The 115,025-nt window shown below is 50.2% G+C and carries 107 protein-coding genes, 3 tRNA genes and 2 pseudogenes (1 of these 112 only partly in view); 49 read left to right on the top strand and 63 right to left on the bottom strand.

All coding sequences use genetic code 11. The features are described from left to right. Positions 1 to 59: 59 nt before the first annotated feature. Positions 60 to 135, bottom strand: a tRNA-Asn gene (locus ABLU96_RS28410). Between the two features lie 330 nt (positions 136 to 465). Here ABLU96_RS28410 and nac point away from each other — a divergent pair. The 3 genes from nac to ldtA all read left to right on the top strand — a co-directional run bounded on the left by nac (position 466) and on the right by ldtA (position 3,460). Beyond that, complete coding sequence (gene nac, locus ABLU96_RS28405) at positions 466 to 1,383, top strand: nitrogen assimilation transcriptional regulator NAC (RefSeq protein ID WP_004852321.1); 918 nt, start codon at positions 466 to 468, stop codon at positions 1,381 to 1,383. Between the two features lie 106 nt (positions 1,384 to 1,489). After that, on the top strand, positions 1,490 to 2,440 hold the full coding sequence (gene cbl, locus ABLU96_RS28400; protein WP_014229985.1) for an HTH-type transcriptional regulator Cbl: 951 nt from the start codon (positions 1,490 to 1,492) through the stop codon (positions 2,438 to 2,440). Positions 2,441 to 2,518: 78 nt separating this feature from the next. Next, positions 2,519 to 3,460 (top strand): L,D-transpeptidase, encoded by a 942-nt coding sequence (gene ldtA / locus ABLU96_RS28395; RefSeq protein WP_064405709.1) that lies wholly within the window; start codon positions 2,519 to 2,521, stop codon positions 3,458 to 3,460. A 120-nt stretch (positions 3,461 to 3,580) separates the two neighbouring features. Here ldtA and ABLU96_RS28390 read toward each other — a convergent pair whose 3' ends face one another. Next, positions 3,581 to 4,186 carry a glutathione S-transferase family protein gene (locus ABLU96_RS28390; RefSeq protein ID WP_064405707.1) on the bottom strand — a complete coding sequence of 202 codons (606 nt, stop codon included), beginning with the start codon at positions 4,184 to 4,186 and terminating at the stop codon, positions 3,581 to 3,583. A gap of 179 nt (positions 4,187 to 4,365) precedes the next feature. Here ABLU96_RS28390 and ABLU96_RS28385 point away from each other — a divergent pair, with 179 nt between their 5' ends. Continuing rightward, complete coding sequence (locus tag ABLU96_RS28385) at positions 4,366 to 5,292, top strand: LysR substrate-binding domain-containing protein (RefSeq protein ID WP_064405705.1); 927 nt, start codon at positions 4,366 to 4,368, stop codon at positions 5,290 to 5,292. A gap of 37 nt (positions 5,293 to 5,329) precedes the next feature. On the opposite strand, the gene ABLU96_RS28380 is transcribed toward ABLU96_RS28385, so the two are convergent. After that, positions 5,330 to 6,328: an aldo/keto reductase gene (locus ABLU96_RS28380; RefSeq protein WP_064405703.1), complete on the bottom strand. Its 999-nt coding sequence runs from the start codon at positions 6,326 to 6,328 to the stop codon at positions 5,330 to 5,332. Positions 6,329 to 6,428: 100 nt separating this feature from the next. On the opposite strand from ABLU96_RS28380, the gene ABLU96_RS28375 reads away from it, so the two are divergent. Next, on the top strand, positions 6,429 to 7,343 hold the full coding sequence (locus ABLU96_RS28375; protein WP_064405701.1) for a LysR family transcriptional regulator: 915 nt from the start codon (positions 6,429 to 6,431) through the stop codon (positions 7,341 to 7,343). Between the two features lie 151 nt (positions 7,344 to 7,494). Here the strand turns inward: ABLU96_RS28375 and ABLU96_RS28370 are convergent. From ABLU96_RS28370 to ABLU96_RS28360, 3 genes and pseudogenes are all read right to left on the bottom strand, one after another. Continuing rightward, positions 7,495 to 7,613: pseudogene (locus ABLU96_RS28370) on the bottom strand (molybdopterin-binding protein); the annotation flags it as partial. A 399-nt stretch (positions 7,614 to 8,012) separates the two neighbouring features. After that, positions 8,013 to 12,860: an ATP-binding protein gene (locus ABLU96_RS28365; RefSeq protein WP_064405697.1), complete on the bottom strand. Its 4,848-nt coding sequence runs from the start codon at positions 12,858 to 12,860 to the stop codon at positions 8,013 to 8,015. 225 nt (positions 12,861 to 13,085) lie between these two features. Beyond that, complete coding sequence (locus ABLU96_RS28360; RefSeq protein ID WP_064405695.1) at positions 13,086 to 15,041, bottom strand: hypothetical protein; 1,956 nt, start codon at positions 15,039 to 15,041, stop codon at positions 13,086 to 13,088. 253 nt (positions 15,042 to 15,294) lie between these two features. Here ABLU96_RS28360 and ABLU96_RS28355 point away from each other — a divergent pair, with 253 nt between their 5' ends. From ABLU96_RS28355 to ABLU96_RS28340, 4 genes are all read left to right on the top strand, one after another. Then, a complete protein-coding gene (locus ABLU96_RS28355; protein ID WP_074189026.1) occupies positions 15,295 to 15,501 on the top strand; it encodes a helix-turn-helix domain-containing protein in 207 nt (68 codons plus the stop codon). Positions 15,502 to 15,761: 260 nt separating this feature from the next. Then, entirely contained in the window at positions 15,762 to 16,019 is a 258-nt protein-coding gene (locus ABLU96_RS28350; protein ID WP_064405693.1) for a hypothetical protein, read from the top strand. Beyond that, a complete protein-coding gene (locus ABLU96_RS28345) occupies positions 16,020 to 16,352 on the top strand; it encodes a type II toxin-antitoxin system PemK/MazF family toxin (RefSeq protein ID WP_008804165.1) in 333 nt (110 codons plus the stop codon). Positions 16,353 to 17,040: 688 nt separating this feature from the next. Next, the gene (locus ABLU96_RS28340) at positions 17,041 to 17,931 is read left to right on the top strand and encodes a DUF4231 domain-containing protein (RefSeq protein WP_348863087.1); all 891 of its coding nucleotides are present in this window, start codon (positions 17,041 to 17,043) and stop codon (positions 17,929 to 17,931) included. 146 nt (positions 17,932 to 18,077) lie between these two features. Here the strand turns inward: ABLU96_RS28340 and ABLU96_RS28335 are convergent, their stop codons facing one another. Together ABLU96_RS28335 and ABLU96_RS28330 are read right to left on the bottom strand one after the other, a co-directional pair. After that, on the bottom strand, positions 18,078 to 18,482 hold the full coding sequence (locus tag ABLU96_RS28335) for a TIR domain-containing protein (RefSeq protein WP_348863084.1): 405 nt from the start codon (positions 18,480 to 18,482) through the stop codon (positions 18,078 to 18,080). Positions 18,483 to 18,614: 132 nt separating this feature from the next. Then, complete coding sequence (locus tag ABLU96_RS28330; RefSeq protein ID WP_112216948.1) at positions 18,615 to 20,945, bottom strand: hypothetical protein; 2,331 nt, start codon at positions 20,943 to 20,945, stop codon at positions 18,615 to 18,617. A gap of 339 nt (positions 20,946 to 21,284) precedes the next feature. Between ABLU96_RS28330 and ABLU96_RS28325 the strand changes: the two genes are divergently transcribed. Then, positions 21,285 to 22,538: a tetratricopeptide repeat-containing protein gene (locus ABLU96_RS28325; RefSeq protein WP_348863082.1), complete on the top strand. Its 1,254-nt coding sequence runs from the start codon at positions 21,285 to 21,287 to the stop codon at positions 22,536 to 22,538. 356 nt (positions 22,539 to 22,894) lie between these two features. Here ABLU96_RS28325 and ABLU96_RS28320 read toward each other — a convergent pair whose 3' ends face one another. The 5 genes from ABLU96_RS28320 to ABLU96_RS28300 all read right to left on the bottom strand — a co-directional run bounded on the left by ABLU96_RS28320 (position 22,895) and on the right by ABLU96_RS28300 (position 27,260). Beyond that, entirely contained in the window at positions 22,895 to 23,362 is a 468-nt protein-coding gene (locus ABLU96_RS28320) for a TIR domain-containing protein (RefSeq protein WP_112216934.1), read from the bottom strand. After that, positions 23,352 to 23,954, bottom strand: a complete 603-nt coding sequence (locus ABLU96_RS28315) for a 7-cyano-7-deazaguanine synthase (protein WP_136157000.1) — start codon at positions 23,952 to 23,954, stop codon at positions 23,352 to 23,354. The genes ABLU96_RS28320 and ABLU96_RS28315 overlap by 11 nt, the downstream gene beginning before the upstream one ends. After that, positions 23,951 to 24,649, bottom strand: coding sequence for a DNA lyase (locus tag ABLU96_RS28310; protein WP_053142386.1), 699 nt, complete (start codon positions 24,647 to 24,649; stop codon positions 23,951 to 23,953). Before ABLU96_RS28310 ends, ABLU96_RS28315 begins: the two co-directional genes overlap by 4 nt. Next, positions 24,646 to 26,028: a toll/interleukin-1 receptor domain-containing protein gene (locus tag ABLU96_RS28305; RefSeq protein WP_136156998.1), complete on the bottom strand. Its 1,383-nt coding sequence runs from the start codon at positions 26,026 to 26,028 to the stop codon at positions 24,646 to 24,648. The genes ABLU96_RS28310 and ABLU96_RS28305 overlap by 4 nt, the downstream gene beginning before the upstream one ends. A gap of 71 nt (positions 26,029 to 26,099) precedes the next feature. After that, positions 26,100 to 27,260: a carbohydrate kinase family protein gene (locus tag ABLU96_RS28300; protein WP_112216932.1), complete on the bottom strand. Its 1,161-nt coding sequence runs from the start codon at positions 27,258 to 27,260 to the stop codon at positions 26,100 to 26,102. A 483-nt stretch (positions 27,261 to 27,743) separates the two neighbouring features. On the opposite strand from ABLU96_RS28300, the gene ABLU96_RS28295 reads away from it, so the two are divergent. Further along, positions 27,744 to 28,688 carry a zincin-like metallopeptidase domain-containing protein gene (locus ABLU96_RS28295; protein WP_348863079.1) on the top strand — a complete coding sequence of 315 codons (945 nt, stop codon included), beginning with the start codon at positions 27,744 to 27,746 and terminating at the stop codon, positions 28,686 to 28,688. Positions 28,689 to 28,850: 162 nt separating this feature from the next. On the opposite strand, the gene ABLU96_RS28290 is transcribed toward ABLU96_RS28295, so the two are convergent. The 23 genes and pseudogenes from ABLU96_RS28290 to ABLU96_RS28180 all read right to left on the bottom strand — a co-directional run bounded on the left by ABLU96_RS28290 (position 28,851) and on the right by ABLU96_RS28180 (position 47,986). Further along, positions 28,851 to 29,138: a hypothetical protein gene (locus ABLU96_RS28290; RefSeq protein WP_136156996.1), complete on the bottom strand. Its 288-nt coding sequence runs from the start codon at positions 29,136 to 29,138 to the stop codon at positions 28,851 to 28,853. A 107-nt stretch (positions 29,139 to 29,245) separates the two neighbouring features. Then, positions 29,246 to 29,992: a MobC family replication-relaxation protein gene (gene mobC, locus ABLU96_RS28285; protein WP_136156995.1), complete on the bottom strand. Its 747-nt coding sequence runs from the start codon at positions 29,990 to 29,992 to the stop codon at positions 29,246 to 29,248. A 13-nt stretch (positions 29,993 to 30,005) separates the two neighbouring features. Next, positions 30,006 to 31,877, bottom strand: coding sequence for a type IV secretion system DNA-binding domain-containing protein (locus ABLU96_RS28280; protein WP_348863077.1), 1,872 nt, complete (start codon positions 31,875 to 31,877; stop codon positions 30,006 to 30,008). 748 nt (positions 31,878 to 32,625) lie between these two features. Beyond that, positions 32,626 to 32,931, bottom strand: a complete 306-nt coding sequence (locus ABLU96_RS28275) for a hypothetical protein (RefSeq protein WP_348863075.1) — start codon at positions 32,929 to 32,931, stop codon at positions 32,626 to 32,628. A gap of 18 nt (positions 32,932 to 32,949) precedes the next feature. Continuing rightward, entirely contained in the window at positions 32,950 to 33,252 is a 303-nt protein-coding gene (locus tag ABLU96_RS28270; protein WP_151711930.1) for a TrbM/KikA/MpfK family conjugal transfer protein, read from the bottom strand. A 49-nt stretch (positions 33,253 to 33,301) separates the two neighbouring features. Beyond that, positions 33,302 to 34,330: a P-type DNA transfer ATPase VirB11 gene (gene virB11, locus ABLU96_RS28265; RefSeq protein WP_348863073.1), complete on the bottom strand. Its 1,029-nt coding sequence runs from the start codon at positions 34,328 to 34,330 to the stop codon at positions 33,302 to 33,304. After that, complete coding sequence (locus ABLU96_RS28260) at positions 34,320 to 35,624, bottom strand: TrbI/VirB10 family protein (protein ID WP_163520578.1); 1,305 nt, start codon at positions 35,622 to 35,624, stop codon at positions 34,320 to 34,322. Before ABLU96_RS28260 ends, virB11 begins: the two co-directional genes overlap by 11 nt. Next, complete coding sequence (virB9, locus tag ABLU96_RS28255; RefSeq protein WP_163520632.1) at positions 35,621 to 36,508, bottom strand: P-type conjugative transfer protein VirB9; 888 nt, start codon at positions 36,506 to 36,508, stop codon at positions 35,621 to 35,623. The genes ABLU96_RS28260 and virB9 overlap by 4 nt, the downstream gene beginning before the upstream one ends. Then, complete coding sequence (locus ABLU96_RS28250) at positions 36,508 to 37,191, bottom strand: type IV secretion system protein (RefSeq protein ID WP_163520580.1); 684 nt, start codon at positions 37,189 to 37,191, stop codon at positions 36,508 to 36,510. The genes virB9 and ABLU96_RS28250 overlap by 1 nt, the downstream gene beginning before the upstream one ends. Beyond that, positions 37,184 to 37,324, bottom strand: coding sequence for a hypothetical protein (locus ABLU96_RS28245; protein ID WP_024359940.1), 141 nt, complete (start codon positions 37,322 to 37,324; stop codon positions 37,184 to 37,186). The genes ABLU96_RS28250 and ABLU96_RS28245 overlap by 8 nt, the downstream gene beginning before the upstream one ends. Before the next feature lie 90 nt (positions 37,325 to 37,414). Beyond that, positions 37,415 to 38,446 carry a type IV secretion system protein gene (locus ABLU96_RS28240; protein WP_163520582.1) on the bottom strand — a complete coding sequence of 344 codons (1,032 nt, stop codon included), beginning with the start codon at positions 38,444 to 38,446 and terminating at the stop codon, positions 37,415 to 37,417. Positions 38,447 to 38,457: 11 nt separating this feature from the next. Next, the gene (locus tag ABLU96_RS28235) at positions 38,458 to 38,682 is read right to left on the bottom strand and encodes an EexN family lipoprotein (RefSeq protein ID WP_071823624.1); all 225 of its coding nucleotides are present in this window, start codon (positions 38,680 to 38,682) and stop codon (positions 38,458 to 38,460) included. Positions 38,683 to 38,692: 10 nt separating this feature from the next. Then, entirely contained in the window at positions 38,693 to 39,409 is a 717-nt protein-coding gene (locus tag ABLU96_RS28230) for a type IV secretion system protein (protein WP_163520634.1), read from the bottom strand. 23 nt (positions 39,410 to 39,432) lie between these two features. Beyond that, a pseudogene (locus ABLU96_RS28225) lies at positions 39,433 to 42,179 on the bottom strand (VirB3 family type IV secretion system protein). 11 nt (positions 42,180 to 42,190) lie between these two features. Next, positions 42,191 to 42,469: a TrbC/VirB2 family protein gene (locus ABLU96_RS28220; protein ID WP_163520636.1), complete on the bottom strand. Its 279-nt coding sequence runs from the start codon at positions 42,467 to 42,469 to the stop codon at positions 42,191 to 42,193. Beyond that, entirely contained in the window at positions 42,469 to 43,116 is a 648-nt protein-coding gene (locus tag ABLU96_RS28215; protein WP_348863070.1) for a lytic transglycosylase domain-containing protein, read from the bottom strand. Before ABLU96_RS28215 ends, ABLU96_RS28220 begins: the two co-directional genes overlap by 1 nt. Before the next feature lie 68 nt (positions 43,117 to 43,184). Beyond that, the gene (locus ABLU96_RS28210) at positions 43,185 to 43,406 is read right to left on the bottom strand and encodes a hypothetical protein (RefSeq protein ID WP_024359933.1); all 222 of its coding nucleotides are present in this window, start codon (positions 43,404 to 43,406) and stop codon (positions 43,185 to 43,187) included. Between the two features lie 397 nt (positions 43,407 to 43,803). Beyond that, positions 43,804 to 44,013: a TraR/DksA family transcriptional regulator gene (locus ABLU96_RS28205; protein ID WP_120150991.1), complete on the bottom strand. Its 210-nt coding sequence runs from the start codon at positions 44,011 to 44,013 to the stop codon at positions 43,804 to 43,806. Further along, positions 44,003 to 44,590 carry a DUF2857 domain-containing protein gene (locus ABLU96_RS28200; protein ID WP_163520588.1) on the bottom strand — a complete coding sequence of 196 codons (588 nt, stop codon included), beginning with the start codon at positions 44,588 to 44,590 and terminating at the stop codon, positions 44,003 to 44,005. The genes ABLU96_RS28205 and ABLU96_RS28200 overlap by 11 nt, the downstream gene beginning before the upstream one ends. Positions 44,591 to 44,604: 14 nt before the next feature. Beyond that, a complete protein-coding gene (locus ABLU96_RS28195; RefSeq protein ID WP_009635172.1) occupies positions 44,605 to 44,799 on the bottom strand; it encodes an AlpA family transcriptional regulator in 195 nt (64 codons plus the stop codon). A 138-nt stretch (positions 44,800 to 44,937) separates the two neighbouring features. After that, positions 44,938 to 45,864, bottom strand: a complete 927-nt coding sequence (locus ABLU96_RS28190) for a hypothetical protein (protein ID WP_120150989.1) — start codon at positions 45,862 to 45,864, stop codon at positions 44,938 to 44,940. A gap of 220 nt (positions 45,865 to 46,084) precedes the next feature. Further along, positions 46,085 to 47,278, bottom strand: a complete 1,194-nt coding sequence (locus tag ABLU96_RS28185; RefSeq protein WP_024359931.1) for an MFS transporter — start codon at positions 47,276 to 47,278, stop codon at positions 46,085 to 46,087. 3 nt (positions 47,279 to 47,281) lie between these two features. After that, the gene (locus ABLU96_RS28180; protein WP_024359930.1) at positions 47,282 to 47,986 is read right to left on the bottom strand and encodes a type 1 glutamine amidotransferase domain-containing protein; all 705 of its coding nucleotides are present in this window, start codon (positions 47,984 to 47,986) and stop codon (positions 47,282 to 47,284) included. Positions 47,987 to 48,128: 142 nt separating this feature from the next. Between ABLU96_RS28180 and ABLU96_RS28175 the strand changes: the two genes are divergently transcribed. Next, positions 48,129 to 49,046 (top strand): LysR family transcriptional regulator, encoded by a 918-nt coding sequence (locus tag ABLU96_RS28175; RefSeq protein ID WP_032693554.1) that lies wholly within the window; start codon positions 48,129 to 48,131, stop codon positions 49,044 to 49,046. Positions 49,047 to 49,471: 425 nt separating this feature from the next. Beyond that, positions 49,472 to 50,374 carry a LysR family transcriptional regulator gene (locus ABLU96_RS28170; protein WP_015689822.1) on the top strand — a complete coding sequence of 301 codons (903 nt, stop codon included), beginning with the start codon at positions 49,472 to 49,474 and terminating at the stop codon, positions 50,372 to 50,374. A gap of 38 nt (positions 50,375 to 50,412) precedes the next feature. Here the strand turns inward: ABLU96_RS28170 and ABLU96_RS28165 are convergent, their stop codons facing one another. The 4 genes from ABLU96_RS28165 to ABLU96_RS28150 are packed head-to-tail and all read right to left on the bottom strand — an operon-like array spanning position 50,413 to position 53,390. Continuing rightward, a complete protein-coding gene (locus tag ABLU96_RS28165) occupies positions 50,413 to 51,294 on the bottom strand; it encodes a polysaccharide deacetylase (RefSeq protein WP_163520590.1) in 882 nt (293 codons plus the stop codon). Positions 51,295 to 51,337: 43 nt separating this feature from the next. Continuing rightward, complete coding sequence (locus ABLU96_RS28160) at positions 51,338 to 52,069, bottom strand: hypothetical protein (protein WP_163520592.1); 732 nt, start codon at positions 52,067 to 52,069, stop codon at positions 51,338 to 51,340. Between the two features lie 4 nt (positions 52,070 to 52,073). Continuing rightward, positions 52,074 to 52,649 (bottom strand): DJ-1/PfpI family protein, encoded by a 576-nt coding sequence (locus ABLU96_RS28155; protein WP_348863067.1) that lies wholly within the window; start codon positions 52,647 to 52,649, stop codon positions 52,074 to 52,076. A gap of 21 nt (positions 52,650 to 52,670) precedes the next feature. Then, positions 52,671 to 53,390 (bottom strand): cupin domain-containing protein, encoded by a 720-nt coding sequence (locus tag ABLU96_RS28150; RefSeq protein ID WP_024359926.1) that lies wholly within the window; start codon positions 53,388 to 53,390, stop codon positions 52,671 to 52,673. Positions 53,391 to 53,850: 460 nt separating this feature from the next. Here ABLU96_RS28150 and ABLU96_RS28145 point away from each other — a divergent pair, with 460 nt between their 5' ends. The 3 genes from ABLU96_RS28145 (at position 53,851) to ABLU96_RS28135 (ending at position 55,519) form a co-directional block, all read left to right on the top strand. Next, the gene (locus ABLU96_RS28145; RefSeq protein ID WP_032693557.1) at positions 53,851 to 54,408 is read left to right on the top strand and encodes an OsmC family protein; all 558 of its coding nucleotides are present in this window, start codon (positions 53,851 to 53,853) and stop codon (positions 54,406 to 54,408) included. Positions 54,409 to 54,591: 183 nt separating this feature from the next. Then, the gene (locus tag ABLU96_RS28140) at positions 54,592 to 55,161 is read left to right on the top strand and encodes a TetR/AcrR family transcriptional regulator (protein ID WP_024359925.1); all 570 of its coding nucleotides are present in this window, start codon (positions 54,592 to 54,594) and stop codon (positions 55,159 to 55,161) included. A 16-nt stretch (positions 55,162 to 55,177) separates the two neighbouring features. Continuing rightward, positions 55,178 to 55,519 (top strand): carboxymuconolactone decarboxylase family protein, encoded by a 342-nt coding sequence (locus ABLU96_RS28135; RefSeq protein ID WP_032693558.1) that lies wholly within the window; start codon positions 55,178 to 55,180, stop codon positions 55,517 to 55,519. Positions 55,520 to 55,646: 127 nt separating this feature from the next. Here ABLU96_RS28135 and ABLU96_RS28130 read toward each other — a convergent pair whose 3' ends face one another. Further along, positions 55,647 to 56,549 carry a LysR substrate-binding domain-containing protein gene (locus ABLU96_RS28130; protein ID WP_032693559.1) on the bottom strand — a complete coding sequence of 301 codons (903 nt, stop codon included), beginning with the start codon at positions 56,547 to 56,549 and terminating at the stop codon, positions 55,647 to 55,649. A 141-nt stretch (positions 56,550 to 56,690) separates the two neighbouring features. Between ABLU96_RS28130 and ABLU96_RS28125 the strand changes: the two genes are divergently transcribed. Further along, positions 56,691 to 58,010 (top strand): 6-phospho-beta-glucosidase, encoded by a 1,320-nt coding sequence (locus ABLU96_RS28125; protein ID WP_120150985.1) that lies wholly within the window; start codon positions 56,691 to 56,693, stop codon positions 58,008 to 58,010. A gap of 121 nt (positions 58,011 to 58,131) precedes the next feature. Here the strand turns inward: ABLU96_RS28125 and ABLU96_RS28120 are convergent, their stop codons facing one another. After that, on the bottom strand, positions 58,132 to 58,461 hold the full coding sequence (locus ABLU96_RS28120) for a thioredoxin domain-containing protein (RefSeq protein WP_015697014.1): 330 nt from the start codon (positions 58,459 to 58,461) through the stop codon (positions 58,132 to 58,134). Between the two features lie 288 nt (positions 58,462 to 58,749). Between ABLU96_RS28120 and ABLU96_RS28115 the strand changes: the two genes are divergently transcribed. Next, entirely contained in the window at positions 58,750 to 59,595 is an 846-nt protein-coding gene (locus ABLU96_RS28115; protein ID WP_046373123.1) for an AraC family transcriptional regulator, read from the top strand. Here the strand turns inward: ABLU96_RS28115 and ABLU96_RS28110 are convergent. Continuing rightward, positions 59,579 to 60,142 (bottom strand): YbhB/YbcL family Raf kinase inhibitor-like protein, encoded by a 564-nt coding sequence (locus tag ABLU96_RS28110; RefSeq protein WP_163520594.1) that lies wholly within the window; start codon positions 60,140 to 60,142, stop codon positions 59,579 to 59,581. The two genes, ABLU96_RS28115 and ABLU96_RS28110, sit on opposite strands and share 17 nt — an antisense overlap. Positions 60,143 to 60,510: 368 nt before the next feature. Here ABLU96_RS28110 and ABLU96_RS28105 point away from each other — a divergent pair, with 368 nt between their 5' ends. The 4 genes from ABLU96_RS28105 (at position 60,511) to ABLU96_RS28090 (ending at position 64,074) form a co-directional block, all read left to right on the top strand. Beyond that, positions 60,511 to 61,617, top strand: coding sequence for an alkene reductase (locus ABLU96_RS28105; protein ID WP_163520596.1), 1,107 nt, complete (start codon positions 60,511 to 60,513; stop codon positions 61,615 to 61,617). A gap of 80 nt (positions 61,618 to 61,697) precedes the next feature. Continuing rightward, positions 61,698 to 62,399, top strand: a complete 702-nt coding sequence (locus tag ABLU96_RS28100) for a DsbA family oxidoreductase (RefSeq protein ID WP_348863065.1) — start codon at positions 61,698 to 61,700, stop codon at positions 62,397 to 62,399. Positions 62,400 to 62,461: 62 nt separating this feature from the next. Then, positions 62,462 to 63,235, top strand: coding sequence for an SDR family oxidoreductase (locus ABLU96_RS28095; RefSeq protein WP_045334651.1), 774 nt, complete (start codon positions 62,462 to 62,464; stop codon positions 63,233 to 63,235). 86 nt (positions 63,236 to 63,321) lie between these two features. Continuing rightward, positions 63,322 to 64,074 (top strand): alpha/beta hydrolase, encoded by a 753-nt coding sequence (locus ABLU96_RS28090; protein WP_041163026.1) that lies wholly within the window; start codon positions 63,322 to 63,324, stop codon positions 64,072 to 64,074. Positions 64,075 to 64,318: 244 nt separating this feature from the next. Here ABLU96_RS28090 and ABLU96_RS28085 read toward each other — a convergent pair whose 3' ends face one another. Further along, positions 64,319 to 64,813: a thioredoxin family protein gene (locus ABLU96_RS28085; protein ID WP_348863063.1), complete on the bottom strand. Its 495-nt coding sequence runs from the start codon at positions 64,811 to 64,813 to the stop codon at positions 64,319 to 64,321. Between the two features lie 187 nt (positions 64,814 to 65,000). On the opposite strand from ABLU96_RS28085, the gene ABLU96_RS28080 reads away from it, so the two are divergent. From ABLU96_RS28080 to hxlB, 12 genes are all read left to right on the top strand, one after another. Next, on the top strand, positions 65,001 to 65,849 hold the full coding sequence (locus tag ABLU96_RS28080; protein WP_163520602.1) for a DMT family transporter: 849 nt from the start codon (positions 65,001 to 65,003) through the stop codon (positions 65,847 to 65,849). A gap of 130 nt (positions 65,850 to 65,979) precedes the next feature. Then, positions 65,980 to 67,203, top strand: coding sequence for a PatB family C-S lyase (locus tag ABLU96_RS28075; RefSeq protein WP_163520604.1), 1,224 nt, complete (start codon positions 65,980 to 65,982; stop codon positions 67,201 to 67,203). 34 nt (positions 67,204 to 67,237) lie between these two features. Beyond that, positions 67,238 to 68,590, top strand: a complete 1,353-nt coding sequence (gene gorA / locus ABLU96_RS28070; protein WP_163520606.1) for a glutathione-disulfide reductase — start codon at positions 67,238 to 67,240, stop codon at positions 68,588 to 68,590. Positions 68,591 to 68,680: 90 nt separating this feature from the next. Continuing rightward, positions 68,681 to 69,442 carry a thiol:disulfide interchange protein DsbG gene (gene dsbG, locus ABLU96_RS28065; protein ID WP_163520608.1) on the top strand — a complete coding sequence of 254 codons (762 nt, stop codon included), beginning with the start codon at positions 68,681 to 68,683 and terminating at the stop codon, positions 69,440 to 69,442. 223 nt (positions 69,443 to 69,665) lie between these two features. Next, positions 69,666 to 69,977: a hypothetical protein gene (locus ABLU96_RS28060; RefSeq protein WP_071825604.1), complete on the top strand. Its 312-nt coding sequence runs from the start codon at positions 69,666 to 69,668 to the stop codon at positions 69,975 to 69,977. 198 nt (positions 69,978 to 70,175) lie between these two features. Further along, positions 70,176 to 71,144, top strand: coding sequence for a sugar-binding domain-containing protein (locus ABLU96_RS28055; RefSeq protein WP_015697025.1), 969 nt, complete (start codon positions 70,176 to 70,178; stop codon positions 71,142 to 71,144). Positions 71,145 to 71,563: 419 nt separating this feature from the next. Beyond that, a complete protein-coding gene (gene gatA, locus ABLU96_RS28050; protein ID WP_163520610.1) occupies positions 71,564 to 72,013 on the top strand; it encodes a PTS galactitol transporter subunit IIA in 450 nt (149 codons plus the stop codon). A gap of 18 nt (positions 72,014 to 72,031) precedes the next feature. Then, on the top strand, positions 72,032 to 72,325 hold the full coding sequence (locus tag ABLU96_RS28045; RefSeq protein ID WP_024359913.1) for a PTS sugar transporter subunit IIB: 294 nt from the start codon (positions 72,032 to 72,034) through the stop codon (positions 72,323 to 72,325). Between the two features lie 24 nt (positions 72,326 to 72,349). Then, entirely contained in the window at positions 72,350 to 73,603 is a 1,254-nt protein-coding gene (locus tag ABLU96_RS28040; RefSeq protein WP_020439340.1) for a PTS transporter subunit IIC, read from the top strand. A 24-nt stretch (positions 73,604 to 73,627) separates the two neighbouring features. Further along, positions 73,628 to 74,272: a ribulose-phosphate 3-epimerase gene (gene rpe, locus ABLU96_RS28035; protein ID WP_024359912.1), complete on the top strand. Its 645-nt coding sequence runs from the start codon at positions 73,628 to 73,630 to the stop codon at positions 74,270 to 74,272. 109 nt (positions 74,273 to 74,381) lie between these two features. Then, positions 74,382 to 75,134, top strand: coding sequence for an SDR family NAD(P)-dependent oxidoreductase (locus ABLU96_RS28030; protein ID WP_049089945.1), 753 nt, complete (start codon positions 74,382 to 74,384; stop codon positions 75,132 to 75,134). A 15-nt stretch (positions 75,135 to 75,149) separates the two neighbouring features. Then, entirely contained in the window at positions 75,150 to 75,710 is a 561-nt protein-coding gene (gene hxlB, locus ABLU96_RS28025) for a 6-phospho-3-hexuloisomerase (protein ID WP_126795930.1), read from the top strand. Positions 75,711 to 75,761: 51 nt separating this feature from the next. On the opposite strand, the gene ABLU96_RS28020 is transcribed toward hxlB, so the two are convergent. The 7 genes from ABLU96_RS28020 to ABLU96_RS27990 form a co-directional block, all read right to left on the bottom strand. Continuing rightward, positions 75,762 to 76,046 carry a DUF3892 domain-containing protein gene (locus tag ABLU96_RS28020; protein ID WP_163520614.1) on the bottom strand — a complete coding sequence of 95 codons (285 nt, stop codon included), beginning with the start codon at positions 76,044 to 76,046 and terminating at the stop codon, positions 75,762 to 75,764. 260 nt (positions 76,047 to 76,306) lie between these two features. After that, a complete protein-coding gene (locus ABLU96_RS28015; protein WP_225735637.1) occupies positions 76,307 to 77,818 on the bottom strand; it encodes a sugar ABC transporter ATP-binding protein in 1,512 nt (503 codons plus the stop codon). A gap of 19 nt (positions 77,819 to 77,837) precedes the next feature. Continuing rightward, positions 77,838 to 78,818, bottom strand: a complete 981-nt coding sequence (locus tag ABLU96_RS28010; protein ID WP_047607858.1) for a substrate-binding domain-containing protein — start codon at positions 78,816 to 78,818, stop codon at positions 77,838 to 77,840. A gap of 41 nt (positions 78,819 to 78,859) precedes the next feature. Beyond that, positions 78,860 to 79,885 carry an ABC transporter permease gene (locus ABLU96_RS28005; protein WP_032693575.1) on the bottom strand — a complete coding sequence of 342 codons (1,026 nt, stop codon included), beginning with the start codon at positions 79,883 to 79,885 and terminating at the stop codon, positions 78,860 to 78,862. Then, entirely contained in the window at positions 79,882 to 81,330 is a 1,449-nt protein-coding gene (gene xylB / locus ABLU96_RS28000; RefSeq protein WP_163520616.1) for a xylulokinase, read from the bottom strand. Before xylB ends, ABLU96_RS28005 begins: the two co-directional genes overlap by 4 nt. 759 nt (positions 81,331 to 82,089) lie before the next feature. After that, positions 82,090 to 83,340 carry an integrase arm-type DNA-binding domain-containing protein gene (locus ABLU96_RS27995; protein WP_348863058.1) on the bottom strand — a complete coding sequence of 417 codons (1,251 nt, stop codon included), beginning with the start codon at positions 83,338 to 83,340 and terminating at the stop codon, positions 82,090 to 82,092. A gap of 161 nt (positions 83,341 to 83,501) precedes the next feature. After that, positions 83,502 to 83,577, bottom strand: a tRNA-Asn gene (locus ABLU96_RS27990). 194 nt (positions 83,578 to 83,771) lie between these two features. Here ABLU96_RS27990 and ABLU96_RS27985 point away from each other — a divergent pair. Continuing rightward, a complete protein-coding gene (locus ABLU96_RS27985; RefSeq protein WP_025106072.1) occupies positions 83,772 to 85,229 on the top strand; it encodes an EmmdR/YeeO family multidrug/toxin efflux MATE transporter in 1,458 nt (485 codons plus the stop codon). Between the two features lie 125 nt (positions 85,230 to 85,354). Then, positions 85,355 to 85,430 (top strand) — tRNA-Asn (locus ABLU96_RS27980). Positions 85,431 to 86,190: 760 nt separating this feature from the next. Here the strand turns inward: ABLU96_RS27980 and ABLU96_RS27975 are convergent. Both ABLU96_RS27975 and ABLU96_RS27970 read right to left on the bottom strand, forming a co-directional pair. Then, the gene (locus ABLU96_RS27975) at positions 86,191 to 87,645 is read right to left on the bottom strand and encodes an AMP nucleosidase (protein ID WP_014229909.1); all 1,455 of its coding nucleotides are present in this window, start codon (positions 87,643 to 87,645) and stop codon (positions 86,191 to 86,193) included. Between the two features lie 132 nt (positions 87,646 to 87,777). Beyond that, the gene (locus ABLU96_RS27970) at positions 87,778 to 88,035 is read right to left on the bottom strand and encodes a histidine kinase (RefSeq protein WP_014229908.1); all 258 of its coding nucleotides are present in this window, start codon (positions 88,033 to 88,035) and stop codon (positions 87,778 to 87,780) included. A 175-nt stretch (positions 88,036 to 88,210) separates the two neighbouring features. On the opposite strand from ABLU96_RS27970, the gene ABLU96_RS27965 reads away from it, so the two are divergent. Continuing rightward, entirely contained in the window at positions 88,211 to 89,746 is a 1,536-nt protein-coding gene (locus ABLU96_RS27965; protein ID WP_163520529.1) for an alpha/beta fold hydrolase, read from the top strand. Here ABLU96_RS27965 and ABLU96_RS27960 read toward each other — a convergent pair. After that, positions 89,738 to 90,670 (bottom strand): nucleoside recognition domain-containing protein, encoded by a 933-nt coding sequence (locus ABLU96_RS27960; RefSeq protein WP_014229906.1) that lies wholly within the window; start codon positions 90,668 to 90,670, stop codon positions 89,738 to 89,740. The genes ABLU96_RS27965 and ABLU96_RS27960 overlap by 9 nt on opposite strands. A 226-nt stretch (positions 90,671 to 90,896) precedes the next feature. On the opposite strand from ABLU96_RS27960, the gene pagP reads away from it, so the two are divergent. Further along, the gene (pagP, locus tag ABLU96_RS27955; protein WP_025106074.1) at positions 90,897 to 91,472 is read left to right on the top strand and encodes a lipid IV(A) palmitoyltransferase PagP; all 576 of its coding nucleotides are present in this window, start codon (positions 90,897 to 90,899) and stop codon (positions 91,470 to 91,472) included. Between the two features lie 34 nt (positions 91,473 to 91,506). Here the strand turns inward: pagP and ABLU96_RS27950 are convergent, their stop codons facing one another. The 3 genes from ABLU96_RS27950 to ABLU96_RS27940 are packed head-to-tail and all read right to left on the bottom strand — an operon-like array spanning position 91,507 to position 96,616. Beyond that, the gene (locus ABLU96_RS27950) at positions 91,507 to 92,430 is read right to left on the bottom strand and encodes an acyltransferase family protein (protein WP_160741211.1); all 924 of its coding nucleotides are present in this window, start codon (positions 92,428 to 92,430) and stop codon (positions 91,507 to 91,509) included. Positions 92,431 to 92,468: 38 nt separating this feature from the next. Continuing rightward, positions 92,469 to 95,531, bottom strand: a complete 3,063-nt coding sequence (locus tag ABLU96_RS27945) for an efflux RND transporter permease subunit (RefSeq protein ID WP_348863057.1) — start codon at positions 95,529 to 95,531, stop codon at positions 92,469 to 92,471. Further along, complete coding sequence (locus ABLU96_RS27940) at positions 95,531 to 96,616, bottom strand: efflux RND transporter periplasmic adaptor subunit (protein ID WP_064405687.1); 1,086 nt, start codon at positions 96,614 to 96,616, stop codon at positions 95,531 to 95,533. Before ABLU96_RS27940 ends, ABLU96_RS27945 begins: the two co-directional genes overlap by 1 nt. A gap of 530 nt (positions 96,617 to 97,146) precedes the next feature. On the opposite strand from ABLU96_RS27940, the gene ABLU96_RS27935 reads away from it, so the two are divergent. The 3 genes from ABLU96_RS27935 to ABLU96_RS27925 all read left to right on the top strand — a co-directional run bounded on the left by ABLU96_RS27935 (position 97,147) and on the right by ABLU96_RS27925 (position 101,434). Further along, positions 97,147 to 97,578 (top strand): universal stress protein, encoded by a 432-nt coding sequence (locus ABLU96_RS27935; protein ID WP_014229901.1) that lies wholly within the window; start codon positions 97,147 to 97,149, stop codon positions 97,576 to 97,578. 50 nt (positions 97,579 to 97,628) lie between these two features. Continuing rightward, entirely contained in the window at positions 97,629 to 100,316 is a 2,688-nt protein-coding gene (locus ABLU96_RS27930; RefSeq protein WP_014838863.1) for a cation-transporting P-type ATPase, read from the top strand. 188 nt (positions 100,317 to 100,504) lie between these two features. Then, positions 100,505 to 101,434, top strand: a complete 930-nt coding sequence (locus tag ABLU96_RS27925) for an alpha/beta hydrolase-fold protein (RefSeq protein WP_064407235.1) — start codon at positions 100,505 to 100,507, stop codon at positions 101,432 to 101,434. Positions 101,435 to 101,507: 73 nt separating this feature from the next. On the opposite strand, the gene ABLU96_RS27920 is transcribed toward ABLU96_RS27925, so the two are convergent. Beyond that, entirely contained in the window at positions 101,508 to 101,915 is a 408-nt protein-coding gene (locus tag ABLU96_RS27920; RefSeq protein ID WP_025106080.1) for a cupin domain-containing protein, read from the bottom strand. A 127-nt stretch (positions 101,916 to 102,042) separates the two neighbouring features. Here ABLU96_RS27920 and ABLU96_RS27915 point away from each other — a divergent pair, with 127 nt between their 5' ends. Continuing rightward, positions 102,043 to 102,945: a LysR family transcriptional regulator gene (locus tag ABLU96_RS27915; RefSeq protein ID WP_064405723.1), complete on the top strand. Its 903-nt coding sequence runs from the start codon at positions 102,043 to 102,045 to the stop codon at positions 102,943 to 102,945. Between the two features lie 59 nt (positions 102,946 to 103,004). Here the strand turns inward: ABLU96_RS27915 and ABLU96_RS27910 are convergent, their stop codons facing one another. Continuing rightward, a complete protein-coding gene (locus tag ABLU96_RS27910; RefSeq protein ID WP_064405681.1) occupies positions 103,005 to 103,925 on the bottom strand; it encodes a LysR family transcriptional regulator in 921 nt (306 codons plus the stop codon). A 140-nt stretch (positions 103,926 to 104,065) separates the two neighbouring features. Between ABLU96_RS27910 and ABLU96_RS27905 the strand changes: the two genes are divergently transcribed. From ABLU96_RS27905 to ABLU96_RS27885, 5 genes are all read left to right on the top strand, one after another. Next, a complete protein-coding gene (locus tag ABLU96_RS27905) occupies positions 104,066 to 104,461 on the top strand; it encodes a RidA family protein (protein ID WP_064405678.1) in 396 nt (131 codons plus the stop codon). A 42-nt stretch (positions 104,462 to 104,503) separates the two neighbouring features. Further along, a complete protein-coding gene (locus tag ABLU96_RS27900; protein WP_064405675.1) occupies positions 104,504 to 105,463 on the top strand; it encodes a zinc-binding alcohol dehydrogenase family protein in 960 nt (319 codons plus the stop codon). Between the two features lie 404 nt (positions 105,464 to 105,867). Continuing rightward, the gene (locus tag ABLU96_RS27895) at positions 105,868 to 106,764 is read left to right on the top strand and encodes an ABC transporter substrate-binding protein (protein WP_025106085.1); all 897 of its coding nucleotides are present in this window, start codon (positions 105,868 to 105,870) and stop codon (positions 106,762 to 106,764) included. Beyond that, on the top strand, positions 106,761 to 107,699 hold the full coding sequence (locus tag ABLU96_RS27890) for an amino acid ABC transporter permease (protein ID WP_025106086.1): 939 nt from the start codon (positions 106,761 to 106,763) through the stop codon (positions 107,697 to 107,699). The genes ABLU96_RS27895 and ABLU96_RS27890 overlap by 4 nt, the downstream gene beginning before the upstream one ends. After that, positions 107,692 to 108,453 (top strand): amino acid ABC transporter ATP-binding protein, encoded by a 762-nt coding sequence (locus tag ABLU96_RS27885; protein WP_048260955.1) that lies wholly within the window; start codon positions 107,692 to 107,694, stop codon positions 108,451 to 108,453. Before ABLU96_RS27890 ends, ABLU96_RS27885 begins: the two co-directional genes overlap by 8 nt. A 2-nt stretch (positions 108,454 to 108,455) precedes the next feature. On the opposite strand, the gene ABLU96_RS27880 is transcribed toward ABLU96_RS27885, so the two are convergent. The 4 genes from ABLU96_RS27880 to purB form a co-directional block, all read right to left on the bottom strand. Next, entirely contained in the window at positions 108,456 to 109,790 is a 1,335-nt protein-coding gene (locus ABLU96_RS27880; protein WP_064405673.1) for an MmgE/PrpD family protein, read from the bottom strand. 238 nt (positions 109,791 to 110,028) lie between these two features. After that, on the bottom strand, positions 110,029 to 111,213 hold the full coding sequence (locus ABLU96_RS27875; protein WP_064405670.1) for an amidohydrolase: 1,185 nt from the start codon (positions 111,211 to 111,213) through the stop codon (positions 110,029 to 110,031). Beyond that, positions 111,214 to 111,750 carry a GNAT family N-acetyltransferase gene (locus tag ABLU96_RS27870; RefSeq protein WP_064405668.1) on the bottom strand — a complete coding sequence of 179 codons (537 nt, stop codon included), beginning with the start codon at positions 111,748 to 111,750 and terminating at the stop codon, positions 111,214 to 111,216. Next, positions 111,747 to 113,129: an adenylosuccinate lyase gene (gene purB, locus ABLU96_RS27865; RefSeq protein WP_048260959.1), complete on the bottom strand. Its 1,383-nt coding sequence runs from the start codon at positions 113,127 to 113,129 to the stop codon at positions 111,747 to 111,749. Before purB ends, ABLU96_RS27870 begins: the two co-directional genes overlap by 4 nt. A 366-nt stretch (positions 113,130 to 113,495) precedes the next feature. Between purB and ABLU96_RS27860 the strand changes: the two genes are divergently transcribed. Together ABLU96_RS27860 and ABLU96_RS27855 are read left to right on the top strand one after the other, a co-directional pair. Continuing rightward, the gene (locus ABLU96_RS27860) at positions 113,496 to 114,581 is read left to right on the top strand and encodes an iron-containing alcohol dehydrogenase family protein (RefSeq protein WP_048260960.1); all 1,086 of its coding nucleotides are present in this window, start codon (positions 113,496 to 113,498) and stop codon (positions 114,579 to 114,581) included. Positions 114,582 to 114,585: 4 nt separating this feature from the next. Next, positions 114,586 to 115,025 carry the beginning of an LLM class flavin-dependent oxidoreductase gene (locus tag ABLU96_RS27855; RefSeq protein WP_025106093.1) on the top strand. Its footprint extends 892 nt past the window's final position, so only the first 440 of its 1,332 coding nucleotides appear in the window; its start codon is at positions 114,586 to 114,588; its stop codon lies off the right edge, out of view.

Genomic DNA, 115,025 nt, shown 5'->3' with positions numbered 1-115,025 from the left:
TGGCTGAAATGAGAGAGTAAGAAAGCAAAAAGCCCGCTCGAAAGCAGGCTTCTTAAATTTGGCTCCTCTGACTGGACTCGAACCAGTGACATACGGATTAACAGTCCGCCGTTCTACCGACTGAACTACAGAGGAATCGTGTGAACGGGGCGCATATTAACGATGACCATCCCCCTTGTCAAAGCCTGAATCACCTTAACTTGTTCGTTTGCTGACAATTTCAGCAGAGTGCCTGTTTTTACGGCATTGCGCCGCCGGATGCACCGTTGCGGTGCATTTATACCCCTAATGGGGCATACCGCAATCCGCTTACCGGGCAACAAAATCGCGGTTTGCTATCAGTATCCCTTATTACGCGGCCTGCAGCGGCATTTGCGTCCCTGCAAAAAAGCTGGCAAGCAAATTGCAAAACCTTCTGCATCTAAACGGCCAGTGTTGGTACTGGTGTTCCTTACAGGAGGCAAAATGAACTTAAGACGACTGAAGTATTTTGTGAAAATCGTCGATATCGGCAGTCTGACCCAGGCCGCTGAAGTCTTGCACATCGCACAACCGGCGCTGAGCCAGCAGGTTGCGACCCTGGAAGGCGAGCTGGACCAGCAGCTGTTGATCCGCACCAAGCGCGGCGTGACGCCGACCGAAGCGGGCAAGATCCTTTACACCCACGCCCGGACTATCCTGCGTCAGTGCGAGCAGGCGCAGCTGGCGGTTAACAACGTCGGTCAGACGCTAAGCGGCCAGGTGTCAATTGGGCTGGCTCCGGGCACGGCGGCTTCGGCCATTACCATGCCGCTGCTGCAAACGGTGCGTAACGAGCTGCCGGAAGTTATGGTCTATCTGCAGGAAAGCAGCGGAACGATCCTCAACGATAAGCTTATCGACGGTCAGCTGGATATGGCCGTGCTCTATGAACGTTCCCCGGTCGCCGGGATCGTCAGTCAGCCGCTGCTGAAGGAAGATCTCTACCTGGTCGGAACCCGGGATTGCCCGGGGCAGAGCGTGGATTTGACGGCGGTTGCGGAAATGAATCTGTTCCTGCCGCGTGATTACAGCGCCGTTCGCGCAAGGGTCACTGAAGCCTTCACTCTGCGTCGACTGTCGGCAAAAATTATCGGCGAAATTGAATCCATTACCACCCTGACGGCGGCTATTGCCAGCGGCATGGGCGTCACCGTTCTGCCTGAGTCCGCCGCCCGTTCGCTGTGCAGCGCGGCGAATGGCTGGATGGCGCGCATCAGCACGCCGTCAATGAGCCTGTCGCTGTCGGTCAATATGTCGGCACGCGGCAGTCTGTCGCCGCAGGCGCAGGCGGTTAAGGAAATTTTAATGTCGCTGGTGAGCCGTCCGTCGCTGGAAAACCGTGAATTATTGTTAGTCAGTTAGGCTATATTCCTGAATGGAATAAGTTGCTGGTTTTTATTATTTGTTAGCAGGGACAACAGACTTTAACAATAGTGCATATGTTATGTCTGATAGCCCGGAGGAAAGGGTGAACTTCCAGCAACTCAAAATTATTCGTGAAGCGGCCCGTCAGGATTACAACCTGACGGAAGTCGCCAATATGCTCTATACATCGCAATCGGGCGTCAGCCGTCATATTCGTGAACTGGAAGAAGAGCTGGGGATCGAGATTTTTATCCGCCGCGGCAAACGCCTGCTGGGGATGACGGAGCCGGGCAAAGCGTTGCTGTCGATTGCCGAGCGTATTCTGAATGAAGCCAGCAACGTTCGTCGCCTGGCGGACCTGTTTACCAACGATGCGTCCGGCGTCTTAACCATCGCCACCACCCACACCCAGGCGCGCTATAGCCTGCCGCCGGTGATCAAAGCCTTCCGCGAACTCTTTTCCGACGTGCGTCTTGAATTAGTTCAGGGGACGCCGCAGGAAATTGAAGCGCTGCTGCACAACGGCGGCGCGGATATCGGCATCGCCAGCGAGCGCTTGAGCAACGACCCGACGCTGGTGGCTTTCCCCTGGTTCCGCTGGCACCACAGCCTGCTGGTCCCCAAAGATCACCCGCTGACCCAGGTGACGCCGTTAACCCTCGATGCCATCGCCCGCTGGCCGCTCATTACCTATCGCCAGGGGATTACCGGGCGTTCACGTATTGACGAAGCCTTTAACCGTAAAGGGCTGATGCCGGATATCGTATTAAGCGCTCAGGACTCCGACGTTATCAAAACCTACGTCGAGCTGGGGCTGGGCGTAGGGCTGGTGGCGGAGCAGTCAGGCGACGCGCGGGAATCTGATACCTTTACGCGTCTCGATACCCGCCATCTGTTCGATGCCAATACCGTCTGGCTGGGCCTGAAGCGCGGTCAGCTGCAGCGAAATTACGTCTGGCGCTTTATTGAACTGTGTAACGCAGGGCTGTCGCTGGAGGAAATTAAACGTCAGGCGATGGAGCCGGAAGAGGCCGCAATCGATTATCAGATTTAGCAGGATGATAAATCGGATATGAAAGAGTAAACGAAGCTATAATTCATTCACGATTATCGCCACAAAGGAAGGGAAATTGTGCGGCGTGTGAAACTGCTTTGTTCTCTTATTATGATCCTCACCAGCCAGAGCGCTCTGGCGGTGAGCTATCCGTTGCCGCCGGAAGGAAGCCGCCTGGTGGGCAGCCCGCTGACCATCACCATTCCGCAACACAATACCCAGCCGCTGGAGGCCTTCGCCGCTCAGTACGGTCAGGGCCTGAGTAATATGCTTGAGGCCAACCCCGGCGTCGACGTGTACCTGCCGAAGTCGGGCTCCACGCTGGTGGTCCCGCAGCAGCTTATCCTGCCCGCCACGGTTCGCAACGGGATCGTGATCAACGTGGCCGAAATGCGTCTCTACTACTATCCGCCCGATGGCACAACGGTTGACGTTCTGCCGATTGGCATTGGCCAGGCAGGACGCGAAACCCCGCGTAACTGGGTCACCGCCGTGGAGCGTAAGCAGGAGGCGCCGACCTGGACGCCCACCGCCAATACCCGTCGTGAATACGCCAGCCGTGGCGAAAGCCTGCCCGCGTTTGTGCCCGCAGGGCCGGATAATCCCATGGGCCTGTACGCGATTTACATCGGCAGGCTCTACGCGATCCACGGCACCAACGCCAATTTCGGCATTGGCCTGCGCGTGAGCCAGGGCTGCATCCGCCTGCGTAACGACGACATCAAATACCTGTTTGATACCGTTCCGGTCGGGACGCGCGTGCAAATCATCGACCAGCCGGTGAAGTATACCGCCGAGCCGGACGGTAGCCGCTGGGTTGAAGTTCACGAACCGTTGTCGCGTAACCGCGCGGAGTATGAATCGGACCGGAAGGTGCCGCTCCCCATCACGCCGGCGATTCAGGCCTTTGTGAAGGGCGAGGGGGGGGATGTGAATCACGCGGAGCAGGCGCTTGAACGCCGTTCAGGGATGCCGGTGGAGATTGGTCGTGCAGCACTGCACGCCGGTAGCGGTTTTTAACCCTTTCCCTCACGCCAGGCGATGTCTTCCATCAGATAACGCGCCCGCGGTTGCCGGGCGCTATCGGTTGCCGTGGCGATTCACGTTCAGGTTTTAGCTTTATCGCATTGAGCTGATGCTTTAGCTAAAGGGATGTTTTTTAAAGGCGCTATGGGTTTCAAATAATTCAGCAACGGACCGGATATGATTAAAGTCTCCCGCATGAACCACGTGAGGGATCGTTGACTGAATAAAGGTCCAGATAACCGTACTCGTTACGGCCACCTGATCGGGAACCGCGGCCGCCGGACGCTCCTCCAGCAGCCTGTTCCACTCCGTGCAGGCTGCCAGCAGCTGAGCCGTGATGCGCGCTATCCACGGATTATGCTGCTTTTCCGCCGGGCGCAGATTGTGTTCATAGACATTTTGTACCGCCTTTTCACCCGCGGCGAGAATAAAGCCCAGCGTTTGCAGATCCCTTGCCAGCGCGTCCGGCGCGACCGGCAGCAGCTTGCGCCCCGGGGCGGCCTGGGCTTCAAAATAAGAGAGTATCAGCGACGAATCCATCAGGCGAATTCCGTTATCCAGCACCAGCGTCGGCGCTTTGACCGCAGGGTTTATCCTGGAAAAGGCTTCAAAGCTGCTGAATACGGACAGCGGGTGACTTGCAAACTCGACGCCGTAGAGTTCAAGGGAAATCGCCACGCGCCTTACATAAGGTGAATCCATCATGCCAATAAGCTTCATCATGATTCCTGTTTTCCTGTGCTGGTGAAATAGGCTGGGGTTAATGCTTCATTGCCGGCGGTGAAGAAACAGTACAGTAAATTCGTCATGGCGAATATCTTCAGTATCTTACGGGTTGGGTTAGTATTACTGACAGATTGTGGGTCACGTTTTACGCGTCAGGTTGTGGGAGCGGTAACATGGCGGATTTTCCCCCTATTGCGAGTTTACGTAGTTTTGAAGCCGTGGCGCGTCTTGGCAGCGTGACGCTGGCGGCGAAAGAGCTACACGTTACGCATTCAGCCATCAGCCAGCAGATTAAAGTGCTGGAGGAGATGGTCGGCATCAAGCTGTTTATCCGTCACGGCCGCGGCGTGCAGATTAATGAAGAAGGGAGGCTGTATGCCTTACAGGTCCGCGAGGCTTTGCACCATATTGCTGATGCCACCCGGCTGGTGCAGGTCAACCCCCGCCGGCAGGAGCTGACCCTGGCGATGGTGCCCTCGTTCGGCTGCCACTGGTTGTTGCCTCGCCTGGAACGGTTTCGGGAGAAATACCCCCATATCTCGCTGCGGATACAGGCGAGCCTGGCGATAACCAGCATGCAGCAGGAAGGGGCGGATTTGGCTATACGCATGGGAAAAGGCGACTGGGAAGGAACGGAGAGCCATTACCTTTTCTCCGATCAGCTTATCGTTGTGGCCGCGCCAACCTATAACGGCGGCGTGCTCCCCCGTACGCCGTCAGAGATAGCGAAGAGCAACATTATCTTTTCCATGGAGTCGTGGAAAGCATGGTGTATCAACGCGGGGCTTGAAAGAGAGATTGTGCCAGGCGGTTTGTGCATCAACGACTCAAACCTGGTGCTGGAGGCCGTCCGGCTCGGTAAAGGTATCGCGCTGGAACGCCGCTCTTTAGTCCAGGATGCGCTCTCCAGAGGTGAGCTGGTACAGCTTACGTCTTTCACCGCCCCTTATCCGTGGCCTTACTGGCTGGTTTCATCGCAGGGCGCAGAGCAGAAAAACGAAGCCATTCTATTTAAGGCCTGGCTTGATGAGGAGGTTACCGCGTGGCGCCAGCAAACTGGCGCGGTGGAGGAGAGATGTGCGCGAGACGGTAAACCTTAGCTCCCGCCGGAAAGGCGGGAGGATTTATAGCAGGATGTTACTTATCGATTAAATGAAAATCACCCTGGGTATATCTTAATCCGTGAATATGGTCAGGGGTAAAGATGCGATCGATGAGTTTAATATCAACATCGGAAATAGCCAGGCTGGCCGCGCCGGCATTATCCTGCAAATGCGCGATTTGGCGCGCGCCGGGAATGGGGACGATATCATCGCCTTTACTCATCACCCACGCGAGAGCGAGCTGGGCCAGGGTACAGCGATATTTATCGGCCACATCCCGCAGCTGGCTGAGTAGCTGCTGGTTTTTCCGCATGGCATCGTGCTGGAAGCGAGGAAGATTGCGCCGAAAATCATCCTCGGCGAAGCCGGACCGATCGGTGATTTTGCCGGTTAAAAATCCACGACCCAGCGGGCTATAGGGCACAAATCCTACCCCTAATTCGCGGCAAGTTTTAAGAATGTTTTCTTCCGGCTCGCGGGTCCAGAGAGAATATTCGGTTTGAACGGCGGCGATCGGATGAACTTCACAGGCCCGGCGTAAAGTATTGGCAGAGACCTCGGAAAGTCCGATATGGAGAATTTTCCCTTCCTTGACCAGATCTGCCATTGTTCCCACCACGTCTTCAACGGGGACGGTGGGATCAACGCGGTGCTGATAAAGGAGATCGATAGTCTCGACGTTGAGACGTTTTAGGGAGCCTTCTACCGCCTCGCGGATATGTTCAGGACGGCTGTCAACGCCGGCCATACGCTCAAGCCCCTGACCGCCAGGAAGAATGCGGAAACCAAATTTGGTCGCAATCTGTACCTTGTCGCGAACGCCTTTGATTGCTTTTCCGATCAGCACTTCATTATCAAATGGGCCATAAACTTCTGCGGTATCAAGGAAAGTGACGCCCAAATCAACCGCAGCGTGAATGGTGTTAATTGCCTGCGACTCTTCGGCTCCGCCATAGGCAAAACTCATTCCCATACAACCCAGACCTAATGCCGACACCTGAAATTTGTTCTTTCCCAGATAACGTGTTTCCATTTTATTTTCCTCACTCGTACAATGTGCTGAAATATATACTTCCCTTTTCCATTCACAACAATTAATCTCTTTCTAATGCAGTATTTTACGGATGTTAACAATGAAAAATATTCCCGAATTGCAACATGTAGAAATGCTTAGTCTTATTGTGAAGCATGGAAGTTTTCGTCAGGCAGCAAAAGAGTTGAATATTTCTCCACCAACGTTAACTATTGCCATAAATAATCTGGAAGAGAAACTGGGCGCGAGGCTTTTAAATCGTTCTACGCGCAGTCTTTCCCTGACCGCTATCGGCCAGGAGTTTCTGAATGACGTTACTCCTGTGCTCAATGACTACAGGCGGGTGATTGATAACCTTAATGAGCACAGAGCAAAGCCGGAAGGGGTGGTGAGACTAAATTCGCCACGCATTGTGCTGGATCTCTTCTTTCAACGTTACTTCGCACCGTTCAAAAATGAGTATCCGGATATTAAACTTGAGTTATTCACCACGGACAGGAAAGTCAATATTATAGATTCAGGATTTGATGCGGGTATACGCTATACGCAAGATGTGCCTAAAGATATGATTGCCATACCCTTTGGAGAACCGCTATCTCTTATTCCAGTGGCGAGTGCGGATTTTATAAAAAAATCCGGCGCACCCTCTTCACCAAAAGATCTCGTTAATTTCAGATGCATTAATCGTTGCTTTCCTGGTGGGGATCTGTACCGCTGGGAGTTTATTAGCGCTACGGGCGTTATAACGGAAGTGGCTGTGAAGGGCGATCTGGTGATGGATTCCGATGCGGCGATGATACAGGCTGCGGAATCCGGATTAGGTATTGCCTTTGTATATGAGAATCTGGTTCAGGATAAAATTAAAGAAGGCGGGTTTGTCCGCTTGCTGTCTGATTATCGTTATCCTGCCGATCATTTTAATATTTACTATCCGAGCCGCAAACATATCCCGGTCCCCCTGAGAACATTTATAACATGGGTGATGTCGATGAATAAAAATATCCTGCAGCAATAGCATGTGAAACGGCGGGTGAAAATAGACGGGATGAAAAACTGATTTTATCACGCTATTTTGCACGGTCGATACGCCTGACGCTTCTGCGGCTTTATCGTCCGGTCGCCATCCCGCGCCGTTAGCGCTGCCCGGTACCGGGGCAGTGCGAGCGCTAAATACCGCAAAACCCGTTGTAGCCCCGATCCTCCCGGTAGCCGCCAGGGTTGGTATCGCTGACGAAAATGGCGGCGATATGCCTGGCGTTTTTGAACCCAGTTTGGTCGGCACCCGCTTTGTCATTCAGTATATGACGAATTGCCATAACGATGAGATCTTCGTCCTTGGCTCTGTCTTCACGGTTGCGGGCAGAAACAAAAGGAACACCCCAAGCTTTCGCCTCAAAAATCATTAATGGTGTTTTAGTCTTCTGATTTACGCCGACATAGTCCATAAATCGTGTTGTATCTGCTTTTATTCTGGCTTCTTCTTGAACATTACCATGGGCTCCTAATCGCCAGCCCAGACTTGTTAGCAACCGATCGAAAAACAAGATTCGAGTATCATGTTCATGGAGAGTCTTTGCACTATCTTTTGAATAAGAGTTAATAATTCCACATTCAATAAAGCGTACAATATCATCCATTAACATGGATAAATCCCAACGAAACTGATTACGAAGTTGTGCTTCGTTCACTGAATCAACTCCGGTAACCTATAAAGCAGACGCCGGGCCGCAGGCCAACCCGCTTCCATAAAGATGTCCAGACTGTTTATCAAACGGGTACGTCTGTTTTGATCGTCAAAGATGGTTTTATAATCGGCAAGAAATATCCCCATCATTTTTACCAGTTGAGCCATTCCCAGTCTTTCGTTCTGGAAACCGAGTTTCCTTCCGTGATAAAGCGCGTTAGCCAGTAGATCGAAACACTTTTCGGGCGCGACAGGAACCAGTGTTTCAAGGAGTTCGAGAAGATAGTAGATAGTGTGCGGCGTACCACAATCACCGATACGCTGCAGGTGCTTCTCAGTCTTATTCAGGAATTGCTTAAGTCCCTCATTTTTCAATGGCGGTTCGTCGGAATTATGCTTACCTTCGCAAGCGAAGCGTAGTTGCGAACAGGCTCTGTCGATGACTTCCGCACACCGTTTTACATTTTCTTTGTCAATGTCTGTCAGGTTCGTTTGTTGATAATACTTTTCCAGCTTTATTCCGGCAGCATCGATAATGTCATAAGCAATATCCAGTGCTCGTTGTCTTATTTCTATATCTTTTGGTGCGGCCTGTCCGGTAAGTCCAAGAATGAACCCTTCCCTTAATGTGAACAGAACATTATTAAGTTCATCGTTATAAATGGTGGGAGCATTAGCCCAACTTTGTAGTATGTTATAAGCACCTCTGGTCTCATGCACTCCCCAGAGAATAGTTATATCGCTGCTAACAATTTTACGAATGCGTTTTTGACGTTCTGGATCGCCACTAAACCGACTCAGTAATTTCTGAATGAGGCTGAAAATACGTGAAGGATCAACATGTAGCAAACGTCTTATACCATACGCCACAGTGTGCTCAAGAACACCGGTGTTGGTTTCCTGTTCTATCCTTTCGTTCAAATAGCGCCATACACTATCCTGATCAATATCCCATAGCCGTAAGAGGCGTACTGACGTCTGGAAGCGAACCGCCGGATGAGGATCAATCAGCATTCTTTCAATATCAGCTTTTAATCTTCCATAAAGATCGGGACGCAAAGGAATAATATCAAGGATAATCTGCGCTGCATCAAGTCTTGGTGCAGGAGAACCCCAACTGGTACTGTTTTCAAATTCTTCTTCCGTATTCTCCTTAAGTTTAGGGCCAGCAGAATGGGAAGCGATATCGAGGAATTTTAAAAAATGCGATGTGAGTTCTTCTGCCTGTTCTTCATCCGCTGCGGGCAATAACTTCTGTTCAATGATTGCATTACAGGCTCTGATAATTACGTCTTCTGCGGTAATGCGTACATAATTATGAGTATTTTCCAGGTAGAGGAGACTATGAACAGGTTCAAGGATATTGAAGATATTTTCTAATGATAGTCCGGAGGGAAGAGTATTGTTCGACTCAAGCCTCAGCGCTTCCCTTGCTGTTTTTACAGCATCGATAATAATTGTATTGTCCGGTTCTTTCTGGTCTAAATCATCAATAAAATCATAAGGTATCCCGGTTGTTACTCTGACTGGAGAAACGTTAAAAAGTCGTTCATTGCTTGATGTTTCAACGTCACACGAAAACTTTCTCAAGAAATCTCGGGCAGACTGAGTGCATAAATTCTCCGTACCGATAGCGTTAAAAAGACAACATAGCAGCTTGTTTTTTGCTTCTTCTGGATAAAGATAATCAGAAAAATCATACTGAAAAGCAGAGCTTTCTAGCTTCTCTCGTTCTTCTTCTGAGCGGCGAGTAACTCCCTTGCCCACAATATCAATGGCATCTTTACGGGTATCTTCACTTCGGATAAATATTTCTTGTGCAGCTATAGGCCACAGAAAATCAATCAGGTCGTCATCCCGTTTATTTGCAGCCAGAAAGAGCCTGCTCCAGAATACTGCCAGTGACGCTTTTTCGCAGATAAGCTTGGCAAGAATAAGTGCATCTGAACTTGGGGCAATTTGCAAACGTTGAAAAAGTTTATTAACCAGTACTTCACCGTCATGTGCGTGCTGGTTGTCTGGGTTATATGCCCAAATGTGGCTGCGATCGGTCTGAAGAATAATATTGTACCCGGAAATTGTTACATGCTCAGTAGGCGCATCCATCGGATGTCTTCGAGCAACGTAACCATCGAGAGCACTCACCGTAGCGCTAATTGCATGGCTGGGGTATTGTTCAATAAAATAAGAAAAATACTCACTAAGTGAATATCTTGCCAGTTCATAATCCTGTCGGGCATTTGATCTCAACGGAAGGATTCGACTCTCCCCCATATTTGTTTCCCGATCGTCTACGATGTCATGGCTATAGACAAATTCGAAGATACGGGCCACGAAATCCGGTGCATGTTCTCCGATTTTCTCGATGTTGTGACAAAGTGTAGGGATTTCTTCGGAGCCAAAACGTTGAAGCCGCTCAGGAGAAATGATTTGTGCCAGTAAATTACAGGAAGCCTGAACATCGGTGTCGATTGTATCTGCAACGAACGAAATAGCGTTACCGACAAAGTATTGCGGATCACTTAATGTTAAGCCATGCGAAAGCATTGCACGGCTGGTTGTACCGAGCATATTACGTAAGACTGGCTCAGCAACCTGTCTGATGAGTGGATGCAATAAGAATCGCAAAGTTTCTGCAACTTTATTGACTTGGGGCGTCAGAGCTGATACCAAATACACCCATGGCGGCAGGGCAACATTTTTTTCATCCTCAAATCGTATTGCCAGCGCGCCGCATATATGGCCCAAAGTGGTTATTATTTTCTCGTCATCAACTGCTACACGTCCAGCAAGCCAGAGCAGATCGTCCTGTTCTATGGGATACTCTGCTGCAATTCGACCGGCCGAACTACGAATAATCGGATCTCCATCTTTGTCATTGACCAGATAACTCACTGCTTGCCAAAAGCTACGATGATTATCGTCATAACTCCATATTTCCTGAAGCACAAAGCCAAGTGCGGGGGATAGCATTAATCCCTGAGCGTGTTCTTTCTGAAAATGCAATCTCCCCGCAATTAGCGCATCTGGCTCAAACGATGTCTGTGCCGCAGCATAGTCAAATAAAAGGTGATGGCGAAATTGTATCCGGCGGTCATTTTGTTCCCGATTCAATACGCCTTCATGACACAGTGTATCAAGCATGTCAGGATCCGTGCCCGTAAGCAGGGATGAAACACTGAGCGAACGCCCATCAATCATGGCATCCACTAATGTTTTTATATTTCGCGTTGCGTTAAGTCCATGTTTCCCAACTCGATGTTGCCAGTACAGTTTTAATAGTTCTGTCTGAGATGAGATAGCCGTAAACCTGACATCAGTTTCTTGCGAAACCAGTTCTGCCAGCAGTCTGGTATTAAACGGAACTTTCGCCAGATCTCGCAGTTTGTCGGAGGCACCCTCTAGGGCCGTAGCCAGAGAGGGGGATACTTCCAGTAGTTGGCGAAATTCATCATCTGACCAACGTGGGATAACAATATGGCGAACGGAAGAAAACAAAGCATCAGCACGTTCAGCAACAGGAGGGACGCCTTTAAACAAGTCACGAAGCTTTACTCCCATGCGCAGATCAAAACTACGTATTGAGGCAATGATTTTCCAACGACCACCCCAGGTCAACACCTGTTCAATGAGTGGGCGAAAAACGGCTTCTCCCTTGCCCCCTCTGGTGGCATCCAGCGCGTCTATAATCAGCCAGCCCTGAGATGGGCCATCCCACGCCTCAAGCACGTCGGTCAAACTATGCTCCAGTCTGAGTTCTCGACTCAGACCTTCAAGCGACTCAACGGAATAGCGATCAACCGCCAGCTCCAGTACATCATCTCCTCGTTCCCGCAAACTGCGTGCCAGTGCATTCAGGACTCCGCTTTTACCCGCTCCGGGTTCACCAATAATTAATAGAGAACCTGACTGCACGGCTTGTTCAACTTCGTTCTGGCATTCTCTGCGGAGGGTAACAGGTTGACCGGTCTGACTTTCAATAGCTTCATATCGATTTAGGGAATCAGCAATTTCCTGAGAATGTTGCTGAAGTTGGGCAATATCATTCTTGTATCGAGGTGGTGCTGCGAGCTCAATCCCTTTTCCTGCAAGCTCATTGCGAAATATTGACAGATCGCCGCCACCGCGATGGGACATCATTGTGCCGCAAATTTCGGTAAAAATACTCAGGACCGTCGTTGCGTCGGAATCTTTAGTAAGGCTCTGAGCAAGTTGTAAATAGGCCGGTGAAGCCATATTTTCAACATCCACGACCAAAACAACAACCAGGCGGCAAAATTCAGAAACGAGGTGAGGAGGCAGGGGCTCAGAAGTTATGTTGCCCCAGGCAGCGGAAATACAGCGTTCAAAAATGCTAAACGCCTTTGCCTGCCTTTTGTTCATTGCACCAGGACCGTGCTGAGAAAAAAGAGACAATGCTACAGGAAGTTCCTCCCGAATTGACGCTGGTGCTCTGGTACTTACGGCTAAAACCAGACGGTCCTTATCTGAATCAAGAGGCCTGTTCCATTCCAGAGAACCATTGCCATCCCGGCATGTTAACCATTGGCGGACAAATTGTTCTACAGTCCGATAAAAAGGATTTTTTTTATCATCTGAAAGCGAAAGCGTTGTTTTTGCCTGAATGGCGATAAAACCATCCGCAGATGTAGCCACCAGTATATCGTCAACGGGCGCTTCCGTTTCAAAGCGCAACCAGACAGGGGATGCTTCGCCCAGTCCTAATCTTGCATCCAGTCGGCTACCAGATAGGATCTGAGCAGCAAAGTGAGCTCCCAGTTGCTGTTGAAATAAAATGCCGCTACTGGTTGCTGCTCCACCGCCGTTTGCGGGGCCGTTCAGATTCATATCAGACAAGTTTCACCTTCATATAATGAATGCAGTGCTGAGGCACTATTCTACCTGTTCTTGGTACTCATTTTACGGATAGTTTGTTAATAAAACAAAAAGATAAAAAAATATTTGAATAGCAGGTAGCATTGTTTGCTACCTGCTATTCAGAAAACCAATCGTTGCTGAATGCATAATCGAGTAACACAAAACCACAAGATAGTGGTCTATTGACAGGCTAGCCTATAACCGCTTCTGACAACGCCGCAAAAAACGTCCCTCCGACACCTTATCCACAAAGGGGCGCAACAATGTCGCAACCTTAATCGCTTCCACTTCGTTAATATGGCAGTCACCGTCGCCAAATAGTGCCATCATGCCGCGAAACAGATAGTCATACAGTGACGAATTGCTTTCATAAACCGTACTTTCCCTCCGATACTTTTGCAATGCTGTTACCACAGACTCTCGCTCCTCCTGCGAAGCACCGACGCTACTGCGGATATAGCCCCAGTAATTGACGGTTGTTTTGTTCAATAAAAAGAGAAAGGCATCGCAAAGTTGCTCAAATTCACTTGCCTTAAAGTACACCTGGCGAGTGTAGATATTAAAAAAATGTTGTAGTTCAGTCAGCAACGCCAGCAGACTCTGTTTGCTATCTACCTGTTCAACAGAGATATTACTTTCCGGTTGGTAGTTGGAATAAATATCATCGGATGTACAGGAGATATGGCGGGGTGCGCGAAATGGCAGTCGTTGCCAGCCCCTGCGTTCTGGAAAGTAATTAGCACAGTACCAGCTATCTGCCGCAGGGATTAATTTCTCAATCAGCCATCGATATGTCGTCAGCGCATCCCAGTAATTACGAGGCCCGATGGCGTCCTCTTCCATATTATTGATATCGTAGCGACTGGGAGGTTGCCAGATTAGCGCCACGCGATGATTAGTAAGGCGATTAAAATTAGGGTCGCGGCTGGCTAATAGTGTGACGTGATGTCCTTCGTTCATTACTTCGTCTTTATAACGGGTAAAGACCATAATGCGTTCACGGGCAGGATTAAATATCGACCACTCGCCTTCGGTATCCAGATAGTCATGATGTTGACAAAAGGTGCTGATGCGACCCCATAGCCAGTAAGGAATGGTAATGAGATGAATATTATCACCGGGTGGTGTACTGTTCGAGAAATCAACAGTGCGACAAATCCGGTCAATCTCTTCCATGCGCTGTTTATAGCCCCTCCAGAACTTATCAAAAGCATCACAGAGAGAGCGGGTTTCATTTAGGGTTAGTACAAGGCGGCAGTTACCGATATCGCAATAATAATTTTCGCCATGATGTTCTTTTAAAATCCACGGTCTTACTCCCGCCTCCGGTGGACTACCTGCCCCTTCGAAGGCCGAATTTAGCAGGTCATTCTGACTCATCGTCAGCAAAACATGGCTATAGCGGCCATTACGAAAATCAATAAAACAGGAGAGGGGATTCCCTTTTAGATTAGGTAAAAACGCCTGAATAAACACATGATCGTTCTGAAGTGTATAGGTATCAACAGTAATGTGTTCATATGGATGCGTGTAATTTCGCCAGGCATAAGATTCGTTATAGTCCCACACGCCATAGTCTTTGATATTTAACAGTGCTCGCTCGCCATAAAAAAGAGATACCCAGCTCTCGTGACAAAATCGATACAACAGATCTGGACAATACAGATTTTTCAGCCAGTCGTGGATCAATTCCGTATCAAGCAGACGATGTACTATATTCAGTTCCTTAAAGATAGCCTCTTGTTTTTTGTATTCCGCTATTAATTTTGCCGACGCTTTCTCACTGAGGAAAATGTAAAACTCATTGATATTCACCTGCCATTTTTCCCGGTGTTCACTAAAACGACGAACAGTAGAGATATAGTGACTGTTTGTGAATTTTTTACAACGTTTAACTTCGTATAACGAATAAACATCCTGATTGCCGTGTTGGCGATGCGTAACAATATCCGCCCCAAATTGTGATTGACCGGAAATACCAATGGTCATGGCATCAACTATCTCGCCGTTTTCAATTTTCAGCCGTTTTTTGATGAGCTCACAACAAAATAGCGAAAATGTTTTCGGTTCCATAAATTCAAGTGGTAAATAAGCATCTGCTTTCCCTACTGGTGGCCCCAGCTTTACAATCTGTTGTTCTGTAATATTCAACGGATTCCCTCCGAAAAATTGGTGAAGATGATACTTTAGCGACCAATGCTTATATTTATAACAATCTGCGAACAGTATTTCACCACTTCCTATTGCTGTTTTTGTCCGAAATTGAAATCTTTTACCCGTTCCTGTAAATTGAGGTGCCGGTATTGGAATCCCTAGAAATGTTAGTTACTGTGGAAATGAAAGCCCCGCGCTGGCGATCTACTGCCTGAAGAGTGAAGTTTATTGACGCGGTATAGCTCAAAGTATGATGCAGTCTGACCGGAATCCTGTCGACATCATAGGTGGGCTGAAAAACGGGGCACTTTACTGTCAGCGCTTTTGCGACAGGCAGGTCCTGGTGTCCTCCATGCTGGCTAGTACGCTTACCCACCGCTGGCCCAATAGCGAAAGATTGATTGCTGAAGCGTTCGACTTCGAGCCTGGAAAAATCAGGCCTTCACGCTACCGCTGATGCTCCTCCGAAGCAGCTCCGATCCGGAAGCCGCCTCGCATTTCGTTTACCTGAACCGCCATAATCCTTTAAACCGCAAAAACAGTTTTCTATTATCAGCCTTCTTAGTTACGCGTTTCGTTCCCACCTGTACTGTCCTCCGATGGATAACGGCTTTCTTCACGCTTTATTACGCAAAGGAAATCTCCATGAATCTGATGAATAATTGTGCATATCCTGACATGGATGTTATATTAAAATATAATATTCGGAGGTGCTCTATGTATACCACTCGCCTGAAAAAGGTCGGCGGATCCATCATGTTGGCGGTTCCTCCCGCCGTGCTCAAAACGCTGGAGCTGTCGATGGACAGCGAAGTCGGCATGACCATTAATAATGGCTGCCTGATTATTGAACCCCAGAAACGGCCTCATTATTCTCTTGAGGAGCTGCTGGCGCAGTGCGATCCGCACGCCGAAATGAGCGAAGAGGATCGGGAATGGATTGATGCTCCTGCGGTGGGCAAGGAGATCCTGTAGATGGACAGAGGGGAAATCTGGCTCGTTTCACTGGATCCGATTGCTGGCCACGAGCAAAGTGGAAAACGTCCGGTACTTATCGTATCGAAGGCATCGTTTAACAAGCTGACCCGGCTACCGGTCGTGGTTCCCGTCACCAGCGGCGGAAACTTTGCACGTACAGCAGGCTTCACGGTTTCACTGGAAGAGGCGGGGACCAAAACAACAGGCGTTATTCGCTGCGACCAGCCCAGAACCATTGATATGGCGGCCCGGAACGGCAAGCGTCTGGAACGCATACCTGACGCCGTTGTCAATGAAGTGCTTGCCAGGCTGGATGCGATTCTCAGTTAACGTCAGCGACGCAAAAAAGCAAAAAGCCTGCTCGAAAGCAGGCTTTTTAAATGTGGCTCCTCTGACTGGGATCGCCTTTGCCAGTAACTGGCTAAAAAACAAGCTAAATCAGAAATCCTTTTCTGTCAAGACCACCAGAATGACCACCTTTCATTGAAGGTTTGCTAGAAGGAATAGTTGTGTTACTAAAGTAGGGAATATAATAACCTTGGTGACTATAGGCAAATGCTGTCCCTTGCTCTGCAACATCTTCAACGATTTCATGAATGAAAGTTACGGTGTGGGGGCTGCCCATTCTTTTGCATCTGCACGACTACCATAAACGCATCACGTTTGAAGTTTCATTAGCATCATAGAAAAGGTCAGTAAATTCACCGTTAACTTACTGTGTAATATATATTTTTTTCCATGCGCTGGCACTTCCAGTTTGTGGCGCGTTAGTTGCCAAGAGATTGGATTGTCCGTGGATTTGGGAGCAAGTTTTGCTATCCTAAAAAGTTGAGAAGATAAATGCGATTATTCGATAGAGAAGGTGCCATTCCGGATGGCCGTCTTGTATAATCATGTTTTTCCTAGGGAATGGATTTGTATTTGTACATACATTCTAAGAATGTGTTTGTGCTGAAAAAATATTAATGAAAATGAGATTTGCTAGAGAGATGGTTTTCTATAAAAAAGGGGGTGTGGTGTGAAAATTAAATATCCTAGTCTTTATGATATAACTAATAAGAGATCTGAAAACAATCAAAGATATTACTTTGCTGCTCTTAGAGTTGAATATTTATTATTGATATTTAGTGCTGTTAATGCTTTTCTGGAGTATGATTACAAATATTACACTGCATTGTTTTTATTCACCATGCTAATGTTGATGGTAGCATTTAAACTTAAAAGTAAATTTGAAAGAGAGTGGTATAAATATAGAGCGGTAACTGAGTCAATTAAAACTATCTCGTGGAAGTTCTCCATGAAATCAGAACCTTTTAACGATAAAGATGAACCAAGGAATATATCACAGCTCGCATCTTATTTAGACGGTATCGTGGGTGGTAGTGAGTTTATATCTAAAAGTATCGACTCTGTATCAGTACTTGAAAGCACGGTTTCTGATGAGATGAAAAATATCAGAAAACTTAATCTTGATGATCGTCGAGATGTATATGTTAAATATAGAATAGATGATCAGCGTGACTGGTATATAGGCAAGGCACAATCTAATAAAAACTTAAGTTTATACTGGGGAGTGGTCGTTTTTTGTATTTATCTTCTTGCTTTTTTATGTTCTCTCTATAATGCTTTTTTGACACAAAATACTGAGAGTTTAATACCAATAAGTGTAGTAACAACGATAGCATCGGCTCTCGTTGGCTGGGTCCAGGTTAAAAGATATAGTGAACTCTCTGCATCATATTTTTTAACTGCACATGAGATTGGTATAATTAAAGAACAATCATCATATATTTCTGGAGAAAATGATTTCTCTGAATTTGTAAGAGACGCTGAAACAGCATTTTCTAGGGAGCATACGCAATGGCTCGCTAGAAGAGTAGCAAATAGGCAAGCCCCAATAAAACATTAGCCAAGTAATTAATTGTTAATTATTATTCTCTGATGATTAGTCAATTAATGAGTTAAAGATGAGGTTGTGACAAGGTTAATGGTATATTTTACCCCCCTTGTTTTGGGGGGTATAAAATAAATGATGCGTTAATAATTCATTCCATTTTAAATGGAGTTGTTTCTAATCGCGGAAATTATACTTTCTGTATTCCATCTGACAACCTCAATAGCCCTAGATGAAACAGTTGCTGATATCCTCAACGCTCCTCGAGGAACAACTCCAATAATAGGTATGTTATTGTCAAATGCTGTTTGTAATTCCCATTCCATCCAGTCGCTATGGGATGCATACATACCAGCAAGGCCTATAATTATATTTGATTCTAAAATTTTCTTTTTAAGAACCGTTTTTATATAGGGTGCACTGATAGAATTTATCGGTTTATCTCGACTAACTTCTGAATACTCAGCTTTAAAGTATGCACGGGCATCGATAAGTCTTCTTAAATCTTCTAGTTCGCTATGATATGACCAAGCATGACTAATGAATACGTTATATTCCTTCGACATTTTATGACCTATGTGTACTGTGGTTTTTTCACTTATACTACTACATACAATAAAATATTGGCTATATTAATCTTATTGCTAATGAATTATTTTTCTGGAGATAGCATGTAACCTTATGTATTTTATGTGAATTTATTTGTTTATCATTAATCCTGGCCAAAATGCTTGATTAATTACCAAGCTAACTGTCTGAGTCGAGTTTCTTTTTACACCATCCATTAGTGCCTTGTTGTAGCTGAAGTCATAAATGAACTTAGGTTCATCTGAATTAATTCGAATACCTAAAAACCCATACCAAAGTAGCAAGTCTAATACACGAGCAGCACCATCATGCTCAATACCTGATTGCTTTAGTTTATTCATTACTTCTATTTCTGACAATTCACTTTCGCAGGCGATAAAAGCGTACAATGCACCGTCGGTTTCAGAAGAAATATCACGAAGTTCGTAGCCAATATCACGTAAAAGATCTGCAGAATAAGCATTTATACCTTTTTCTATATCACTTGCTTCTATAATTTCATGATTTAGATTGATAGCGAAGCTTTTACAATGGTTAATAAGATTGAGTAAAAAACGCGGCCTCATTAAAGAACGTTCAATCAGAAATTGAGAAGTTTCTTCGCCCATATAATGGCTAACAAAAAGTCGTAGCCACGCAGATTTGAAGTCCATATCTTCATCTAGTCCATTTGATACAATTCGCAAGCGAATAAGTTCACGTAGCAAATCGCCATCAGTCCAATCAAGAATGACGCTAGCTTCTTTGCCTCGATCAGATGTCTCCCTTACCAGTAGTTCGTAGACATCATTGCGCAGAAATACCACCGACCGAATTTTGAGATCTGGACTACTAAACTGACGTTCAATCTTTCGAGTAGCATCTATTAAGGCCCTAATCATTAATAAGTCTTCATGCTTCAATCCTGAGGTAGGCCAACCATTGTCAATGTTATCGAATAACAGCCATAAAATCTGTTTGTTATTTAAGTAGCGTCCCAGCATTTGTTTCAGGTTTTTAACATCGTGTTTATATAGAAGCTCAGTGACTTGGGATGAACTTAGGTTAACACTTTCTTCTGAACCATATTTTGATTGGTATTCAGAGTAAATTTTTTCCATCAGCATTGACATGCGTTCAGAAAAATCACCCTCATAATCATAACCTTCAACATAATATAAATCGGATAGCTCACGATAGCCTTCGTATAGAAGGTGATCATGAATATGGCGTTGTCTATCTTTTTCCAAGATTTTGTAACATATCTCTAAGAGAAGCACGTATTCCCAAAATGCCGTAATTGTATGCTGATACGTACCTTCAGCTAAAAACTGAAGGATTCTTTCTTTAAATTTTATAAGTTTGTAACCATCTGGCTTCAGATCTAAAACAATATTTTTGTTACGATTCTTGTCGCGTTCTGCATCCCTAATTTGAAGGAAAATTGCCGACTTGCCGGAACCTTTACGTCCCACAACCAAATGAGCTTCACCCCGTAGGGACTTAAGAAACTGATCCGTTTCTAAATAATAGCGCTCAAGATCGCGCATTTCATTTTCAGCGGAAGTAGCACCGAGATTAACCTTTTTTATAAAGGAACGCTCGACCTTCGTATCGGATGCTTCGAGTTGCTGAAATGCTTGAGTAACCTTTGAGGCGAACACTTCTATTGCACGATTGACGTCATCGGGGTGGTAAGTCGCTTCTACAAAATCACGATAATCAATGGGGACTGGTTCATCACCAGACTGCAAAATGCTGAGCGCTTTTCCCATGCCATCAGCCAAACCGGCAATGAAGGCTGCTCGCATGTTATGAATAGCAAAACCTGTAGAATTCGAGGATAAAAGGGGAACAACAACTCCGTATGATTTTGCTACTTGCGTAATTGCATCATGTGCAGACAGACGGGGAGACTCGTTCGGATCGAAGTTACGATACGTGAAACCAGCCTTTTTAATCCTAGAGATTATTCGCGTTGACCAGTCGGTCTTATATGGCGTATCGAGGAGATACACTGGAGCCTTAATGTTTAGCACTGCTGATGTATCAATAGCTTTCAAGACAGAAGCATTTGTTAAAAATGCGCTTAATTCAGAAGAGTTCTGATATTCCCGGTAACCTAAGGTATCGAAAATTCCCACATCAGAAATCTTCAGTCCTTGAGGTTGTAGGCTCTTATTTTTGACAAGCAATACGCGCTTCGATTTACCTATCGCATAACCTATTTCATACGTGACATTGAAATTGAGCTCACTGATGTCGGCAATCAATAAGTCCGTTGCATCAATAGCCGTTAAGACTTCATCAGAAATAAAATGCCCGACAACATCTAGAGCCATCCACGTTGAGATGGCTATCCTGCCTATGATTTTATTGCTGTTATCTACAGCCCGTTCGATAGTTTGCCCAACTTCTACGGGACTTGATGCGTAAGCGAAAAAGCCGGATAAATCCTTCATGCTTGAGATCCTACTTATAAACACCATGCGTACACCCTAGATCTTAGAGTATCGAGGGTGCATACAATGGTAAAGAGACATTTGCTAACTCCGTGCTGGTATTGTGAAGCTATCATTGGTTGTTCTATTGGCTAGGTTTCTTCCGAGATTTTTTTGGATTCTTTGATTGGTTGAAAGTAAAACCTTTTAGTGACCTTAGAAGCATTAGCGGTGGTAGAATAGAATCATCGCTGATGATGCATTGTTGCGATGTTCAAATTTTTCTAACCATTTGATATGTTTTGTTTTTATTTCTATCTTCTTAAACTGATGCTTTCGTTTCCAAAAGGAATCGCTGAGATGCAAGTATGTTTTGTCGTGATGGGTTTTGGTAAAAAAACAGATTACGAAACTGGTCGTACTCTGGATCTAAATGCTACTTACGAAACGATTATCCAGCCTGCAGTTTTGAGTCGTGGTCTACGTTGTGTTAGAGCTGATGAGATTTCGCAGTCGGGTATTATCGATGTCCAAATGTACGAAATGCTGTTGCGCGCAGATTTAGTCATTGCGGACATCTCGACAGGCAACGTAAACGCGATTTATGAACTCGGTGTGCGGCATGCTTTAAGGCCCAATTCAACTATTATAATGAATGAAGATCAAGGTAAGCTTCACTTTGATCTTAACCATGTTAGTACCTTGAGATATGCTCATTTCGGTGAGGATATCATGGGGCGTGAGGCGATAAGAGCCATGAAGGCTTTAAGTGAACTGATAGAAAGGGCGATGGCTGATCGAATTATTGACAGTCCTGTCTATACATTTCTTCCAAATCTGCTTGCCCCAAGAATGTCAGACGATCAATATGTTGAGATGGTCGATGAGGCTGAGGCTGCGCAAAAGAAACTTGCTCATCATATGTTTGAAGGCGAGAAGTTACTAAGAAAAAGTCAACATGCTTTAGCAGTTGAGCATTTCAAAGCTGCACGCGAAATGAGGCCCGAAGAGCCTGATATCCTTCAAAAACTTGCTCTAAGTATATATAAATCGCAACTTCCTGATGAGATAGCTGCATTGCATGAAGGTTTAACAGTGTTAACTCCTCTCAAACCTGCACACTCAAATGATCCAGAAACTTTGGGCATTGCCGGGGCAATAAATAAGAGACTTTGGCTTTTACAGGGGGATCGTGCTGCACTTGACTTGGCTATAAGTTATTATGGGCGGGGATATGAAGTTCGGCGAGACTATTACAACGGTGAAAATTTCGCTTTGTGCTTTGAGTATCGTGCACATGAGCAATACGAAAAAGCTGAGAAAATATATGATTTTATGAGCGCTCACAAAATACGAAAGTCAATAATAAAATCATTGACTTTGATTGAATCGTCACCGGACTTTTTTGACAGGCCAGATAAACGATGGATATTTGCGACCTTAGCTAATTGTTATTTTGCATGCCAAAATATGGATGTCGGAAATGTATATGAGCAGAAGTTTATGGGTGCAGCAATGGCTCAATGGGAAATTGACACTTATTTAGCAGCTAAAAGTGAAGTTTTGTCTATCCAAAGTGAAAAATTAATAATTTTAGGAAACGTAGAAATGTGATTTTGACCACTAGTGCTGCTTAGCTTAAATGACATATATAAAAATGTTGGAATTTGTGTGTTTTTTATCAATCACAATGTTAAAAGTTGTGGATTTATTCCAATCAAGAAAAATTTCATCTTTTGAAATTTCTAGCCTGATTTTTTAACTATGAGATTTTAAAAATCGGATGTACTCTCTATGCTAATTTGTTATTGTTTTGGATGTGAGAGAGGTTTATACAAATCATCCAAGTTTGATTTTAACTATATGAAGTTACTCGATTAAAGAGATGAATGGTTTTCATGATTATGCTCATCAAATACTGTAAATGAATCTATGGAATTTCTCAATTCCATAGATTCATAATTAATTTTTTATTTAAGTTCAGTAGATAAATTAGACCACGGTATGATTTTTATATTATTATCAGAAATCCACCTGGGTAGAACACCATCAAAATGTGTACCAGGGTGTACTGCTATAACCTTTTTCCCGAGTTCAAGGCTTTTTTCTACTTCCCATTTAACCCAGTGACTTTGCACTACCGAATCGGAAACAAAAACAACTGTCACTGATGCGCGATTAATGCGTTCACTAATCTTGCGTTTTATATACTCTGCTTGTTCACTGTTATAAGGCTCTCGGACTGAGTGATCATTAAATTCAATATCATTATTTTCATTTTTAGCCTGGGCTCGGAGAAGATTAACTTCATTCATGTCTTCAGTCGCAAAACTGATGAATACATTTCTTCTACCCTCATTAAGTGCTTCTTTAGCTTTTTGTTCGAGGGCTCTCACATCTCCAAGCCTGCTCCATCCACCTGTGCTGCTACCGCCCATTATTCATATCCTCGAACTTAAATTCATTACAAGAGATGCAGTTTCCACAAGGTTTTTCATTACCCATATGACACGAGTACGTATTTGAAATCCCTTTTTCATCTGCTAACATAACCACATCTGATTTAGTAAAAACAGAAAGGGGGGCAAGTACTTTAATTTTTCTGCCCATGCATAATGAAATCATTATTTCCGCCCTAGCAAGAAACTCTGACGTCTGATCTGGAAAGAGGCTTGTGCTTTCATGGAGTAGACCAATAGAAATAGCATCTGCATTTTTCTGATAAGCATAGGCAGCAGCTGTAAGTAAAAAAAGCAGGTTTCGCCCCGGAGTGAAGGCATCATTAATTACATGCAATGATTTGTCGGTGAGGCCAGAGTGTATTAGTTGGCCAAAGCCAGCTAAATTTGCTATTTCTGGTTCAGGCAGTCCCAATGTACTCATCGATAACTTGCACGCTGCAAGTTCCCTATCCCGAGCTCGTTGTCCATAGTCGATAAAGAGGGGGAAAATTTGCAGCCCTTCTTCCTGCGCCAATTTAGCGACCAGTGTCGAGTCAAGTCCGCCAGAAACGAGAGTAACGATGCTCATGCTAACTCCTCCTGATAATTTCTTTTCGCAACTCGCATTACAATCCAAATTGCCCAATCGAGCAGCCCGACTTGACAGTTCATTTGCTCTGCATGGTCACGTAGCTTATTTTCGTATTGGCCATATTTATTTAAACCTGAAATAGATGATTGACTGCCTGAGTAAATACCAAGCGCAGACATATAATCTAATACATGACGATCCAAAATGGCCAAGTCATAAGTTGCTCCACAATTGCGAAGAAACATGCTTGCTTGCTTTGGCCCTATACCATGAGCGTTAGCCACCAGCCATGCGCGTACGTAATATACATCGCAGCTAACCAATGAGTTTAGTGATTTCCCCGTTTGGGCAACTGCTGTGTGTGTTGCAGCTAGTTGTTCAGCTTTAGCTTTAGGAAATCGATAACTCCGTTTTTTTCCCTCAACCTCCAATGGTCTCTTAAGAACTGCATACAAAAGAGTTATCAATTCGTCACGGTTTTCGTAAGAGTTGTGAAGCAACTGCTCTTTGTCAATGATATCAGCTGCAGCGACAGCAAGAGGGTAAGGCACTTGGCTGCTGAGTATGCAGCATGAGAGTTCCCACCATAAATAGCGTTCATCAGATACCAACCCGCACTCAATTCGAGTATCTAGATCTGCACATAAGGCTTTTACGGCTCGAGATAAAGCCTCCGGTGTGTAATTATTCATGGAAAAACCTCAGGAAAAAGCTTTCTTAACTCATTGCTGAACAATCTTGTTACTCCCGTCGCGAAGGGTTCAGCATCTTTTGTCGATATCATACTACGCATAAGCTGACCAAATTCTGCGTAGTATTCCAAATTGTAGAATGCTACTTGCCCTGCATATCCAATAGTTGTTTGAGCATCGACCATGTCAAGAAAAGGCGTTCGTTCTCCACTATTTTTGAAAAAATCGAAATGTTGGAAGTGATGTAGCCGCCCCCGCCGAGGATCAATTGCAAAACGACACCACTCTAAACCATCGAATGTATCTGCACCAGCAGCAACAAGAACTGCAATGCTCCATGGATTTCCGGTACCTAACAGATGAACAGGTTGATAATATGGGAGCTCATCTAGGGATTTTCTTATTTTTTTCATTGTACTAGCCCGGGCAGCAAGTCCAGCGCCAAGTTCTCTTTCTGGTATAGCTATAACTTGAGGGTTTAGTCGCTCAGAAATACCTTTTACGATCACAGGTAATCTAGAAAGCCCAGCATCATCCTGTGAAACATGCACGATGGGTAGCATTGGTGCAGTTGTGAATTTGGAATCCCTTTTAACAGCCTTCACTATCTGCTCTATGGCTTTTTCTGGTTCGGGGTTCGGTTTTGCCACATCAAAACAAAATGCCCAATCGTGGGGTGTATCCATCAGTGCTTGTCTGTAGTGAATGGGTTTCCATTCTTTATCCTGCAATCGACGTGCTTCGTAGTTTCCAGAATCAATCAGAACGAAGCCACCTGCTTTGCGGTATGCTTTAATTTTGCTAAGCATTTCTCTTTTGTCATGGGATTTCACTAAATCATAGGCTGACACAAGGATTGATGATGTTTTATGTACTCTGAGCACTTCTAATGCATCGGAAGGTGAGAACTGAGTCTCATGAGATGAAACAGACATAAATATGTTAGGAATAAGTAAGTTACTACCTGAGGTTGCCTGCAGCCTACTAGGGGCCTTACGAGGCAATACAACTCGTGCAATTTTTCTTTGCAGTTGTAGGAAACCTGGATGAGATGCATCGCCATCCCAGTCGCGAAGGTCAATACTCGTTAAACTTCCAAAAGGATAGGGAGGATCACTTTGATCTATTGTTAACCCGATAATATTTTGAGTATGTTTTTGAGCCACTCTTAGTTCGTCGGTGACGGTCGCTTTGCGCGAAAAGTCTGAAAACAACGCCAAAACACATTTCGTCTCGGCAAGGTTTTTTTCAATAGCAGGTCTCCATTCACCAACAATATTGTCATCCCACCATACATCCCATTGTTGAGAAAGGAGTTCATGCAACCGCTGGGTTATATTAATATTCTCATGTGGATAAATTATATACACATCTGACATAAGTCAACAAAGCCTCAGATAATTTCATTTCGTTATACAACCTAATTCGCAATAATTATTAATTACATTTTTTATTGTGGAGTTGACGCTTGATAAGCATCAATTGACCAGGCGGTTAGGTACATTGCTGTAGTGAAATCATTTGTAATTAACGCGCTTTTAATCTCTGTCGTATTTGTAGTAATCCGTTCACGTAGCACGACGACAGGAATATCTTCTGCTATAGCATTGTTAATGCGATTCTTGGCGTCGATATTTAACCCATCATCTACAACCAGCACAGCATCAGCCACTATGTCCAAAGTGGAGAATGATAGTTCAGGGCAGTACACTTCCATCCCGAGCTCACTCAATGCTAAACGAGCTTCCTCAAGTACATATCGTTGACCTAATGAATCAACGGCTCCTTCTAAGCAAATTTTTGCCTGTGGAATATAGGTTACTGGCGACAATTTTGGCATTAATGTTTGGCTAAAAGTTAACTGGCGGCTGTCACAATATAGAGCGACCGACCTCGAAGCCAAATCAGCAGATTTTTCGGCTGAACAACCTCGGTAGGCCCAATGAAATGCAAATATGGCGCTAAATACATCTCCTGTACCGATCTTGAATACTTTCGAAGAGCGATATGCTGGTATATAAGTAATTTTCCCCGTTCTCTCATACACGGTTGCACCCTTTATTCCAGCTTTAACAACCACAGAATAAGCATTTTGCATCTTTATTAGCTGAGATACTGCTTCTTCTTGCTGTGCAATACCCGTTGCATGCTGTAACTCTAATTCATTTAGGACGATAGAAAGCTCATTAGCTTTAGAACCGTTATCGTAAAAGGCTTGGGGATTACGCCATGTCTGAGGGTCGTAAACAGCCCTATTAGCATGAACGACAGCATCTCCCTCCAAAAATCCGAAGCGTAACACTGCTTCTCCAGTCACATGGATTGGCCTTTGGCGTTCAATTTTTTTGATGGATGGTTCAATGTGAGGAACCGAAAGCGGATGGAAATAGGCAAAGGCAATAGATGTAGGTCGAAAATTTGTAGTTATACGGATACCTTGGCTTTTTAGTTGCGAAATAGCGCTTTCATCGGATGCAGATGCATAGGTATGTAACTCTGAATCTGAGCAAAGTGAAGCTATAGCCATAGCCGCACGGCCACCAGACCCGAAGGTCATATCCCAGAAGGGACTCTCACAGAGTTCACGATAAAGACCGCCAGCTATTTGCATCACCTGACTCCAATTTGAGGGAGCGAATAACAACAATAACCGTAAGAAAATTAATTAATTAATTGTTGTCATTACTTTTTGAACGACTAGAAACCAATTGTAAATCTATATTACTGAGAATATAAAAAAAACCAATACTTTTATGATGCTTCTTTAAACAAAAAAGTGATTCAACAGAACACTTGAGATGGATGGTCTCTATGTTTCCGGATCTCGGATCGTATACATCCCATCCTCAAAATAATAAGCCGAATTATCAACACCATGAAGCAAGCTGCGTTACAACACTGGTAGAAGGCAGCAGGTCCTCTCCTACGTGCTTTCCCTTTTCATATCTGCTTCCGTTAAATCGTTTCCCAACACAACCCGTCCCGCAAGGGTAAATGGCACGCATTCTGCGCCCTTGCGTGCAGGAACGATGCCGGGAAAGCGAACCGTCAGGCGATACGAAGACGAAAATCACACCACTGACGGAGAAAAACCATGACTATTTCCCTGCATACCCAAACTAGCGCCCCTAACACCGCAATGGCGACCAGCGTATCCCCGCTGGAGCAGTCAGGCTCCTCAAAAACGAAATTTTCTCAAACCAGAACAGATTTTTATCAGACCGTCACCGATAACATCATTGCAGCGCTTGAAGCCGGTGTAAAACCGTGGTCTTGCCCATGGCAGCGCGTACCGGGCATGTCAGGATTACCTTCAAATTATGCGACTGGTGCTGCTTACAGCGGGATGAATATCATGTTGTTGTGGAGCAGTGCGTCAGAACAGGGATTCAAGGATTCACGCTGGATGACTTACAAACAGGCGCAAGCGGAAGGCGGGCAGGTGCGTAAAGGGGAACACGGCACTACCGCCATTTTCTATACCACACTGGAAAAGGAAAATGACGACGGAGAAACTGACTATATCCCGATGCTGAAGACGTTCACCGTGTTTAATGTTGAGCAAATTGATGGTTTGCCTCTGAGGGACGAAGCCGTTTTCCCGGCAGAGACCTTTGAGTCGTTACCGCGTGTGGAAGCACTTTTCCGTAACAGTGGTGCAACCATCATTGAGAAGGGACAAAACGCCTTTTTTGCACCGTCAACTGACGAAATCCATTTACCGGAACGTCGTCTTTTTAGCGATGCTGCCAATTTCTACGCCACCGGACTGCATGAACTGGTGCACTGGAGTGGTGGTAAAAGCCGTCTGAATCGAGAAATGAAAGGGAAGTTTGGCAGTGAGGATTATGCTTTTGAGGAGTTGATCGCCGAGCTTGGAAGCGCGTTCCTGATGGCGGACCTGGGGATTGTCGGAGAGGTTCAGCATGAAAGTTATATTGCTTCCTGGCTGAAAGCACTGAAGAACGACAAACGCTATATTTTCAAGGCCGCCAGCGCGGCATCCAAAGCGCATCGTTATTTGATGGATAAAATCTGAGCAGGAAGGAGTCGCAACGGAATGCGGCTTTGCGTGTAGGGCCGCTTAAAACAGTAACGCTGTAGAGACACGAGTGAGGCGGAGCGCAGCCAGGCGAGCACCGAACAGTCATGTCTCTACAGTGGAATAAAGCAAGTCACACGGACAGGGCTGAATGGGCAGCTATTCTCGGTTACCAGCAACTGCCTGAAGCGCAAGTAGCCGCTGTTCCAGGCTATCCAGTCTTTCTTCGAGATCATGGCTCTGTTGCTCAATATCTTCCAGCGTTTCTGACAGAACATCACGTAGCAGCACAAAATTAGCATGTAGGGCATACACAAAATCGTGGCCGCGAACCAGTAATGCTTCGCGCGGTAAGTCGTGCAATGCGGAATGCGTCATCCACGTGACCAGCGCTTTGGCGCTCATTTCAGTCAGTACGTCAGCAAGTCGGTCAGTTTCTCTGTTCATTCTGGAGTCCTGTCTGTTCTGATGTTGTGTGAGTATTTCGAGAGGTATTATTTCAGGTCGTTGCGCTGCGGGTTGGGTGGGTTGGAACTGTAAGTGATAGAGAAGAACTATATGCCGTGGTCTACATCGAGCCGTTGCAGCTCGTCGAGCGTGTAGATGCGGAATACATTCCGGTGGCGGGGTTCCAGCGGAATGTGTTGATGGTTAACGATCACGTGCCTGATACTCTCAAACAGCCGTTCAAGACCGCGCTTTTTCTGCGGGTCCGGCACGATATAAAAAACGTAAATCCAGTCTTTACGGGTTCGGGCAAGCAAATGACTGGCGATGATCGACTGATAACGGGCTTTGGTTTTCAGACGGCGCTCGGTCTCAATGGCGATCACGGTGCCACCGGGCAGCGTAATCAGTCCGTCCGGGCGATGGCTGGTCTGATAACGACTGAGGAAGGTTGTGCGATCGCCGTTTATCCATCCGGATGCGCCTTTTTGCTCAAGAATGATACGGGCGGTCTGATTATCAAGGTGGTGCTCCAGCGTCCAGCCGGTAATTTTTGACGGCTCAAACCGTGCCGGAAAAAGTGTATCGTCGGGGGTTAACACTACGGCCAGTCCGTCACTGGTTATGCCCCACAATGAAATTTTCATCGTGCGCGATACCAGGACATGTTTTTGTATTAAGCCCATACCCTCGACTTTTGAAAGAAGGGAATATAGCGATTTATGGTCTCTGAAGCCGAACAGCAGCATCAGCGTTTTAAAGTCACTGTACGTTTCTTCTTTCAGGAAATTCAGCAGTCGTTGTATTTTTTCGCGGTGCCGCGTCTGGCGTTCGCGGTATGCGGTGATAAGCATCATTCCCCCCTTTTTAAAAATCCAGCAATGGCGGGTTTTCCTCTTTATCGGCATTCGGTGTTGTTGTGTCTTTTTCGTCCGTATCAAAAAAAAGATCGGGCCGCGTTGTGGTGATATCCGGCGTTGATGCCGGTCCGGGGGCGATTTCCTCCTCGCTAAAATCCAGGGTGATGTTTACCGTTGTGGCGGTGGCGGCAATCGCGGGCGACACGGCACAGATCTCCAGTTCGCGTTTTTTCACCCTGATGGGCGAAATCAGAGAAGCAGAGGGGAGAGTTTTTGTCGTGAAGATGAAGCTGACAAAATCGGGTAGGTTCAGGATCATATTGCTGTCGGTAAAGAAACGCTCGGCCTGCCTGATGGTGCGTTCACTGTCGATAGTCTCTGTCAGCACGGCGTCGGTTTTCGCTTTGCGGACCTCATCATCGACTAATATAGTACCGGACATTCTGGCCACCCATTCAGCGGTGTCCGGATCCATGACACGATAAACCAGTTTGAATTTGGCGTTCTCAACGACAGCGCCGACAACGGCGTCACCTTTCAAATCTGCCGGGCAGTCTTTTAAATCGGCAATAGACTGATGGTCCATAATAATATGCACGCCTTTATCGCGCGCCGCGCCTAAGCCTTCCAGCGCGGGCCTGGATAAATGGTATTTCAGTTCGGAAAGATAAATAGCAATGGGGCGGGGCACGTATTTCACCCGCTCGCGCCTTTCTGCCAGCTGGTACAGGCGAACCAGCAGCATACGCTGAGCGGTAATGATTTTGCTGTTGCGCATTGAGCCAATCACATAACAGCAACCGCCTTCCTCAAATATCTTATTAAGCGAAAATCCGGTGGGGGCATTAATGGCATTGAGCAAGGCCAGCTCTTCAATCTTTCCGAAAAAGGCTTTTATCTTATCTGCAATACCCTGAACGTAGTCACCGTTATACACATCTCGAATGGTTGAGGCAGTATTATGGGTGACAAACTGCGCGGCTATTCGGGCCGCTTTCCGGTCATCAATGCGATAAAAGTCAGATTCCTGACCTTTCTCTGCGAGACTGAAACCAGCAACAAAAAGTTCTTCCAGTTCATCGGCGGTGATTTCTTCAATCAGGTTTAACTGGTATTGGGTTTTTCGCAGGTCAATCAGGGCAAAAGGTTTACCGGCATCCTCGCAGGCTTTCCGGTAAAGGTGGGGTGCCCATTCATCATCCTTGGGGTCCATCACAAATACGCCTTCACCAGCCAGAATGCTTTGATATAGTAATATTCCAGTGGCAACACCCTTACCGGCGCCGGTGGTGCCGATAATATCCGCGTGTTGTTTTTGCCAGTCTTTTAACGGCAAATACATCGGCTGAATATCTCGGTCAATGCCGATAAATAACCCTTTGTTCAGGTCGATATAATCCAGCGGGTCATAATGCAGCGTTTCCGGCAGCAGTGATTTCACCGTACGGACATCGGTGCGTAATTCCCGTTCAAGCGTGGTTTTTCTGACGAGACGTTTCTTTATTTTATCTAATTCAGGTGTTAATACCCTGCGCAGCAGAATATGCAAAATAAAACCCGTTACGGTAAAGGTAATCAGCACCGGCCATGCCAGAACAGGAATGCTGGCGACTACCCGCCCTTGATAAAGCCACTGGAAAATCCAGATAAGTACCGGCCCCATCGTACCGGAAAGAAAACACAGCAGGGAAAAAGCAATAATCAGCTTTTGCCACAACGGGGCTTTTTGCCGTTCATCGCTTTTCATCGACGCGAAAAACGGCATCGTCAGCCCCGATAACAGCGCCAGCATCAGCTGATGCTGTTGCATAAAAGCCATGAAGCTCAGTGCGCCATTCACTATCGGCGACAGTGAAACGGCCAGCTTATTCAAAATCACGATGCCTCCTTCGTCAGCAGTTCGCCCCATGACATCGCCCCATCAATTCGCCCCACCGTGTCGGGCGAAAAGGCGGGGCGAGCGTATGGGATAAAGAAGGTGGCCGCTATGCGGCCATGTGCAGGAAAGCATGCTTCCCTGCTCGAAACGGCCTGCGCCAGTACATGCGGGCTGGACGCCCTTATGTAATGTCACATGGGGGTAATGTCGCGGCTGGACGCCGCGCCAAAACCCCCAACGTCAACGGCGGCACACCGTCGCCCGCTACGCGCGACCACCCCCTTTAAGACGGTCGCTTTCGCCTTTTTCTTCCCTTTGCTCGTTCCTCGCAGCGGGAATAAAAGGGAAGCTGACCTTTAAAGAGGGTGGTCGCGCCACGCTACCGGCTTTTGGCCGGAGACTTAGCCGCGACGGTGTGCGGGGCGATGCCCCCCAAATAAACCGCTGTCGTGGGCGACAGCTTTTCGCTCGCTGGGGCGGCGAAATTTATTCGGCTCCCCCCGGCCGGCAAAATCCGCGTGGGCGCGGCTGTTTGCCGGTGAGGCGCGGTGCCTGAACTATTTTCGCTCCTTAACCCGCGAAAATAATTCTGTCCGCTGCCTCATTTTTACGGCCCGCATTTCTTCGCTCCTTAATCCGCGAAAAATGTGCTGGGCCGTAAAAACCTGAAAACCGGCAGGCCTTAAGCCTGACCCGGCTGAAATATTTTGGCGCTATAGGGGACCTGCGAATAAAATTAATGCAGGGATTAATAGTGGCTCTCGCGGATTTCCCTCATGATGTCGGAATAACACTGACGACTTTCTTTAATGCTGGTTTCATCCAGCGTAAACCCTCGTCGGTTAGCTTCTTCTGTCAGCGTTATTCTGTCGGTGGCGTTCAGCGTTTGCAGTAATTGCAATAACCTGCAGATAACCCGGTGGTGATAAATTTCATAATAAAGGCCGCATCCACGCATCGCCTCATTTTCAATGTGCTCAATAACACAGGCTGCGCGCATGGAATCTCCGCGCTGACGTGTCCAGGGATGCTGAATAAAACCCGGTTTGGTCATAAAGATAACCTCCGCTGACTAACCACGCATGCGGCCAAATTTACTGATAATCTGGCTGATAATTGCCGGGTTTGCCGAATCACACTCAAGTAAGAACGATTTTCTGGCATCGGCAGTATGGTCCGGCAGAAAACCGTGCTTGTTCTTTTTCACGATATTAAAGAATGCACGTTCGGCCGAATGGCATTCATTGCCGCCGCCGTTTCCGGTGGCTTTACCGTACATGCATAACACCACTTCACAGGCGTCAGCGGCCATGACGGAGGTTGAATATGACGCCATAATGCAGAGTAATAATGCGGAGGATATTGATTTTTTCATTTCGGTCACCTTCATATTTAAACGAGGGTTGCGTAATTCGATAATTTATTTATTGAAACCCTTTACTGAATACACCTCTCATGTCTTTGAGATGAAGGGGTTTAAAATAAACATCACTCATGCGGCGTATGTCACCGTGAATATCAATGCTGACTATCACATCAATGCTCTTAAGCACCTTGCGTAACAGCACGTTGAAAGGCATGTTCCGGCAGTCGGGGTTTTCATAGCAGCGGTCAATTAACCCTTCAATACATTCTTCCGGGCTGCCCGCATGCAGGGATGTCATTAATCCCTCATGCCCGGAACCGACGATTTTCAGCGCATCCCAGGCTTCCCGCCCGCGAATTTCAGCCAGTAATATCCGGTCAGGGTTCATACGATAATTGGCGCGTATCAGCCTGCCGGGCGTGACAATGGCATTATCCCTGGCATCCCCCGGATAAAAGAGATGGACATAATTAGTGTGGTGATAGAACCGGATTTCGGGGTTGTCCTCGATGGTGGTCAGCCTGAGGTGCCGGGGAATAGAGTGCAGCAGCGTTTTCATATAGGTAGTTTTACCGGAACCGGTTTCACCGACGATAAAAATCGTCTTGCCGTATTCCACCGCTTTTTCCATAAAGCGGGGCATATCCTCACTCTGATAATAACGGGTCAGTTCAACATCTTTGCCTTCCGTTCGCTCCTGACCGCTGACCCGGTTATAAAATCCCGCATCAATCCAGGACTGATGCGTTTTCTGCCCGAATGAGGGTTTGCGCAGCGTAATAGACACGGTATTACGCTCACAGGCCGGGGGAATAATGGCCTGAATGCGCTCGCCTGACTCAAGCGTGGCGGAAAGGATCGGCGAGGTGTCGTCGATATTATCGTCCTGCCAGGACGCCAGCGCTCTGGCAAAGGCGTAACACTGGCGCAGCGTAATCGGGGCTTCATGTCTTCGCCATTTCCCCCGGATTTTGGTATGCAGTTCACCCGGCCGGTTAACGGCAATTTCCGTCAGGCCGTCCTGCGCAATAAAATCACCAAACAGCTGGTTTTTCATAAAATCCAGCGACAGGTTTTCAGCGTTCATACCACCTCTTTTTCAGTCGCAGCCGCCAGACGGATGAGAAATCAATATCGGTGCCTGTCATGATGCCGATGACATCACCCTGATTCAGGTACAGGGTGGGCGGGATATTGATGCCGTTGTCCAGTGTCGTTTTCGCCATTTCCGCCGTGGCAGCGCGGGTGTTTTCGGTGTAGTCGGTATTGCGGTCTTTCCCCGGGGCAGCATCCGACGCCGCCGCTGCCACGTCCTGGACGGTACTGAGCATCAGGGCATTGCCGAAGCGCTCCCAGAAGTGATTGTCGATCCAGCCTGAGATCCCCGCCTCGCCGAGCGGGCCGCTGGCCTGCGTGTTGCTGAGCGGGATTTGCAGGCTGCCGGGCTCAGGCGTACGCAGCTCCGTCCACAGCACAAACATCCGGCTGCGTCCGTGTTGCAGCGCCCCGGTGCGGTAGATGCCACGGGCGACCGTTCCCGCCGGGATCAGCGTCACATGGTTACTGGCGCTATATACATCTTCACTGATCAGGCAGGAAATATGCCCCCCGACATCGGACACGAAGCGCAACATCATCGAACACGGGATATAGCGGTCCACCGGGATATAGAGATCAGGATCGAGGCCCAGTCGTCTGACGCTGGTGACACGGGCGACGCCCGGATTGTCGTTGTTACCCGATTCCGGCGCGGCAGTATCCGTGCAGCGAAGGCTGCCATCCTTTCCCCTGGCCAGTACTGATGGACAGGATGTGTACGTTGTGGATGATGACCGACTGTCGGACGTGTCTGCGTTGCTGCGCGTTTCACCCGGGAACGTGTGTGCATTATCGCCCGGCATTGTTCGGGCGTTGTTCACCCCGTCAGCCAGCGCGGCTGCCTTGTTCAGGGCGGTTGGGGCCGGTGGCAGGGTGGGTGCGGAGGAGACGGTCTGGCTGACAGGGTCTGTTCCGTCCTGTGTGTGCGGCCCGAACAGGCCAAACGGGTTACTGTCCATCCCCAGATTTTGACGCTCATGAAGCGTCTTCCCGGCGGAGGGCGGCGGCGCGGTGTTGGCTTCTTTCTCATTACCCCCTTTCAATGCACTGAAAAGACGATCGCCGCCGGATGCCAGGGCGATCACCAGAGTCAGACTCAGCAGGCTGACGATCAGCGTGCGGCGACCGGATACCTTACGAAAACGGGTCACTTCCGGCTGGCCGGGGGATGTTCTCTGCTCCGGTTCCTGATGCGCCATTGCCGCACGGGCGCGTTCGCGGGCTTCCGCTTCCCGTTCTGCGGTGGTTTTTTCCGGTTCGTCCGGGACAGGTTTATCGATCATTTCGCCTCCAGCGTAACGGACGGTGAAACAGTGTCGCTACGGGTTATCGGGATGCGCCCGAATCCGTCGTTTTCGATCCCAACCACCGAGGTGCCGTAACGCAACACCAGTTGTGGCGCTGCAGGAACCACCATCACGGTGTAATTACCCTGCTTAACCGTCCGGGGCGTGAGCGCCTGCTCCCGTCCGTTAACCACCCGGAAAACGGAAGGCAGGGTTCTGATGGGGGAAAAACCGATATAAGCAAAACGACCATCATCCCAGGCAAAATCCGGTGCGATGGAGGCCGAACCCGCGGCGACCCGTTTGGTGTAGCGCCAGTTGCGTGGCGTGCTGGCCTGTCCGAATGCCGAGGCTATCTGCTGCTGCTCCTGTCTTTCCCGCTGCTGCGTCTGACGCGCGGCGCTGGCGGCGGCAGATTGCTGGCGAACCTCGGCCGGATAGTGGTAACGGATAACGAACGCCTGCGAGGGGGAATCGTGGTCCAGCACGTTCAGCTCCAGGCTGTAATCACGCTTTGAGGTCACCACGAAGAGGTTGGTCTTCCAGTCCTTTGCCGTGGGCAGGAACACCTGGCTGACGCTGTTGCCGCTGGCGTCCGTCACCGGCTGGGTGATGGGGTTCGGGCTGACGCCTACCCGGTTATCACTCTTCGTCACCGTCCAGCCTTTTGGAAAGCCCGCTTGCGCATCAATCACAGCTTCATCGTCGTCAAACAGCAGCGTAGTGACGTAGCCAGGGCGGGTATTCACCACGGTGGCGTTCTGGCTGTTATACGATACGTTCTGCATCCGGCTGTCATAGCCGCTGCCACGCGGGGTGGCGGCACTCCATGCCGCGCATGATGCCAGTAAGCCCGTCAGGAGCAGGATGTTTTTCAGCATCATTCGTTCCTCAGTTCTTTATCGCGCTGGTAGCTGGTGACGATAAAGCCCAGCGGGTTCACTTCACGCTGACTGTCCGTCAGTTGCTGATGCGGGACATAACGGTAAGTGAGGCGGATATTCCAGAAATCCGTTTTCACTGAATTATCAGAAATACGGCGGAGGGTGCGCTTAATACGCAGTGTTGCCAGGTTATCCGGTCCGGTGGCAGGCGCATGCACATTAGAAATAATGTCGATATAGACGACATATTCGGCTTTATTAAAAATAACGTCCGGAGCCTGGTCGCCGTTAAACCCGTCCAGATAATCCCGGTTCACGCTGTCGCTGTTAAATAACTGTATGTCGTCGTAATCACGCTGGAGGGAGAAATAATTATACCCTTCGCGGAGTCTGACATAGTGTGCCGCCAGTGAATGGGCCAGCGCTTTTTCAGACGCAATATCCCGCTCTTTAAGGCGGGTCATATACTCATAACGACCGGTCTGCTTGTTCACCGACCACAATTCAATGTCAGTGGTTTTCAGCGGCAGCAGAATAATCATGGCCGTGATCGTCAGTGCAGCCAGAATCAGCCCGGCAGCGGCCACCCGCCAGGCGGTTTTGCGGGAACGCTCTTCCTTTTCCAGCAGGATGGATTCAAAAGAGCGCGAGACATTAATGATGCGCTGAATATCAGACATGGTGGGTCAGCTCCTGAATGATGGCGGGGGAATTCACCGGCTGGGGATCGCCGGACACCGGCGGGAGGTCGCCCTGATGCTGCGCGCAGCCCGTAAGCGCGCACAACACCAAAAACAAGATGCTGAATTTCATGGAAGCCTCTTATCGGATTAATGCAGGAAGGCCGCACCGCTGGCTGAGGCCACGGCGTGACGGGGAAATGAGATTAACGGTCGGGAGGAATTAACGGTGAAGCTGCTGGTTCTGGCGTTTCATGCTGTCAATGGCGGTGGCACGTTTCTGCCAGGCGCTCACGGTTTTGCCCGCACCTGCGGCAATGAATCTGCCAGTTGTCGCGGCTGCGGCCATGCCACCTTTGGCGGTCAGTCGGCCCCCGGCCTTTATGCCGGGTCCGGCGACGTCGGCAGATTTGCTCGCCAGCCCGCGCAATCCGCTTATGGCTGCACCCTGTAACACGGCCTGCACGGCGGCACCGCCTAATGCGCTGGCAACTTTTGCTGAGAAGTAGATGATGACGCCTGAAATAACACCGGCGACACAGCACTGAACGCCGAGCGTGATGATATTGGCGTTATCCGCGAAACTGACCGCCTTATCCAATATTTCGTTCAGATAATTAATCACTATCCTGATTGACAATGCTGAAAACATAATCGTCAGAATAACGGTAAGTATAGTTTTCAACCAGTTATTGAACATGGAGGTTAGGAATCTATATAGCAGGCAGAAAATAAAAATCGGCGCGGTAGTGGTCATTAACAGAATGGTGATTTCGGCTAAAAGATTAACGGTCGAGCCGAATAGCAGAGTAACGATAGCGCCTCCCCAGACCAGAACTTCAGCAATCCCTCCGTTAAGTTTTACATAGTTGGAATCATCATTTTGATAAAGTTTTTGTCCGATTGTCTGTGCTTTTTCCCATACGGTATCGAGCAATGCCCAGACATTATCGTCGCCGCTGACACCATCTTTTAATCCATTAATGGCCGAGATGGCTAAATCCAGCCAACTGCCAAGATTTAAAACGAACGTCATGATCAACAACATTCGTCCGACATCCCATACGACATCTTCTATCGGGGTTTGAAGTTTTCCTGCCAGAGTCTGATACCCACGATAAGTGATAAATAATGTAAATGAACTGACGGCGATAACACTGATCATATTGCCGTACACGGAAGTTTGTCCCTGTAGTACGGCATTTAAACCGCCAGTGATAGTGTTGTTCATTCCAACAAACATACCACCTGACATAGGTCACCTCGTTAATTTAAATCGGGAACCTTTGCATTCCCCTGACGGAGTTCAAATCGTGCCTCACGTGCGTTTTTACAATCCATGGAATCATCACCGGATGATTCGCACGTCTTATATCGGATATTCATTTCATCCTGGTGTTCTTTATACCATTGCGTTGATTTCGGGTTATCACATCCTGTCAGTAATAAGAATCCTGAAATAATTGGAATCAACAAAATTGATGTTTTCATGTTTGCCCTCTCAATCATTAAAATCAGGAACAGGCGCGGCGAGTTGCTGCTCATTGAAAGCCTTTTGCCGCTGCTGAGTCAGCATGGTGGAACGTTGCTCTGCCTGTTTGACTGACATTTCCCACTGGCTGGTCAGCACATTCAATTGTACGCTTTTGGCTGCGATGGCGTTAGCCAGGTCCTGCGACTCTTTCGAATCCTGCGCATTAGCAATACGGTCTGATAAATCTGATATATCGTCGAGCGTGCCCGCGATTTTATTTTCAACCTCGGACGTATTTTCTATCGCTACAACCTGATTCAGGATCATCTGTTTGCAGCTGTCCAGATAGCGTTGTGAAGCGCTGGAGGGGTTACAGGTATCGAACGATTTATATTTGTTATACAAGCTATTCAGTTCAGACGAATATGACCCGTTTTGGTTGCTCAGCAGGTCATCGAGTGAAATACCGTTTTGACGAAGATTATCAATATCGGTTCTCAGACTTTTGGCCTCGCGGAGAAATGCCTGAACGTCCCGCACGCCCGTTGCCGTGGCTAATTGCTGCTTGTAGGCATCAAGTTCACTTCTGTAATGGGTAACGGTTTCCTGCCACTGCTGGAGTTTCTGGATCCACTGATTCATGGATTCGGTATTCTGTACGGCGTCGAATACCGGTATTCCGGCGCTCATCGCCTGGGTGGAAATAAACAACGATAATGCCAGTATGAGTTTTCTGAACCGCATTTTCATTACCTCCGTCGTGAATATTACAGGGCTTGTTCAAGGAAGGCGGCTTTCCAGTCATCAGGCTGCATTCCTTCCTGATACAGGGTGTCGAACAGTTTCAGGTTGTCTTCGCTGCCGCTCAGCATTTTGGTGAGTTTCCCGAGGCCCGATAAATCCATTTTCGCCATCGCCATAAAAGGCCGGGTTTCACCTGCGCGTAACGGCGTTTTCAGAACCACCATGTAGCGCTCACCCGGATCGAGGTTTCTGACGATGTCGTACACGCTTTCAGGCACTTTCATCTTTTCCACGTAATCCTCCCGGCTGGCCTTCGGGTTGGCGAGAAAAATCTGCGTGCTGCACTGCTCGATAATCGCCGGAGCAATAGGGTGTTTGACGATTTCGTCAGGTGACTGGGTGGCGGGGACGAAGATGCCGTTCAGCTTGCGGATCACTTTCAGCATATTGAGCGAGAAGCGGGAAAATTCGACATCGGCCAGCCATTTCCAGAACTCGTCCATGAACATCACCAGCCGGCGACCATCCAGCAGGCCGGTGACGCGGTAAAGCAGATAAAATGTGATGGGGCCGCGAATATCGTCATCATCGAGAAATTCCGTACCGTCGATACCAAAATTTTCGACGTCGCTGATGTTGAAGGTGTCCTCCTCATTGTCGAATACCCAGCCGAACTCGCCGCCCTGCGCCCACTGTTTAAGGCGAATACGTAGCCCGTTGATGCGGGCGTCGGTGGTTGGCGGCTCCGGCAGGACTTCCAGCAGCCGGGTGATACCGAACTTGCGGTATTCGGGCGGGTAGTCGAGCATAATGGTATCTACGGCGGCACTGATCCGCTCCTCATCGCGCGGATCGAGCGGCTTGCCGTTGCGGCGGCACAGCATGCGCACCAGTCCTTTGATAAAGCTGATATTCCGCCGGGTTGGGGCCAGCGCAAAAGGATTGAACCCGGTAGGCACTCCGGTACGGATACGGAAGTAGCGTCCGCCCATCTGGCGTATTGCCATCTCCGCCGCCCGGTCCTTATCAAAATACACCGTGGTGAACCGCTGGATTGTGGCTGAGGCGGAGAAGGTCGCCGGATTGCGGTACTTCTGCATCAGTTGCTGCATCATGGTCATCAGCATCGTTTTCCCGGAGCCTGTTTTACCGATAATCGCCGTGTTACCCGGCGTTTTTTCGTTGAAGTCATCCCGCCCGCTCTGGCTGTCGTGCAGGTTCAGGTAATACCCGCCACCGCCAGGGATTTGAGGATGGCGATGGCATCGCCCCAGGGATTGCCGTTTCGTTTATGAGGATGAAAATTGTGCAGGCTCGCCAGGTCGGCAAAGTTCTGGCTGCTGACGGCCACCAGACGGGGGCGCAGCGTATAGATACCCGGCAGTTGCGCCAGGTACGCGGCGGGCAGCGACAGCGTAGACAGCGTCGTCATGATGCCGAGGTCGGCGAAAGGCTGCGCCAGCGCGTTGGTGTCCTTGATCACCTGGTCGGCGCTGTCTGAGGATACGAGCAGGGAAAAGTGGTATTTTCCGCAGGAGACATGCCCGGACTGGAGCAGGTCACGCAACACAATCAGCTCTTCGCGCTGCGAAATGGCGTCGTCATCCGCCGAATTCAGGCGCTTTTCCGCCAGACGGATATGCTTCTGCGCCTCATCGCGGGCCATGCAGGTGAAGGACTGCGTCAGCACATACTCGCTTTCGGCATACAGCAGCGCGTCCAGCAGGCCGGTCGCGGTCTCCGGCGAATAGTCTTTGATTTCCAGACTGCGGAAAAAACGGGAGCCGCCGACGGTCTGGCACTCGGCGGTGTCGGTGGTAAAAAAGACATCCGGCGTGCTTAATGTTTCATAAAACGCCGCACGCGTGACCGCCACCTTTTGCCACTGGCCGGTGAGCAGACGGTGATAAAAGGACAACTGGGCGGAATACACCCGCCCGTTGTCTTCATACATCCCCAGCGGCGTCGCCGTATAGCGGGACAGCGCGGAAGCCAGTGCCTCCCGGTATTCCAGCATCACTTTCAGAGCATCATCCAGCGCCGCTTTGCGTTTACCGGACGGCTGCGCCTTCATGGCCTTTTTCTCCAGCGGAGAGAAGGGCGCGTAGCAGAGGGTGAAAAACAGCCGGTGCCGCCAGAACGGTTTTTCGTTGATCGGCTGGTAATACAGCCGGGTCACTTCATCAGAAAAGGGAATGCCTGAATTCGCGTCAAAGACATCGTGGTACTTTTCCCGGATACGGTGAAGATAGAAGGTAACCGGCAGACCTTCATACCCCCGAATAACGTTATTGAGATGCGTCGCCATTAACGTCAGATGATGTTCGTCCTCGCATTCAAAAATGGTGCCCTCCAGCTCCCAGCTGGCTACCAAATCACCCTGGCGGTTTCTGATGACGTGCGGGTGAAGATGGGAGGAATACGGAATGTATTTATCCAGCGTAACGTGCTCGTTTAACTTCATTTTTTCAATAAACTCCGAGACGTCGACGGCGTCATAGCGGTTTGCCAGCAGGGCATTGGCACCAAAATGTTTATTGGTGCCAAAACGGCCACGGGTTTTAAAGGCCAGCCAGAGCAGCCCGAAATAGTGAATATCGGTTCTGGCCTTTCCCTTCATCTCCAGCCAGGCGGGAATAAGCAGTAATATCAGGTAATAGCTGACATAGACCGCCAGCAGGACGATGGCCCCGCTGACCATCACGAACGGCACGAGGGGAATGCCGGCTATGGCGGCAGGTCGCGTCAGCGCTTTGTTCAGCGTAGCCATCGTTACCTCCCTTATGACGCCCAGTAGGCACCGAAACCTGACGCACCGATGATAAGGATGGCGCCAATGATGACGTTGCGCATGTCATGCAGGCTCTTGCCGTCAAATAAGACTTTGTATCCTACCCACATGGTGGCCAGCGTGATGGTGACGGCGGCCAGTCCGAGCAGGCCGGTGGAGGTGTTACTCAGCGTCTCATTGGCTTTATTAAATCCGCTGTCTGCTGCCAGCACCGGGCTTGCCATTAACAAGGAAGAGAGGACGGTCCAGTCATACTCTTTTCTTTTCATCATTGTTCCTCCTGGGGGCCGGGAATGGGTAACGCGCCGCGTATAACGGCATTGGGGTAGCGCAGGGATGTCAGAACTGGCGCAGCGTTATCGGTACGCTCGCCACGCATGACGGCGGTGGGGTAATGGATTTCCGGCACGAGCTTTTCGGCGGGAGGTCGCTGCCGGTCTTCCCGCGTTGACGGTACGGCGTAGCCGATGCGCTGGATGTAGCTGGTCTGGTTAAACACGGATTCCGGCTGTTGGCCGGTCGTGAAATTTCCCGAGTAGTAGCAACTGAGCGCACGCTTGAGGGAACCGCCGCGGCGGTAGCAGTCGGTGAGGATGAGCTCAAAGACGGACAGGTTGGTACAGGGGTCAAGAAGGTCACGGGCGCTCACGCCGTAATGACGGAAATTGGTGCTGGTGATTTGCATCAGCCCGACCGAATAGCGTCGGCCCTGTGCCGCCAGCCGCCCGGTGAGGCTGACGGCCTCATCCCTGCTGGCGGGGAAATGTGAAATCACACCTTTGCCACCGGGCAGAATTTCAGCGATGGCATACGGATTCAAACCGGATTCGACCCGCGCCACATCAAGTGCCGTCGACGGGTGAACGCTGGCGGCGCACTGCATCGACAGCGTAAGAAAGGCTGTGGTGGATAGCATGGTGGTCTCTTAACAGTCAGCCCGGCGGGTGTATACCAAGCCCCTGCCGGAGGAAGGTCAAAAGCGGATTAAGCAGAGGCGGTATCCTGCGAAATGCCGCTATCTTCTCTGGGTTCAAGCAGCACCAGCTTGCCGGAGACAGCAATACCGGGTGTCAGCATGATATTCAGGCCAGACTTACCGTTATGAGCGAACGCCACGCCAACCCTGGTCCAATACGTGTTTATTTCGCCCTGTGCATCGGGTTGACTTTCCTGGGTGACAAATACGTGATAAATGGGTTTTCGCATGTGGCCTCCTCTAATAAAAACAACGATGAGTTAAATAAATGTCACATCCCAATTCTGCATTCCGGTTTTAACGGGTCAGCGAGAACATTCAGCGGCACCCTGAATTGTGGTTATGTGACAGCCCGAACCTTATTTTTAAAGAGCAGCACCCGAACCAGGCGAATTAACGTCAATACGGGTAACTATTATGTAATGACGTTTTCATGATCAGATATCCGGGGCGGCATATACACGATAAATTAAAAGTTAAAATGAGAGAGATAAATGAGCGGTGGAGGGGGATAAGCATTGTGGGTAAATAAAAGGAAGTGAAATAGTTAATAAAGACGACTGTGGATTTATAGTTAATGATAGAGACATGCAGGGGAAATATTCCTGCATGTCTCTGTGACCATTATTAACGTCTTCGGCGTTCAAGTTTTTCCTGACATTCCGTGCAGGTGGTTATGCCCGGCAGTGCCTGCCGTCGCTTTTCAGGAATGGGCTTTCCGCACACACGGCAATTGAATAATGATGGTGTAGACCCTGGCTTAAAACGACTCTGTTCAATCATCTCTTCCAGTCGTTGCTCATTAAATTCCTGATCGCGGTCGATCTCATCCGGCATGTGTGGCCCTCCGGTCTGACGCCTCCTGTTCGCAAAGTGCGATACGCTTCCAGACGATGGTCAGTGATAACCCTTCGACTTTCGCCAGCAGGGTTTGCGTTACCTGCATCATGGCGGCCAACGCATCGGTCGATTCCAGGTTGGCCACCCGGCATTGTTGCCATTGCCGCCAGATGGCCGCATCCGTCTCTTCGTCCGGTTCTGGCGTCCGGCCATAAGGCACACGGACGCCCAGTAACCGGCGACGAAGGCAAACTTCGTTGGAGGTGAGGCCAAAATACTTATTGAGGAGCGCAATTGACCCGCCGAGCCGGATGGCATGATTGATACGTTGCTGCTGCAGAACCTCCTCACGGGATTTAGCCAGAAGCAGGTGTAATGCGTCGTGATGAACCGTCACAGCCAAAAACTGCGCAGACTCCCGACTGATGATAAAAAGCTCGTCCAGTGATAATTGGTTGAGGGCATTCATTTCGTCGAAAGTGAATCCTAGCGATTCACAGTAACGAATGTTGCCATCCTTCAATGCATGCAGGGCATCGGTTAATACGGCGTAATTAAGTGATGGGATAATCATGGTATTTTCTCCCTTCAGCCTATTGAGCGGCGGACTAATTTAATATTGATCCATTCGTCAATTTCCGATTCGAGCCAGGCGACACTGGCCGGGCCAATCTTGATTGAGCGGGGGAAGGTGCCGTCTTTCATATACAGATAGATTTGAGAGCGCTTCAGGCCCGTTTTTTCCTCAACCTGTTTCAGACGTAATAACTGATGAGATGTCACGTTATTCTCCTGTGGCAGATATAGCGCTAGCCGGGAGATAACACGACAACACAAAGTCGTGGTGTGGAGAAAGTTGATTAGCCCGTATTACGGGAAATACAATCCTTAATACGGGTTTTCATAGCGAAGGGCATCATCTTACTTTTGTGTTGGCAGGGAAGGGGGCGAGCCGCGCTCAAGCGCAGTCTTGAGCGTGTCGCCACTGAATCGATCGGTAATGCCTTCCTCAGATGCCCATTGTTCAAAAATGGACAGTAGTTTATACGGTTGCATGATTAACGGACTGATAGTTTCATTATTTTTGCAGGCAAGCCAGAAGAGGCGTGATAGAGGGGTGGATATCCGAGTTGGAGACGGTTGAAGTATTTCTTTTTCGATCGGTTTGTTGATCAACTTATCAAGTTCACTTTTTCTGAGGACAAAGCAGGCATCACTCGGTAATTCATGCATAGGAAAATAATATTTATGCGAATCTTTCTTTGTAGCGTTTAGTATTATATCTTCGTAATCATCTGATGAAATATCTTTAGGTAGCCTTTTTACGTGTCGTTCGATTCTTTCATGCCATGTCATCTTTTCGAAAAGTTGAAACGATTCCCCCAATAAACAGACGGTAATACCATAATTATTCGACTTTGCTCCTGTTACAGGTGATGGTATTTTTAATGAATGTGCAAGTAAACGCTGTATAAGGACATATTCATAGCCGAGTAATGTTGTGTCAATGACTCTTTGTACAGGGTGGATATATCTTCCTTCAGTACTGAAAGTTAAATTGTTCTCGTTGACAAAGGAACTTTCGGCAGGCATGAATGATTTCATCGTTGACGAATTTTTTATTGGTCTTAGCTTTAATTTATGATTTCGTGATTTAATTTTCCTCAATATTACTGGGGATTGAAAATATATTGAAAACCGAATTTTCCCTTGCAGAGCAAATCGATAAAAATCACTTTTTCTTATTTTACACCCATTCAATGCATTGAGAAGTCTTACCGCCTCCCTTATAGTTATCCAGTCTGGAATTCCATCTCTAATGTTTAGGCAAGTTGGATTGTCTGACATAATACATCTCCTTTCACACAATGATATTGCTGATGAATTTCGCTGTGTTTTTGAAAGATGTTTAAAATTCTGATTGATATGAAATAGATCAGAATGACATGGGTTGATTTTATAAAATAAAAAATAACCTATGTTTGGTTGTGACATTTTTCAAAGAGGTAAAATAAAATGGCTCAGTGATTTGGTGTTCACTGAGCCATTTTAAATGCTATGTGTACTATCAGGAGTAATCGGAGGTGGTGCGTCTTTTATTAGAATTTATTTGTAATAACATCCATAAAATACCAACGATTACTACTCCGCCTCCAACCCAAGTAGGGCTTGTAAGACCAGTAACATCCAGTGCTACCCCCCCCAATAGCGACCCTAATGCAATTCCTCCGTTAAAACCGGCAATATTCAGTCCTGCTGCCACAGCTGGAGCTTCAGGTGCATGTATGTGAGATAGCCCTATCACTCTTGCTTGCATTGAGGGGACCGCTGCGTATGTCAATGCTCCAAGCAACCCAATAAACAGTGCCATTAACATTAAGGATGAGACAGAGAACCACATAGCAAAGAGGACGATCGCCAGACCAATAAGAATTGTCATCACGGCACGATCTGCACCTTGCTTGTCAGTCAGGCGACCACCCCAGACATTCCCGATAGCGGCCATCACGCCGTAGACCAACATAAGCAAACTACTCGTACGCTCGTCTACATGCGTTACCTGAAGTAGAATCGGGGAAATATACGTATACAGGGCAAAAGATCCTGCATAGGCCAAAACTGTAATTCCTGCTCCCGCAAGCAGTAGTGGGTTGAACATGGCTTTTAAACCGTCCATGGCATTTGCTTGCAAGGAGGGATCATTTTGATCCGTGGGCATCAGCATTGCCAATCCAATGAAACCGATCGCTCCACTTGCCGTTACTGCCATGAATATAGACTGCCAACTCAACAGACTACCGATGTAGGTACCAAGTGGTACGCCTAATGCCAACGCAATTGTAAGACCGCCAAAAACGACCGAAACAGCGGCGCCAGCACGATGTCGCCCAGCCAGTTGGGTTGCCACACTTGAAGCAACAGCAAGAAACACTCCGTGCCCTAAACCGGAAGCAAATCGTGCAATCAACATAGGCGTTAGGGACTCAGACGCACCGACGATACCATTGCCAACTGTAAACAGGCCCATAGCAACAAGTAATAATCTTTTACGAGGCCATCGTGTTGCCAACGCAGTTAATCCCGGAGCACCAATTACGGCACCGAGGGCGTAGGCTGTCACCGCTGTACCTACATGACTGACACTGACGTTTAGATCAGCTGATATCCTGGAAACTAAGCCGATCGTGACAAATTCAGTGAATCCCAAAGCAAAAGCGCAGAGTGCAAAGACATATATAACAAAAGGCATGCGTTCTTTCATAACTCAGGCTCTTCTATTTTCAATAGAAGCCAACAAAGGCAGCATTGCCTCAGCGACTCCTTTTGCGGAAGCGGGATTCTGTCCGGTCACTAATCTCTCGCTGACAATCACCTGTGGCTGAAAATTTGCGGCTGCAAGATGCTCAGCACCTCTTTGCTTCAGCGTGTCTTCAAGTAAGAATGGAACAATGTCGTACAACCCTACAGCACGTTCTTCATCGTTGGTAAAAGCTGACACCTTTTTGCCCGCAACCAGATATTCATTATCGGAAAGCCGAATATTCACCAATCCGGCGGGGCCATGACAAACCGCAGCGACAACGCCACCCTTTTCATAAATTCGTGATGAAACACCCGCCAACTCTATATTGTCAGGGAGATCCCACATCGTCGCATGCCCTCCTGCATAGTAGACGGCGTCATAGACGTCAGGATCAATCTGCGAGGGTTTTAATGTGGTTTTAGTTGCCTCGCGTAAGGAATCATTATTCCAAAAGGAGGCGTTAACCGGATCGCTGAGGTCTAAACCGTCAACATGTGTCTTGCCTCCCTTGGGACTCACGAAATCAATTTCATATCCTTCTTTTGTGAGTACATCGTAGGGGTGAGACACCTCAGAAAGATAGAAACCACTGGGTGCGGCATCTTTACTCTCGGCTTGACCTTTACGGTCATGGCTGGTCAATACAAACAGGATACGTTTGGGCATTTTAACTTCCTCTATATGGGGGGACTTAAAGCAAAATTCTTCTGACTGCATGCGACATAACAGACTTGTCATATTGAGTCTTATTGTGGAACAATCTATTTATCCTTTAAATAGACCTAAACGGACAAACACTTACCCCAAAATGAACAAAATAAACTTGAGAAATGACGACCTTGAAGTGTTTTTACACGTCGTCGACAGAAACAATTTCTCTGCCGCAGCACGAGACCTACAGATACTCCCCAAGATGGTGAGCAAGCAGATAGCCAGGCTGGAAACTGCACTTGGCACTACACTTTTTGAAAGAAACACCCGTAATCTACGTATTACAGACGAGGGCAGAGCTATAGCTGAGAGGGCTCGCGTAGCGTTGGCCGTTCTGGATGAGATGAAGGAACTTTCCCGAGGGGATAGTGAGGAGTTAAGCGGAAATATTCGTTTGACTGCGCCCGCACCGTTTGGCCGAAAATATGTTGCTCCTGCGATCGCTGCATTCTGCCAAGTACATCCGAGGGTGGGCTTTGATTTAAGGTTATCTGACCAAATCCAGGATCTTTACAGTGGTGATTTCGATCTGGCTATTCGTATGGGGGATCTGGCTGATTCTCGCCTTCTGGCCAGAAAAATAGCAAATAATAGACGTATTCTCATCGCATCGTCCGAATATCTGAAGAATCATCCACCCATTGAGCGACCAGAAGATCTTTTAAATCACAACTGCTTAGTATTCGCTTACCCGGGTTTTTTACACAATTCATGGACGTTACGTAAAGCCGGTCATGAAAGAAGCATCAGCGTTACTGGCAACCTTATCAGTGACAACGGAGACGTATTGCATGCCTGGAGTTTGGCGGGGCTTGGCATATCTCTTCGAGAAACTTGGGATATTCATGATGAATTGAGAGCTGGGAAACTTTGCCGAGTTCTGCCTGATTGGGAAGCAAACACATCTCAGATCAGTGTTGTCCGGGCGCGGCGAGAACCAATACCCCGTAGGCTAAGTGTATTTATTGATTTCATGACTGAAAAATGGAAACGGGCACCATGGGATGATGATTAATGTTCCGAGAGGTAGTCCGAACCGGTCTAAAAGAAGCTAACCGCTTCGCTGACCAACGGAATTTGTGATAACTCGATTTGAGTTGAGGTCGTCAACGTTAATAGATAAAAATACAATGATTGTTTAGTCAATTTAAAGGTTTAGCGACTATCACTCCCCAGAGAATGTAATAGAAGACAACACGCCAATCCGAATCTCATGGCATGCTTGAAACCTTAATGCCAACCAGTATAACGCACGTAAAATATAGGTATATCAATGGGTTATCTTGATATGTTCTATCCTTGCCCTATAAAATCCTTTAATTGTTAAAATAAGTTAATATGTATAGAAGCATTAACGGAACATGTTTATAACATAATACTGTGCAGGCTTTCGATTTTATGTCGTAATCGGAGAGCTTCAGGCTCTTAAGGATGCGCAGTATGAGCTATCTGGTTCAGTTACGAAGTTTTGTTGAAGTATACAAAGCTGGTTCGATTTCAAAAGCGGCAATGCGGTTGGGCATAAGCCAGCCTGCAATGTCTGCCCACATTCATTCACTTGAGGCTTTTACCGGGTGTGTTCTCTTTACTCGTCGTTCACATGGTGTGGTGGCTACAGTGGATGGGGAGGAATTGGCGAGATTGGTGGCTTCAGATTTAGAAACGATTGAACTGAAGTTGTCGATGCTTAGATCACGTACAAGAAAGTCCTCGGGGACAGTATCTTTCATCGGGCCAGCAGAATTAATGTGGTCAAAATTACCGTACTTGGTGAAAATATTATTCAATGAAGGTATTAAATTTAAAGTTTTGACAGGAAATAGGAAGCGCATATACAGCTGTCTTCTGGACGGAAGTTGTCAACTAGGTTTCACAACTTCTATGCCGGATAAACAAAAATTTGGATATGCTGAAATTGGAATGGAAAAGTTAATAGTTGTGGTAGCGTCACTCATAGCAGACAACTTCAAAGAAAATGAGGACGTGATTGATACGCTGTCGAAGCTTCCTCTAATAGCTTACGATGAACAGTTACCCTTGATAAGGGAAGTTTTCCAGGATTCTTCGCGATTTTTTGCACTGCTTCGTCCGTCTATTACTGTACCGGATTTGCGGATTTTAGAAAGAATGATCCGAGAAAATATTGGTTGGACTGTGATGCCTGAGTATTTATGCGCCCAAAGCATAGCAGGAGGTCAGATCGTTGAAGTGAATGTCCATGAGAGACTCCCTATAAATTCAATCTATTTGGTATGGATTGATAGCTCATTACGTAACCCACTCGTTTCAGGAATAAGAGACAGAATTCTCGAACTATCAAAAAATAGCGGATTTATGGTTTGAGATACATAAAACAGGCAGCCTTATCGGCTGCCGTGTCATTATTTTATCCGTTGAGATCGCTTGGCAAAGTCATCTGCAATGTCATTCAATTTTAGGAATTTCACCCCTGGATGACCAAGCATATGAGTTAAGAGGCGTTCGAGCATCATTAACACGTGCGGGCGTCCAGATACGTCCGGGTGAATCGTAAAAGTAAAGATCGCATATTCATGCTCACGGTAGACCCAATCGAATTGATCTCTCCACAACTGTTCGATGTCCCTGGGATTCATGAAACCTTGGCTGTTGGGTTTTGTTTTCATGAACATGAAAGGAGGAATATCGTCGATTGTCCAACTGGCGGGTAATTCAATAAGGTCCGTCTCTTCTCCGCGTACCAGCGGTTTCATCCATTCGGTCGGTGTCTTGGAATAATCTATCTTGGTCCAGGAATCACCTTTCCTGACATAATAAGGCTGATGATCATGATGCATTAGTGAATGGTCATATTTGATGCCATTTTCTAATAGAAGATCTGTGGTTACAGGAGAAAATTCCCACCATGGAGCGACATACCCAGTAGGTCTCTTCCCTGTTAATTTTGTGACCATGTCAATGCCTTTTAGAAGGACTTCTCTTTCTTGGTCAGGCGACATAGATATTGGGTTTTCATGACTGTAATTATGAACCCCTACCTCATGTCCAGCATTGACAACTGCTTCCATTTGCCGAGGAAAGGTTTCGATGGAATGACCAGGCATAAACCAGGTGGTGGGGATATTAAACTGGTCAAATAGATTCAGAAGACGTGGAGTACCTACTTCGCCAGCGAACATACCGCGAGATATGTCGCTTGGAGAATCTTCTCCCCCATAAGAAGATAGCCAGCCTGCAACGGCATCTACACCCACTCCAAAACCACATAGTATTTCTTTCGCCATGAGTTATTACTCCTCATACAGAAAAAATTGAAATAATATTGCGTTAAGAGGATTTCTTGACTAATTTCAAGAGATCCTCGGTATCTAATTCATTAATTCCTTTTTGAAGTGCCATTAATTTATGCTCAGGGATGTTGTATCCCCAATTAGCCCAAAATGATTGAATGCCATGATCTAATGCATCAATAACATTTTGGATATTGTCATCAATAAATAGAATATCCTCGTTTTTATCGAAGGCTATTGATTTTAGCAAGGTAAGAGTCTTGTTTTTGTCAGTCATCCTCCCATATATTTTATTTGCGGGTATGTTTAAACCATATTTACTTAGAATGTATAATATAGACTCTTCATCCTTTCCTGATACAATATAGATATCATTAGCTGTTTCAAATAAATTTGAAACATCCAATAGCGGACGGTGTAGTTCAGCCCAAAAATCAGGGTAGAGACTTCTTGCCAGCTTCCTATAATGGATGAACTTATCCCTGAATATTTTCTTATCTTCAGTTGGAATTGATTCATATATAGCAGTGAATCTGTCATTATCTATAGCTTCATTACCAAATTCAGTGAATGAGGCAATAAAGTGACCGTCATGGCGTACAAAATTCCTTAATTTCCTGAATCGTTTAGCCATCAGGCGTGGGATGTTTTGAAGTACATCTTGGTTAAAATCACTGAGAGGTCTGTCATGTAATACATTCCATGTAATTAGCATGCATTCGTCTACTCCATCAACCACGACCCCGTCGAAATCCATTGCTATTAACATCGAATTATACCACCAGCGGTTCTTTAAGAGTTTCGCCGCGCTTCCATCTATCTATTGCATCGAATGTCTGACGCATAAATTTTCCACATTCAGCATAATAGGAGCAAGTTATGATATTCCCGTCGACAACTACATCTGCTTCAATTACATTGGCGCCGGAATTAACCATATCGTCTTTCAGACCAACATAAGCGCAGGTGAGTTTGTCTCTTAGAATACCGGCAGAAATCATAATCCAGGGACCATGGCAGAGCCCAGCCACAACTTTCCCCTGTATTACCATCTGCTTTAGAAAATCTTTAACTCTCTGATCTTGGCGAACTCTATCAGGCGCTTCATGACCGCCAGTGAGAATAACAGCATCAAAATCAGTGGCGTTGAGTTGATCAAAATTAATATTGTCTTTGGATCTTTTATCCATAGGAACAGTGATGCCATATTTCCCTGTCACTGCACTTCCATCCTTTGTTGCAATAGATATATCGTATCCTTCCTCTTTAGAACGATAGTAAGTATAAACTACATCGTGATCCTGAAAACCTGAACCAGTGATTATCACTACTCGTGTCGGATTAGACATGTTATTTTCCTTCTTATTGCGTTACGGGACGTTAATTAAAAATACATTCTGACCACAGTACATTTCTGAGATGGCATCTTTAGCTCGTAGGATATGGATCTTTCCCATTAGATGGCTTTTTACATCTAATGAAATAAAAATAAAATCATCCTCGTCATTCAACATTTTTCTATCAAGATTTTTGACGGAAAAGTATGCTAATTTGTGTAGGTCATGTTCTCTGATCAATGTGCCTGCAGCTATCTGTTGCAAAGGAGGTAAAAGATCATGTTCCTGTGATTTCTTTTCATATGCCATATTTTGCCGGCCATAATTATCTTTAAGTCTGAGTAAGTCGAATTTGTTTCTTGGATTTTCAACTTCGATTAATTCGATGCCTGATTTTCCCGAAATAGTCTGATGGAATACACCTTTTGCAATATATATGCTGTCCCCAGATTTTAACGCCTGATGTGTACCATCAAGAAATCTGGTCTCGCCATCACCATGTAGGCATATAAGGACGGTGTCTTTGAGTATATGACAATGCATTGACGTGGATTGATTCTTTGATATATGAAGGCGCCATACATCAAAAATAGAATCACAATAAACTCTATACTCATATCCCCATGGTTTTTCTATGAATCCATTGAGATGTAAGTCTTTCTCAAATGACTCACCATTATTTGAAGTTGAAAGTAGAATTTTGTTTATTTCAAGCAAGTCATATACATTTGGAGTCCGGTTGTGGATTTCCATATGGTCGCTCCCCCGCTAATTGAATTGCTGAATGTTGATTTCACTTCGGTCAATCGTTCTGTGATTTCAGTCTATAACGGTTATTTAGTACGAGAGAAATAACTTTTATGATGATTGCCTATATTGTTTCTTTTGATCAGTCCTTCATACTCAATAATTACTGAAAACTATGCTTCTATACTTGGGTACTGTTAAAGATGCATAGATTCTATGCCGTCAGGAGGTCATAGCTCACAAGCGATTAAGATGCTTAGCAAGATGCCGAACTCGGACGTCAGCACGATACATCGCATAATGTAGATATCGCAGCGTTTACGTCCCTGTTTGTAGCTCTATCTTAAGAAGTTGCCCCCATAGTGGTAGACAACACCTCAATCTTAAAGTAATCTACCATCTAGTAGGTTGATTGCGTTTGGCACCAACCTTATCTTTGAGATCACTCGACACTTCAGGAGTTGTCATGACTAATTCAAAAAAACCTTTTGCTGACGCTAATGTTATTCGCGGTACACGAGAAGCTATTCGCCAGCAGCCAGAGCTGGGCAATCTCACCTTTAACATGAAGAGTAAATCCAACGGTGGGGTATCCGTCCGTGTGGAAACTCATGCGACTATCCAGAACGGCCAGGTTGATACCAGTCGCTCCGGAAAATTTGCTAATGTTGGCGATGAACCTGCTGATTTATCGGGTACTGATAGCGGTATGGGCCCAGCTGAGTACATTTTGCAGGCACTTGCCGGCTGTTATACCGCGACTCTGACTGTGATGGCGGCAGAAAAGGGCATTGAGCTTGATGGTATTGAACTTGACCTGAACTTCGACATTAATCTGAACGGTTTCCTGGGTCTTGACGAAAAAGTTCGCAACGGGGCGAAAGCGATCCGTGTTGGCGTTAAGCTCTCCAGTCCGACCGCCAGCCGTGAACAGCTTGAAGAAATGGTTCGTGCACTGCCAGAAAGCTCGCCGATCCACGATACGTTGGCGAACCCGGTCAGTATTGATACCCGGTTGGTGTAGGTAAACCTCAGAGAGGGAAATGCCTGAACACTGTCATTTCCCTACTGCCTGATGGCTATTAACCCCGACCAAAACGCGTTATCAGAGAAGGTTAAATCGCTGTTGTGAACTGATGTCCCCTTGCAGGGAACAACAGGCGCAGATAATATCTACCAACTAGTAGATTATAATTGTGAGGATTATATGTCAGTCATGACACGAGAAAGGCTTCTGAATGAAGCGGACCATCTGATGCGCGAACGGGGTTACTCTGCATTCAGCTATGCTGATTTGTCAAAGAGCATTGGTATCACCAAGGCCAGTATTCATCACCACTTCCCAACAAAAGACGTTTTGGGCGAACAAGTGGTGATTCAGGCCCATACCGATACCAAAAACCGATTTGAACAGATTGAAGCGACGGAGAATACGGTTGCGCAGATGCTTACCGCCTATGTAGAGCTTTTCATCGAAAGCTATCGCACGTCGCGTATGCCGCTGTGCTGTGCTTTGTCTTCGGAAATGGCCAATCTGCCACCGAATATCAGAGTACAGGCGACCGAATATTTCGATATGCAGATTGCCTGGTTGACCAAGATTGTCAGCCGTGGTGTTGATGCAGGGGAGCTGACTGCTGACCTGCTGCCATCAAAAATGGCTCTGCTTATTTTGAATTTATGCGAGGGCGCTAGCGTTGTTTCCCGGGCGATTAATAAGCCTGAGCTTTTCAACGATACGCTTGAACAGATCCTAATGATTGTTAAAAGAAAATAATTCTGGAGATGACCCCATGTTAGATTGGAATGAATACCGCTCAGAAGTGATGCAACGTGTTGGTGATCTGGGTAAGTTGACCCCGGAAACACTAAAAGGCGTCATGGCTTTGGGCAACGCCGGCAATAAGACCAACCTCCTGGGCGCGAAAGTGCGTGAACTGATTGCACTGGCTTGTGCGGTGACGACTCGCTGTGATGGTTGCATCGCCGTCCATGCCGAAGCTGCCGTTAAAGCTGGCGCCACTGAAGAAGAAATTGCTGAAGCCCTGGGTGTGGCAATCAACCTGAATGCAGGCGCTGCCGTTGTCTATTCCGCACGTACGCTGGATGCGATTAAGCAACTGAAAGCGCAATAGTTATCGCGTTGAAAATATAAAAGGGCATTACTGCCCTTTTTTCAGCTCTGACATACATTTTCATCATGCTCTCTGGCATTAGGTCTGATATGGCTTACATTGCCCTTTATCAGAACGAAAACAGACTTTATTCCTCGTTAAACACATTTCTTACCCATTCGGCCAAAGCCTGAACGCCCGGTCGGTTAAGGTTTTCTCGTGGCATAATGAGGTCATATCCTCGCCCGGCGGGTATTTCTATTTCAAAAGGGGCAATCAGTCGGCCCTCATCGAGGTAATGTCGAATGAGTCGTTTTCTGCCCATGATGATACCGCCGCCATTGAGTGCCGCTTCAATAGACATCTGACAATTGTTGAAGCTCAAAAAATTATCTTCAACAGGCAGGTTTTTGCCAGACTCCCTGCACCATTCTCGCCATTCGGAAAAAACATTCTGGGAGTCAACGGATTCAGACGTATGAATGAATGGGACTTCAGCTAACCAATGGTTTGCTTGCCTGATTTTTTTTGCAAGAGATGGAATACAGACGGGAACCAGCGTCTCTTCAGATAACCGTTCGCAGTAGAGATCGGGGTATTTCAGATTACTGTAGTAGATAGCGACATCTACCCGTTCAAGATTAAAATCTACCAGACCGGCTCTCACTCTGAAATTGATATTCAGCCCCGGCCACCGTTCGGTAAATACCGGTAAGCGCGGCATCAGCCAGAGAAAAGCGAAGGTAGGTGGAAGGCCGACAGACAAGGTTCCTCTCAGCCCCTGCACGCGAATATCTTCTATTTCATCACTGATGCGTTTAAGTGAAAACGCGAGTACGCCAAGTAAACGCTCCCCTTCATCGGTCAACTGAAGCTTTCTGGTCATTCTGATAAATAGTCTGAATCCGAGCATGGATTCAAGAGAACGAATGCGTTGGCTAACGGCCCCTTGCGTCAGATTGAGGGTAGTCGCCGCCTTAGTAAAGCTCATATGCAGTGCTGCCGTTTCAAACGTATGCAATAGTGCCAGTATGTTCTGTTGAGCGAGCATTCATCATTTTCCTTCTTAATTTTTCTTATGCATTATTTACAGTAATGCATACCCCAGAATTGATCGTTTGTCCACTAAGCCCCTTGTCCTCTTTAATTGGCCCAACAGACGTCCTGACAACAACGATGAGGGGAATATCTAATGAAGGGTCTTAAGTTAGTGGTTATTGGAGCGGGTTCAAGCTACACACCTGAACTGATGGAAGGCATTATCAAGCGTCAAAATGAATTTCCGATCCGCGAGTTATGGCTGGTTGATATTGAGGATGGCCGTGAAAAAATGGCGATCATTGCTGGCCTCACCCGACGGATGCTGGAAAAAAATGGGCTGGATATACCGGTTTATGAAACCCTTGACCGCACAGAAGCACTGCTCGGTGCCGATTTTGTTTGTTCTCAGTTCAGGGCCGGCTGCCTGGAAGCACGGATCAGCGACGAAAGGATATCGCTGAAATACGACATGATCGGTCAGGAAACCAATGGGCTGGGTGGGTTTGCCAATGCATGCCGCACTATCCCGATTGCATTGGCTATAGCGAAAGAAATGGAACAACTGTGCCCGGATGCCTGGTTGCTGAACTTTACCAACCCGTCGGGAATGGTCACTGAAGCGATACTGAAATACAGCAAAGTCAAAACCGTAGGGCTGTGCAATGTGCCTGTTATCATGCAAAAAGGTATTGCCAGTGCTTTAGGTGTCAGTGACATCAATGAATTTATCATACAGGTCGCGGGACTTAATCACTTCATTTTTGCGCGCCATATTTTTCATGAAGGTAAGGATAAGCTGCCTCAGGTTATTGAGCTGATTTCAGAGGGGAATGATCCTTTGGTGCCTAAAAATATTCCTCCTTTCAAATGGCCGGATCGGTTGTTGGCGAATATGGGAATGATACCTTGCCCCTACCTGCGTTATTACTACATGAGCGACGACATGTACCGTCAGGAGCTTGGCGAAGCACAAGGGGAAGGGACTCGTGGTGAGATCGTAAAGGAGCTCGAAAGAGAACTATTCGAAATTTATCGAAACCCGGAACTCGCCGAGAAACCGAAAGCGCTGGAAGGTCGGGGAGGGCAGTACTATTCGGATGCGGCATGTGAATTGATGAGCGCAATATATAACGACAAACGCATCATCATGCATGTCAATACGCGAAACGATGGTGCGATTGCGGGCCTGCCGGATGACTGTGCGGTTGAGGTCAGTTCAATGATCACCCGTTCAGGACCTATACCACTGAATGTCGAACCTTTCCCGGAAGATGTACTTCGTCTGATTCAATTGATGAAAAGCTTTGAGCAATTAACCATTGAGGCGGCCATCAGTGGCAATCGGTATACGGCATGGCGCGCTCTGGTTATTAATCCCCTGGTCAAAAGCGGCCAACTGCTTGAAAATGCATTGGATGAAGTGATCGAACATAACAAAGCGTTGATGCCGGCCTTCCAACGCAATAAATAACGCTAAGCAGACTGGTCGGTTATTTTTTAACAAAGCGGTTATCACTCTGAACGAGGGGTAACCGCTTGCCGATGAGGCATCAGACCGCTAAGAGACTTTTTTAAACATAGATAAAAGGGCATTACTGCCCTTTTTTCAGCTCTGACAATGCTTGCTGATAAAACCCTGCCGATTTAACACCCGGTATACGCTGGACCAACTGCCCATCCTTGAACATCAGTACGGACGGCAGGCCCCAAATTTCATATTTGGTGGTCAGCACCGGTGCCAGATCCACATTCACTTTGCCGACTTTGACGTCGCTTTCAATCTGCTCGGCAAAATGGTTAAAAATGTCTTCACTCATCTGGCAAGGTGGGCACCAGGGGGCAGAGAAGCGCACCACAGCAACTCCTTCATGCCTCTCGATTTCTCTAAAATTATCTTCATTGTAAAGGGTTAATTCACGCATCATTCACTCCTGCAGGATGTAACTTTGCAGTAATACTACCTACCAGTTGGTAGATTTAATTAACATAAAAAGCTATCATCGATATAAAGGTGCTTAAGCGAAGACAATGCCATGTTTTATCATTGGCTAAGCGTCATCTTATGTGGACGGCGTGCTGAGGATTATGATATTTCACTCCATCTGAATAAGAACACTGACGTATTGTAAAATCGGGATTACTTTATAAAAAAGCAAGCCCATCCATAAAGTGTCGGCCTACAGGGCAGGCCTATTCCTTTTCGTAAGGCGATGATGGAAAGAACATTATCCAGTCGTATTAATGTGGGGAGTACAGCGCATGTACTGCATACGCAGCCCCTGATGATGCGCCATATCACTATAGATGAACCCACAATCATCCTGGTCCGCCATGGCAGGAAAATAATCCGCTGGGCGCAAGAGGAGATAACGCTGGAAGCGGGGGACGCGGTGGTCATCGGGGAGGGGCACTCTTTTGATATCATCAATACACCATCACCTTTAACGGGTACGTACGAAGCATCATGGCTGAGTTTTTGTGCCGATTTCGTCCAAAACTACTGCTTCATGCATGCCCCACGTATGAGCATGCACGAAGCAAATAAAATGGCGGAGCCAGGCAACAGTTTTCGCCGGGCCTTTTATCACACCGCGGAGGCCATTACAGATACTGAAAACATACCTGAAAGTATCGTGGCCAGGCGTATGGAAGAGATGCTGAGTTGGCTGGATGAATACCGCATTTTCTTCGCGCTGAAACAACATACCGGACTGGCGATAAAAATCCGCAAACTCGTTGCAGCAGACATATCACAAGACTGGAATACTGCGCAGGTAGCGGCTGAATTGGGTATGTCGGCCACCACCCTGAGACGCCATCTGCATGCCGAAAATACGTCATTTACCCATCTGGTGACTGACATTCGCATGTGCCGCGCCCTGACACTTTTGCAGGTGACCGATCTTTCAGTCACCCGCATATCCCTGGAAGTCGGCTATGAAAATCCGTCTAAGTTCGCCGCCAGATTTCGAACTCGCTTCGGATTCAGCCCCAGCCTGGTCCGGGTTTCCGGCCAGGCTATCGGCAACCTGGCTGCGGTTAGCGGCCCTGCGTAATCTGAAGATGCGCTTCGCCCAGTGAGTTCGCTTTTGTCATAAAGCCGACCAGGGCGGGCGTCGAGTCCGCCGTTATTCCCGGAAGTTTGTCGACACGAAGAGCCGTCAGCGTGATCTCATAACGGTGCGTTTCGCCCTTCGGCGGGCAAGGGCCGCCATAACCTGGGATACCGAAATCAGTCCGGGTCTGAAGAGCCCCTTGCGGGAGATTTTTGTTATCCGCCGTTATCTCAGCCGGTAACGAGTGAAGAGATGAGGGAATATTCACCACCTGCCAGTGGATCCAACCGAGGCCTGTCGGCGCATCCCTATCATAAATTTTGAGAGCGAAGCTTTGAGTTCCTGCCGGCGCGCCACTCCAGTTAAAAGAGGGGGCAAGGTTTCCACCGCTGCACCCAAATCCATAAGGTGAACTCAGGGTCTGAGCTGCGGGGAAACGTTTTTTTTCAAGCTCATGACTTGTCAGCGTAAAATTGGCTGAAAAAGCGACCTGGCTCGACAACGCCAGGCATAATGTACTGATAACAGTAAGGTGAAGTTTGGACATTTACTCTTCTCCATCCGGGTGATTAACATCCTAATGATAAGGGGAGAGAAAGACTCCTCGCCGCCCTGAACCGGCCAGCTTTAGCTCCATAACGCCCAATAATGATATTTGTAATTCCCTGATTTCACAGGATGACGACCATCTCACCGACGGCAGCTCACCTTACGCAGCATTCCCTGTGCCTGTCTCCGGTGACAAAAGGACAGCATGATTTGTTCTTTTACCTATTGACCAATCAACTAGTAGGTAGGTATAGTGCAGCCATACGCTTAACCGGCATCAGGAAGCGATCGTCAGCTCCCCGGCCCGCTAAGTATTAACTCCGGCCCCAGCGGGGCTTTTCTCTCTTTCGCCTTGCGAGGTATACGATGAGTAAGTTGTTCACCCCCTACAATCTGTCAGGCATGCAGTTAAAAAACCGCGTGGTCATGGCCCCGATGACCCGCACCCGCACAATGAACGACGTGCCGGATGACGTCGTTGCACTTTACTACGCCCAGCGCGCCTCTGCGGGGCTGCTTATCACCGAAGGCATGCCTGTTTCTGAAGAAGGGCGCGGCTATCTGTATACCCCGGGGATCTACAACGCTGCGCACGTTCAGGGCTGGCGCAAAGTGACCGATGCGGTACATGCGAAGGGCGGCCGTATTTTTGCTCAGTTGTGGCATGTGGGCCGGATGTCTCATACCTCAATTCAGCCGGGCAACATCGCGCCAGTTTCCGCCGGTACCGTACAAGCGGTTAACACCACCGTCTTTGCACTGACCGAGTCTGGCGAACCGGGGCCTGTCGTTCCAAGCCAGCCGCGTGCGCTGGAAACCGCAGAAGTTCGACGCGTTACCGCTGACTTTGTCCATTCAGCGCGTCTGGCAATGGAGGCCGGGTTTGACGGCGTGGAAATCATGGCGGCGAACGGCTTCATTTTCGACCAGTTCCTTAGCAGCGAGCTGAACAATCGTACGGACGAATACGGTGGCTCTGTGGAAAACCGTCAGCGGTTCCTGCTGGAAACGGTTGATGCCATCTCTGCGGCTATTGGTAGCAATAAGGTGGGCTTGCGCATTTCACCGTTCGGGCGGATTTACGACCTGGCGCCTTATGAAGGTGAAGAAGAGATTTGGGCAAGTATCGCTGCGGCCCTCGGCCAACGTGAGCTGGCTTATGTGCACCTCTATTATCAACCTGTTTATACCCAGGCACCGGTACCTGCCGGTTTCAAAGCCGCGTTCCGTAAAACTCTGGGGGGCACGGTTATTGCCGCCGGCGGCTTCACCCGCGAGATTGCCGAAACCGCACTTGAGGCAGACGAACTGGATCTTGTCGCGTTTGGCGTGCCGTACATCGCCAACCCCGATCTGGTCGAAAGAATGCACAACGGCTGGCCGTTGGCTGAAAGCGATCGCACGACGTATTACGGCGTGACGGGGTCGCCGGAAAAAGGCTATACCGATTATCCCACCTGGGAAGTCAACTAACGCCACGCAGCCGTCGGTATTTGCGGTGCCCATATAAAGAGCACCGCCAGACGACATTAATGGGGGATTCAGGAGCCAATATGCAAACCCTTAAGCCGATTATTACGATAGATATCTGGTCAGATCTGGTCTGCCCCTGGTGTTGGATCGCCAAAAAGCGTTTCGAACAGGGCCTTGCCGCCTTTGAGTATAAGGAACAGGTCGTGGTGCGCCATCACAGTTTCCGTATTTCCGGCGACCGGCCTGCCGTGCCGTTCCGCAAAGCCCTTTACAAGAAGTTTGGCGGGGAACACGGGGCGGAACTGATGATGAATCAGGTAGGTACGGCCGGGAAGGCAGAAGGGCTCCAGTATAACTTTGACACCATGCTCTTTGGCGATACCGAAGATGCCCATACGCTGCTCGCGGCTGCACGTCACGCCAATATGGGCGACGCCATGGCAGAACGGTTTTATCGGGCCAGTGTGACTGAGGGGCGTTCCATTTTCGATCCGCAGGAGCTCATTGCGTTAGCTACAGAAGTGGGCATGTCCAGAGCCGACGCTGAAAGTGCCCTTGCCAATGAGGCCTTCCGTGCATCGGTGGCTGAAGATGAAGCCCATGCCCGGTCGATCGGGGTCAGTGGTGTCCCGCTGTTCCTGCTCAATGAAAAATATGCCATCAGCGGCGCGCAATCTGCGGACAACTTCCTGAACGCGTTGAAGCATGTCTGGGAAGAAAAAGCGGCTGAATTGGCAAAAACCGACGGCCAGACCTGCGGCGCTGACGGTTGCAGCATCTGAAACCTGAACGAGCCGGCTGCATGACTGCCGGCAAATCTACCCTGCAAATAACGGAGTTCAAAATGAGCGATTACTTTAAAGGCAAAAAACTGCTTGTCGTGGGTGGCACCAGTGGCATGGGTCTGGAAACGGCGCGTATGGTGCTGAAAGCCGGCGGCAGCGTGGTGTTGACTGGCAATAAAAAAGACAAGGCGGAAGCGGTCCAGAAAGAGCTGAGCCCGCTGGGTTCCGTGTCCGTGATTGCGGCAAACCTGATGACCGAAGAGGGCATGAACGCCATTCGTCAGGAGATCAATGCCAATCATCGCGATATCAGCCTGATGGTCAACGCGGCCGGGATATTCATGCCAAAAGGCTTTACCGAGCATTTGGAAGCGGATTACGACATGTACCTGACACTGAACCGGGCGACCTTCTTCATCACGCAGGACGTGGTGAAGAACATGCTGGCCGACGGCCGTGAAGGGGCGATTGTGAACGTGGGCTCCATTGGGGCGCAAGCCGCACTCGGCGACTCACCGGCTTCCGCGTATTCCATGGCCAAAGCCGGTCTCCATGCCTTGACACGCAACCTGGCTATTGAGCTGGCCAGTGCGGGTATCCGCGTGAACGCTGTCTCGCCAGGGATCGTGCATACCCCGATTTATGAAGGCTTCATGGCGAAAGAAGACATTGCCGGCGCGATGCAATCGCTGAACGCTTTCCATCCGCTGGGGCGTGTCGGCACGCCGGAAGATGTGGCTAATACCATCTTCTTCCTGTTGTCCGACAAAGCCTCCTGGGTGACTGGCGCAATCTGGGATGTCGATGCCGGTATCATGGCCGTTCGCAGATAAGTTTTTCGTACCCTTGCCAAGCCGCCTTATGATAGGCGGCTGATAGGTATCTTGCTTGTAATTCAACCATTCTGAAAGTTAACATAATGAAAAAATTGAAATTTACCTTCAAAAATGCAGAAGGTGAGGAACTTGCCGGGTTGCTTGAATTGCCAGAAAATCCAAAAGCCTTTGCCCTGTTGGCGCACTGTTTTACCTGCGGGAAGGATCTGAAAGGTGCTGCACGCATTGCGAAGAAACTGACAGAAAATTCAATCGCGGTGCTTCGCTTTGATTTCACGGGGTTAGGCAACAGCGAAGGCGATTTTTCCAATACTAATTTTTCCTCGAATATTTCTGACCTGCTGTGCGCGGTCGATTATCTTCGTCGGGAATACGAGGCTCCTTCGCTGCTGATTGGTCACAGCCTTGGCGGTTCGGCAATCCTCTCTATTGCAGCCAAAGTGCCTGAAGCCAGAGCGGTCGTAACCATAGGTTCGCCAGGCGAATTGACGCATGTACAGCGGTTGTTCAAAGACAATATCGAAGATATCAGGAACCATGGCGCTTTCCCGGTAGAGCTTGCAGGCCGGGTATTCACGCTAAAAAAGCAAATGCTGGATAACATTCAGGAGCATAAAATAGCGGAAAAGGTATTTACCATGAATAAGCCGCTGCTGATTTTTCATGCTCCCAATGATGATACCGTGCTGATTGAACAGGCAGAGAAAATTTTTAAAGCCGCCAGACACCCCAAAAGCTTTATCTCACTGGGTGAAGCAGATCATCTTCTGACGCATCCTCAGGATGCGGAATATGTTGCCGGGATTATCGTTGCCTGGAGTTCTGCTTACATTTAGAGGGCGTGTAAAGCTTCGTGAAGCTGCAGGTGCTGTCGTTGGCCACTGAATAAATGGGCGTAGCATTTTGATTGCACATACAAGACTTCGTAGCATGCTTTCTTTACGCGAAAAAAGCCCTGCTTAGATGCAGGGCTAAGGGCATTGTTGCTAAGGTTTATTTTTATTATTTCCCTGGCATTGCTCAACTTCCAGGTTTATTACCTTCAAGTTGAGATTCAATTAATTTAACTTTAACGCTCTCTTATTTTCCTGGAAAAATTGAAGTCACTTCGCGGGCGGTATCGACCAGAAGCTCACCGTTTTTGTACCTCTCGCTCACTTCTCCATTGTTGCCGGTAGCATTTTCAGGTCGTTCAATAAACTGCCCCAGCGGAGTCGCGTTCTCATCCAGTACCACGGCAAACGGAATTTTGACTTTATCGACACCAAAGTGTGCCTTAAAGACGGCTTCAGCCTTGTCGCGGGTGATAATACCCAGACGTATTGCCGGCGCTGACGCGGCAATGGCATGGATTACAGGCAAGTTTTTATGGCAGTCGGGGCACCACATTTCAGCAGCTACCAGAATGCTGTACGAACCCGGAAGTTGCGAGAGCTTACTGATGACATCGTCAGGTAATGCCTCGTTGGCAAGCCCCTCAAAATGCCGGAATGCGTTGCGGTCTTCTTCTGCTCCGCTGCCAACAAATTCGTTATAATCTGATGCTGCTTCGAGCAGTACGTTGAAATCTTGCATATGTTCTCCTTTGTTAGTAGCGGGTCTATGGCTTCACATAAATCTGGCAATGATAAAGGTCAATGCTCCAGGCATGACCTGAAAAGGCGTACCATTTTAGTGTCCGGCTGCCATAAGTAGATATTGCCATCCTACCTACTAATTGATAGATTATCACGTAATTTATTAATTTTGAGGCGTCACGCTGATGGGGCGGTCTGTTGGATTCAAGATAGTGATAGCAATGATGGCATTCGCAGCCAATTCTGTGCTCTGTCGGATTGCGTTGAAAGGCGAACATATTGACCCGGTGACGTTCAGTGACCTTCGCCTGATGAGCGGGGCGGTGGTCTTGTTACCACTGTTGTTGAGACGTGAGGGGAAAAAGCAGGGCGTCTGGAGCTTGAAAAGCGGGTTCTTTCTTATGGCCTACGCCCTGTGTTTCTCCCTTGCCTATATCCATTTGGATACAGGAACAGGTGCTTTGCTCTTGTTTGGCGTTGTGCAACTGGCGATGGTGGCTCATGGCCTTTTCCATGGGGAAAGGCTGTCTTTTTCCAGAGCAACGGGGCTTGGGCTGGCTGTAGCCGGCATGGCTGCTCTTCTCTTACCTGGTGCCAAAGCGCCCCCCTTGGGCAGCGCTGTTCTGATGGCGCTTTCAGGCCTTGCCTGGGCGGCTTATACCCTCTGCGGAAAGCGCTCTCCTGATGCTGCGCAGGCCACTGCGGCAAACTTCATCCTTGCTGTACCTTTTGCCTTGGTGTTGTCGCCGTTCATTAGCCAGGGAGCGCACTTCGACGGTATCGGAATTGTCCTAGCAATACTCTCTGGTGCCGGTGCTTCTGCCGGAGCCTATGTGCTCTGGTATTCACTTTTACCTTGTCTTGAGTCTGTTGCAGCCAGTACGGTTCAGTTGAGTGTGCCCTGTCTGGCGATGCTGGGAGGCGTAACATTTTTGGGCGAGTCACTGAGCCTCAGAATGGCATTTTCAACGCTGGCAGTCCTTGCGGGCATTCTGTTGGTGATCAAGGCACCGGGTCAGAAAATACGGCACTGATATCAACGTGCCAGTCATGACTTGATCACTCTACAAATGGTTTTTTAGGTTTTAAAGCAATGGAATATCTAATCGTTAGCAAAATCAGTGACGCTGTGACCTCTTTGGATAAACTAATCAGGTAACCTCTATGAAATACGATTTTGATGAAGCAGTGGATAGAGCAGGGACAGACAGCTTAACCGTCGACGGCTGGCGTGAATATATGTTTGGTGCCCATGAAGGCCCCGCGCCGGAAGTACCGGCCAATGGTTTTATAAACCTCTGGGTAGCAGACATGGCTTTTTCCACCCCCGAGCCGGTGCTTGAAGCCATACGTTCCCGGTTAGATAAAAAAATTCTTGGCTACACCCGCGTTTATGACAGGGACTACTATGAGATTTTTGGGGCCTGGTGTGAAAGGAATTACGGATATCGGTTTCAGGAAGAAAGCATTGTTCTCTCCCCCGGTATTATCCCTGCACTTAACCGATTGGTGCCGTTACTCACCCACGAAGAAGACAGCATCCTCATCCTGACCCCTTCTTATGCACCGTTTAAAAAAGCCGGAGACTATAGCGGTCGTCGCGTCGTCGATTGCCCGCTTAGAAATAACGAAGGCCACTGGGCGGTAGATTTTGAGGCAATGGAACAAGCCCTGAGCGATGACCAGCAGCGAATTAAAGCCTTCTTTCTCTGTAACCCGCATAATCCCACCGGGCGAGTTTGGCGACGTGATGAGTTGCAGAAAATGATAGCGTTATGCCTTAAACATGATGTGTGGGTTATTTCTGATGAAATCCACTGTGATTTATCCCGCTCGGGCGTCACGCATATTCCCGCAGCGTCAATTTTTCCTGAAAATCATAAAATTATCACCTGCATGTCGACCAGCAAAACGTTCAACCTGGCGGGTAACCTGCTGGCAAACATCATGATCCCTGATGCCTCAGTGAGAACCGAATGGCTTCGCCTGCATGATGATTTTATCTCTCCGCTGAGCCTGGTGGCTAACAAGGCCGCTTGGTCCAAGTGCGATGAGTGGTTGACTCAGGTCAGGCACTATATTGACGAGAACTTCCGTTTTCTGCAGGACTACCTGGGTACATATCATCCGCTGGCCCGTTTTATCATTCCGGAAGGGACCTATCTTGCCTGGATTAATATCTCTCGTCTGGTAGATGTCAGTAATCAGGAAGAGGTAACCCTCTTTTTTGCCAGACATGCGGGTGTATTGCTTGAAGGGGGACAAATGTTTGTCAGTAACGGCGACGGGCACATCCGCCTTAATCTGGCTTGTCCACGCGCTATGCTTGCTGAGGGGCTCAACCGCATAAGCAAGGCATTGAATGCAAGTTCTGGCGATGCTACCTGAACGATGACCGCAGCGATGCTGCCTGGAGAACAAAATGACGAAACACTATGACTATATAGCGATTGGTGGTGGTAGCGGTGGTATCGCCTCAATCAACCGTGCGGCGATGTATGGGCAGAAATGCGCTTTGATAGAAGCCCGGGAGTTGGGCGGGACTTGCGTCAATGTGGGGTGTGTACCGAAAAAAATAATGTGGCACGCTGCGCAAATCGCAGAGGCCATTCATCTTTATGGCCCAGACTATGGCTTCGATACCACATTAAACCGCCTCGACTGGGCTACCTTGCTAAAAAACCGCAGTGCCTACATCGATCGTATTCATACTTCATACGAAAATGTGTTGGGTAAAAACAAGGTAGATGTCATCAAAGGTTTTGCCCGGTTTGTGGACGGGCATACGGTGGAGGTCAACGGGGAAACGATTACCGCTGACCATATATTGATAGCCACCGGTGGTCGCCCTAGCCATTCCTCTATTCCGGGAGCGGAATACGGAATTGATTCAGATGGTTTTTTTGCGCTTGAGGCGCTACCGCAGCGCATTGCAGTTGTTGGTGCAGGCTACATTGCTGTTGAACTGGCAGGTGTTCTCAATGCATTGGGGTCAAAAACCCATTTGTTCGTACGTAAGCATGCGCCTTTGCGCAGTTTTGACCCGTTGCTCACAGAAACACTGGTTGAAGTCATGAACGTCGAAGGCCCAACGTTGCACACCCAAGCGATCCCCACTGCAGTGGTCAAAAACCAAGACGGCAGCCTGACACTGGAGCTGGAAGATGGTCGTGAACAAACGGTTGACTGTTTGATCTGGGCGATTGGCCGTGAGCCAGCCAATGACAAGTTGAACGTTGAGATGGCGGGTGTTGAACTCGATGAAAAAGGGTACGTCAAAGTTGATAAATATCAGAATACCAACGTGCCGGGTGTTTACGCGGTGGGTGATAATACCGGTGCGGTTGAGTTAACACCGGCAGCTGTTGCTGCGGGCCGTCGCCTTTCAGAACGCTTGTTTAACAACAAGCCGGATGAGTATCTGGATTACAACAATATCCCCACAGTCGTCTTTAGCCACCCAACAATAGGTACCATTGGCCTGACTGAACCCCAGGCGCGTGAGGAATATGGTGATGATCAGGTGAAAGTTTATCAGTCATCTTTTACCTCCATGTACACCGGCGTGACGCGTCATCGCCAGCCATCCCGCATGAAGCTGGTATGTGTGGGGTTGGAAGAGAAAATCGTCGGTATCCACGGTATCGGTTTAGGCATGGATGAAATACTGCAAGGCTTTGCTGTTGCGCTGAAAATGGGAGCAACGAAGAGAGACTTCGACAATACCGTGGCAATTCACCCAACTGCGGCAGAAGAATTTGTCACGATGAGATAATGGTGAGTAGTGCCATTTAGCACGTGACGGGAGGGCTGGAGGTTTGTTAAACAACGGCCCGTAATGAGTACGTATTATATTGAGATAAGAATGAACAAATACATCCTCGCGTTATCTGCTGCACTTATCGGCTCGCAGGTTCAGGCAGCAACGCCCGCAGCGCTTCCCGCACCGATCAAGCAGTTGGAAAAACAAGGTATAGAAATAATCAAACCCTTCACGGCTCCCGGTGGGGTTCAGGGCTGGTTGGGAAAATATCAGGGAACGGGGGTGACAATTTATCTGACCCCCGATAAAAAACATGCCATATCAGGTTATATGTACGATGAGAATGGAAGTAACCTCAGCGAACAGGTCATAAAAGAGGAGATTTACCTCCCTGCTGGCCGCGAGATGTGGAAAACACTGTCCAAAGCTGCCGGTATCACGGAAGGCAGTAATAATGCAAATTGTCAGATTGTCGTGTTTGCCGATCCTTTCTGTCCTTACTGTACAAAATTCAGACAGGAAGTGCAGCCCTATATTAAGGACAATAAAATCGCTATGAAAACGCAGTTAGTGGGTGTCATGCAGCCCGACAGTGGCCGTTACGCGGCTGCGATATTGTCTTCTGAAAACCCCGCGAAGGTCTGGCAGGATTTCGAGTTGTCGGGTGGCAAAAACAAGCCTGCACTTTTGGAGAAAACGCCGCAGCCGATTTTCTCGCAGATCCAATACAACCAGAAATTGATGGAAGATGTGGGGGCAAGCGGTACGCCAGCAATTTATTATCTTAACCACGCCAACATGCTTCAACAGATCGTCGGTCTGCCGGACCAGGAACAGATGGCCAATCTTATAGCGTGTAAATAGTTTCTGAGTCACTGGCTGCGAAATGGGTAAATTCACACATGGATGTGGGGATTTTATGAGTACACCCCTTAAAATCCTATTTTTATCTTGTGCTTATGTGGCTATCAGATCTTTTCGCTATGTGTTTTGTACTGATTTAGAATGGCGCAGCGCAAAGTGAACGGATTGAAATGTAAATCAGCTACCCTAACTAACGAAACCCGATGCAACCTGGAGAAAAGACATGAACAGAGCTCAATTGTTTTCTTATCTTTTTTTAACGGGATTTTCCGTTATAGCGTTTGCCTGTCAGGGAGGTGAAGGCGGGAAAGGCGGAACTGGAGGAAAAGGGGGATCCGTGGTAATCGGTAATCAAAACGGTGGGGCTGGTCTTAATGGAAAAAACGGAAAATCTGGGATGAATGGTTGTCCCGGTGGAACTCAGGCCGCACCCGATGGGCATTTTTATCTGCGAGGAACACATGAGCAATGTAACCCGTTTCACGCCAAAAAACAGAAATCACAGGCCACAGCGTCACTGATTGAGAGCACATAATGTAAAGCCTTGCCACCGTCTAAAAAACTCTGGTCTCTTCACCCATTATCATCAGATGTGTCAGCTATCACACCGCCAAAAGATAAGACTCATTTGCTCATGTCAAAAGAGCAGGTAAAAGTGTACTCTTATGAGTAAATTGCAGGGGTAACAGTTTAACTCAGCTGATATTGTCTTTGGATGAAGATGGAATGCTCTATGCCTAAACGTATAAAAAACAGCCGCTGGTCAGGTTACGATCCCCGCTATATCTATTCTCTCGTCGTCCGACGTTACTTTGTTGAGATGAAGACCAAAACTGAGATTGCTGAAGAACTCGAGATTTCGAGATTTAAAGCGGCGCGTCTTATCGATGAGGCAATAAAGGAAGAGTATGTGAAGTTTCTCTTTCCAAAGCAGCAACTGCTTGACGAAGAGATCGCACTTAATCTCTGCGGAAAGTATGGTCTGCAGAAGGCAATCGTGCTTTCCGTGTCAGAATCCTGGTCCAATCAGGAAGAACTGAATGAGAAGCTGGGGGGTATCACTGCAAGTTATCTCAACAATAATCTCGCTGAGGGAATGAAGGTTGGTATTGCCTGGGGACGCGTTTTATCCAGCACAGTGAGTCAACTCACCAGCTTGCCGGCATTAGATGTTGTTCAGCTATCTGGCGTTCATCCCGGCATTGAATTTAGCCAGGGCCCGATCGACCTTATCCACAGACTGTCGACTATCTCTCAGGGCAAGGCTCATCCTATGTATGTGCCGATGTGGGTGGATGATGAAAGCCTGGCCCAAAAACTGGCCAGTGATCCGGCTGTGGTGGATACCCAACAATATTATTCTCAGCTGGATGTTGTCATCACCGGTATTGGCGCCTGGAAAACGGGCTCATCCAGTTTGTGTGATATTTTTCCCGAGTCGTGGCAAAAAAATCTGTTTGAGAAAGATATCGCTGCGGATGTCTGCATTACTCTCGTTAACAGTAAAGGCGAGATCCTTGATAGCCCGATGAGCCGTCTTGGGTTTGGTATTTCAACCGAACAATTGCGTAACACGAAAACCGTGATTGGTGTGGCGGGGGGAGAACAGAAGTATGAAGGCATCGTCGCTTCCCTGAAGTCAGGCCTTTTAGATGTGTTAATCACTGACTTCGATACTGCGGTGAAGCTTGTCAATTCCTGATTGAAATAGATCCCGGAACATCAGCAACAGGGGCGTAGCCCGCGCCCTTGATCACCTTCCTCTCAGGCATGCATTAGGCACTGCTATCAGTCATTCTGTAAACCCTCATGACTTAGATCAGAGCATGGCCAAATCCTCTGACATAGATCAGTTCGCATATATAAACCTTCAAAAAATCTATTATCCGTCTGATTTATAATAAAAATTTTACTTCCCCTCTCCGGTTGACTTGATTGATCTAAAAGATGAATTACTCGATATTGCTCATATGAGCAATTATTTGCGTGCACTTATGCATTTATTTTGTGATCAGCTTATAACTTTTGCATGTTTTCTGTTTGCGCGGAAAATTGGCATGCTATAACTGCTCATGTGATCGATTATGTTTGCTCTTATGAGCAGAAAAGCGAGGTGAAAAGGTGAGTACAGTCGCTATTAATGTTGCAGATGGTGCAGCATTCAAAAATTACGATGAGGTGCTGCAGCACATCCATGAAAAGCTGTATTCAGAAGGGATAGTGAAAAAGACCTATCTGGCAGCACTGCGCGAACGCGAAGCCATATATCCAACCGGTATTTTGCTTGATGGTTATTCTGTGGCGATCCCACATTGCGACAGCAACCAGGCCAACAGCCCGTCGATTTATATTATTCGCTTACCTGAACCGGTTCAGGTTGATCAGGCTGATGGCGACGATAAATTGTGGGTCAAACTCATTATCAATTTGGTCGTTACCGATCCGGCTAATCAGTTGCAACTGCTGAAGGCCCTTTTTAGTAATCTTCAAATGGAAGACTTTTATCAAAATTTACTTGAGCTTCCTGCCGAGAAAGCGCAGGCACTTTTTATTTCCACCGTCATGCAATAAGAGTTCAGGAGCATAATGATGATTAATATCCTCGTAGCCTGCGGGAGCGGTGTCGCAACGTCAACTATCGCTGCTGATGAAGTGAAATCCGTGTGTACAGAATATGGCATTACTCAGTTCAAAATAAATAAATGCAGCATGTCAGAACTTCCTTCTGAATTACAGAATGCTGATGTGATTTTAACCACGAATAACTACAAAGGTGATATCGGAAAACCGCATATGAGTGTGGCCGGGTTTATCACCGGGATTAATGAAGCTGTGTTACGAAAAAAACTAGGGGATTTATTAACAGAGCTGGCTAAAAACTAATAAAAAAACACAGGGGATGACAAGATGGACATGTTAAAAAATATAATGCTAACGATAACAAGCATGGGGGCAACGGCAATCCTACCACTTGTCATCTTCATTTTGGGTTTGGTTTTCCGCATGAAAGTCGGTGCTGCCATTAAGTCTGGTATCACCGTGGGTATCGGTTTCATTGGTTTAGGTTTGGTTGTTAATCTGTTGAGTACGTCCCTGCAGCCGGCAATTGCCTACTATTCAAAACTTGGAAGCGGATTCACTGTGGCTGATATCGGATGGCCTGCGGTGGGCGCGGCTGCATGGGTGGCACCCTTTGCCGCTTTAGTTGTTCCAGTGGGTATTATTCTTAATTTGCTACTTGTTCGTCTTAAATTAACCAAAACGCTGAACGTTGATATCTGGAATTATATGCACTTCCTGGTTCCCGGCGCGCTGGCCTATTTCGTGTTTGACAGCTTCTTTATCGGTTTTGGCGTGGCAGTCGCACTTAGCGTTATCGCTCTGTTTATTGGCGATTTAATTGCTCCCCGTTGGCAGAAATATTATGGCCTGGAAGGGACGACCTGTACCACCATGATCCATATAGGCTGGACATTACCTTTTGCACTGCTGGTCAATAAAATTATCGACCTGATCCCCGGCCTGAACAAGCTCGACGTTGATTTGGAGAGCGTACAGAAACGTCTGGGGGTGTTTGGTGAACCCGCTATCATCGGTGTCATTGTAGGTTGTCTGCTTGGACTGCTGACGAAACAGCCTGTGACCACTATTGTCCCGATGGCAATGGGGGTGGCTGCGGTAATGGTGCTCCTGCCTAAAGTGGTGGGTGTCCTGATGGAAGGACTGTCTCCAATTGGGAAAAGTGCCAAAGAGATTATGCAAAAGCAGATGGGTAAAGACGCCGAACTGAACATCGGTATGGACTGTGCCCTGGCACTGGGCGACCCAGCGACCATCACCGTCACCGTTATCACCATTCCGTTGACCATGCTTTGCGCACTGATTTTACCGGGGATCATGATTTTCCCCATCGGCGTTCTGATGTCAATCATCTATATGACAACCATGACCGTAATGGCCAGCAACGGAAACGTCATCCGCTCAATTATTTCAACCTTACTGTTCAGTATTGTCGTGATGTATTTAGGAGGGTATGTGGCTCCGGGTGCAACCCAATTCCTGCATGGCGCAGGCGTCGGCTTGCAGGGGCAGGGTACTGACTTTGTACTGACTGGCCCGTGGGAAGTATTGACGTATTGGTTGAGCACTGTATTCCATTGATTTTAAAAATGAGGTTTGCTTACCATGGCACAGATTTTACCATCAATTTTTGGCGCGAATATCTTAAGTCTGCAAGATGAGCTCCGTTTTTTAGAAGAAGAGAACACTGAAATATTGCATGTTGATTTAATGGATGGAACCTTCGTAAATAATATTGCCTTTGGGCCGAATCAAATTTCTGCAATGAAAAAAGCCAGTAAAATGACTTTCGACGTACACATGATGCTGGCTAATCCTGAAAGACATATTGATGATGTTATTAATACCGGCGCAGAAATGATCTCAGTGCATTATGAATCAACGCCGCATGTGCATTTTATTTTACAGAAAATAAAAAAGGCCGGGCGAAAAGCCGGTGTGGTCATCAATCCGGGTACGCCTGAAAGTGTTCTGGAATATTTGTTGGACGATATTGATTACATCCTGATTATGACCATTAACCCGGGGCAACCCGGGCAGACTTTCATCGAGAAAAGCCTGGAGAAAATCAGGAAAACCAGAGAAATGATTGCTGGCCGGCACATTCAAATTGAAGTCGACGGTGGCGTTAATCTGGAAATAGCGAAAAAAGTACAGGAGGCGGGTGCTGATTTAATTGTTGTCGGTGGCGCGTTATTTAATGACAACCCTAAAGCAAGCTATCAGGCATTAAAGTCTGTCATGCATTAAGTATCCAACATACATTCACGCGCTCTTAATTGAGCGCGTAATCATTATGTAGACCGCAGACGTGGGGGATTCCTCTCACGTTAAGTACAAAGATTCAGGAGAACAACCGATGAGTCATTTTGAAGGTAAAGTTGCGCTAATTACCGGTGGTGCGCATGGGATTGGTAAAGGAATTGCAAAACAATTCGCCGAACGCGGTGCGCATACCGTCATTGTCGATTATAACGAGGCTAATGGCATCAAAACTGCGCAAGAACTGACCTTTGGCAATGTTAAATCGCTCTTTGTCAAAACGGACGTCTCTGATCCGCAGGCACTGGCTGAAGTGCGCAGAAAAGTTATCGAGGCTTATGGCCGTATCGACATTCTGGTTTTGAACGCAGGTGTCGCTTTTGCTAATAAAGTCAAAGACATTACTTTCGAAGAGTGGAACAAAACACTCTCAATCAACCTGACGGGTTTATTCAATACGGTCAAAGCCTTCTACGATGACTTCTTAACTAACCAGGGTTCAATCGTTTACATCTCCTCCGGTTCTGCGCTGTCAGGTACCGGCGGGGGTGTGAGCTATCCGGCCAGTAAAGCGGGGGGGGAAGGCCTTATTCGTGGTCTGGCAAAGGAGTTGGGTCCAAAAGGTGTTAACGTCAACGCTATCGCGCCGCGTCTTATCGACACCGGCGAAATGATGCGTGTTAATTACCCGACGCAGGCAGATTTAGACGCAGTACTGGAGAAAATTCCGGTCCGTCGTCTGGGCACAATCGATGATGTCGCAAACCTGGCCATCTTCCTTGCTGATAAGTCAAATTCTTACATCCAGGGACAGACGATCCTCATGGATGGTGGCCGTACAATTGCCTGACCGGAGGAAAAGAAAATGGGTGTTCAAGAAAATACTGTCAGTATTCTCAGGGAACTAGAGCAAAACGCGCTCAATATCGACAATAGTCAGGCGCAGAAATTTATCGGGCAGATTAGAAATGCGAAGCATATTTTCCTGCAAGGTGCAGGGCGCAGCGGTATTGCCATCCGCGCGTTCGCTAACCGTTTATTGCATTTAGGCTTCTCGGTCAGCGTAGTCGGGGAAATTTCATCACCTCATACGAAAGCGGGTGATTTGTTAATTATTGGTTCAGGCAGTGGCGAAACAGGCAGTCTCAAGAGCCTTGCGCAGAAAGCCGTTGAGTGTGGTGTCGACGTGGCGCTGGTCACCATGAAGAAAGACTCTGCGATTGGCCAGTTGGCCAACTGCGTGCTGGTATTACCGGGAACGGTCAAAACTGAAAACGATCGCACTCCGGGCCAGTTTTCGCAGCCAATGGGTTCCTCTTTCGAGCAACTCTGCTTTATCACCTACGATGCCATCGTGCTTGAACTCATGGACCAACTGCGTGAAACCAGTGAAACCATGTTTAAACGACACGCTGATTTTGAGTAATGACACTGAGCGCTTCGCTGGAAGCGCTCATTCGCTTATAACATCGCATCATTAAAAAGTGGGCAAATTACCCAAGTTATCGCGTTTGGTATCATTAGGATCAGTCGTGAGATAAATCCCATCAATAACATGAACCATTGCCCCATAAACCCACTTGTCATTCACGTAGGTAATTGTTTGAAAGCTTGTCTTACCGGCATTTATCAACTCAGCGACAAACTGACGCGAGTTAATTGATGCGTCCTTCTCCCCATTACCGGCTTTGATGATTTTAACGTACTGAATGTGTTGCCCTGCATTGTCTCTGCGTATACCCGAGATGTAAAAGTCTGCCATTTCTCTTGCCCCTTCTACGCTATGCCGTATAGCCACTTTGCACAACTTAATATCTGCCCTGTTGCAAATATGCCAATGACAGATTGCACAATTTTTCCACTCATTTTGCGCCAGCGCTCAGAGCCTGTATGCGGGGTAACTCACTTGATGCAATTTGTTTGGGTCTTCTGCAGGAGGGCAACTATAACGTTAATCAAATGCTGAAACAAAAACGGCCAGCTTAGCTGGCCGTTGGATGCGTTCTGTTCGGAATGAGTGCCCTAAGCCTGGGCTTCAGCATGCTCCCATGCGGCTTTGCGAAGATCTGCGGGTTTAAGGTCGCGTGCAGGAATGATCACACCATCGCATTTACCCTGTCGGAACACCGTAATGGTATCTGCCACGTCCAGCAATTCCTCTTCCTCACTCGATACCACGATGACGCAGCAGCCTTTATCTGCCAACTGATGAATGATGCGATAAATATCCGCTTTTGCCCCAATGTCGACGCCTTTGGTCGGCTCATCCAGCAATACCAGATTGGCGTTTTGCGCAATGACCCTGGCGAGCAGAACTTTTTGCTGATTGCCGCCGGAAAGCGATTTAATCGGTCCGCTCAGCGTTCCCAGCGTATTCATCTTGCTCAGCAACTCAGCGGCGGCGTGCCGCGCAGCGCTGTGACTGACAAATCCGCCAGAACGGAATTTTTTCAGAACCGGCAGCATGGCGTTGGCATAGCTCGACATCTGAGGAATGAAGCCATCTTTTTTACGTTCTTCTGTCAGGTAAGCAATCCCCTTATCAATGGCTTTTGCCGGTGAAGAAGGATGGTATTCTTTGTGACCCAGCCGGATGTCACCACCGGTAACGGTTTCCAACCCAAACAGCGTCTGGCACAAGCGCGTTCGGCCTGCGCCAGCCAGCCCGTATATACCCAAAATTTCCCCGCGATATGCCTCAAGGTTGATGCCTTTCAGGCGATCAGTCTGCAGGTTGGTGACCGAGAGCCAGGGTTTGCCCATCGCGCCGCGGATCAGACTACGGCTGTTAGACGGCGCCTGATAAGCATTTGCATCGCCCACAATAGCGTCAATGATGGCGCTTTTGCTCAGCGTCTTTTTGCCTTCGTTATAAATCACCCGGCCGCCGCACATGACGGTTGCTTCATCACAAACACCCAACACTTCGTCTAATTTATGAGAGACCAGCACTACGCCAATCTGCTTTTCGCGTGCGATTCGTTGTACTGCCTGCAGCAGTTCTTCTGCCTGCGCACCTTCCAGCGCGGTCGTCGGTTCATCGAGGAAAAGAAAACGGGCGTCGCGATCAAGGTTAGAAACCACTTCCAGCATCTGCTTTTCAGGATGTGACAGATTTTTGACCAGCGCGGTAGCGCTGAAACTCAGATGGTAATCATTTAGTACTTTCTCAGTATGCGCGATCATACTTGCATCATCTATAAAGCCACTGCCTTTACGACATTCACGTCCGAGAAAAAGGTTTTGCCAGACGCTCATGCCGGGAATGAGACGGAGTTCCTGATACACACAAGCAATACCTTTGTTGAGTGCATCCCGTGGCGAAGCAAGGTGCACCGGCGTTTCGCCGATCATCAGCTCTCCACTATCCTGCGTGTTAACGCCCGCCAGGATTTTCAGTAGCGTTGATTTACCCGCTCCATTATGGCCAAAGAGGCCGTGGATCTCGCCAGGCTTTACGCTGAAATCCACACCGTGGAGAACCTGCACACCCGAAAAACCGATTTTGACCTGCTTCGCCACATAATTCATCATTCTTCGCCTTTCACTTAAGTCAGTATGCTGAACCCATTACCGATGCTGCGTTGTCTTTGGTGACCAGCAGCGGTGGGTTGTTGATCATGGCTGGAACCTGTTCACCGTTCAGACTCTTCCTGGCATTTTCAACCAGCAACTGAGCCAGTTTAACCGGCTCCTGAATCGCACCGGCTTTCAATATGCTGTTGTTCTGAACGGCTTTGACGCCTTCTTTATCCACAAACGCATACAGCTTCACTTTGTCACTGACACCCAGTTGCTGGATTGCCGCCAGTGACCCGAGCGCGGAAGGTTCGGTGTCTGAGTACACGACGTTAATTTCTGGCCTGCCCTGCAGCATTTCAGTGGTGACTTTCAGGGAGGTTGTTTCTTCTACTTTGCCATTGACCAGCGCGACGAACTTAATGTTTTTGTTGGATGCCACGGCTTCCCTGAAGCCTTCATCACGTGCGTTTGCGGCAATGGATGTTGGTTCTCCCACGATACCCACTGTCGCCGTGCCATTTTCACCAATGTCTTTCAACAGCTGCTGGCCAATGAGCTTGCCGCCTTCACGCTGATCGGTCTGAACACCTTGAACCAGCGTGACGTTTTGCTGCTTCATCCCCTCGGTATCCGGAAGGATGTTGATGGCAAACGCCGGAATTTTTGCCTGATTAAGCTGGTTTATGATCGACACGCACGGGCCTGAGGAGACGCAGTTCACTGCGACCGCATCCACTTTCTGTTCAATGAAGTTCTGCACCTGCGAAAGTTGCTTGGCGTCGTCATTATCAGCAATCGAAATTTTTACGTTCAAGCCCTGTGCCGCTGCATTGTCTTCAAAGCTTTTTTTCATGGCAACGTAATAAGGGTTGGTGAGGTTCGGCAGCGTAACGCCCAATGTTTTTTTGCCGGCACCCACGGTGCTTTCAGTATCCTCACGGTTACAGCCGGCGAGCATGCAGGACAGTGCGACTATCGCTGCACCTGCGGTGATTGTGGTACGGAGTTTCATGTTTATCTCCTGGATATACGTAGGTCAGGGTTTAAGAAGCGTTATTGTTGTGTTTTGCGTGACTTCCTGACTTTGAGCCAGGGGATCACGATTTTTTTCGAGGTACGTAAGGTATCGAAGGTGACGCCGAACAGGATGATCAGGCCGATGACCAGCGGCTGCCAGTAAGCACTGACGTTCAGCACGTTCATCAGATTCGATATTGAGGCAATAAGCATGGCGCCAATCATCGCGCCGATAAGGCTGCCAGTGCCGCCAAACAGACTGACGCCACCGACCACCGCACCCGCGATTGAGAAGAACAGTTCGTCACCACGGCCCGCCGTCGGATAGCCTGTCATCAGACGCGATCCATAAATCAGGCCGCCGCATGCCGCACAAAGCCCGGAAATGGCATACACCAACAGGGTGATGCGTGGAATGCTGATCCCCGATAAGCGTGCAGCATCTGCGTTACCGCCTACCGCATAGATGTGAGTCCCGGTGATGGTGCGGCGCAGGAAGATGACACCAATAACAATGGCCAGCAGCAGCGCTATGACAGGGAACGGAATACCCAGCGGTTTTGACTGACCGATGAGGCTGTAACCAATTTGCGTCACGCGTATCGATTCGGCGCCGGTGATAATTTGTGGTATGGATGCCGCAACCCCCATCATCGCAAAGGTGACAATGAATGGCGGCACGCCAGTGCGTTCGATTATCAGACCATTTACCAGCCCACTCAGCGCACCCACCGCCAACACGATGGGTACGGCAAGCTGCCACGGAATGCCAAATTTCTCCATCAGCAACGCCGCAACCACGCAGGTCATCGCCACGATGGAGCCGCAGGAGAGGTCGATACCCCCGGTCAGCAGGACAAAGGATTGTCCCAGGCAAAGGAAGCCGATGACCGCGCCGTTCAGAAGCAACACCATCATGTTCGAAACAGTCAGGAAGTTAGGCGTGGCGATAAACCCGCCCAGCATGACCAGTAAGAAAACAACGGCGATACCCGCTTCTGCAGGGACTTTGAGCGGCTGCTTAGGCGGTTTGATTTTTGCAGGGGTAGTTATTGAACTCATTGCAGCTCTCCTGATAATGCATTGGCATAGGTAACGTAAGCGTCCAGGACATGGCGCGCATCTTGTTGTGGCTCGGCCACTTTCTCAAGCGGCACACTCCAGCGATCGGCCATTTCAATATTTGTGCATCCCAGCACGGCAGCGGCAGCCTGAATGGCTGCACCCGCGGCTGCCGTTTCACCCACCGGAGAAATCCAAACGGGCTTGCCCGTCAGGTCAGCCAGAATCTGACGATAGGCTCGTGACTTTGCGCCGCCGCCGGTGACAATAATGCGACCGTCGTCAGTGAAGCCATGTTGTTTCAGTACCAGACCGCCCGCCAGCAGGCCGCACAGTACGCCTTCCACGGTGGCGCGAGCCATATCCTGCATCGTTGTGGTGGTACGTAATCCGCGCATGTGTCCCGTGGCGTCAGGAAGGTTGGGGGTACGCTCGCCGTCCAGCCACGGAACAAGCTGAAGACCGTTGGCGCCGGGTGGCGAACTCAGCGCGAGCTCGTCGAATTCGTCAGGGGTAACGCGCAGTATTTTGCGAAACGTATCAGTGACTTTGGCGGAGTTCAGTGTAGTAATCATGGGGATAAAGCGATCGGCCGCATCGGCATAACCGTTGATGGTGCCGGTGCTGTCGGTCATCCCCTTGTTGGTGATGCCATATAACGTACCGCTGGTCCCGATAGAGATACCGGTATCACCGGTTTTCAGGTTCATCCCTAACGCGGCGGACATGTTATCGCCGGTCCCGACACCCACGATTGCACCCGCCAGTTCCTCCAGCTCAGGCATCAACTTCACCACGCCTGCAGGTTGATGCGACGGGATGATAGTGGGCCAGCGGGAAATCCAGTCAATTTGACTGTTAACCACCGCTGCCAGCTGTGGTTCCCAGCTATTGGTGAAGGGGTTGAAGTAACCCGTACCGGATGCCCCGCCGCGCTCGCACACAAAGCTACCGCTCAGACGGTAAACCAGATAATCAAACGGCAGCATGATGCGGTGGGCTTTTTCCAGCAGCCCCGGATAATTTTGTTCTGTCCAGGCCAGTTTAGAAATGGTCATTGCCGGCCCCGGAACGGAACCCGTCAGGCGTGCCCATTCTTCCGGAGCAATCTTCTCGCACAATTCACGCGCCTGCGGTGCAGACTCCGTGTCATTCCACAGCTTCGCAGGACGCAGCGGGCGATCGTGATTATCAAGCATGACGAGGCCGTGCCCCTGACCACCGACAGCCAGACCTGCAATACGTGGCCACCATTGTTTTAATTCAGTGAGCGCGGAGACTAATGCATCCCACCAGGCTTGCGGATCCTGCTCGCTACACGGCGGCGTGGTCGGTGGGTGCAACTTACGAGCCTGTGCGATCACCTTTCCATTTTCAAGACTACGCAGCATGACGGTACAAGACTGGGTGGAGGAATCTATACCCGCAACAAGGTCCTGTTTCATTGAACTACCTCTGAACTATCGTTAAGAAATGACAGAGCTGAAAGCGATAACTGAATGACAAGCAAACTGGGTTATGGTTTTAGATACTCAACTTTTTGCTCATATGATCAGTTTTGTTTGCTCGTTTGTAAGGTATAAACAATACCCACCATAATAAATTCGTCAATTGTCGTGTTAAGGGAACGTTACGTAGCTCTCACTTTTAGTTTCACCTGGCAGCTCTGATGGTTTGTTCGTTTGAACAGTGAAATAACCTTGATTTTTTGCGGTCAGGTAGAAATTAGCTCTGAGCTTGATCTTCTGTATGGAGTTTAAGATTGTTTATTTTGGCAAGGGCAGTTATTTGAAGGGGTTTTATTTGCAAATAATCAAGTGAGATGAACGTGCTGGGGATGTGATACAGAAAGCTCATAATAAATGGTCTCAATGTTTAAGAGACGGTTAATAAAAGCAATTCCCCGCATACATTGGCAGTATGCCATGGTTTATCCGAAATCAAACGGCACTATGATAATAACCTCAGGGAGGATTGTTGAGTTAAATGAACTTTTCGCCTCAACCAGATCTTGTTTCCACATTTCTGATGTTACCGAGATATCCTGCGGCAAAAAATGCGTGGTGAGAATGCCTATCTGGCTATGAGAAATGACTGTGGACCGATCATTTCTATGGCTGTTTATGCAAATTAAAACAGGGTCCATTAGCTGAACCCTTTTTCAAAATTACCAATTAGTCACATCCTAAGGTTCATACCATCTGCTACTGGCGGCCCCTGACATAGGGTGGCACGAATTCCTCTCTGCATCTGTCCAAATAATCTGACCACCATTGCATCATCGCTTTACGGGTATCGAGATATTCTGCTTTATGGATGTAAGCCGCTCGAACGCTGTTACGCTCCTGGTGACTCATCTGCCGTTCAACCGCATCCTGCGCCCATAGGCCAGACTCCATCAGGGCACTACATGCCATTGCCCGAAATCCGTGGCCGCAGATTTCATCTTTTGTGTCATAGCCCATCAGGCGTAGCGCCTTATTGACCGTGTTTTCGCACATCGGTTTATACGGATTATGATCGCCGGGGAATATAAGTTCCTGATGTCCGGATATTTCCCGTATCTGTTTCAGAATAGCAATAGACTGACAGGAGAGTGGAACGATATGTGGAGTACGCATTTTTGCACCACGGCCAGAGTAGCGGACGCCGGGGATGGACTCGCGAGTGGCAGGAATGGTCCAGATTCTATTTTTGAAATCGATCTCAAACCAACGGGCGAAACGCAGTTCGCTGGAACGGATGAATAGGTGAAGGGTGAGTGAGACAGCCAGGCGGGTTAACTCTCGTCCTTGCTTGTAGTCCTCAATGCGAGTCAACAGTTCCGGTAGTCGCTCCAACTGAAGGGCGGGGTAATGACGTTTAACTGGCGGGGCGATGATACCCTCCAGATTTGCCGCGGGATTGTGCTCTATCAACTCCTGATGCACAGCATGACGCATTATGTTGCACATATGCTGCCGGGTACGTGCTGCGACTTCCAGCAGACCTTTTTTCTCAATGCTTTTCAGCAGGTCGATAAAGTGACGAGGTTTCAGTTCAGCTACCGGCAAGTGTCCAATCACAGGGAATATATGATTGTTCATTCTGGCAAGCAGGCGGGATGCGTGGTTCTCAGACCATGTTCGGTTGCTGTTATGCCACTCCAGTGCCACATGTTTGAAGGTTTTTTCTGGTGTGGAAGTGGTTCTTTCAGCAGAGCGCTGTTGTGCTGGATTGATATTTTGCGCGAGGAGTTTACGGATACCATCACGCTGTTGACGAGCATTAGCTAAAGACACGTCAGGGTAGGCGCCTAAGCCAAGGCGAGATTCTTTTCTATTGATACGATATTTGAGATACCAGAGACGTGAACCGCCTGGATTAACCAACAGGTACAGACCATGGGAATCGGAAATTTTGAAGGGTTTAGCGGATGGTTTTAAGTTGCGGATTTTTGTGTCGTTAAGAGACATTTGGGGGTCACTCCGTCATCGAACCAACATGACCCCAAATCTGACCACCAAATTCTCCCGATGCGGAGGAAAAACTAAAAATGCATCGGGAAGATTTTTCGCGCTAACTTATTGAATCTAAATCACATAAGGATTCGCAAAGAGGCATGAAAACAAGAATTTGGCTCCTCTGACTGGACTCGAACCAGTGACATACGGATTAACAGTCCGCCGTTCTACCGACTGAACTACAGAGGAATCGTTGTGGAGTCGTATCTTAGCGGCGAAAAAACTTTTGTCAAACATCTATTCGCCGTCCGAGGCTCAACTGGCGCATCCATCAACAAATTGTCGCCATTATCGACAATTTATCGGGAAAAATGCTTTGCAGGATTAGCTTTTCTCTATCATCATTTGAAATGTAGTTTCAACTTTTCTCACTAAGGTCTCCCTTGAACGTCACCGCCGCATTACGCCAGTCCGTCGAACGCACGTCCTGGTTTAAAAAACGCAAGAGCTATCGCGTCCTCTACTGGCGTGAAATCAGCCCGCTTGCGGTCCCCATTTTGCTGGAAAACGCCTGCGTATTGCTGATGGGCGTGTTGAGTACTTTTTTGGTCAGCTGGCTCGGTAAAGAGGCCATGGCGGGCGTAGGCCTGGCCGACAGCTTCAATATGGTGATCATGTCCTTTTTTGCCGCCATCGACCTCGGTACGACCGTGGTGGTGGCGTTTAGCCTGGGCAAACGGGACCGGCGGCGGGCAAGGGCGGCAGCGCGCCAGTCGCTGGCGATAATGACCCTGTTCTCGATTATTCTCGCGGCGGTCATCCATGCCTTCGGCGCGGAAATCATTAATTTTGTCGCCGGGGATGCGACAGAAGAGGTAAAGGGTCTGGCGCTGACCTATCTGGAGCTGACGGTGCTGAGCTATCCGGCGGCGGCAATTGCCCTGATCGGCAGCGGCGCGCTGCGCGGCGCCGGGACCACCAAAATTCCGCTGCTGATCAACGGCGGGATGAATATCCTCAATATTATTATCAGCAGCATCCTGATTTACGGCATTTTCTCGTGGCCCGGCATGGGGTTTGTCGGGGCGGGGCTGGGATTAACGATTGCCCGCTACATTGGCGCGGTGGCCACCATTTGGGTGCTAATGATCGGTTTTAACCCGGCGCTGCGCATTTCGCTGAAGAGCTATTTTAAGCCGTTTAACTTCGCCATTATCTGGGAAGTGATGGGCATCGGGATCCCCGCCAGCATTGAATCGGTTTTGTTCAACGGCGGTAAGCTGCTGACGCAGATGTTTGTTGCCGGGATGGGGACCAACGTGATTGCCGGTAACTTTATCGCTTTCTCCGTGGCCGCGCTGATCAACCTGCCGGGGAACGCGCTCGGTTCAGCATCGACTATTATCACCGGCCGACGCCTCGGAAAAGGGCAGATCGCTCAGGCGGAGCGTCAGGCGTGGCACGTCTTCTGGCTGTCGACCATCATTTTGACGGCGATCGCCTGGGGAACCGCGCCGCTTGCCGGCCTGATCGCCTCGTTCTATACCAGCGAAGAGGACGTCAAAGTGGTGGTGAAAGAGCTGCTGTGGCTGAACGCCTTCTTTATGCCGATCTGGGCGATGGCCTGGACGCTGCCGTGCGCCTTTAAAGGGGCGCGTGACGTGCGTTACACCATGTGGGTCTCAATGCTCGGCATGTGGGGCTGTCGCGTGGTGGCGGGCTACACGCTGGGGATTGTGCTGGGCATGGGGGTGATCGGCGTCTGGCTGGGTATGGTGCTTGACTGGGCGGTGCGCGGCGTTTTGTTTTACTGCCGGATGGTCAGCGGGCGCTGGCTGTGGAAGTACCCGCGAACGAAAGCGCAGGCCGACGAGACCCGCGCGCAGGTTGAAGAAACGTAACATGCGGTGGGCGAAACGGGACTTTTCGCCCAAAGTGGAGAATTATTCGGCAAACGGTTTGAAATGTGAAAACAGCCTTTGACAAGGTGGGGCGCCATCGATAATATGCGCCTCGTTCAAACGATTCCTCTGTAGTTCAGTCGGTAGAACGGCGGACTGTTAATCCGTATGTCACTGGTTCGAGTCCAGTCAGAGGAGCCATATTTAAGAAGCCCGCTTAAGGAAACTTAAGCGGGCTTTTTGCTTTCTATTCCATAGCCACGATGATGGCAACGCCGGGGCACAAGAACATTCCCTGCGCACCGTCAGGGTCTTAAAACCAGGATACAATAAGGGAAATTAGCCCGATCGCGGCAGTCCAGAAAAAAAGAGTTGCTAATAAAATAAACAGGCGGATATTCCCTACGGTTAATTTCATAAAGCTGTCGTCCATACTTTTACGAAAATAGTACATTGCCGGTCGCGATAGATAAGCATATCCATGGTTGCTTACTGTCGACATGCGCAATTTTATCTCTGGTAATTTAGTAACAAGGTATTTGTTGCAGACAACCTGTCGCTATTAAAGGATGATTCCAGAGTAGAGTAGCGCCCATAGGTAACTCTTTGATTATTTTGATCTCTCCCTGGTGCTGGCTATTTTGTACCGCTTTTTTGTTCCGTGTGAATTTATCTAATTAATTTAATAGGTTACAAGACTCAATTCAAGTGTTAATCAGACCCCGGCTGGGCGTTTTATGACCACGGGGCAAATGATGCTGATGTGTTAATAAAATGTTTATTTTTTAATTGGCATAGCAATAATAATATTGCGCGGATATACCGTATGGATGTGTTCTGAGAAATTTTTACCCCTAACAAAAATAAACGCTTTATTTTATAACGCTCAGTCCGGCTGGTGGCCGCGTAAATATTTCACGCGATCCGGACTGAGTGTATTCTGCTCGTATGATATCAGCGCTTAGCGGAACGGCGGTTCGTTGAAGGTTCTCAGCTTGCGCGAATGCATGTGGTCGCCTTCGGCGCGCAGCAGGTCAATCGCCCGAATACCAATCTGCAAATGTTCGGAAATGGCCCCTTCATAGAATCGGTTAGCCTGTCCCGGCAGCTTAATCTCGCCGTGCAGCGGTTTATCGGAGACGCACAGCAGGGTGCCGTAAGGAACGCGGAAGCGATAGCCCTGGGCGGCAATGGTTGCGCTTTCCATATCGATAGCCACCGCGCGGCTGAGGTTAAAGCGCAGCGCTGAGGCCGAGTAGCGCAGCTCCCAGTTGCGATCGTCGGTAGTGACCACCGTTCCGGTACGCAGCCGCTGTTTTACCTCTTCGCCCGGCATGCCGCTGACCTGCTTCGTGGCGTCGTAGAGCGCGCGCTGAACTTCGGCGATGCTCGGAATTGGGATATCCGGCGGCAGTACCGCATCCAGCACGTGGTCGTCGCGCAGATAGGCATGGGCCAGCACGTAGTCGCCGATATTCTGGCTTTCACGCAGGCCGCCGCAGTGGCCAATCATCAGCCAGACGTCCGGACGCAGCACCGCCAGATGGTCGCAGATATTTTTGGCATTTGCCGGGCCGACGCCAATATTAATCAGCGTGATCCCCTGTCCGTCTTTGGTTATCAGGTGCCAGGCGGGCATCTGATGCTTTTTCCACGCCAGATCGGAAATCGCTTCCTCCGGCGCCTCCGTGTCCGCCGTTATCCAGATCCCGCCCGCGCAGGAGAGGGCGATATAGGGACTCTCGGGATCGAGAATTTGGCTACAGCCCCAGCGCACGAACTCATCGACGTAGCGGGTGTAGTTGGTAAACAGCATATACGGCTGGAAATGGTCAACCGGCGTGCCGGTATAGTGGCGCAGGCGCGCCAGCGAGAAATCGACGCGGCGGGCGTCGAAGTGGGAAAGTGGATAGTATTCCGTCGAATGAAACAGGCCATCGGCGGTTTCATCGCCAATTTGCGACAGCTCGGTGGTGGGGAAAAAACGCGTCAGGCCGGCGCTCATTGAGCGATCGAGCGTGAGTTCAGAGCCATCAATAACGTACGGATAGGGGATCTCATGCTGCGACAGCCCGACGGTAATCGCGGCATCGTAATCCTGATACAGCATGGTGAGCTGCTCCAGCAGATAGGCGCGAAACAGTTTAGGGTTGGTGATGGTGGTGGTATAGCAACCGCTATGGGTGAAACGACCCCAGGCCCGGGTTTTTAACGCTTTATGTTCTGCTCCGTCCCACGATACCGACAGCTGCGGGTAAACGAACAGTCCTTCCGCACGGGCGCTATTCTCGGGGAGGATATTATGGTGAATATAATCGCCGAGGGCTTTACGCAGCGCATTGACCGATTTTTCATAAAGCGCTTCGAGCTGCGTAAGCGCCTGTTCTGGGGTCAGCCTGGCGGCTTTCTGATTCATGACGTACTCCTTGTTTCTGCTCTGCTGACGTTTTGCTTAGTATGTCACAGACTGAAAAAGGCGCAGGACAATTTAACCCGCTTAGTTAAGAAAGTACTGAGATTAGAACCAGTTGATGCTGGGGGATGTCGATTAATGCGCGGTGATATTCGCGATGGCGCCCCAGCGTTCAGCGCTGAAATGCGTGGCGTTGAGCACTTTTAGGGTGATCGACTTATTGTCGTTAATGCAGTACAGGGCGTTAGCCAACGGCGTCAGCTTATCGCCCTCCTGTAGACGCCGGCCGCAGGAAGTGAGTTCCGCAATGATGGTTAGCTGGCCGCTTTGCAGAACCGCGTGGGTATGTGTAGACGTCGAGGCCTCGCGTAGTTTCTTAATCCACCATTCCATTTGTTTATTCCTGACCTGTTACACTCCGGCGATAATTCATGTTTGCTCCTCATCTGACAATAAGAACAGGCGGTTGGTTTAGTCTATGTTTAATAAGTGAATCGCAGGATCGGATTCCTTCTGCATAATAGCCCGCCCTGGCAGCTAAAGAGATAATTCGGACAGAAATATGGCAATGATGCGTTTTACCCGGCTGCTGAATAAGTCGGGATTAAGATTAGTCTCGGTGGCGAAAAAAGCCATCATTGGGCTGCTGGTGGTCGTGATCGTCTTTTTTATTGGCCGTATTTACGAATCGCAGCGCGGTCCGGCGCTGCACCGCTGGCATACCTGGACGGCGAATGAAATGAGCGCCAGCGAGATTGACCGCGCCACTTTTGCCGAATACCAGACGCGGGAAGCGGCGATTTTCCGCGATATGAAAAGCAGCATTACCGACACGTTGAGCGACGATGAAAAAACGGCCATTAACCGCTTTTACGCGCAAAGCCTGGTCTATCCGGATAAGTTTCATCCCGACTGGAACCGCTCCTTTATTTTGCTGCCGCAGGGCAAACCGCGCGGCGCGGCGGTGCTGCTGCACGGCCTGACGGATTCGCCCTACAGCGTACATTATCTGGCGCAGCGCTATCAGCAGCTGGGATTTGTTGCCGTCGCGCCGCGGCTGCCTGGACACGGTACCGCCCCCGGCGCGCTCACCGCGGTGGACCGCGAAGAGTGGATAGCGACAACCCGGCTTGCGGTGCGCGAAGCGACGCGGTTGGCGGGGAATGACGCGCCGCTGCACGTGGTTGGCTACTCCAACGGCGGGGCGCTGGCGCTAAAATACGCCCTCGATAGCCTGGAAGATAAGTCGCTGCGGCGGCCGCAGCAGGTCATTCTGCTGTCGCCGATGATTGGCGTTACCGCCTTTGCGCGTTTTGCCGGGCTGGCCGGTTTGCCTTCTGTATTCCCGGCTTTCGCCCGCGCGGCGTGGCTGAACGTCGTCCCGGAGTTTAATCCCTATAAATATAATTCGTTCCCGGTGAAGGCGGCAAGGCAGTCATGGCTGTTGTCGCAGGCGCTGCAGCAGCAAATCGTGCAGGAAGCGCAGCGTCAGCGGCTTTCTGAACTAGCGCCGGTGTTAACTTTTCAGTCGGTGATGGATTCAACGGTGAGCACCCGGGCGGTGGTGGATTCGCTCTACCGTTATCTGCCGGATAACGGTAGCGAACTGGTGATTTTCGATATTAACCAGGCGGCGAATTTGCGCGCGCTATTTCGTCCCTCGCTCTATTCGGCGGTGAATACGTTATTGCCGCCGGCGCCTCGGCCCTACGGCACCACGGTGATTACCAACGCCGCGCCCGACACCTACGAGACGGTGGCCCGCACCACGCTTGCCGGGACGCGAAGCGAAACCGTGACGCCGCTGAATATCGCCTGGCCGCAGGATATGTATTCACTATCGCACGTGGCGGTGCCGTTCCCGCTGACCGACTCGCTCTATGGCCGCGAACCGGCGGAGAAAAATCGCTACGGGATCAGCATCGGTACGATCTCGTTGCGCGGGGAAACCTCAACCCTGAGCGTCGGGCTGGATACGCTGATGCGCGTCACGTCCAACCCGTTTTTCCCATGGATGATGGCGCGCATTAACCATCATATCGCCTGTAGCGAGCAGGCGGATATCGCTGCCTGTCTCCGTTCGCAGGAGGCGGCCTCAGAATAGCGTGAGGTGCATCACGGTGCGGATGGCGATCCCGGCGATAGCGCCAATCGCGGCGAAGCGGAACAGGCGTACGAAGCGCGAGCTGACGCCCAGAAAGATGCCGATGCCGGGAAGATCGAACGTTTGCACTAGCAGGCCCGCCGAGGCGTTGATCTGGCTTACGGTCGCTTTACCCTGCTGGACGAGCTCGGAGACCACGCCGAAATAGGCCGTACCGCCGGCAACGCATTTGACCAGCGCCGGCAGCACGAAGTTAACCGGAATATTCAGCCACAGCAGCAGCGGCAGCAGCAGGCGCTGGAGCATCTCAATCAGGCCTGCCGCCTGCATAAATCCGACGATGGCCAGCGACAGGATCAGCATGGGCACCGCGCCGAGGGCCAGGCGGATGGCGTCGGCACCGGCGCTGTTGATAACGGCGATAATCCCCTGGCTATTTTGCTCCGCCTCAGGCAGCGCGTCGGCCCGCACGTTTTCAACCATCGATAGCCTGCGGCCGGCGATATGCCAGGTGACCGCGGCGGCGCACAGCCCGCCGACAATCGAAATGATGATTGAGGCCAGCCAGTGCAGGCCGAAGGGCGTTAACGGGTAGAAAACGTTGCCTTGACCCATGGCGAAAAGCATCGCCAGCGTGGCGGCCATATGCCGGTCCGAAGCGCCGCGTTTATCCATAATCGCGAGGGTCGCCAGCGGGGCGGCGAAGCTGACAAAATTCATCTGAATCAGGGCAAAAGCGCTCATCCCGGTTAAGCCGAACGGCTTAAGCAGCGGGGCGAGCCAGCGAACGATGGCGTCCAGTACCCCGCGGACCTCCAGATATTTCATCACGATGAGCATGACGACCATGATTGGCAACAGCGTATAAAGCGCCACATCGACGGAGGTTTTCCCCGCCGACATAATAATGCTGATGAAGTCCATCTATTTCTCAATCACTGCGGGCAGAAAGGATAATTAGCGCCATCATAATCCCAGCGGCAAGGAAATGAAATCACCGCGGCGGCGCTCTCTGTCCTGAAACGGGCGTTTAACTGGACTTGCAATTAGCCCGGGACGGTGCAGAAAATTTGTTGGTTGATATTTGCAAAGCCTGTTTTTTGTTCCCAAACTGAATGAACACCGGGCGACTTTCTTTAAGGATAAAACGATGCGACGTTGTCTGCGGCTAGCGTGGGGAATAGCGTTTATTTTCGCCTTGTCGGTACAGGCTGAAACGAAGGTCTATGGCGAGCAGCGCATCAGCGGCTGGTGGAGCTGGTTGAAAAACGACGTCTCGCAGACCTGGAATGAGCCGCAAAACTACGATTTATATCTGCCGTTTCTCAGCTGGCACAACCGCTTTATGTACGATAAAGAGAAAACGGATAACTATAATGAAATGCCGTGGGGTGGAGGTTTCGGCGTTTCCAGATATAACGCGGAGGGTAACTGGAGCTCGCTCTACGCCATGATGTTCAAAGATTCGCACAACGAGTGGCAGCCGATTGTTGGCTACGGCTGGGAAAAGGGCTGGTATCTTGATAGCCGTCGTGACTTTCGCCTGGGTCTTGGCGTCACCGCCGGGATCACCGCCCGCGATGACTTTGCCAACTACGTACCTCTGCCGATTATTTTGCCGCTCTTCTCCGCCAGCTACCGCCGTCTGAGCGTGCAGTTCACCTATATTCCCGGCACCTATAATAACGGCAACGTACTGTTTGCCTGGCTGCGCTACGGTTTTTAAATGCGCAGGCGGCCATGACCTGAACCGGCGAGCGTCAAATCGTAATCACTTTTTTGACCACCGAATTGGACAGCGCGAGCATCGAAATCAGTACCGAAGTGATAAACGTAAGGACAATCAGCATTAATTTTGTCCCCAGCGAGTTAATCGGGATAAACGCGGTGAGCAGGTGAAAAACGGAGTAGTGGAGAATATAGACGCCGGTCATCGTTTTGCTAATGGTGGCGAGAAGGGTCTCTTTAAACTCGCTGTTTTTGCGAAACCGCACGCCGTTGGCGGCAATAACCAGCGCAACCACCAGAATATAGATTTGTGAACCGGTCAGAATGAACGCATTTCTGTCGGCCTTAAACAGGGCGAAAAAGAAATGCCGCTCGTAAAACCAGGTAAAAAGGTAAATAAACGGAATGGCGATCATCGCGCCTTTGACCACTTTTTCTCGCCTGAGCCAGTCGGCGACCAGCGGGTCGCTGAACAGCTGACCGGTCAGATAAAACAGCAGCCAGGTCCACAGGCGGTACTGCGGCGCCAGGCTCAGCGCATGAACATCCGGGTACAGCGCGGACAAAAGATCGTAACCATACGAGAGCAGCAGCAGCGTGAACACCGCGGCAAAGAACGCTGTGCGTCTTTGGCTGAGCCACTCGATAACCGGGTGAAAGGTGTAAATGACGATAAACGCAAATACAAACCACGGCTGGATAAGATAGCCGCGCTGGTAGGGCTCCCAGAGATAGTACACCGTCATCCAGAACAGAAAGACGATCACCACGCTTTTGATTTTGCCCAACTGCCATTGTGAGTCGTGGCGAGATTGTGAATCCAGATAGCCCGCCACCACAAAAAACAGCGGCGTGGCGATAGTGGAAATAAACGTCAAAAACCCGAGGATCCAGTGATAGTCATAATCATAGCTATCCCAGGTGTTGTAAATGGTGAAGAAGGTCACCGCCGTCATGCATCCCAGCGTTTTAATAATATTTAATCCGGTACTGTTCATGGTTGTCGCTTCATATTCTGATTGTGGAAACAGGCGTAGATTACCGGCAGAACCAGCAGCGTCAGAATAGTAGCAAAACCCAGACCAAACATGATAACGACCGCCATGCTCTGGAAGAAAACGTCGAGTAATAAAGGCGCCAGGCCGAGCACGGTGGTAAACGCCGTCAGCAGGATAGGGCGCAGACGCGAAGTGGCGGCATCAATAATCGCATCCTGCTGCGCTTTTTCCTGTTTCTGCTGTTCAATCTCTTCTACCAGCACGATGCCGTTACGGATCAGCATTCCGCTCAGGCTCAGCAGACCGATTAACGCCATAAACCCAAAAGGGATCCCGGTGATTAAAAAACCCGGCGTTACGCCAATCAGCGCCAGCGGCACGGTCAGCCAGATGGCGATCGCATTTTTCAGCGAACTGAACATCAGGACGGTGATGACAAACATCACCAGGTAACCCAGCGGCAGGGTAGTAAACAGCCCCTGCTGCGCCTCGCTGGAGTTCTCCGCATCGCCACCCCACTCAATGCTGTAACCGTGCGGCAGAGCGAGCGCATCAATCTGCGGCTTCACGCGGGACAGGATATCCCCCGACGTCTGGTGGCTGAGCGGGTCGGGATCGGTCTGTACCGTCAGCACCCGGCTGCGATCGCGGCGCAGAATCAGCGGATCTTCCCATTCTAGGTGAAAGCCGCTGACCACGTTACTGAGCGGAATATACTGCTGGCGGCTCTGGCTCCAGACCAGCACGTTATTCAGGTGATTCGCGTCCTGGTGCTCGGCGGCTGGCGGGCGGACGATCGTCGGCAGCAGGTCGGCCCCCTCACGGTACAATCCAACGCGGCTGCCGGAGAAGTTCATCTCCAGGGCGTTATCAATATCCTGTTTATCAACGCCTAACTCGCGCCCAAGCGCGGGGGAGTACTGCGGACGAATAACTTTGCTACGGTTTTGCCAGTCGTTGCGAACGCCGTCGGTGGCCGGGTCCGCGGAGAGGATATCGCCAACCTGGCTGGCGAGCAGGCGCAGACGGTCGGGGTCCGGACCTTTAATCCGCACCTCGATGGCGCTGTCGCCGGAGGGACCGAACATCACGCGCTTCGTGCTGGCGTTCACCTGCGGGTAGTTGCGCGCAATATAGCGATCCACATGCTGCGTCAGGGCGGCAATGCTGCGCTGGTCGTCCATGCGCACCATGATCTGCGCATAGTTGCTGTACTGCCGTTGCCCGCTGTAGGTGAGGATAAACCGCATGCTGCCCTGACCGACGGTGGCCACGGTGGTGACCACGCCCGGCTGGCCGTTAATGGTGGTCTCAATATCGCTGGTCATCTTTTCGGTGGTCGCGATATCGGTACCGTAGGGTAGCCAGAGATCGACAAAGAAAATCGGCGTATTTGACGAGGGGAAAAAGTTTTGCCGCACCGAGCCGAATCCCCAGATAGCGGCGGCCAGCAGCGCCGCCATGACGGTCAGCGTAATGGTTTTGCGCAGCAGAAGAGCACGCAGAGCCTGCTGGTACAGACGGTAAAAGCGCCCGCCGTACGGATTGGCGTCGGCCTGCGCCACCGGCTGCGATTGATTTTTAAACAGCCACCATTTAATCAGCACCGGGGTAATGGTCAGCGCCGAGAACCAGCTCAGCATGAGCGAAATCAGCAGCACCTGGAACAGCGATTTACAGTATTCGCCGGTCGAGTCCTGCGACAGGCCAATCGGCGCAAAGGCGAGAATGGCAATCACCGTGGCCCCCAGCAGCGGCAGCGCCGAACGGCGGATCACATAGTTAATCGCCATGAGCAGCGTTGACCCCTGCTGGCGGGCGATCAGCACGCCTTCGACGATGACGATAGCGTTATCGACCAGCATGCTCAGGGCGATAATCAACGCCCCCAGCGAGATACGCTGCAGCTCGATACCCCACAGGTACATGATCAGCAGCGTACCGAGCACGTTGAGCGCCAGCGACAGGGCGATAATAATGCCGCTGCGTACGCCCATAAAGATCAGCAGCACGCCAACCACAATCGCCAGCGCCATCAGGAAGTTGGTGATAAAGCCGTTGACCGAATGGGCGACTTCCGCCGCCTGATCGTAGAACAGGTCAATGTTGATTCCGGCCGGTTTTTCCGCCGACATCTGCTCCAGCTTGCTTTCCAGCGCGCGGCCAACGTCAATCACGTTAACCCCGGGTATAAACGACACCCCCATAGTGACCGCCTGTCGGCCGTTGGCGTGGTAAATGCTGGAAGGCGATTCGCTCAGCCCGCGCGAGAGGGTGGCAATATCGCGCAGCCGCGTCGCCGTTACCGAGCCGTGCGGGCTGATTAACAGGTCGCCAAGCTCGTCGAGGTTGGCAAACTCGCCCGTGGGATGCAGGCGAATCGATTCGCTGCCGGATTTAATCTCACCGGCGTTAGACACCACGTTCAACCTGCTCAGTATCGCCGCCAGCTGGTTGAGCGTGATTCCGCGGGCGGCCATTTTCGCCAGCGAGATATCGATGTTGATCTGCTGGGGGATCGCCCCGCCGATGGCGACTTTGCCGACGCCGGGGACCAGCACCAGTTCGCGACGCAGCTGTTCGGCATAGCGAACCAGCTCAGGGTTGGTAAAGCTCTCGCCGGAGAGGGCAAAGAAGAAGCCAAAGACATCGCCAAAATCGTCGTTCACAAACGGAGCGGCGACGCCGGGAGGGAACTGGCGGGCGGCGTCGCCCACCCGGCGGCGCAGTTCATCCCAGATTTGCGGCAGCTCGCGGGAGTGGTAGCGCGAGGCGATATTGACGGTAATTTGCGACAGGCCGTTGGAGGAAATTGAGCTGACGTTGTCGAGATACGGCAGCTGCTGCAGCGCGTTTTCCAGCGGCAGGGTGACTTCTTCTTCCACCTGCTGCGCCGACGCGCCGGGATAGTGGGTGACCACCACCGCGGTTTTGATGGTAAACGCCGGATCTTCCAGGCGGCCAATATTCAGCAGAGCGAAGATCCCGCCGATGCCCAGCAGCAAAATGGTCAGCCAGACGCGGACCGGGTTGTTAATAAACTGGCGGGAAATATCCATTACAAACCTCGTTCACGCGTCCAGATACGAACCGGCTGTTGCGCATGTAATTCGCTGACGCCTGCCGCCACTACGCGCTCGCCGACGCTGAGCCCTTCGGTAATCACCACGCCCTGAGAGGTCACCGGGCCCACGCCGACTTTTCTCTCTTCCAGCTTGAGCTGGTCGCCGCTGCCCTGTACCACCCAGACGTGGGGCTCATTGCGCGGGCGATTATCCGGGTTAAACACCGCTTCAACCGGCACCACCACCGCGTTTTGACCGGCGCTGGCGGGCAGGTTTGCCAGATTGACCGTCACCGTTCCGCTAACGCCGCCCACCGAGGGAAAGTCGGCCGGCCGCGGCATAGTCAGTATGATTTGCCAGGTGAGCGTGCTGCTGTCGCTGCTGCCGGTATGTTCTTTGTAGTCGGCGGTAAACTGGCGATCCGGCATGGCGTTAATTTTGACGACAGGACGATACTGCGCGTTGCGAATATCCAGCGCGGTAAAGAGGTTTTCCGGAACGCTAAACACCACGTCGAGCAGATCGGTTCGCGTCAGGGTCACAATGGGCTGTCCGGCGGCGACAACCTGGTGGTTACGTACCGGCACGTTGGCGGCAACGCCGCTGAACGGGGCGGTCAACGTCATTTGCGACAGCTCTTCGCGGGCGATTTTCAGCGCGGCGTTAGCGGCGTCGCGGTTGGCCTGCTGGATATCCATTTCCGCCTTTGAAATCGCCTGACGCCCGGCCAGCGTCTGGAAGCGATCGAACTGCCGCTGGGCGAGGGTGGCAGCGGTTTGCCGTTCATTCACGCGCTGCTGCGCTTCCCGGGCGTTGAGCCTGGCAAGGGGCTGCCCCTGAGTAATATTGGCTCCCTGACGGACATCAAGAGATTCAATCTGGCCGCCGCGTTTGAAAGACAAATCGGTGGAGTCCCCGGACTCAATGCGGGCGGGAAATACGCGCTGCTGCGCATCACCGATAGCCACCACCTCGGCGACTTTGACCATCCGCGGTAACGGCGTAATTTCAGGCGCTTTCCGATCGCAAGCCGTTGTTATTAAAATAACAAGCGGAATGAGAGAAAAATAACGGTTCACTGTATTCCCCTCGAAGTAAAAGGCTATATTTTACATATTATTCACAATCGCTGTATTTATTCAGCGAGGGCCGAGACAACGAAGTAGGTAATTAAACCGGTAGCCGTACAGGCGATTATTGCCAGGGCAATAAACAGGCTCAGGCGAAACAGACTGTAACCGAACATCGTTCCTCCTTTAGCGCTAACGCTTAGCTAAGTAAATTCTTATCGTAATAATTATTGTGGGGCGACAGAAAGTGAACAAGCCACTGATAATGAGGATAGTCGTAGTAAAACGGAAATGTTAAAAAGAGCAAAAATTACGGCGATGGCGACGATTTTACGGGGTTTGTAGTCGAATTGTCTGGCTGCGCCTGACTCTGTGATATTTTTCAATATATTAATTGGCGACTTAATAATGTTTATCGTGGTGTGCTACGTTTAATTATACCTACACGTCTTGCAGATTTTGTTCTTGAGATCTTTTCCTCAGCGCCATTGCCCGGGCTGTTTTCACCACCTTTTTTAGGTAATAAAAGGATTGTCTCTATGTATAAAAATATCCTCGTGCCGGTTGATGTGTTTGAAATCGGTCTGGCGGACAAGGCCTTGTCCCACGCCCAATTCCTTGCGCAAAGCTCTTCGGGACAGATTCATCTGGTACACATCATTCCCTCTTTTTCTCCGGTGCTGACGCGCGGTTTTATTTCCGATGCACGAAAAATGGAGGACTATCTGATTAATACTGCTAAGGAAAAGCTGGCAGAGCTGATCAAGAAACTCGCGCTGACGGAAAAGGATATTCAGATTCACATTCGCAGCGGCAACATTCGCGATGAGGTGACCAAACTGGCCGATGAACTGAAAGCGGATGTGGTGATCATCGGTTCGCGCAACCCGAATATTCAGACGCATCTGCTGGGGTCGGAGGCGGCAGGAATCGTTCGCTATGCCCATGTTCCGGTTTTTGTGGTGCGTTAAGGGCGGCCTGAGGCTGTCCTGATTTCCGTTACAGGAGTGAGGAGATAACTATGAATACAGAAAAACCGGGCGGCCCGTTCTATCAGCTCTCCGTAGAAGAAACCCTGACCAGCACCAACAGCACTCCGGAGGGCATCAGCGGCGCCGAGGCGGCGACGCGTTTGCAGCAGTATGGCGAAAATGCGCTGCCGCAAAAGGCGGGAAAGCCGGCGTGGCTGCGCTTTCTGGCGCATTTTAACGATGTGCTGATCTATGTGCTGCTGGCGGCGGCGCTGCTGACGGCGGTCATGGGGCACTGGGTAGATACCCTGGTGATCCTCGGCGTGGCGGTGATTAACGCCCTGATCGGCCATATCCAGGAGAGCAATGCGGAAAAATCGCTTCAGAGCATTCGCAACATGCTCTCCAGCGAGGCGGTGGTTATTCGTCAGGGCAACCATGAAACGATCCCGACAACCGCTCTGGTCCCCGGCGATATCGTCGTCATTCGTGCAGGCGATCGCATTCCCGCCGACCTGCGGGTGATCGAAGCGCATAACCTGCGGGTGGAAGAGGCGATTCTGACCGGCGAATCGACGGTGGTGGAGAAAAGCACCGAGGCGCTCAGCGGCGAACTGCCGCTAGGCGATCGTACCAATCTGCTGTTTTCCGGCACCACGGTGAGTTCGGGCGGCGGAAAAGGCCTGGTGGTCGCCACCGGCGGCGATACCGAGCTGGGCCATATTAACCAGATGATGTCGGATATCGAAAAACACCGTACGCCGCTGCTGGTGCAAATGGATAAGCTCGGCAAAGCCATTTTTATCATCATCCTGGTGATGATGGCCGCGCTGTTTGTCTTCAGCCTGCTGTTCCGCGATATGCCGGTTTCTGAGCTGATGCTGTCGTTGATTAGCCTCGCGGTGGCGTCGGTGCCAGAGGGTTTACCGGCGATTATCTCGATAATCCTCTCGCTCGGCGTGCAAACCATGGCCCGTCAGAAGGCGATTATCCGCAAGCTGCCCACAGTGGAAACCCTTGGGGCGATGACGGTGATCTGCTCGGATAAAACCGGAACGCTGACCATGAACGAGATGACGGTGAAGGCCGTTATTACCGCCGATAACGTTTATCGCGTAGAGGGCGACAGCTACGAACCGGTAGGGAATATTCATCCGATCGATGAGCCCGATCCGATAACCGTTGCCCCCGGCACGCTGCTGGAACGCTATCTGCGCACCATCGATCTGTGTAACGACAGTCAGCTTATCAAAGACGAAAGCGGGCTGTGGAAAATTACCGGCGGCCCGACCGAAGGGGCGCTGAAGGTGCTGGCGGCGAAAGTCCCGCTCCCGACGGTCAACACCGAGCTGCGCAGCAAAATCCCCTTTGATTCACAGTATAAATATATGTCGACGCTGTACCGCATCGGCGATGAAGAGATGATTTTGATTACCGGCGCGCCCGATGTCCTGTTCCGTCTGTGTCAGCATCAGCAAACCGACCATGGCCTGGCGCCGCTCGATCAGCCTTACTGGGAAGCGAAAATCGAAGAGTACGCGCGGGAAGGGCTGCGGATGGTGGCGGCGGCGTGGAAACCGGCAGCCGACGGGCAAACGGAGCTTAGCCATGAGGATTTGCAGCAGGGCGTCATTCTGCTGGGGGTTGCCGGGATGATGGATCCGCCGCGACCGGAGGCGATTACGGCGATCGGCGACTGCCTGCAGGCCGGGATCCGCGTGAAGATGATCACCGGCGACCACCCGCAAACCGCGATGAGCATCGGCAAGATGCTGGGGATCGGCAATGCGGAAAACGCCATCACCGGCAGAGAACTGGAGGTGATGGACGATACCCAGCTCAGCGAAGCGGCGCAGAAATTCGATATTTTCGCGCGTACCAGCCCGGAAGATAAATTCCGCCTGGTGCAGGCGCTGCAAAGCAGGAAAGAGGTGGTCGGGATGACCGGCGACGGCGTGAACGACGCCCCGGCGCTCAAGCAGGCCGATGTCGGTATCGCGATGGGGATTAAGGGCACCGAAGTGACCAAAGAGGCCGCGGATATGGTGCTGACCGACGATAATTTCGCCACCATCGCCAGCGCCGTCAGGGAAGGGCGTCGGGTATACGACAACCTGAAGAAAACCATTCTCTTCATTATGCCGACCAACCTGGCGCAGGGGCTGTTGATCATTATTGCGCTGCTGGCGGGGAATTTAATTCCGCTGACGCCGGTGCTGATCCTGTGGATGAACATGGCGACCTCCGCCACGCTGTCGTTCGGCCTGGCGTTTGAAGCGGGCGAGAAGAACATCATGCGGCGTCCGCCGCGCGATCCCAAACTGCACGTAATGGACGGCTTTGCTATCTGGCGGGTGATTTTTGTCGGTTCGATGATTGCCGTCAGCGCCTTTGTGCTTGAAGCCTGGCTACAGCCGCGCGGCTATTCGCCTGAGTTTATCCGCACGGTGCTGCTGCAGACGCTGGTTACCGCCCAGTGGTTCTATATGCTCAACTGCCGGGTGGCGGACGGCTTCTCGCTGAGTAAAGGGCTGCTGGCGAACCGGGGGATCTGGATTGTCAGCGGGGTGCTGCTGGTGCTGCAGCTGCTGATTATCTACGCGCCGTTTATGCAGATGCTGTTTGGTACCGAAGCGCTGCCGTTCCGCTACTGGGTTATCACCTTTATTATCGGTTTTGTGATGTTCCTGATTGTGGAAGTCGAGAAGCCACTGACCCGGAGATGGCGTACGGCCTGATATTGAGCAGAACGCGGCATTCCCGGTAGCCCGGCTAAGCGCAGCGCGAGCCGGGCTACCCGTGATGTGATGATGGGTTCCCCGGGCAGGCGCAACGTGCCGCTCCCGGGATAACCTCGTTGCTTGCAATTGATATTGATATTAGCAATCATTATCACTACCGAGGGTGTGCTGGAAACAATTAACCGATGTCGCTTCGCAAATTTTGTTTTGCTTCTCCGCCGAAAGGGCGGGTTTTTATCGCCGCGCTGGTCTCCACGCTTTATGGCATTAACGCTTACGCCAGGCCGGATATGCGCCCGCTGGGGCCGAATATCGCCGACCGCGGTTCCGCGTATTATCACTTCAACGTTGCTTATTTCGATTCCCTTGATGGCGAACGGCATTATAAGGTCTGGACGGCGATACCGAACGCGGCGCCGCCCGCGCAGGGGTATCCGATTCTGTACGCCCTGGACGGCAACGCGGTGATGGACCGGTTGTCCGACTCGCTGCTTGAGACGTTTACGCAAAAAACGCCGCCCGTTATTGTGGCCATCGGCTATCAAACGAATTTGCCCTTCGATCAGCCCGCCCGAGCCTATGACTACCGGCCGAAAGTCGAGGAGAATCCTGCCGACGCCGGATGGGACCGACGGAAGAGCGGCGGCAGCGAGGCATTTCGCCAGCTATTAGAAAATACCATCGTGGAAAAAGTTGAGCGCGGGATCGCGATCAACCCTCAGCAGCGGGCTATCTGGGGGCACTCCTATGGCGGATTATTCATCATTGACGCCTGGCTGGCGTCATCCCGCTTCCAAATCTATTTTTCTGCCAGTCCTTCTCTGGGACGGGGTAACGCCTCGCTGTTAGCAAAAATGGCCGCGGCGAAGGCGGATGCGTTTAACCGGAAGACCCTGTACCTGATGGAGGGGGCGGTTGCGACCCAGCGGGCCTCTTCCACAGGGGCAGAAGAGATCCGGAGCAACGTTCTGCAGACGGTTTCCCTGCTCAAGAAAAATGGCGTGGCGGTCAACTGGTGGCCCTACCCCGGACTGTCTCACGGGGAGATGTTTAGCGCCTCGCTGCAAAGCGCGCTGCTGGCGATGAGCGGTTTTCCCCGGGGCTCGCGCAATTAGTCGAAGATGCATTTTCGCATACCGCCGAATGAGAGCAGGGCGCATTAACTGGCGAGCCCTGCTGTTTCGATGTTTAAGGCAGTTGACGATAGGCGTCGTCGGCGACCGGCTCCAGCCATTCGTTAGACGCACCTTCGGCAGGGACGGCAACGGCGATATGGGCAAACCAGCTATCGGCGGCCGCGCCGTGCCAGTGCTTGACGCCGGCGGGAATATTCACGACGTCCCCAGCGGTAAGCTCGCGCGGCGGTTGATTCCACTCCTGATACCAGCCGCGACCGCCGGTCACCAGTAAAATTTGCCCGCCTTTATGATGGATATGCCAGTGGTTACGGCAGCCGGGCTCGAAGACCACGTTACCGATATTGACCCCTTCCGTGGAGAGCATATTCAGGTAGCTGGTACCCTGAAAATACTGCGCATAGGCCTCGTTTTTCTCCCCCTTGGGGAAGATACCGTTACCGTCAAATTGTTGGTTCATGATGTCTCCACATTTCAGTTTCGGGCTTTTAAGCGGCCCCTTACGACTCGTTGAACAAAGTGTAGAGAAGGTTTGATTAAATGATAAGATGCGCAAATGTGAATACACTAGTGCACAAAATTCACCAATAATGAGCAAAGAAAAACTCAACGACCTGCAGGCTTTTGCCACGGTGGCTCACGAGCGCAGCTTTACCCGGGCGGCCGCGATTCTGGGTGTTTCCCGGTCAGCGCTGAGCCATACGCTGCTGGCTCTGGAAGCGCGTCTCGGGGTAAGGCTGTTAATCCGCACCACGCGCAGCGTCTCGCCAACCGATGCCGGGAACCGTCTGCTGGCCGTTCTGGCGCCGCGGCTGAATGAAATCGAAGCTGAACTGGCTTCTCTGCGCGCTTCACGAGATAAACCCGCCGGAACGGTACGCATTACCGCCAACGATCATGCCATCGTCACCGTCCTGTGGCCCCGTCTGCGGCCTTTATTAACGCAATACCCGGATATTCATATTGAGTTCAGCGTCGGATACGAGCTGACCGACATTGCCGCCCAGCGTTTTGATGCAGGCGTACGGATGGGCGATCAGGTGGATAAGGACATGATTGCGGTGCGCATCACGCCCGATGTGCAGATGGCGGTGGTTGCCGCCCCCGCTTATCTTGCCGGCAGGGCGTCAGTAAGACGTCCTGAGGATCTGATGGCGCATAACTGCGTTAATTTGCGTTTGCCCACCCACGGCGCGCTTTACGCCTGGGAGTTTGAAAAGGGAAGTCAAAAGACCAGCGTTCGCGTTGACGGGCAAACCGTTTTCAACAATACCTTTCTGATGATTCAGGCCGCGCTGGACGGAGCAGGGATTGCCTATGTTCCTCATGACTTAGCGGCGAAATATATCGCTACGGGGGAACTGGTACCGCTACTTGCCGACTGGTGCCCTCATTTCCCGGGATACTATCTTTACTACCCGGGCCGACAGCATCTTCCGGCGGCGTTTACGCTGGTGGTCGACGCGCTGCGCTGGCACCGCAGGGGGTGATCCCGGCTGCGCGATGGCTGCCGGGCTTCTTAAACAGAGATTCTCTGGCCGGGATGGCGTTACTTATTGTTGGAATTGGGGACATGCTGCTGCATCAATTCAACGATCCAATCAATAAAAACACGCAGTTTGGCGTTGACATGGCGGTTTGGCGGAAACGCCAGGTACAATGGCATTGGACTGATACGCCATTTTTCAAATAATGGAATTAAAGCGCCACTGGCCCGATGTTTTGCCGCCATATAGGTTGGCAGCGCAATCACACCTAAGCCAGCGAGCCCCGCTTCGAGGTAAGCATTGCCATCATCCACGGCAAGTACATAGCGGCCTGTGATTTCAATATGTTCACTCCCACTGCGCAGGACCAGAGGATCAATCTTACCGGTGCGCGAGGACAAGAATCCCACTATGCGATGGTCGGTGTTTTCCAGCTCTCGCGGGTGCGCAGGGGCGCCAAGGCGTTCCGCATAGCCAGGGGCGGCGTAGACGCCGATTTGCAAATCGCCGACATGGCGCGCGATCAGGGACTGGTCGTTGATGTCGCCACCGCGCAGGACGCAATCCACGTTGTCGCCGATCAGGTCCACCACCCGGTCGCTGACGCCCATGTTGAACTGGATGTCAGGGTAGCGCGCGTGGAAAGCCGGTAGCGCCGGTACCAGGACGAGGCGGGCCAGCGGACTGGGTACATCCACCCGTAGCCGTCCCCTGGGCGTCATCGCCGCACTGGACAGGCTGTTTTCAGCATCCTCCATGTCCGCCAGCAGGCGGATGACGCGCTCGTAGTAGACCGCGCCATCGGCAGTCACGCCGAGCCTGCGGGTGGTGCGATGGAGCAACTTGACGCGCAGGCGCGCTTCCAGCTGCTGAATGAGCTGCGTCACCGTGGTTTTACTCATATGAAGCGTTTGGGCAGCCTTTGTGAAGCTCCCTGCCTCCACCACGCGAGCAAAGGCGCGCATCGCATCGAAACGATCCATTCCTTATCCCCCTTTTCACCGATTGTTTGGATTTTACAAACAATGATGGACAAAGTCGCTTGTTTATCCACCCGATCCCGCACCTGTAAAGTGACTTTACGTTCACCGGGCTGATTTTGCCCCATTGCAGAGGTACAAATATGACAGCACGCGAAGCCGTTTTTCCCCTCGGTCGGCAGGTGCTCTATGAGCGCAATCGCTATTCACCGGCCATTAAATCCAATGGTTTCTTGTTCGTTTCCGGGCAGGTTGGTAGCCGCGAGGATGGTTCGCCTGAGCCCGAACTAAAAGCGCAGGTCAGGCTGGCATTCAATAATCTGAATGCTGTTCTCGCGGCTGCGGGCTGCACGTTCGGTGACGTGGTTGACGTGACCCTCTTTGTCGTCGATCCCGAGTCAAATCTCGACGCTATCTGGAGTATCCTGCCAGAATATTGGGGGGAAGCGCCTTACCCTACGTTGACCGGGATCGGCGTGACGTGGCTTTACGGATTCCAGTTTGAGATTAAGGTGATTGCCAGGCTGCCCTGCGCGTGACGGGTTTTTCCGCCAGTCGGAAGATAAGACAGAGGAAAATTTATGAAAGCAGCGGTCTATGACGTGGAAGGCGCTCCCGGCGTCCTGAAATATGTCGATGTCCCGGAGCCGGTCACAGGGCCCGACGACATCCTGATTTCTGTCGAGGCTATCTCGATTGAGGGTGGCGATTTGATCAATCGCCGTTCAACGCCGCCGCCGCTTCCTTCATGGATCGTTGGCTACGCGGCCGCGGGCACAGTTGTTGCCGTCGGATCGAAAGTCCGAAGCCGTACGGTTGGGGACAGAGTCGCTGCTTTTCACATGCAGGGATCGCATGCGGAACGTTGGGCTGTGCCCGCGGAACGCACCTGGCTTATACCCGATGGGGTGGGAATGGCAGAAGCGGCGGCATTGCCGATTTCATTTGGAACCGCGCATCACTGCCTTTTCACACGAGGCATGCTCCGGCAGGGAGAAACCGTTCTTATTCAGGCCGCAGCGGGTGGCGTGGGGCTCGCGGCCGTTCAGCTTGCCTCACAAGCAGGCGCAACGGTCATCGCCGTGGTAAGCGGAACGCAGCGACGAGGTCGGTTGCGTGAACTTGGTGCCGATCATGTTGTGGATCGTACAAAGGATAACATCGTGGACAGTGTCCGACAGTACACCCATGGTACCGGTGTTGACCTCGTCATCGATCCGGTGGGAACGACGTTGCCTGCTTCGCTTTCTGCACTCGCTCCGGAAGGACGTCTGGTCTTCGTCGGTAATGCCGGCGGCAACAGTCTGACTGTCGACTTATGGCCGGCAATGCAGTCTAACCAGACGCTCATGGGGGTATTCATGGGACCTCTTTTTGCAAGACATGGAGTTCGAACAAGCGTGGACGAGATGCTGCAGGCTGTAGCAGCAGGGCGCGTCACGGTTGTCATTGACCGCATCTTCCCCCTGGCTAACGCTGCCGCGGCCCACGAATTTGCTGAGACAGCGAAACCGCTTGGCCGGATCGTGATGAAGCCATGACGCGCGTTTGACCAGGATGAGTGCGTGGCGGCAGGATGCTATTAGCAGCGTTTTTCGGATGGTACTAACTTTCTGATTTTGAGGCGTTAAATCCGGTCAGGGTTCATACGATAATTGGCGCGTATCAGTCTGCCAACCCTTTGGGCCAGTGTGGGCGGCAAGCCCACGGTGTGGACATTGAATTTGAATTAAAAGAGCCCTTAAGTCTGCCCCTGACTTTCCCACTTTTTCGAAATCTTTATCTCTTTTTCTCATTTGTCAATAAAAGGTATATGCCCGCAAAATCAGGTCTAAGGCAGGGCGGGTGTTGCTCTATAAATGATAAAACCCCTCTGATGGCCTTGCCTCTTTTACCGCACCTCTTTTGTGGTTTTCACAGCTTTTAACCAGGAAAAGGCTTCTTTATGACGTTATCTAAATTACTGCTCCCTTTGCTGATTGCCGGAAATCTCTCTTCTGCATGGGCTGCGGAGCAGGTTGTTCCGTCTTCGACCACCTTTCATGTCACCGCTGATGATGCGCTGAAAAGTAAGCTTCCGGCGGACATCGCCAAACGCGGATATATTGTTGCAGGTACTAATCCGAATACTCCGCCAACCACTTTTTTCCAGGAAGACAATAAAACGCTCGCCGGGCGTGAGATTGATGTGATGAATGCCGTGGCGGCAAGGCTCGGTGTGGAAGTGCGCTGGCAGGATACCGGCGGTTTCGACAACATCATTCCGGGGCTGAAATCCGGTCGCTATGACGTCGCGCTATCCAATATCAATGCCACCAAAAAACGTCTCGAGCAGGTCGATTTCGTCAGTTATTACGATGCGTCGCGCCTGGGGGTGATCTCGCGTAAAGACGCAAACATTGCGCCATTTACCTCTTTTGACGCCGTGTGCGGGCAGGAAGTGGGCGCAGGAGCGGGTACTACGCAGATCGGGCGCCTTGAAGCGGCCAGCAAAATTTGTACTGATGCCGGTAAACCCCCGATCAAGATTGCCGTATTCCCGGATCGCCCTTCAGGCGTACAGGCCGTGGTCAGCGGTCGGGTACCGATGTTCTTCGGCCCGTATGAAGGTCTGACGTATCAGGTTAGTCAGGTCAAACCGCTGACGCTGACCGGTACCATTCATGTGGATGATGCGCCTGTATCTGTGGCGTTCCCTAAACAGTCGGGGCTGGAAGAGGCGGTGCAGGCATCCCTGAACTCGCTGATCAAAGACGGCACTTACCAGCAGATCCTCGATAAATGGTCCATCGGTTTTGGCGCAGTCAAAGAGTCAAAACGTAATGAAGAGATTTTCGGATGAGCAGTGAAACACACGATCAGCAGGCGGAAGAACTACGGATCGTCGGTAAAAAATATATCGGGCGCTGGATAAGCGCCCTGATCGTATTGCTGATATTGCTGGCTATGGGGAACTCCATGCTCAGCAATCCGCGTTTTGAATGGTCGGTAATCGCCGAAAACTTTACCGGTCCGTCAATCATTCAGGGCGTACTGATGACGTTGCAGTTGACCGCAATTTCCGTGGTTTTTGGTTTTGCAGGCGGCACGGTTCTTGCGCTGATGCGCCTGTCATCCAATCCGGTGCTGGTCGCTGTCAGCTGGGGTTATACCTGGTTTTTCCGGGGGGTGCCGATGCTGGTCCAGTTGTTTCTCTGGTACAACATTGCCGCGCTTTACCCGAATATTTCGATTTCGCTGCCGTGGGCAGGTGAAATCTGGAGCGCTTCCGCGAACTCACTGATTAGCCCGTTCAGCGCCGCCGTGATTGCATTAGTCATGCATCAGTCTGCCTATGCCGCAGAGATTATCCGCGCCGGTATTCAGAGCGTCGGCACCGGGCAAGTCGAGGCGGCACGCGCCCTGGGTTACCGCCCGTCACAGATATTCCGCCACACCATTTTGCCGCAGGCGATGCGGGCTATTCTGCCTCCTGCGGGGAATGAAGTGATCGGTCAGCTGAAAACCACCGCGGTCGTTTCGGTGATTTCATTACAGGATGTGCTGTTCTCGGCGCAGATTATTTATCAGCGCACCTATGAAGTGATCCCGCTGCTGCTGGTCGCCACATTATGGTACCTGTTGCTGACGTCGTTGCTGTCGGTGATTCAGTATTACGTCGAACGACATTTCAGCCGCAGCAGCCACAGGAAGGTAAAACGTAAAGTCACGAAAACCGGCGCAGCCCGCACGGTCAGCACCGTCAGTCTCAGCGCAGGAGAAACCAGCCATGGGTGAGGCCATTGAATTTCGCAAAGTCACCAAGCGTTTCTCCGGTAATACCATACTGGATGAAATCAGCCTCGATATTCCGGCCGGTTCGGTCACGGTGATCCTCGGGCCTTCTGGTTCAGGGAAATCCACCTTGCTGCGCTGTATCAATCATCTTGAAAAACTCGATGGCGGCACAATCCGTATCGGAGGTGAACTGGTCGGTTATCAGCAGAAAGGTTCCGCGCTGTATGAACTGAGCAGCCGCAAAATTGCCGCACAGCGCAGCCGTACCGGCATGGTGTTTCAGCAATTTAATCTGTTTCCGCACCGTACGGTTTTGCAAAATATTATCGATGCACCGCTGCGGGTGAAGAAGCAAAACCGTCAGCAGGTAGTCAGTAAAGCCCGCGCGTTGCTCCGGCAGGTCGGCTTAGACAACCGCGAAGATGACTGGCCTCAGCAGCTTTCCGGTGGCCAGCAACAACGCGTGGCAATTGCCCGTGCGCTGGCGATGGACCCGGAAGTGATGTTATTCGATGAACCGACCTCCGCGCTGGATCCCGAACTGGTGGGCGAAGTGTTGCAGGTGATCAAAAAGCTGGCGCATTCAGGGATAACGATGGTGATCGTCACCCACGAAATCGGCTTTGCACGTGAAGTGGCGGATAACGTCATTTTTATGGAGGGCGGAAAAATTGTGGCGTCAGGGCCGACGAAAAGCGTGCTGGATGAAACGGAGAACGTCCGTGTCCGCCATTTTCTGTCGACTGTTTTATAACGTTATTCCTTAACCCGTTTCCCAAACAACATCTCTGCAAGCCTTGGCAGACTGTCGCGGCTTTCCAGCCTGCTCAGTGCCACGATTTCTGTCCGCTGTGCGTCAGCGAAATCCGGCAAACAGGTGCGCAGTTTCGCCGGCAAATCAAACGGGATCGCCAGACTTTGCTGACGGGTGAAACGCCGTTGCAGCAGAGTGCCGTCGCGCAGGAATACCGTCACCTGATGAAAACGCGCAGCGGGGTTCAGCTCGTCCGGCGGTGCGGAGAAATCCGGGCAACGCGAGACACGCTCTGCCAGTGCGGCAATGTCGGCTTCCACCGCTTGCGGGGTGAAATCCTCTAAGCGTAAGTCTCCGCGCAGCAGACAGGCTGCAATCACGTATTCCAGGCTGAACCGCGCTTCAACGCCGGTTGCCGGTTTTCGTACCGACGCCGCAATATCACCGCCCGGCGGGAAAGACACCTCTATCCGTTCGATGGCGCCGATCAGTGCATCTGTGCCTTGACCGGTTTGCAGCCAGTCATAACGAATAGTCCGCGCGGCATCGGCAGCGCTGTGCGTGCCACCGCAGGTCGGATAGGGTTTGAATTCCAGACCGGGCGAGACAATCCGCCACGGCGCGCCCCAGTCTGAAATGAGTTTTTCCGGCTGTTGCTGACCGGCGCAGTAAGCCGATAAAAAGCTGTCAAGCACGTTGTCTGCCTGGCCGTGAAAGCCTGCCAGCGTCAGCTGTGTGGCAATGACGGCGGTCTGCGCCGCCAGCCCGGCGTGCAGCGGTTTGACGTCACTACCGAACTGCGCACGTAACCCTGCGGACTGCGTCGCCGCTAAACCCAGAATCAACGCCGTTTGCCGTTCAGTGGCATCCACCAGCCGCGCACAGGCAGCGGAGGCCGCAATCGTGCCGAGCGTGGCGGTATTGTGAAAACCGAGTTTGTAATGCTGAGAACCGGCGGCCAGCCCGAGGCGTCCGGCCATTTCCACGCCGGTCACGTACGCATCGAGAAACTGCCCGCCGCTGATGTCTGGCCGTTGTGAGGCCAGCGCCAACAGCGCGGGCAAAATCACCACGCCGGGATGGCCGCGAAAGTCGGGATGGAAATCATCAAAATCCAGCGCGTGACCGGCATATCCGAGCAGTAACGCGTGGGTGGCCCGATCGCCAGCGCGGTAAACCTGATGCAAACTGTTCAGCCCTGCATCGGGTAAATCGCCGCGTAAAACCGGCAGGGTAACCGCCAGAAAATCCAGTAACCCTTCGCGGGCTGCCTCATGAGCGGCTGGAGTAGGGGATGAACTGACGATAAGTTTCGCCAGCGACTGCGTTAATGTCATAGGTGTATTTCCCGCTTCAGGCCCGAATGACCGGAGATAATAAATCAACGAAATGTTCACGCTCGCAAAGAGCATGCAATTGCGCCAGAAGGGCGTCTGAAACTAAACACATCGGGATCACCAAACGCGGCCGTATCCAGCGCCAGAAAGAAATGCCCGATATTGGGCATACCCCACCCGGTAAAAATGATCATGGCTTGCTGACGAAGTCATTGCGCCGAAAAATGTCTCTGCTTATTCAATCTTTTTTTTCTTTGCTGAGAATTTCCGCACTCAGCGTTTGCAGTGCCTGTACCGCCAGTTGCGACAGGTAATGTGCAGTCGGAAACAGGGCGCGATCGTCAACGCGAAATTGCGGATGATGCAGCGCGTAAGGACCACCGGAGCCGATCATGATGAACGCGCCGGGTAATTTTTGCTGATAGAACGCGAAGTCTTCGCCAATCGGGCTGGCTTCAACGCGACGGGCTTCGAAGCCGGAGCCTTCGCCTCGCGCCAGCGCGAAATCCACCCACTTAGCCGTATTGACCACTGACGGCGGGCCTGGCTGCCAGTCCAGGCTGATGTCGGTATCAAATGCCGCAGCGATGCCTGCGAGAACCTGCCGGAAACGGCGCTCGATCAGTTCTCGTGTATCCTGATTAAAGGTACGGACAGTGCCTTCCAGCCAGGCGGAATCCGGGATTACGTTCCAGGTACTGCCACTGTGAACCTGAGTGATGGATATCACCGCGTTGTGTGCGGACGGCACGTTGCGGGCGATCAGGGTTTGCAGTGCGGAAATCACCTGTCCGGCGATAATAATCGGGTCGTTGCCTTCGTGCGGACGTGCCGCGTGGCTGCCGGTACCGGAAATGGCGATCGCAAAGCGATCCACGCCCGCTGTTAATGCGCCGTCTTTGCTGCCGATAACGCCGACCGGCAAAGAGGGATCGTTATGAATGCCGAAAATGACGGCGGCGTTATCGAGCGCGCCGGTATCAATCAGCGCCGGGGCTCCGTGACCGGTTTCTTCCGCCGCCTGAAACAGTATGCGCACCGTGCCGGAAAGCGACTCTTCCTGCGCTTTCAGCAAAATCGCCGCGCCGAGCGCCGCCGAGGTGTGGAAATCGTGGCCGCAGGCGTGCATCACACCGGGATTTTGCGAGGTGTAATCCACGCCGGATTGTTCTTCAATTGGCAGAGCATCGATATCAGAACGTAGCACCACCAGTTCACCGGGATTGATGCCGCCAATTTCTGCTACCAGACCGGTTTTGAGCGGCAAATCCAACACGCGGATTTGATACTTCTCCAGTGCCTCCCGGATGCTGGCGGTGGTGTTAACTTCTTCGTTGGACAGTTCCGGATAGCGGTGCATGTGGTGGCGGAAATCCTGAATGAACGCCGCCACAGGCTGATGGTTTTGCGTGATATCTGACATTTAAACTCCTGTAGGTGGCTGACGTTCCAGCCAGCGGGTGTGGCTTTTTTCATCGAGAATTTTTTTCAGGTACAGCGTGATATGCCCTTTGCCGAGGTCTCTTTCGAAGACCGGTTGAAAACCCAGTTTCAGGTACATGTCGCGCAGCCACGGATGGCTGGTGGCGGTGCCGAGGGAGTATGCCGGGGCTTTCAGTTCGCGGATCAGAATGTTGTCTTCCAGCCAGCCCAGCAGCTTTTTGCCGAGGCTCTGACCGGTGTAGTCCGGATGCGTGCCGAACCAGCCAATATGCGGCAGGCCCATCGGCCCCGGTATTGCGCCCCACGGGAAACGCAAGGTGACAGAAGCGACCATTCGCTGGTCATCAAACAGCGCAAACACCGCATGATCGTTGAGATGTTGCGTCACGCGTGCCAGATCGGCGGTGGCAGCATCAAACTGAATCCCGAGCGCTTTAATGGGCGCGTAGGCGGCCAGCATCAGCGCCAGATAATCGTGTTTATCATCCAGCGTCAGACGCCTGAAATGGTGCGTCATAACCCGTGCTCCTCAGGAGAACTCAGATGACCGGACTGCACGGCAAAACGGATGACGTCATCGACTTTTTGCGCGGCGCAGCCGGTGTAATGAGCCGGATCTAACCAGTAGTCAAGATCCTGTTCAGTAATACTGGCTGCCAGCACCGGATGCGCAAGCAGAACAGTTTTAAATGATTGCCGTTTTTCAAACGCCTGCATGGCACAGTCATACACCAGATGATGTGCAGTTTGTTTGCCGAGTTTTTTACCGACCTCAAACATCACTTTTTCGGACAGCAGCAGGCCGTCCTGCATCTGTAAATTCGCCAGCATACGGGCTTTATTGACCGTCAGGCCGGAGAGAATCGCTTGGGCATTTTGCAGCTGGGCAGAGAGATAAATCGAGATTTCCGGCAGTGTGATCCACTCGGCGCGCCAGCTCATCGCATCACGTTCATGCTCCACGTGCATTGACTGATAAATCAGAGATGCGCTGTGCAACAACGGTTGGGTCAGGCTGGCGAGACCTTCGAGGGCTGCAGGATTGCGTTTGTGCGGCATGGTGGTGGAGCCGATTTTTCCACTGCTGAATGGTTCTTCGATTTCATTAATTTCGGTGCGCATCAGGTTGTAAAGTTCGTTGCCAATTTTGCCCAGCGTGCCGCTGATCAGCACCGCCACCGAGGCGTATTCAGAAAAGCGGTCACGCGCGGCCTGCCAGCCGATATTCGGCGTATTAAGGTTCAGGCGCGCCAGTGTGCGGCGTTCAACTTCCGGACCCGCTTCGCCCAGTGCGGCGTAGGTACTGATCGCTCCGCTGATATTGCCGGTCAGCAGGCGCGGCGTGATGGCGTCCAGGCGGTCGAGATGGCGGATAAATTCATCCAGCCAGACGGCGACTTTAAAACCAAATGTGGTCGGCAGCGCCTGCATGCCGTGGGTGCGGCCAGCCATCAGCGTGTACTGATGCTCGCACGCCAGAGATTTCAGCACATTCGCCACGGCGGTACTGTCACGGACGATCGCTTTCAGGGTTTGCGCCAGCTGTAAAACGGTGGCGGTATCGACGATATCCTGCGTGGTCGCGCCGTAATGAATGTATTCCCCTGCGTCACCACATTGCTGTTGTAGTGCGCTGAGCACCGGCATCAGGGAATGCTTCATCTGCGAGCCAGAAGCGGCGATATCCTCAATATTCAGCTTGCCGGCATCGGCCAGCTCCGCAATGGTCAGCGCGGCCTGTTGCGGGATTACACCCAGTTCACCTTCGGCTAATGCCAGCGCAACTTCGACATTTATTTGCTGTGTCAGGCGATTTTGCTCTGACCAGATTTCCCGCATTTCTGGTGTGCCAAAATTGTTACCAAGTAAAAGAAAATCTATCGGATGTGAGGACATAATACTCTCTTCTTATATAAGGGTTAATTAACGTTGTTTTTAAGGCCGTAATTAAAAACAAATCATCGAAATAGCGTATCAGGTATAGGAAGATGTCAGATGCGTCTGTTTTCATTGCGTTAAATTAGCCCTGCCTGACACTATCATTTCTTTGATCCAGCACAGCATGCAAGGGGTTTATCGACTATAGCAAAAATCAATCTATGCTATTGAGAATAAGTTAATAAGGATCCCCACTTAGCACTTTGTTAATTTTTTTAATTCTCGTAGGATGTTTTTAATAACACTTGAATATATCCCATATCAAATTCCTGTTTAATTACGGGCAGTTTCTCTTTAACCAGACGACAAATACAGGGCATCGATGTGTTCGCCATAAAATCACCGCAGACCTATCATCATCAGCCCGGCCTGCTTTCACGTACCGGTGAGCTGCTTGCCGTTCATTCCTCCGATATCGCGATCATCACCAGCCCGAAAGCGTGGCGGGCGGTGAATCCGCAACTGGAAACCAGCCTGAAGGCAGCCGGTATTCGCTGGCAGGTCAATTTTCTCACCACGGAATGCACCGATGCGGCTATCGAAAAACATCTGGTCAGCGTGCGGGAACAAAACGCCACGCTGGTGCTGGGCATTGGCGGTGGGCGGGTGCTTGATTGTGCCAAAGCGGTGGCGAACCTGCTGACCGACGTCGGGCTGGTGACAATACCGACAGTTGCCGCGACCTGCGCCGCCTGGTCGCCGGTCAGCATCATTTATAATGAGCACGGCGGGCATGTGCGCAGCCAGCCATTGTCGCGTATGCCACTTATGCTGCTGGTCGACACGAATGTGATTGCGCAAAACGATGTGCGTTATCTCAAAGCAGGCATTGTGGATGCGCTGGCTAAATGGTACGAATTCCGCCCGTATAAACAGAAAAGCGACGACAGTCTGGCGCTGAACCTGAAAGTGCAGGCCGCACAACTGGCGGTGGACGTCTTTGAACAATATGGCGCTCAGGCGGTGAAAGACAACGCCCGTCATGAAGTCACGCCGGCGCTGATGAAAGTTATCGACGCTAATATCGCGGTGGCAGGTATGGCTAACAGCATGCGCGATGAAACCCCCGCGCCGGGCGTGGCGCACGCGATCCACAACCGTTTCACCCATCAGCCGGAATTGCATGACTGGCTGCACGGCGAGAAAGTGGGTTTCGGGTTGCTGGTGCAGTCGCTGATGGAAAGCTATAACGGCCAGCCGGAGCTGCAGTTGCTGGGGTTGTTGCGTGAATATGGCGCGCCGCTGGCACTGCCGCCACTGAATGGCGACCGGGACACGATCATCGCGGCCATTGCCCGCGAAGTGAAATTCTCCACCGAAAATGCCGACCGTTTGCCGTTCTCAGTGGCAGCGGAAAATATCGAAAAAGCCCTGCGGGCAACTGAAGTTCATCATTATTCTCAGGGATAACGCCATGACCTCTTCTTCATCTTCTTCAGAAAACACGCGTAAATTGCGTCTTGGTCTGTTTGTGCAGCCGCTCGGGCATCACGTCAGTGGCTGGCGCTTAACTGAAAACCTCGGTTCGCCGACCGATATCGACTGGCTGACGTGGATCGCCAGAAAAGCCGAAGAGGGTAAATTCGATATGTTCTTCATCGGCGATGCCCTGGCGACCAGCGTCTACCGTTTACCGTCCACCATGGCGCGGCTTGAACCGCTGACCTTGCTGTCGGCGCTGGCGGTACAAACCCGCCATATCGGGCTGGCCGCCACGGCTTCAACGACATTCAGCGATCCGTTTAATCTGGCACGCAGCTTTTCTTCTCTCGATCACATCAGCCACGGCCGGGCGGCGTGGAACGTGGTGACGTCGTTTTCAACGGACGTGGCGCGTAATTTCAGCCGTGACGA

This window comes from Klebsiella sp. CN_Kp106, assembly GCF_040064575.1.
In the GTDB taxonomy this organism is placed as follows: domain Bacteria; phylum Pseudomonadota; class Gammaproteobacteria; order Enterobacterales; family Enterobacteriaceae; genus Klebsiella; species Klebsiella michiganensis.
This window is presented reverse-complemented; position numbering and strand designations above follow the sequence as displayed.

What these genes read in the sequence shown, in the direction of transcription:
- nac (WP_004852321.1), top strand. Translation starts at nt 466, where the DNA reads ATGAACTTAAGACGACTGAAGTATTTTGTGAAAATCGTCGATATCGGC.
- ABLU96_RS28390 (WP_064405707.1), bottom strand. Translation starts at nt 4,186, where the DNA reads ATGAAGCTTATTGGCATGATGGATTCACCTTATGTAAGGCGCGTGGCG.
- ABLU96_RS28385 (WP_064405705.1), top strand. Translation starts at nt 4,366, where the DNA reads ATGGCGGATTTTCCCCCTATTGCGAGTTTACGTAGTTTTGAAGCCGTG.
- ABLU96_RS28380 (WP_064405703.1), bottom strand. Translation starts at nt 6,328, where the DNA reads ATGGAAACACGTTATCTGGGAAAGAACAAATTTCAGGTGTCGGCATTA.
- ABLU96_RS28375 (WP_064405701.1), top strand. Translation starts at nt 6,429, where the DNA reads ATGAAAAATATTCCCGAATTGCAACATGTAGAAATGCTTAGTCTTATT.
- ABLU96_RS28365 (WP_064405697.1), bottom strand. Translation starts at nt 12,860, where the DNA reads ATGAATCTGAACGGCCCCGCAAACGGCGGTGGAGCAGCAACCAGTAGC.
- ABLU96_RS28355 (WP_074189026.1), top strand. Translation starts at nt 15,295, where the DNA reads ATGATGCAGTCTGACCGGAATCCTGTCGACATCATAGGTGGGCTGAAA.
- ABLU96_RS28350 (WP_064405693.1), top strand. Translation starts at nt 15,762, where the DNA reads ATGTATACCACTCGCCTGAAAAAGGTCGGCGGATCCATCATGTTGGCG.
- ABLU96_RS28345 (WP_008804165.1), top strand. Translation starts at nt 16,020, where the DNA reads ATGGACAGAGGGGAAATCTGGCTCGTTTCACTGGATCCGATTGCTGGC.
- ABLU96_RS28335 (WP_348863084.1), bottom strand. Translation starts at nt 18,482, where the DNA reads ATGTCGAAGGAATATAACGTATTCATTAGTCATGCTTGGTCATATCAT.
- ABLU96_RS28330 (WP_112216948.1), bottom strand. Translation starts at nt 20,945, where the DNA reads ATGAAGGATTTATCCGGCTTTTTCGCTTACGCATCAAGTCCCGTAGAA.
- ABLU96_RS28325 (WP_348863082.1), top strand. Translation starts at nt 21,285, where the DNA reads ATGCAAGTATGTTTTGTCGTGATGGGTTTTGGTAAAAAAACAGATTAC.
- ABLU96_RS28320 (WP_112216934.1), bottom strand. Translation starts at nt 23,362, where the DNA reads ATGGGCGGTAGCAGCACAGGTGGATGGAGCAGGCTTGGAGATGTGAGA.
- ABLU96_RS28315 (WP_136157000.1), bottom strand. Translation starts at nt 23,954, where the DNA reads ATGAGCATCGTTACTCTCGTTTCTGGCGGACTTGACTCGACACTGGTC.
- ABLU96_RS28310 (WP_053142386.1), bottom strand. Translation starts at nt 24,649, where the DNA reads ATGAATAATTACACACCGGAGGCTTTATCTCGAGCCGTAAAAGCCTTA.
- ABLU96_RS28305 (WP_136156998.1), bottom strand. Translation starts at nt 26,028, where the DNA reads ATGTCAGATGTGTATATAATTTATCCACATGAGAATATTAATATAACC.
- ABLU96_RS28300 (WP_112216932.1), bottom strand. Translation starts at nt 27,260, where the DNA reads ATGCAAATAGCTGGCGGTCTTTATCGTGAACTCTGTGAGAGTCCCTTC.
- ABLU96_RS28295 (WP_348863079.1), top strand. Translation starts at nt 27,744, where the DNA reads ATGACTATTTCCCTGCATACCCAAACTAGCGCCCCTAACACCGCAATG.
- ABLU96_RS28290 (WP_136156996.1), bottom strand. Translation starts at nt 29,138, where the DNA reads ATGAACAGAGAAACTGACCGACTTGCTGACGTACTGACTGAAATGAGC.
- mobC (WP_136156995.1), bottom strand. Translation starts at nt 29,992, where the DNA reads ATGCTTATCACCGCATACCGCGAACGCCAGACGCGGCACCGCGAAAAA.
- ABLU96_RS28275 (WP_348863075.1), bottom strand. Translation starts at nt 32,931, where the DNA reads ATGACCAAACCGGGTTTTATTCAGCATCCCTGGACACGTCAGCGCGGA.
- ABLU96_RS28270 (WP_151711930.1), bottom strand. Translation starts at nt 33,252, where the DNA reads ATGAAAAAATCAATATCCTCCGCATTATTACTCTGCATTATGGCGTCA.
- virB11 (WP_348863073.1), bottom strand. Translation starts at nt 34,330, where the DNA reads ATGAACGCTGAAAACCTGTCGCTGGATTTTATGAAAAACCAGCTGTTT.
- ABLU96_RS28260 (WP_163520578.1), bottom strand. Translation starts at nt 35,624, where the DNA reads ATGATCGATAAACCTGTCCCGGACGAACCGGAAAAAACCACCGCAGAA.
- virB9 (WP_163520632.1), bottom strand. Translation starts at nt 36,508, where the DNA reads ATGCTGAAAAACATCCTGCTCCTGACGGGCTTACTGGCATCATGCGCG.
- ABLU96_RS28250 (WP_163520580.1), bottom strand. Translation starts at nt 37,191, where the DNA reads ATGTCTGATATTCAGCGCATCATTAATGTCTCGCGCTCTTTTGAATCC.
- ABLU96_RS28245 (WP_024359940.1), bottom strand. Translation starts at nt 37,324, where the DNA reads ATGAAATTCAGCATCTTGTTTTTGGTGTTGTGCGCGCTTACGGGCTGC.
- ABLU96_RS28240 (WP_163520582.1), bottom strand. Translation starts at nt 38,446, where the DNA reads ATGTCAGGTGGTATGTTTGTTGGAATGAACAACACTATCACTGGCGGT.
- ABLU96_RS28235 (WP_071823624.1), bottom strand. Translation starts at nt 38,682, where the DNA reads ATGAAAACATCAATTTTGTTGATTCCAATTATTTCAGGATTCTTATTA.
- ABLU96_RS28230 (WP_163520634.1), bottom strand. Translation starts at nt 39,409, where the DNA reads ATGCGGTTCAGAAAACTCATACTGGCATTATCGTTGTTTATTTCCACC.
- ABLU96_RS28220 (WP_163520636.1), bottom strand. Translation starts at nt 42,469, where the DNA reads ATGAAAAGAAAAGAGTATGACTGGACCGTCCTCTCTTCCTTGTTAATG.
- ABLU96_RS28215 (WP_348863070.1), bottom strand. Translation starts at nt 43,116, where the DNA reads ATGCTATCCACCACAGCCTTTCTTACGCTGTCGATGCAGTGCGCCGCC.
- ABLU96_RS28210 (WP_024359933.1), bottom strand. Translation starts at nt 43,406, where the DNA reads ATGCGAAAACCCATTTATCACGTATTTGTCACCCAGGAAAGTCAACCC.
- ABLU96_RS28205 (WP_120150991.1), bottom strand. Translation starts at nt 44,013, where the DNA reads ATGCCGGATGAGATCGACCGCGATCAGGAATTTAATGAGCAACGACTG.
- ABLU96_RS28200 (WP_163520588.1), bottom strand. Translation starts at nt 44,590, where the DNA reads ATGATTATCCCATCACTTAATTACGCCGTATTAACCGATGCCCTGCAT.
- ABLU96_RS28190 (WP_120150989.1), bottom strand. Translation starts at nt 45,864, where the DNA reads ATGTCAGACAATCCAACTTGCCTAAACATTAGAGATGGAATTCCAGAC.
- ABLU96_RS28185 (WP_024359931.1), bottom strand. Translation starts at nt 47,278, where the DNA reads ATGAAAGAACGCATGCCTTTTGTTATATATGTCTTTGCACTCTGCGCT.
- ABLU96_RS28180 (WP_024359930.1), bottom strand. Translation starts at nt 47,986, where the DNA reads ATGCCCAAACGTATCCTGTTTGTATTGACCAGCCATGACCGTAAAGGT.
- ABLU96_RS28175 (WP_032693554.1), top strand. Translation starts at nt 48,129, where the DNA reads ATGAACAAAATAAACTTGAGAAATGACGACCTTGAAGTGTTTTTACAC.
- ABLU96_RS28170 (WP_015689822.1), top strand. Translation starts at nt 49,472, where the DNA reads ATGAGCTATCTGGTTCAGTTACGAAGTTTTGTTGAAGTATACAAAGCT.
- ABLU96_RS28165 (WP_163520590.1), bottom strand. Translation starts at nt 51,294, where the DNA reads ATGGCGAAAGAAATACTATGTGGTTTTGGAGTGGGTGTAGATGCCGTT.
- ABLU96_RS28160 (WP_163520592.1), bottom strand. Translation starts at nt 52,069, where the DNA reads ATGTTAATAGCAATGGATTTCGACGGGGTCGTGGTTGATGGAGTAGAC.
- ABLU96_RS28155 (WP_348863067.1), bottom strand. Translation starts at nt 52,649, where the DNA reads ATGTCTAATCCGACACGAGTAGTGATAATCACTGGTTCAGGTTTTCAG.
- ABLU96_RS28150 (WP_024359926.1), bottom strand. Translation starts at nt 53,390, where the DNA reads ATGGAAATCCACAACCGGACTCCAAATGTATATGACTTGCTTGAAATA.
- ABLU96_RS28145 (WP_032693557.1), top strand. Translation starts at nt 53,851, where the DNA reads ATGACTAATTCAAAAAAACCTTTTGCTGACGCTAATGTTATTCGCGGT.
- ABLU96_RS28140 (WP_024359925.1), top strand. Translation starts at nt 54,592, where the DNA reads ATGTCAGTCATGACACGAGAAAGGCTTCTGAATGAAGCGGACCATCTG.
- ABLU96_RS28135 (WP_032693558.1), top strand. Translation starts at nt 55,178, where the DNA reads ATGTTAGATTGGAATGAATACCGCTCAGAAGTGATGCAACGTGTTGGT.
- ABLU96_RS28130 (WP_032693559.1), bottom strand. Translation starts at nt 56,549, where the DNA reads ATGCTCGCTCAACAGAACATACTGGCACTATTGCATACGTTTGAAACG.
- ABLU96_RS28125 (WP_120150985.1), top strand. Translation starts at nt 56,691, where the DNA reads ATGAAGGGTCTTAAGTTAGTGGTTATTGGAGCGGGTTCAAGCTACACA.
- ABLU96_RS28120 (WP_015697014.1), bottom strand. Translation starts at nt 58,461, where the DNA reads ATGCGTGAATTAACCCTTTACAATGAAGATAATTTTAGAGAAATCGAG.
- ABLU96_RS28115 (WP_046373123.1), top strand. Translation starts at nt 58,750, where the DNA reads ATGATGGAAAGAACATTATCCAGTCGTATTAATGTGGGGAGTACAGCG.
- ABLU96_RS28110 (WP_163520594.1), bottom strand. Translation starts at nt 60,142, where the DNA reads ATGTCCAAACTTCACCTTACTGTTATCAGTACATTATGCCTGGCGTTG.
- ABLU96_RS28105 (WP_163520596.1), top strand. Translation starts at nt 60,511, where the DNA reads ATGAGTAAGTTGTTCACCCCCTACAATCTGTCAGGCATGCAGTTAAAA.
- ABLU96_RS28100 (WP_348863065.1), top strand. Translation starts at nt 61,698, where the DNA reads ATGCAAACCCTTAAGCCGATTATTACGATAGATATCTGGTCAGATCTG.
- ABLU96_RS28095 (WP_045334651.1), top strand. Translation starts at nt 62,462, where the DNA reads ATGAGCGATTACTTTAAAGGCAAAAAACTGCTTGTCGTGGGTGGCACC.
- ABLU96_RS28090 (WP_041163026.1), top strand. Translation starts at nt 63,322, where the DNA reads ATGAAAAAATTGAAATTTACCTTCAAAAATGCAGAAGGTGAGGAACTT.
- ABLU96_RS28085 (WP_348863063.1), bottom strand. Translation starts at nt 64,813, where the DNA reads ATGCAAGATTTCAACGTACTGCTCGAAGCAGCATCAGATTATAACGAA.
- ABLU96_RS28080 (WP_163520602.1), top strand. Translation starts at nt 65,001, where the DNA reads ATGGGGCGGTCTGTTGGATTCAAGATAGTGATAGCAATGATGGCATTC.
- ABLU96_RS28075 (WP_163520604.1), top strand. Translation starts at nt 65,980, where the DNA reads ATGAAATACGATTTTGATGAAGCAGTGGATAGAGCAGGGACAGACAGC.
- gorA (WP_163520606.1), top strand. Translation starts at nt 67,238, where the DNA reads ATGACGAAACACTATGACTATATAGCGATTGGTGGTGGTAGCGGTGGT.
- dsbG (WP_163520608.1), top strand. Translation starts at nt 68,681, where the DNA reads ATGAACAAATACATCCTCGCGTTATCTGCTGCACTTATCGGCTCGCAG.
- ABLU96_RS28060 (WP_071825604.1), top strand. Translation starts at nt 69,666, where the DNA reads ATGAACAGAGCTCAATTGTTTTCTTATCTTTTTTTAACGGGATTTTCC.
- ABLU96_RS28055 (WP_015697025.1), top strand. Translation starts at nt 70,176, where the DNA reads ATGCCTAAACGTATAAAAAACAGCCGCTGGTCAGGTTACGATCCCCGC.
- ABLU96_RS28045 (WP_024359913.1), top strand. Translation starts at nt 72,032, where the DNA reads ATGATTAATATCCTCGTAGCCTGCGGGAGCGGTGTCGCAACGTCAACT.
- ABLU96_RS28040 (WP_020439340.1), top strand. Translation starts at nt 72,350, where the DNA reads ATGGACATGTTAAAAAATATAATGCTAACGATAACAAGCATGGGGGCA.
- rpe (WP_024359912.1), top strand. Translation starts at nt 73,628, where the DNA reads ATGGCACAGATTTTACCATCAATTTTTGGCGCGAATATCTTAAGTCTG.
- ABLU96_RS28030 (WP_049089945.1), top strand. Translation starts at nt 74,382, where the DNA reads ATGAGTCATTTTGAAGGTAAAGTTGCGCTAATTACCGGTGGTGCGCAT.
- hxlB (WP_126795930.1), top strand. Translation starts at nt 75,150, where the DNA reads ATGGGTGTTCAAGAAAATACTGTCAGTATTCTCAGGGAACTAGAGCAA.
- ABLU96_RS28020 (WP_163520614.1), bottom strand. Translation starts at nt 76,046, where the DNA reads ATGGCAGACTTTTACATCTCGGGTATACGCAGAGACAATGCAGGGCAA.
- ABLU96_RS28015 (WP_225735637.1), bottom strand. Translation starts at nt 77,818, where the DNA reads ATGATGAATTATGTGGCGAAGCAGGTCAAAATCGGTTTTTCGGGTGTG.
- ABLU96_RS28010 (WP_047607858.1), bottom strand. Translation starts at nt 78,818, where the DNA reads ATGAAACTCCGTACCACAATCACCGCAGGTGCAGCGATAGTCGCACTG.
- ABLU96_RS28005 (WP_032693575.1), bottom strand. Translation starts at nt 79,885, where the DNA reads ATGAGTTCAATAACTACCCCTGCAAAAATCAAACCGCCTAAGCAGCCG.
- xylB (WP_163520616.1), bottom strand. Translation starts at nt 81,330, where the DNA reads ATGAAACAGGACCTTGTTGCGGGTATAGATTCCTCCACCCAGTCTTGT.
- ABLU96_RS27995 (WP_348863058.1), bottom strand. Translation starts at nt 83,340, where the DNA reads ATGTCTCTTAACGACACAAAAATCCGCAACTTAAAACCATCCGCTAAA.
- ABLU96_RS27975 (WP_014229909.1), bottom strand. Translation starts at nt 87,645, where the DNA reads ATGAATCAGAAAGCCGCCAGGCTGACCCCAGAACAGGCGCTTACGCAG.
- ABLU96_RS27970 (WP_014229908.1), bottom strand. Translation starts at nt 88,035, where the DNA reads ATGGAATGGTGGATTAAGAAACTACGCGAGGCCTCGACGTCTACACAT.
- ABLU96_RS27965 (WP_163520529.1), top strand. Translation starts at nt 88,211, where the DNA reads ATGATGCGTTTTACCCGGCTGCTGAATAAGTCGGGATTAAGATTAGTC.
- ABLU96_RS27960 (WP_014229906.1), bottom strand. Translation starts at nt 90,670, where the DNA reads ATGGACTTCATCAGCATTATTATGTCGGCGGGGAAAACCTCCGTCGAT.
- pagP (WP_025106074.1), top strand. Translation starts at nt 90,897, where the DNA reads ATGCGACGTTGTCTGCGGCTAGCGTGGGGAATAGCGTTTATTTTCGCC.
- ABLU96_RS27950 (WP_160741211.1), bottom strand. Translation starts at nt 92,430, where the DNA reads ATGACGGCGGTGACCTTCTTCACCATTTACAACACCTGGGATAGCTAT.
- ABLU96_RS27945 (WP_348863057.1), bottom strand. Translation starts at nt 95,531, where the DNA reads ATGGATATTTCCCGCCAGTTTATTAACAACCCGGTCCGCGTCTGGCTG.
- ABLU96_RS27935 (WP_014229901.1), top strand. Translation starts at nt 97,147, where the DNA reads ATGTATAAAAATATCCTCGTGCCGGTTGATGTGTTTGAAATCGGTCTG.
- ABLU96_RS27930 (WP_014838863.1), top strand. Translation starts at nt 97,629, where the DNA reads ATGAATACAGAAAAACCGGGCGGCCCGTTCTATCAGCTCTCCGTAGAA.
- ABLU96_RS27925 (WP_064407235.1), top strand. Translation starts at nt 100,505, where the DNA reads ATGTCGCTTCGCAAATTTTGTTTTGCTTCTCCGCCGAAAGGGCGGGTT.
- ABLU96_RS27920 (WP_025106080.1), bottom strand. Translation starts at nt 101,915, where the DNA reads ATGAACCAACAATTTGACGGTAACGGTATCTTCCCCAAGGGGGAGAAA.
- ABLU96_RS27910 (WP_064405681.1), bottom strand. Translation starts at nt 103,925, where the DNA reads ATGGATCGTTTCGATGCGATGCGCGCCTTTGCTCGCGTGGTGGAGGCA.
- ABLU96_RS27905 (WP_064405678.1), top strand. Translation starts at nt 104,066, where the DNA reads ATGACAGCACGCGAAGCCGTTTTTCCCCTCGGTCGGCAGGTGCTCTAT.
- ABLU96_RS27900 (WP_064405675.1), top strand. Translation starts at nt 104,504, where the DNA reads ATGAAAGCAGCGGTCTATGACGTGGAAGGCGCTCCCGGCGTCCTGAAA.
- ABLU96_RS27895 (WP_025106085.1), top strand. Translation starts at nt 105,868, where the DNA reads ATGACGTTATCTAAATTACTGCTCCCTTTGCTGATTGCCGGAAATCTC.
- ABLU96_RS27890 (WP_025106086.1), top strand. Translation starts at nt 106,761, where the DNA reads ATGAGCAGTGAAACACACGATCAGCAGGCGGAAGAACTACGGATCGTC.
- ABLU96_RS27885 (WP_048260955.1), top strand. Translation starts at nt 107,692, where the DNA reads ATGGGTGAGGCCATTGAATTTCGCAAAGTCACCAAGCGTTTCTCCGGT.
- ABLU96_RS27880 (WP_064405673.1), bottom strand. Translation starts at nt 109,790, where the DNA reads ATGACATTAACGCAGTCGCTGGCGAAACTTATCGTCAGTTCATCCCCT.
- ABLU96_RS27875 (WP_064405670.1), bottom strand. Translation starts at nt 111,213, where the DNA reads ATGTCAGATATCACGCAAAACCATCAGCCTGTGGCGGCGTTCATTCAG.
- ABLU96_RS27870 (WP_064405668.1), bottom strand. Translation starts at nt 111,750, where the DNA reads ATGACGCACCATTTCAGGCGTCTGACGCTGGATGATAAACACGATTAT.
- purB (WP_048260959.1), bottom strand. Translation starts at nt 113,129, where the DNA reads ATGTCCTCACATCCGATAGATTTTCTTTTACTTGGTAACAATTTTGGC.